This window comes from Serratia sp. M24T3, from assembly GCF_000257645.1.
Classification (GTDB): domain Bacteria; phylum Pseudomonadota; class Gammaproteobacteria; order Enterobacterales; family Enterobacteriaceae; genus Rouxiella.
The window spans coordinates 115,343-230,685 of record NZ_AJHJ01000003.1; the positions used below are offsets into that span (position 1 = coordinate 115,343).

Below are 115,343 nucleotides of genomic sequence, written 5' to 3' on the forward strand. Positions count from 1 at the left end.
GGAAACGGGTGAGCTGGTTCGTGTGCTTGAGGATTGGGAATGTCCCGGCGTTCCTGTGTGGGCTGTGTTCCCCGGACGCCGTTTAATGCCTTCGCGGACTCGAGTGTTTATCGATAGCCTGGTCGCCAGTTTCGAAAAATTCACTTCCAGGTATTAAACCTCGAGAACAGAAATTTGATGTTAAATATTATTCAAAAATGATTGTTTAGTCAGGGCTTAAATCTCACTGCCCAATCGGAGCAAAAGCTCATCCATCAAACCACGCTCGCCGTTTGTCAGCGTTTGCGACTGGCCGAGCCGAGCCCTTAATGTCGTTGCCGCAGTACCGATTTTTTCATCTGCCAGTTCAAGCCTATTATTGGTTATTGCCTGAATAACCGCCTCACGCGTTTCAGCAGCAAGGTCAAAATGCGCGGGTGTCTGTTCTTGTGCGATCAAAGAGATAACCACCCCGGTACAAGTAGCATGCATCATTGCCACCGCTCGCTCTTCACTGCCTTGCAATCTTCCTGCCAGCGCGACCGCATGTACTTTTTTGGCCAACGCTTTTATACCTGATTTTGCCGCGGGTGAGGCGGCGTTATTGCTGATTATCCTAAATAACGCAGGATTGGACAGGCCGAATGCGACATGCTTATCCCAGCCAAAGCGCAAGGCTTCAATCGGATCCGAGGGGAGATCCTCATCCTTTTTGGTGGCGACATAAGCGGCCAGCTCAAACTCTGCAACGGCATCAAGCAAGGCATCTTTATCGCCCACCAATCGATAAATCGTCGGCGGTTGAATCGATGCGGCGGCAGACACCGCGCGTGTCGTTGCTGCATCCGTGCCGTGGGTTCGAATCAGAGCGGCTGCAGCGGTAATGATTCGAGTTCTTGCATCATCAGCATCATTTGCCTTCATAATCTTTATTTAAACCCCTTGGTTAATCGCTTTGGGAGGCCTGAGCAGGCTTTAGGACTCCGGTGAGAATATCACGCATAGTTTGTGGGCGACGACCAAGCAGCTTCTCTAAAGCAGGATCAACCGCAGAGAAATCCCCCAATCGTGCCGCCTTGAACATGCCTAACAGCAATTCGGCCATGGGCGCGGGCACTCCCAGAGCCACTTTTTCGCTAATCCACTGCGTATCGGTCAGTGTGACATGTTTTATTTCACGCTGAGTCAACTCTGAGGCGATGTTGGCTAACTCAGCCATGGTAAAGGCTTGCGGAGCAGTTAATGGCGGAGTCATACCGTCAAATCGGCCAGGATCGGCGAGAATAATCGCGTCTGCTTCTGCCAAATCATTACGAGCAGTCCAGCTCACAGGGCCATCTTCTGGAACGCGAAGCTCGCCAGTTTCAAATGCCCGTCCAATCATATGCAGTCCGCTTTCAGCATAAAAACCATGGCGCAGCGAGGTAAAAGGTGTGCCATTTGCCGCCAGCAGGTCCTCGGTTGCTGTATGGTCAACAGCAGGGACAAACATTGAATCTGCTCGTGCGCCCATGTGGCTGGTATACAGCACCCGTTGTACCCCGGCAGAACGCGCTGCGCCGATGGCATTGTGATGTAACCGAAGCGCTTCCTCTCCCAGTTTATCGACAGAAACCAGCAGAGCTTGATGCATACCTGTAAAAGCATGCGCCAAGCCAGCCGGATCGGCAAAATCAGTGATTCTCAGCTGTACACCACTGTGGGCAAAATCAGCCATTTTCTGCACATCACGAGTGCCTGCAACGACCTGATTTTCCGGTATTTTATTTACAAGCTGGCGTGCGATTTCGCGTCCCAACTGCCCGGAAGCGCCTGTGATAATAATCATTTTTCACTCCAGTTTTCGTTGATATCTTTTTTATGTTATCACTGGAAATTTATAAGGGAAAGGCGGTTTATTCAGCAACTATTATTTTTGTAGGCGATAAAGTGATGATGTAAACGGTCAACGACGATAGGTCAAAAGCGTCGTGGTAAAGTCGAGAGGGTTAACCTGTTGTTTTATAGCCGCCTCGTGGTTACGAGGCGGTGAGTTGCCTTAGGCCTCGAGCGCGTCGAAAATCACGTAAAGCTTACGCATATCTGTTTCAATGACCCAAGTGCCCTCGGTATTGGCCTCAAAGAAGAATGAGTCTCCGGCGGTAAACTCAAGGGTTTCTTCTCCGTCAGGAGTAAAAGATCCTTTGCCATTCAGGAAGTGCATAATTTCGGCCTGCTTAACGGAGCGTCGATAACTTCCTGCGCTGCATTCAAATATTCCGGTATCAATGTCCTCCTTACCCGGAATGACTTTCTGGATCCCGGAGAGTTTTACAGCCGGGGTATCAGGCAAGCCTTCAACATTTCCCCACGACTCTAAAACTTTGATTGATGCGGGTTGCGCTATTTTTTGCACTTTCATTTAATAAGATTCCCTTAATGTGAAGGTTAACCAACAGCCGAAAATTTATACTGAACGGATAAATAGGTTAGTAATAACTCGACGTCCAGCTTAGGGAAATTGCAAAAAACATTGGTTAATTTATTGGCGGTTAATTAACACATTACTGCGTTAATCAGTGTGGAGAAGGCAGGAAGTTTTGCAGATGGGGAAAAGACAATGATTATTATAAAAATCCTAAAATCTAACGGCAATAGAGCAGGCTTGCACTTGTCTTACCTTCGGCAGATAAGCGAAAAACGACTTTTTGTGATTGCTCGTCGCGATATTTTTCAACCAGTCCGATAGCGAGCAGTTTGTGACAGGCGCGACGAAAGTCAGTGACTGGGACGGGCCTTGCACGATGCTGATTGAGTAAAGTAAACATAGAGATAGCGCTAAATGATACGGCTTGATTGCCCCGACCTGAATGTTCATAAAGGAGCAGCAAAATATCTTTTTGGACCGTAGACATGCGCATGTGATGACCCCTCGATTAGGATCGAACATTGTCTCAACTCAGCTTGATAGGTGATTCTCAGTATAAACCATATTGTTGGATATAATCACCCGGTGGTTTTATTTAATGCATTAAAATAGTAGATTCAAACTTTGAGACGAGTAGGGCCCGAGTTATTGCAGCTATTAACAAAATTAATCAAACACCTTGCGATTTAATCTCTACCTATTAGTTATAAGATTTATAGCTGGGTTAACTTTAGAGAAGGGTTATTAAATTTCTTACTAAGCCAAATTTAAATTGGGATGGCCTTTTTAATACTCAAGTGCTTAATTGCAAAATATTATCAAAAGTAAAATAATTAATATATTCTGATAGGCATCAAGCCTAAGCTGCTGCAGTTTAACTGGCGTTACAGTCAGGGATGTGTATGTTGTTCAGGATACGCTGGCATTTTTTGACACGAATGGTTACATTATCAGGGTGGGAACTTTTTACCTTTTATCACTTAATGCTTTATCGACGTGAATTGTCGAGGTTCAATGACGAGTTCGACCGAAACCACACAATAAGAATAGAAGATACTCCGAATAAGCTATAGGCTTAAATGTAAAGTAGATTTTAGTCATAAAAAACATTCTGATACAAACGTGAGCAACTAAAGCTTGTCTGAATCTATTAACTGGTTTCCTGTGATGGGTTAGAGCGTGTGCAGCGCAAAAAGTATTTGATTATCATTATATACTATAGGTGTGTGAAATTTTTATGTTAAACCGTGAAGTATTAATGGACTATATCCTTGAGTTCCTGCAGGGTATGGTTGAGGGCGATCATGAGGTAAAGCCGGACAGCGATCTCGTCAATGATATTGGCCTGGAATCTATTAAAGTGATGAGTCTGTTAATGAAGCTAGAAGACAAATTAGATATTACCATCCCAATAAATATCTTGCTGAATGTTAGAACCCCCGAGCAGTTGCTGAATGCGCTACTCCCACACCTGGAGAGCACCTATGGGTCTTTATGATAAGTTTGCTAATCTTGCGGACAGACTTAATGAATACCGAACGCCTGGTATAAATCCATTTGGCGCCTGTATCGATGAGATCTACTCAGCAACGGAAGGTCGTATTGGCGACCACAAAATTGTGCTGGCAGGCACGAACAACTATTTGGGTCTGACCTTCAATGAGCAAGCGATTGCCGAAGGTCAGGCTGCATTGGCAGCTCAGGGCACAGGAACTACCGGTTCACGTATGGCCAATGGTAGCTACGGTTCGCACCTTGCGTTAGAGCATGAGTTGGCGGCCTTCTTTGACCGTCCTACTGCCATTGTTTACCCTACTGGATATACCGCCAATCTGGGTGTGATCAGTACGCTGGCGCATTCTGATGCCGTGGTCCTGATTGACAAAGATTGTCACGCAAGTATTTACGACGCGTGTGCTCTGGGCGGGGCGCAGTTAATCCGTTTCCGTCACAATGATGCCGAAGATCTGGAGCGCCGTATGGTGCTGCTGGGTGACCGTGCCAAAGAAGCGATCATCATCGTTGAAGGCATCTACAGCATGCTGGGTGATGTTGCTCCTCTGGTCGAGATTGTTGACATCAAACGTCGCCTTGGTGGCTATTTGCTGGTCGATGAAGCTCACTCATTTGGCGTCATGGGCGCGACAGGCCGCGGCCTGGCAGAAGAGCTGCACGTTGAGGATGATGTTGATATTATCCTTGGCACGTTTAGCAAGAGTCTGGCCTCTATTGGTGGTTTTGCCGTCGGTGCCAAAGCGATGGAAGTGCTGCGCTACAGCAGCCGTCCTTATATCTTCACCGCCTCGCCATCGCCATCAAGTATCGCCTCTGTACGTTCTTCTTTAAGAACTATTGCCGAGAACCCGGGCCTGCGTGAAAAGCTGTGGAGCAATGCTCGCAGACTTTACCACGGACTTGCCGAGTTGGGACTTGAGCTGGGCCCGCGCATCAGCCCGGTGGTTCCTGTGCTGGTGGGTTCAAAAGAAGACGGCCTGCGTCTCTGGCGTGAACTGATCGAAAACGGTGTTTATGTAAACCTGGCATTGCCACCCGCTGCACCGGCTGGTAATACTTTGCTGCGTTGTAGCGTGAATGCCGCGCACAGCGACGAGCAGATTGATAAAATTATTCAGGCCTTTGCCGATCTGAAAATTTAATCCCCGTCAAAGCATCAACCATGCTGCTTATTGGTAAACAATAAGCAGCATGTCTTGCACACCAGCGACATCAATTCTAACCCCCCTAGTGATTCATACTGATTCATATTTAATCACCTGCTGATACCGCTATTAGTCTGCGTAATTAAATTGGTTGGAAATTAGTCATAAAAAATGCCGCCGGTTTCAGCTGAAAACGGCAGCATAAATAATTTATATAATGATATTAACGTTCGCGCAGCGCCTCTTTCGCGCGGTTGAACGGTTTGATCAGATAATCCATTACTGTCTTCTCACCGGTTTTAATATCAACGGTGGAGACCATTCCGGGGCTAATAGAGAAACGCTTACCGGCTTTGTTCTGCACATAGTCATTATCAGTGCGGATAAATACGCGGTAATAATAAATCTCCGGTTTCACCTCATCCTGAATAGTGTCTGGTGAAATGCCTTCGACCACGCCGTTAATACCACCGTAAATAGCATAGTCATAAGCTGAAATTTTCACCACTGCATGCTGGCCCGGGTGAATAAAGGCAATATCACGCGGCGACAGGCGCGCTTCAATCAGCAGGCGATCGTTCATTGGCACGATATTCATCAATTCACCGTTAGGAGGAATAACCCCACCGACGGTCGACACCTTGATGTTTTTCACAATACCGTGCATAGGGGAGCGGATGGTCAAACGAGTTACGGTATCTTCGCGTCCTTTCACTACCTGTGACATGCTATCGGCTTCGGCGTTGGCCTTCGCCAACTCCTCACGCGCCTGCACATAGTACTGCGAGCGCATATCCGTGAGTTTCAATTCCAAATCTGACTTGTCACGCTGCAAGCGCAGTACTTCTACGCTGCTGGCTGCGCCGGTTTTCGCCAGCCGCTGGGTGATCGCCAGTTCGCGATTGGCTAAAGACAATGACTGATTAAACTGTGCCGTGGCATCGGTAAGCTGCGCACGGCGGGTTTTATACAGCCGAGTCTCAGAAGCGGTCAGGTCAGGGAAATCCTTTAGCTCGGACGGGAAAACCAGTGGCTTGTCATTAACTTCGGCATTAAGGCGCGCCGCAGCCGCCAGTGCCGCGCGATAACGGGCTGCACTCTCGCCAACATTAGACTGAGAACGAGTGGGATCAAGACGGGCGACTATTTGACCGGCCTGCACCTCATCACCTTCATGGACCAGTAATGCGGTTAAAATACCGCCTTCCAGCGACTGCAACACTTGGTCACGCGAGCTGGGGATTACCTTGCCGGTGCCGGTAGACACTTCATCCAGCATGCCGAACCAGGCCCAAACCAGTGTAACCAGAAGTAATAAAGAGCTAATAACTATGAGGCGTACCGCGCCAGAATAGTGAGTTTCCGAACGCAGCTCGCCCAGCAGATCGTCAGATGAATCAACTTCTGCTGCCGTCACCAGCCTCAGTTTTCCGGGCAATTGCTTGATCATGATTTTGTCTCCGGCAGATTACCACCAGCGCGTGACGTTGACGTCGGCAGCGCATTCTCTTTCGGGCTGTCCATCACCAACTGCCCATCTTTGAGCACCAGCACACGGTCGACCAGGGCGAGAATAGCGGCGCGATGCGTTGCGACAATGAGAGTGCGCCCGTTCAGCCATTGGTCCAGACGTTCGATAAACTCTTTCTCGGTATGGTCGTCGAGGGAGGAGGTCGGCTCATCGAGCAGCACGATGTTAGGGTCACGCAACAGCATACGCGCCAACAGCAGTGATTGCCGTTGTCCGCCGGATAGCCCGACGCCGCCTTCCATAATTGGGTGATCCAGGCCCAGCGGCAGGCGACGAATAAAGTCAGCACCACCGCTAACGCTCAACGCCGCGAAGATTGCGTCATCGGTTGCGTGTGCCGAGCCCATGGTCAGATTTTCACGCAACGTGCCGTGGAACAGCTTGGCGTTTTGCGTCAGTAAACCCACGTTTCGTCGCACATCGGCGAGATCAATGTGCGGCAGGCTGAGGTTATCGAGCCGCAGTTCGCCACTGACTAAATCCACGCCGCCAATCATTGCCTGCAGCATGGTCGATTTACCGGAACCGTTACGGCCCAGTAATGCAATGCGCTCACCCGGTTCAATGGTCAGGCTTTTGATACGCAGGGCAATAGTGAGTGAATCGGTATAATAACGGAACATGGCATCGGTAAACTGATAATGACCAAACAGCACCGGGCAGTGAATACGAGTTTCGTCCTTGCTGTTTTCAACCGGCAGATTCATCAGCGCATCGAGGCTGTTTTTTGCCGCCTTGACTTGCTGCCAGCGCGCCAGTACGCCGCACAACGTCGCCATCGGAGCAATCATGCGCGAAGAGAGCAGGGAAGCCGCAACAATTGCACCGGTAGTCATATCACCATTGATAACCATTGGCGCGCCGACGACAATCACGCTGGCATAAACCAGCCCCTGCACCGTCACGCCCCAGCTTATCAGCGAGTGCATGACTTTGCGCATCTCGACGCCAGACTGCGCGGTGATGCGGATATAGCTGTTCCACTGTTGCAGGATGCGATCCTCTGCCTGCATCAGCTTGATGTCCTCCAGCCCTTGCACGCTCTCGACCAGCACCGCATTGCGCAGGGTCGATTCTTTCAACGCCTGCTGCGCCAGTCTGGCCAGTTTTTTCTGGCTAAACAGGCCGGGCAGCACCATCAATAGCACCGCCACCGGGGCTATCCACGCCAATGGCGGAGCAATAATTGCCATCACCAGCAGGAACAGCAGGAAGAACGGCATATCTACGATAGCTGAAACCGTCGTCGAGGTGACCATTTCGCGGATCGCCTCCAGCTCGCGCAGCTGCGAGATAAAGGTCCCGGTGGAACGCGGCACCGCACTGTTACGCAGGCGCAGCGCGTGGCCAAAAACGCGGTCTGAAACCCGCATATCGGCACGTTTACCCAGTAAATCGGTTACGTGATCGCGCCCGACGCGCAGGATATAAGTGAACACCACCGAGATGATCACCCCGATGTAGAGCACATAGAGAGTCGGGTAGGATTGCGCCGGAATGACCCGGTCATAGACCTGCATCGAGAAGATGATCCCAACCAGCGCCAGCAGGTTGATCAGCAGTGAACCCAGCATTACGTAGCCATAGGGGCGCAGGTCACGCAGAACCAGGCGACGCAGCCAGTCCGGTTTGACCACGCTCAGATAACGGTCCACGCGGCTGTCTTTCGCCGCAGTCACCGGGCGCAGCGCGGCAGCAAAATTGATCTCTGGCAGCAAGGTTTCAAGCGCGACCGGCGTGGGCTGCTCGTCGCCGGTGAAATGCACTCGCACTTCACTTTCACCATCAAAGCTGGTGATGACCCCTACCTGACCATCATGCAGCTCCACTGCCAGCGGCAGCCGCCAACTGGTAATTTCCCATTTGTTGTCTTCATACAATTGCAGCGACAGCCCGGCCTGACGTGCCAGGTGTCGCAATGCTTTGTCTCGGGGCTGTTTGCCCTGCCATTCGCTGGTGGCCATGATCATGCCCGGAGAACACGGCAACCGATAATGAGTGGCAATCAGAATAATTGCCGTTGCCCAACCGTGCAGTGGCACATTTCCCCCTGCGCCACTGTTTGAGTGGTCGTCTGGGCCATCGGGAATTTGTAATTGGGTCATGGCTGGATCTCCACGGATTGGATCCGCTGATTATTCAAAGCAAACGCGGACCGCATCTGCCCGGTACTGTATAAACAATCGAGCTGCAGTGAGCGTAACTGGCTGATGGTTTGCTGGAGCGTAAATCGGGTTTGAAACACTTCTTGCTCGGCGTTCAGGACATCCAGTAATGGCCGAGTGCCAAGTTGCAGATATTGATCCTGATAAAGCTGCTGGGTTTTCTCGCCCAGGCTCTGTTGCCGCCCTTGAATGGCCAGGCTGAGCGCGAGGCTCTGTGACTCATTCTGCGATTCGCTGAGTTGCTGCCGGGCTTTTAAACGCGCCGAGTTTACCGCCGAATTGGCCGCGCCCAGCGCATTCGCTGCCGCATCACGGCTGGCCGTCATACCGCCGCCCTGATAAAGCGGCATCTGAACGTTGACACCAATCGAATACTGCGTGCGATTGAGCTCATCGCTGCCGGAGTAATGATCGTTGAGATAGCGCGATACCTGGGGATCAAGCGAAATAGTCGGCATCATTTGTGCATTGGCATTGTCCAGTTTTGCCTGTGCCTGATTGACCTGTGCCATAGCGGCAAGTACCGACGGATTGAGCTTGTCATCCGCTTTGACAAACTGGCAGGAACGCATCAGCTTGGCCGGGAAACTGTCGCTGACATTTCTTACTATTGGCCAGCCGAGATCAGTTGCCAGCGTGGCACGCCAGCGGTCAAGGTTGGCCTGATATTGGGTGAGGGTGGCGCGTGCGCCTTCGATACGCGCATCGGTTTGCGTCGCGTCGGAAAGAGACGCCGCACCTTCATCATTACGCTGACGCGCTAAATCACCAATCTTGTTCAGCGCCGTCAACTGCTCCTGGGCAATTTTCACTAGCTGCTGATAGCCTTGAACTTCCACCAGTGCAGCGGCGGTGTCGTGGGCTACAGTATCGATGCTGACCAACACGTTGGCCTGTTCTTGCGCCACGCCAGCTTCGGCAGAACGCACTGAGCTGCTGACCTTGCCAAAGTCATACAGCATCTGAGAAACCGAGAGTACAAACGAAGGGCTGTAACCTTTTTCGACATAGGAATTACTGTAGCCGTTATTCATACCGACACTGACTTGCGGATAATATTTTGCTTTCGCCACATCAACCTGGTTGGCCTGCTCCAGCATTTTGCCGATAGCTTCGGCAATATCGGGGTGCCACTGAATCGCCCGCTGCACGGCCTGATTTATCGTTAGGGTGTCTGGTACGTTGGTCAGGGCAGGTTGGGAGATTTCACCGGTCAATGATGGCAGATCCTGTTGTTGGATCAGGCCTGCTGTAGAAATACTGCTTGCTGCAGTGAGAGCATCACTGGCAGCCATAAGTTGAGAGCTGTGAAACAAAGCAAAGCCAGCGCACAAGGCGCCGAGCTTAGTGATACGACGATAAGTTGCGCGAGATTGCCTCAAATCCATCTATATTCCACCAGTCAATGAGAGAAAAGGGGCACTTCCCTGTGCCCATACGCATCCCTGCGTTGTGTAACAACCTTTACGCTGTCGTGTTCTGGTGCGGCTGTTGCAGCAGTTCCTCAAGTGATGCGTTTACACCTTCCAACGTCACCAGCGGAGTCGTGCTGTATGCCGTACCAGTACCGTCACGGTCAATCGAAAGCACGGTGTTGCCATCAGAAGTATGGTCTACTTTCACAAAATCATTAACATTACTTGTGGAATCATTCCAACCGATAAGCAGGTTGCTGACGTCTATCTTGTCACCCTCGGAGACACTAAAGTCTGTCCAGGTATCATGACCATTACCCCCCGTGGCGTCTGCGGTAGCCAACAGGTGATAAACCAGCGTATCTGCTCCGGCACCGGCAGTAATGGTGTCGTCGTAGGCGCTGCCGGTAATGGTGTCGGCTCCCGTGGTGCCTGTGATGGTCGGGTGCAGGTCAATGGTAAACGAGTTAGTCGTAATGGTGCCGTCAGTGGCCGCCAGTGAGTAACTGAATACCTCTTTGTGCGTGATGTCCTGCGCATTGACATCGGCACTCAGTGCATAGGTATAGCTACCGTTTGCGGCGATACTCAGCACACCGTAATCACCGGTTACCTCAGTTGTACCCGTACTGCTCACGGTGGTGGAATCGCCGTGTTCATTAATGATGCTTAAGGTTCCGGTATGGGTAGTGGTGCTATCACCGTAGATGCTGCCGCTGGCATCACTCTCAGTCGTGCTGGCTGATTCAACCAGCAGACTGTTAGTGGTCAACGTTGTTGAAGCACCATCATGCAGTTCAAGCGTCAGGGTGGCCGTAGTCACGGTACCGCTGGCATCCTTGACCGAATACGTGAAGGTGTCGGTCGTAGGCAAGGTATCGATGTCCAGACCGGCTTTCAGCGTGTAGGTATAGTCACCGTGCGAGTTGATGGTCAATGTTCCGTAAGAGGAGTTGATCACCGTGTTGCCGCTCGCCGCAACTGCGCTGGTTCCGACCTCTGTGACCGCAGTGCCCGCCGGAATAGTGCCAGCCACGGAGCTGGTATCGTTTTCCAGCAGGTTACCGGTGACGGTAGCTGCCACAGTGACTGCCAGCGAGGTAATGTCCGAAACTGTGGTGATGGTGGTCACCGGCAATAACGTCACATTAAGCGCTGCGCCTAAAACTACCGCGTAGTTGCCGGTTCCGAGGTTGGAATAGGTAACGTTGCCGCCCGTTTGTGTCCCTAGCGAGAGAATCCCGGTTGACAGGTAGTTTGAGGTAACGCTTACCAATGCCCAGGAACCGTTTGTCTGCTGCTCATACAGGTACAGCGAGTAGTCGGCAAGCAGGCTTATGCCGCCGATTGAGCCGTGAAGCGTGACAGTACGGGTATCATCGGCACCTACGCTGAACTGATAGGAGTTACCGTTCGACAACACGCTGGCGCTCAGCAGGCCGCCCAGCCCGATATTAAGCAATGCGGTGTGCGTAACGCTGGTCGTTGGGTTGGTAATAGACCCTTCGGTGCTGGTGTAATCCACTATATTGGTGTCGTTGGCCGCCACGATGCTTATCGCACCGGTGGTGGTTGCCGTCGGTGAAACGTTGCCTGCAACGTCAGTCTGAGTCACCGTCAGCGTTGCGCCAGTGGTTTGCGCGCTGCTGAGAGTGACCGAGAAGCTGCCGTTGGCAGCCACAGTGCCGGTGCCAATGGTGTTACCATCCGCGTCCTTGACGGTGACTGTCGCGTTGGCTTCACCTTCACCCGTTAGCGTGGTTCCTGCCGCGTTCACTGTCAGGTCGGTTGCAGCAGCCGGAGCTACGGTATCCACCGTAATGGAGACCGCCGTCGATGCCGGGCCGGTGTTGCCCGCCGCATCTGTTGCTGTCACGGTGAGAGGATGAGCACCATCGCTCAGCGCGACAGTCGTGTAGCTCCATGCCCCGGTATTGCTGGCCGTAGTGGTGCCAAGTAAGGTCGTACCGTCATAAATCGAAACGATAGCGTTGGCTTCAGTGGTGCCTGCAAGCGTTGGCGTGTTGTCATCGGTTCTGGCTCCGTTTGCCAGCGTACCGGTGATGGTGCCTACGTTATCGGTCACTGTCAGGTTGGTAATTGCCGCCGGGGCCACGGTATCAACGGTCAGCGTCAGGGTTGTTGCCGTACTGACGTTACCCGCTGCATCCGTCGCGGTGGCACTGAAGGTATGAGCGCCGTTGGCAAGCGTGGCAGTGGTGAAACTCCAGGCTCCATTCGTACCTGCCGTTACCGTACCAAGCACCGTAGTGCCTTCGGAAATGGTTACCAGACTTCCTGCCTCAGCCGTGCCGCTCAATGCTGGAGTACTGTCGTTGGTGATGCCGTTATTGGCAATCGCCACCGGAGTACTGCCGTCATTGTTGCTGGCAGTCAGAGTCACTGGGGCCGGTGCCGTGGTGTCGATAACCACCGTTGCAGCGGTAGCCGCACCGACGTTACCTGCGGCGTCGGTAGCTGTTACTGTCAGCGGATGGCTGCCAGTCGCCAGCACGCCCGTGGTGAAGCTCCAGGCACCGTTTGCTGCTGCGGTAGTTGTCCCCAGCAGCACACCATTGTCATAAACTTTGACCGTGCTGCCTCCTTCTGCGACACCGCTCAGGGTTGGCGTAGTGTCGTTGGTCGAGCCTCCGTTTGGCACTACCGTATTGGTAACATCGTTGGTTATCACCAGCGTTGACGCCGTTGGTGCAACAGTGTCGACCGTGATTGGGAAATTGGTCGCTGCACTGGTGTTGCCTGCCGGGTCGGTTACTGTAACGCTCAACGGATGGAGGCCGTTAGCCAGCGCCGCCGTGGTAAAGGTCCAGGCTCCGCCAGTTCCCGCAGTGACTGTCCCCAGCACTGTGGTACCGTCATAGACCGTCACGATGTCGCCCGCTGCGGTCGCCGTACCGGCCAACGTTGGCGTAGTGTCATCGGTTGTCGCACCGCTGGCCAATGCACCAGTAATGGTCCCGACATTATCCGTTACAGTCAGGTCGGTAATCGGTGCCGGGCCGGTGGTGATCACAGTGAATGTTACGGTTGACGGCGTGCTTACGTTACCCGCCGCATCAGTGGCTGTCACACTCAAGGTATGAGCGCCATCGGCCAGCGTTGACGAGATAAAGCTCCATGACCCCGCAGAGTTTGCCGTTACGGTACCCAGCACGTTTGTGCCTTCTGAAATGGTAATCAGACTGCCTGCTTCGGCGGTACCGGTAAGCGCCGGAGTATTATCGTTGGTGCTGCCATCTTGAGGAATCGGGATAGCCGCAGTGCCGTTGTTGTTACTGGCGGCAACCGTGACTGCATCAGGCGCAATGGTATCAATTACGACAGTAGTCGCAGGAGAAGCCACACTGACGTTGCCCGCTGCATCCGTTGAGGTCACGGTAAAGGTATGGCTACCGTCTGTGAGATCTGCGGTGGTAAAGGTCCAGTTTCCGCCGGTGGCAATAGCGGTTCCAATTGCCGTAGCGCCATCATAGATAGTTACGGTAGAACCGGCTTCGGCAGTACCGCTGAGGGTTGGTGTCGCATCATTGGTCGTGCCCTGATTTGGCACCACGGTGTCGGTGACATCGTCGGTAACCACCAGCGTTGCCGCTACCGGCGCATGAGTATCTACAGTAAGCGTAACTGCAGTGGAGCGATCGCTGATGTTACCCGCCGCGTCGGTCACGGTGACACTGAAGGTATGAGACCCGTTAGTCAGCGTTGGAGTGTCGAAACTCCAGGCTCCCGTCGCGCTCGCCGTGGTCGTCCCAATGGCAGTATCGCCATCATAAATGGTCACTATACCGTTAGCCTCGGCTGTGCCGGTCAACAACGGTGTATTGTCATTGGTTTCGCCACCGTCAGGTATCGCAACAGGCGCGGCTCCATTGTCATTGCTGGCTGCAATGCCGGTTGCTGCATCAGGTGCCACAGTATCAATAATGATATTGATGGTGTCAGAGGTGGTGTCGTTTCCTGTGCCATCGGTAATGGTGACAAAGAAGCTGTGTGAGCCATCGGCCAATCCTGTCGATGGGGTAAAGCTCCATTGATTATCCGGGCCAACGGTAGTCGTGCCGATCTGGTTGCCGACGCCATCATAAATGGTAATGATGTCACCCGCCGTAGACAGGCCGCTAAGTACTGGCGTGTTGTCATTGGTGCTGGCATTGTCGGCCAGTTGCACCAGCATCGGCCCGTTGTCATCAAAGACTTCAAGCGTGGTGGTGGCTGGCGGTAAGCCTGCTTCGATATTCAGGCTGAAATCTGTCGATGTACTGACATTACCTGCAGCATCGGTCACAACAATACTGAAATCATGCGTGCCGTTACCCAGGGCAGACGGGGTGATTGTCCACGCATTGCCCGCGGTGATGGTCGCAGTGCCCAACAGGGTCGTGCCTTCATAAAGACTGACTGTCGTCCCTGTTTCCGCCGTGCCCGAGAAGGTCGGAGTATTGTCATCGGTGAGCTCGCCCGAGGTCAGAAGACCTTGAGAGTCGCCAACGTTATCAGTGACCTCCAGTGACCCAACGGGTTCAGGAACCACGGTGTCGATAGTGACGGCATACGGCGCTGACAGGGCACTTTCGTTTCCTGCTGCATCGACCACCGAGACGGTATAGCTATAAGTTGCATCCGGCAAGGTGTTGGTTTCATAACGCCATACGCCGTTATCAGCAACTTCAGCCGTGCCAACCAGCACGTTATCTTGATAGATATTGATGGTGGTGCCTGGCGTCGCCGTACCGCGCAACACTGGCGTATCGTCATTGGTGGAACCAGGGTTAGGGATCAGGACCGGGCTTGAACCTTCGTTGTTATAGATGGCGAAGGTGGCAACCTCGGCAGGCGGTGTAAGGTCAACCGTGAAGCTATAGTTAGTGGTTGCACTGACATTACCGGCTTCATCTGTAACCGTAATTCCTACGTTATAGGTCCCTTCCGGCAGATCACTTGTGGCGGCAAAGCTCCATGCACCTGTGGTCGCGTCAGCAGTTACTGTGCCTATTACCGAGCCATTGTCGGCGTTGAGAATTGTCACCAGACTGCCCGCTTCTGCGGTACCGCTGAGCACTGGCGTACCGTCGTTGGTCGACCCGCCGTTTGGAATATCTACCGGCGCGGCACCATTATCGTTTTGCAGCAGCAGATTACTCACCGGTTCAGGCGCCGTAGCATCTACGGTAATCGTGAAGTCGGTTCCCGTGCTGACGTTACCAATTTCATCAGTGACCGTTGCGGTCAGCGTGTGAGTGCCATCAGACAAGGTAGGTGACTGGAAGCTCCAGGTTCCAGTATCGCTGGTAATGGTAGTGCCGATAACCTGCTGGTTGGCATCATAAATAGTTACCAGACTGCCCGCCTCGGCAGTCCCGCTTAGCAGCGGTGTGTTGTCATTGGTGATGCCATCGTTTGGAATGCCGACATCGGTTGTACCGTTGTTATTGAAAGCCTCAATGGTTGCTTCGGCAGGCGCACTGGTGTCAACCGTGAAGCTGATATCTGTCGGCGTGCTGAGGTTGCCCGCAGCATCACCCACCTGCACAGACAGCGTGTAACTCGCATCATCCAGTTGCGGTAAGGTAATCGTCCATTGCCCATTGCTGTCAACAGTCGTCGAGCCGATCAGGTCTGTACCATTAAATACATTGATCACGTCACCGGCCGTTGCTGTACCTGAAAGCAGCGGCGTACTGTCGCTGGTAAAGGTGCCTTCGGTATTGGTGACTGGCGCAGTGCCGTTGTCAGTGCTGAGGATCAGGTCCGTTGCCGCGGCCGGAGGTGTTGCGTCCACATCCAGACTGATAGTCGCCGGAGAGCTCACATTACCGGCAGCATCCGTAGCGGTAACACTCAGCGTGTGAGTACCATCGGTTAGAGCTGCGGTTACCGGATAGCTCCAGGTGCCTGTCGAATCAACGACCAAGGTGCCGAGAACCGTAGCGCCGTCAGAAATGGTTACTGTGCTGCCCACTTCGGCGGTGCCGGTGAGAACCGGTGTGTTGTCGTTGGTCAGGCCGCCATCGGGAATAGCAACCGGTGTTGTGCCTGAATCATTGCTCAACGCAAGGTCAGCGACTGTCGGTGCCACGGTATCCACAGTCACGGTGACCGGCGCACTGGCTTCGCTGATATTACCTGCAGCATCTGTCACGGTTACCGTCAGACTATGATCGCCATCATTCAGCGTTGGCGTATAACTCCAGGCACCGGTGGCATCAGTGGTGGTAGTGCCCAGCACGGTGTCACCATCTGAAATAGTGATCGTGCTGTTTGCCTCGGCAGTCCCGCTCAATACCGGGGTGGTATCGTTAGTCGTGCCGCCATCGGCAATCGGAACCGGAGTACCGCTGGTATCATTGTTCAGCTGCAGACCCAGCGCTGCGTCCGGTGCGGTGGTATCCACGGTAAACGTAATCGGCGCGGTGGCTGCACTGGTATTGCCGGCCGGGTCAGTAACGGTCACAGAAATACTGTGATCGCCGGTGCCCAGAACAGGTGTAGTAAAGCTCCAGCTGCCGTCAGCGCCTGCCGTTACGGTACCCAGAACGGCGGTGCCGTCCAATATGGTGACCGTACTGCCCGCTTCGGCACTGTTTGCTCCGCCCGTTAGCACTGGCGTAGCATCGTTCGTGAAGCTGCCTTCGGCAATTGGCACCAGCGTGCTGCCTTCGTTATTGCTGAGTTGCACGTCGGTAGCTTCTGCCGGAGCCGTGGTATCAATGGTGAAATCAACCGCAGGCGAGGCTGGACCAGTATTACCCGCCGCATCGGTCACCGTGGTCGTCAGGCTGTGATCGCCCTCATCCAGCGGCGTGGTAGGAGTGAATGACCAGTTGCCGTCAGTGTCGACCGCTGCTGTCCCCAGCAATGTGCCGTTATCCGAGACATTAACCGTTGAGCCAGGCTCGGCGGTACCGCTTAATACCGGCGTAGTGTCATTGGTGGTGCCGTTGGTAATCGGAACGGCGGTGCCGCTTTCATCGTTGCTGAGAACCAGCTGATTGGCGGCCGATGGCGCAGTAATATCGACAGTAAAGGTAATGGCGGCAGACGGATCGCTGATATTGCCAGCAGGGTCAGTCACCGTGGTGGTCAGGCTATGGTCACCTTCGGCCAGCGTTGGCGAGGTGAAGCTCCAGTTACCCGTGCTGTCTACTGATACAGAGCCCAGCACGGTAGTGCCATCGGAAATGGTCACTGTGCTGCCAGGTTCTGCCGTCCCGGTTACTAATGGAGTCGAGTCGTTGGTCAGGCCACCGTCGGCAATGACTACCGGGGTGCTGCCATCGTTGTTGCTGAGTACCACATCACTGGCAATGGCAGGAGGCGTGGTATCAACGGTGAAATCAAAGGGTGCAGAAGGATCACTGACGTTACCCGCTGCATCGGTCACTGTAGTGGTGAAGCTGTGCGAACCTTCAGTGAGAGGATCGGTTGGCGTAAATGACCAGGTGCCATCGCTGCCAGCCGTGGCGGTACCCAGCACGATGCCGCCATCAGAAACGGTGACCGTGCTGCCCGCTTCTGCGGTACCGGTCAACACTGGTGTGGTGTCGTTGGTCGCATCATTGCTAATCGGAACCAGCGTACCGCTCTCGTCGTTGCTGAGTTGCAGGCCTGTCGCGGAAGCCGGAGCCTGGGTATCGACAGTAAAGGTGAGAGGGTCCGAAGCCGGGCTGATATTGCCGGCGGCATCGGTCACCGTCGTTGTCAGGCTATGATCGCCGTCGGTCAGGGTTGGCGTAGTGAAGCTCCAGGTACCGTCGGTGCCCACCGTAGCCGTGCCCAGTATTGTGTCGCCATCAGAAACGGTGACTGTGCTGCCCGGTTCTGCGGTACCGCTGAACACTGGCGTGCTGTCATTGGTGGCACCATCAGCGGCCACGACTACCGGTGTTGCGCCCTCGTCATTGGTCAGTTGCAAATCATCTGCCGCATTAGGCGCGACAGTGTCGATGATGATAGTGACATTGCCTGAATCCGCAGTGTTACCCGTAGCATCGGCTGCGATAGCGTGGAAAATATAGGTGCCGTCTGGCAGGGCGGAAGTATCAAACGTCCATTGGCCGGTGCCATCTGCCGTGGTGGTCCCAAGTTCGACATCGCCGTTATACAGGGTGATTGTATTGTTGGCACCCGCCAGGCCCGTCAGCGTTGGGGTGTTATCATGAGTGTTGGCACCATCGGCAAGCTGTACCAGCGTGCTGCCGGTATCATCAAACACTTCAATCGAACTGGTCGCTGGTGGCAGACCTGCATCCACAGTGAGATCAAAGGCTGGAGATGCCGGGCTGACGTTGCCTGCTGCATCGGTCACTGTGGTAGTCAGGCTATGATCGCCGTTGCTTAATGCTGGCGGAGTGTAGCTCCAGCTGCCATCAGTGCCTGCAGTTACCGTACCCAGCAGGGTCGTGCCGTCATAAATGCTGACGGTAGTGCCCGCTTCGGCTTGCCCGCTCAGAGTCGGCGTGCTGTCATCGGTGGTGGCTCCGGACGCCAGTGGCCCTTGGGAATCGCCGACGTCATCAGAAACAACCAGACCGGTTACGGCAGCCGGTGCAACGGTATCTACGCTAAAGGTAATCGGGTCAGAGGCCGGACTGGTGTTGCCAGCGGCATCGGTGACGGTAGTGGTGATGCTGTGATCGCCGTCGTCCAGAGTCGGCGTGGTGTAGCTCCAGTTGCCATCGCTATCCACCGTTGTAGTACCCAGCACGGTGGTGCCATCAGAAATGGTGACCGTGGTGCCAGGTTCTGCAGTGCCGGTCAACACTGGCGTGTTGTCGTTGGTCGCGCCATCTGTCGCTACCACTACCGGCGTTGCGCCCTCGTCATTGGTCAGTTGCAAATTGCCAGCCGCATCAGGCGCGACAGTGTCGATGATGATGGTGATATTGCCAGAATCGGCAGAGTTACCGGTTGCATCGGTTGCGACAGCGTGGAACACATAGGTGCCGTCGGCCAATGCGGAGGTGTCAAACGATCATTGACCGTTGGCATCCGCAGTCGCCATGCCTAACGCCTCGGTGCCATTGTAAATAGTGATGATGTCATTGGCACCGGCGACGCCGGTCAGAGTCGGGGTATTATCATGGGTACTGGCACCATCGGCCAGTTGAACCAAGGTGCTGCCGGTATCGTCAAACACTTCAATGGAACTGGTTGCTGGAGGCAGGCCTGCTTCAACACTCAAGTCGAAAGCTGGTGATGCCGGACTGACATTACCCGCGGCATCGGTCACCGTGGTGGTCAAACTGTGGTCACCATTGCTCAATGCTGGCGGAGTGTAGCTCCAGTTGCCATCGCTACCCACGGTCGTTGTACCCAGCAGGGTAGTACCGTCGTAAATGCTGACAGTGGTGCCCGCTTCGGCTTGCCCGCTCAGCGTTGGCGTGTTGTCATCGGTAGTGGCACCGGAGGTCAGAGGTCCCTGGGTATCGCCGACATCATCGGAGACTACCAGTCCGCTAACGGCAGCCGGGGCAACAGTATCCACGGTAAAGGTAATTGGATCGGAGGCCGGACTGGTATTTCCTGCGGCATCAGTGACGGTCGTAGTGATGCTGTGATCACCATCGTTAAGGGTTGGGCTGGTAAAGCTCCAACTTCCGTCGCTGCCTGTTGTCACCGTGCCCAACACGGTAGTGCCGTCAGAAACGGTGACTGTGCTACCTGGCTCGGCAGTGCCGGTCAGCACCGGCGTGGAGTCATTGGTTGCGCCGCCAGAAGTGACTGGCACTGGCGTGTCGCCTTCGTTGTTGATCAGTTGCAGATCGCCTGCAGCATTAGGTGCAACAGTATCAATGAAAATAGTGACATTGCCTGAATCGGCAGTGTTACCCGCTGCATCTATTGCGACAGCATGGAAAACATAGGTGCCGTCTGGCAGGGTGGAAGCATCAAACGACCATTGGCCGCTGGCATTTGCCGTCGCGGTGCCTAACAAGACGTCACCGTAGTACAGCATAATAGTGTTGTTGGCACCGGCCAGACCAGTCAGTGTCGGAGTATTGTCATGGGTGCTTGCACCATCGGCCAACTGCACCAGCGTGGCGCCAGTATCGTCAAAGACTTCCAGAGAGCTGGTTGCCGGAGGCAGGCCCGCGTCAACGGTAACATCAAAGGCCGAGGTGGCCGGGCTGACGTTACCGGCAGCATCGGTTACTGTGACTGTCAGGCTGTGCGCGCCATTGCTCAATTCTGGCGTTGTAAAACTCCAGTTGCCGTCGCTACCGACGGTGGCAGTACCCAACAGAGTGGTGCCGTCGTAAACACTCACCGTAGTACCGGCTTCTGCTTGTCCACTCAGCGTTGGCGTGTTGTCATCGGTAGTGGCTCCGGAGGTCAGCGGACCTTGCACTGCACCCACGTCATCAGTGACTACCAGGCCGGTTGCTGCAGCCGGTGGAACGGTATCGACAGTAAAGGTAATCGGGTCGGAAGGCGGGCTGGTATTGCCTGCCGGATCGGTAACGGTAGTGGTGATGCTGTGGCCGCCATCCCCCAGTGGAGGTGTGGTGTAAGTCCAGGTGCCGTCAGAGCCGGTTGTTGTAGTACCCAGCACAGTACCCCCATCAGAAATGGTGACGGTGCTACCAGGTTCAGCGGTACCACTCAAAACAGGAGTGCTGTCGTTGGTGGAACCGTTTTGGCCAACAGGTACGGTTGTAGCGCCGTCATCGTTGGTGAGGGTAATATTGCCTGCTGCTTCCGGGGCTACAGTATCTACGGTGAAGGTTACAGGATCAGTCGCTGCACTGGTGTTACCTGCTGCATCAGTGACTGTCACTGTCAGGCTGTGCTGACCATCGCCAAGAGCAGGAGTAGTAAAGCTCCAGCTACCATCGGCACCTACTGTTGCTGTTCCGAGCAGCGTCGTGCCATCGTAGACATTAACCGTGCTGCCAGCCTCGGCAGTTCCGCTTAAAGTTGGGGTGTTATCGTCGGTGTTGGTGCCATTGGTAATGGCTCCCTGCACCGCGCCGACATTGTCGGTGATGACCAGATTAGTGACTGCGCTCGGTGGCGTGGTGTCTCCACCACCGTTGTTACCGCCGTTATTACCACCGCCATTGTTGCCACCATTATTGCCGCCGCCGTTATCGGTGCCGCCGTTGTTACTGTCATTACTGCCGCTGTGTCCGCCGCCGCCGCCGCCAACCAGTGCGGCTAAACCTGCCAGTAATGCGCCTGTAGCACCGATACCAATTGCCGTGTTCACCGCGTCGCTGTTACCGCTTTCGGCCAATAGCGCATCTGTGCTGTCAATTGAGACATAATGGACACCTTCAGTGCCCGGATCCTCTACCCACCACAGGGCACCATGATTATCCTGCAGGACCAGATCGCTATCACCATTTGGGCCATAGAAACCATGAATAACAAGAACTTCACCAGATTTGGTGGTGACAACTAAATCATTACCATTGCGTGTAAGAGACTTAATATCTGATTGATTGAGATTGAGTTTAACAACACTTGGAGCAGTCAGATTAACCTGGTTACCGCTGAGTTCAGAGGCAATTGTCCCACCCTTTGGGGTTACTGAAATATTGTTCATGTTATCGTGATCCCGCGCAGTTATGAAAATCGATAAAAACGCCCGGCATCCCTAGATCTAGATACCGGTTCTGACAGTGATTAATCCCTTAGATTATTCACTCCTTCTCTTAATCGACTTCATCGATGCAAATGATGAAATCGCATTGAGCCTTTTAAGTCAGTTAAAGCCGGAAACGAAACAGGGGCAGGTATGACTTGCGTAATACCTTTTAAGATCAATAGTTCTACGCGGATAAAAGCGTGATTAAAAATGCCGATATTTCCACACGAAATCGCGTGATACTGAGCTGGCTTCTGTTGAAATTTTTAATAATTTGAGAAGCCGATCACAATATACTTATCGATACTTTTAGTGATGAACTAATGAAATCCTATCTGGTTTGGCTGAATATTTTTACGACCCGGTGAAGGTATAACTGCTATTAAATGCCAGCGCATGGCTGACGAAAATCCCATATATTTTTGATGGGTTTATATTTTTTTATTGAGCTTTTCGACCTCGGTAAAACACGGCTGTGGTGCATAAATTTTTAAAAAAATCTTTAGATTTTCTGATGTAATGGCAGGAGAGCCCTCTAAACATGTTTATGGATTAACCCAAGCCTTACTCATTAATCACACCTTGAAAAAAAGACTAACGTAAAATTTACATTTTGAAAAATAGGTGAAAGCATTATTTTTGGTTTTTTTGATAGGAAAAACAAATTAGCGTGCTTTTTAAATTTCTTTTATGTACACCCCGGTATAGGAAAAATCCTTTAAAAAACCACAATATTTTGTATTTTTAATAATTTAAGAAATCTTAACGTGATGAATTATATGAAATTAGAATTGATGCATCGTAGTGATAGTTTGATTTCTATAAAAAAAGACCGTGATTATTGACTCAGATGACAGGTCCTACAAGCCAGTTAGGTTTCAGTTTTTTGGCTCTCATTTACATTTATTAATGTGTAAATTTTGTTTATATATCACAAATATTTCTCAGAAACTTTCCTTCTCAATGCTTATGAGTTTGTGGGTAGACCTTGGAGCCTTCAGCGCTTTGTGGCATTGAAAAAAACTTTTGTTATAAGAACTAAGGAGATAGAAGAAATATTTTCTGGAGAGATTGAATTTTTGGGTAAATAGGTATTCAGTGATGAATGTCACGGTTTTATTAAAAATGCAGATGTATGAGATTTTATTTATTGATTTTTTGTGACAGCAGCCGAGTTGGGGAGTGTTTTTAAATTTACCCAGAACCGCTCGCAGATCTATATACTCTTCAGGCTATTAACTCTGTACTCCTCCGGGATTTATTCATGCTGGCTGTTCAGGCTCACTTCTATTTGAGGCTGGGCAAAGCAAATGCTTGGTGATTGCAATATTGCGAAACGGGAAGGGAAAAATGGGCGTTCGAGAAAATACATTTAGTATCTTGAAAGAACTAGAGCAAAATACGTCAAAAATTGATAATACCCAGGCGGAACAACTGATTTTGCTGATCAGAAGTGCAAAGCATATTTTCCTGCAAGGGGCGGGGCGCAGCGGCATCGCCATTCGTGGTTTTGCCAACCGGTTAATGCATTTAGGGTTTTCTGTCAGCATGGTGGGTGAGATTTCTTCTCCCCATACCCGGCCTGGAGATCTTGTTATCATCGGCTCAGGAAGCGGGGAAACGTCCAGCCTGAAAAGTCTGGCCCAAAGGGCGCATGAGAGCGGTGTTGACGTTGCGCTGGTTACCATGAAAAAAGACTCGACGATTGGGCAATTCGCCAAAAGTATTCTGGTGTTACCGGGGACAGTCAAAGGCGAAATAGATGATGAAACGGCGGCATTTTCTCAACCGATGGGTTCGGCTTTCGAGCAACTGAGCTTTATCGTTTATGACGCCATCATTCTGGAACTGATGACCCAGCTTGGCGAAACCAGCGAGAGCATGTTCAGAAGACATGCAGATTTGGAGTAACTCAGTCTGGTAGAGTCGTTCAGCGGGCTATGGATCTACAAAAACGTCATTGACCAGCCAGTCGTGGAGCAGCTTAACTTCAGGGCGCATGACAATGTGCTCGGGTGTCACAACATAGTATGCCCACGCCAGTGGCCAACGCTGGTCCTGATGCAGCTGCCTCAGTTGCCCCGTCTCAATCAAACTGTTTACCAGCGCCTTTCTGACTATCGCCACCCCACGCCCGCTCAGGGCCGAGAGGATAACTGCTGAAGTAGAGTTAATATGCAGACCGTTTTGATTAACTTCCGGCGCACCAATGGCTTCAAGCACTTCTTTCCAGGAAGGGAAGTTGGCACCCGGATGTGGCGTATCGTCATGAATAAGTTTTTGCTCAGCCAGCCATTGACCCTGACACGCCTGCGGTGGGGGCAAAAGTTGCGGACTGCAAACCAGCACCGCCTCTTCATCCATCAGCCAGGTTTTATTAACCGCGGGCCAATCGCCTTTACCGCAGCGGATGCCAATATCCGCCTCGCCGTGGGAAACATCCATCAGCTTTTCAGTGACATTCAGCCGTAAATCAATATTTTCATGAAGTGTCGAAAAAAGATTGAGGCGTTCCATTAGCCAGTTCATTACCAGCACCTGAGAGGCGGTAATTACCACTACCGATCGGGATTGACGGCCACGCAGTTTGCCGAGTCCTTTTTCGAGGCTGTCCAGCCCTTGACTGATATCTTGCAATGCCTCCTGAGCTTCACTCACCAGCGTCAGGCGTTCTTTACCGGAGCGTTTTCTGTGGAGCAGCGGATGCCCAACCCATTCTTCAAGCGCTCTGACCAGTTGCCCAATGGCGGCTGGCGTAACGCCCAGTTCTTCGGCCGCACCGATAAAACTGCCATGACGGGCCGTTGCTTCAAAAGCATGTAACCATTTAAGCCGGTTAAGGGAACGCATTTTCACTCCGATTCTGTTTTTCCTAATCCTTACACATATCTTCGAAGCGAAATAGATTTTCTTTCTTGGCAGGTCATTTCTTCTCGTTCGCCAGCCTCGTGCCGAGCTGTCAGGATTAAGCAACAAGAGAACGCTGTCCCGGACAGTTTCCTAATCCAATATCATCGGTTTTGAGGATTGAATATGAGTAAGTTATTTGCAGGTAAAAAATTGTTGGTAGTAGGCGGGACCAGTGGCATAGGCTACGAAACGGCAAGACGAGTGCTGGAAAACGGTGGCAGCGTTGTGCTGGTTGGCAATCGAAAAGACAAAGCTGAACAGGCACGGCAGTCTTTGGCAGCAGGCGAGCTGGTATCAGTTATCTTGGCGGATCTGATAACAGAAGAGGGCATGAAGCAGGTGATGAACACTATCAACGCCGAGCATAAAGATATTAGTTTGCTGGTTAATGCCGCCGGAGTCTTTTTCCCTAAACCCTTTATAGAAAATGAAGTCGCTGATTACGACATGTATATGAACATCAACCGTGCTTTATTTTTCATTACCCGCGACGTGGTGCGCAATATGGTGCAGGCAGGCATCAAGGGCGCGATCGTGAATATTGGTTCAATGTGGGCGCAGCAGGCCATTGCTGCAACGCCGTCTGCTGCCTACTCAATGGCAAAAGCAGGTTTACACGCGCTGACTAAAAACCTGGCAATTGAGCTGGGTGGCAGTGGCATTCGTGTTAATGCAGTTTCACCGGCGGTGGTGCATACTCCAATTTATGAAGGGTTTATTGCGAAAGATGATGTCAAAGATGTAATGAACAGTTTTGATAGTTTCCATCCTATTGGCCGGGTGGGCACCGCGCAAGATGTAGCTGAAACCGTGGCTTTCCTGCTTTCGGACAAGGCCGGCTGGGTAACGGGAGCGGTGTGGGATATCGACGGTGGCGTAATGGCAGGCCGAAACGCCTGACCTGTATGGCTTACAACAGGGGATAAATTCCGATTCTCTGTTAAATGAAAAATCCACGCAATTGTGTGGATTTTATCGTTCAATAACCGCAGCGTAATGCTTGAACCCGAGTCAGTCAAAAAGCATTAAATCTCGCTATTTCAATTTGTTAGAAGGTACTCGCTTGGCAGGCTGTCGATGTCTTGCATGATACGAGACACATGTTTGCGCATGCGGTTACGCGCCACTGTAGCCGATTGCTGTTCAATGGCTTCGACGATCTTCTTGTGATCATTGAATGATGCACGAATCAGCTGCAAATTATCTGGCGAGCAGTTGAGTATGCGATCAATGTGAATACGGTACTGCTCAACGTGTTTCCACAGTGACTGATATCCTGACAGCTCACTCAGTCGCTGGTGGAAACTAAAATCAAGCTGGTACACTTCGGCAATTGCCTTGCGCCCGAGAGCCTCTTCGTGCGCGGCCAAAATATCCTGTAATCCTTTCAGCTGTTCTGGGGTCAAGCCCCTCTCGGCCAGGGCTTCGGCAATGCTGCCCTCCAGCGCCGCACGAATAAACACGGCTTCACGCACAATGTTGATATCGATTAGCGTTACGCGGGTATTGAGGTTGGGATTGAACTCCAGCAGTCCATCATGTGACAACAAAATCAGCGCTTCGCGTAGCGGCGTCAGCGACACCTTGAAATGTTCTTTCAGCTCATTTTTATCGATGATGGTGCCTGGCTGCAGACGATTACTAATCACTTCGCCTTTTAACCATTCATAAATTTGCATTTTTGCCGTGACGGGAGTGTTCAGCATCTGCTCTGCCCTGAGTCGAGATAAAAGAACAGTTTACCTGCGCATTGGGATGATGTTAAGCCGCCGCAGCGGCCTAACGTTCTAGTGACTAACCGGTAATGCGCCGAACCTGATTCAGAATCTCACCGTAACTGCCGACAGGCTGCTGATGCAGCAAGTCATGACCCACCACAAAACCATCAACATCGAGCTGGCTGAGGCGGTCCAGCGAATCAAAATTGATGCCGCCATCCACCAGTGTCTGGAAGCCGTAACGCTCACGCAGTGCGGCCAGTTGGTCTATTTTTGGCACGATATAATCAAGAAACTTCTGGCCGCCAAAGCCGGGATTGACACCCATAATCATGATGTAATCCACCAACGGCAGCAGTTCCTGAATGCTTGCCACCGAAGTTCCCGGATTTATTGCGATACCGGCCTGCTTGCCATGAGCACGAATGTTATCCAGCGTGCGGGCAATGTGTACCTCAGATTCAGGGTGTACATAGAGGATGTCGGCTCCGCACTCCACAAACAAGTCGATATAGCGGCCCGGATTTTCAATCATCAGATGCACATCCACGCGCTTTTTCGTGTTACCACGCACTACGCGCAAATCTTGCGGGCTGAGCGCCATGTTCTGGACAAAATGGCCATCCATGATATCGACGTGAAAGATATCGCTGTCAGCGGCATCCAGCGCTTGAATAGATTGCTGCAGGTGATTGAAATCGACACTATATATAGAAGGGCATAACAAACGCGCCATGGGTTACTCCTCGCTAAACCGCAGCAGCACTTTGCAGCACGCCATCGGGTTGGTTTCAAACAGATTCAACGCCTGCTGAATCGCGTGGAAATCAAAACAGTGACTGATGAGCCTGTGCGGCTGAATCTTGCCACTCGCCATCCAGTCAATCACTGTCGGAAACAGCTTGTTGTTGAGACGCGATGCGAACACCGTCAACTCTTTGGCGTTGAGAAAACGCTGCACGACCGAAGAGGTTTCGGCGGGAAAACCCATCAAACCAATGCGTCCAGCGGGTGCAGCGATTTCTGTCGCCTGCGCAAAGATAGAAGGGTGACAGGCGGCATCAATCACCAGCGTGGGCGCAATCTGTTGCTCCTGCAGCCAACTCACCAGATCCACCTCACTGTTATTTATCACCTTATCCGCGCCATTTTCCAATGCTCCCTGCAACCGGCTATCAAGGCGATCCACCACGATCAACTGTTTAACGCCGTAAACCCCTTTCAAAACTTGCACGACCGTTAAACCAATCGGCCCTGCGCCATAGACCAGCGCCACATCACGCGCGCTGGCGCCGGTGCGGTTCAGCATATTGGCGGCGATTGAAAACGGCTCCACCATTGCGGCCGATTGCGCGTCGATATTTTCCGCTACGGCATAGGCCAGCTGCTCGGGTACACAGCAAAATTCGCTGAATCCGCCTTCACGATGCACGCCAACGACTTGCAGATGGTGGCAGATATTTGAGCGCCCAATAGAGCACGGATAGCAATGACCGCAGCTCACTACCGGATCCACAGAAACACGCTGGCCTATTTTATCGGTAGAAACCCCTTCACCCACCGCATCAATCACACCGGCAAACTCATGGCCGATGATGCGCGGATATTTAACAAACGGATGCGAACCGTGATAAATGTGCAGATCCGAACCGCAAATCCCGGCGTAGCTGACTTTCACCCGTACTTCTCCCGCGGCCGGTTGCGGTGTTGGCAGTGTCTCCACCCGCAATTCTCCCGGCGCGATAACCTTGATACTTTCCATTTTTCCTCCAAAGCGAACGCCAGTGCGTTCTGAAAGGTTGATTACTCACTTCTGTCGGCAGAAAGATCCTGATGCAGGGTCTCTTTGGTTTTTAGCGTGGCGAACAGGGTGATCAGCGCCATGGCACCCAACCACAGTGACAGCGGCCAGGGGGCACCGCCGCTCCACTTAATCAGGAAGGCACACACAATCGGCGTAAGACCGCCAATCACACCGGCTAGCTGTGATCCCAGCGATACGCCGGAATAACGCACATCGGTGCTGAACAACTCGGTGAAAAGTGCAGGTTGAATGCTGTACATCAGGCCGTAAATCACGCTGTAACTGAACACGATGGCGAAGATGAATAGCGCTACTGAGCCGCTGCCGATCATCCAAAACAGCGGAAAGGCAAAAATCAGCGCTAATGACACGCCTGCCAGATAGAGCGGTCGGCGACCAATGCTGTCTGAAAGATGACCAAAAAACAGAAACGTAAAAGTACCTACCACGCTCGCCAGCGCAATCGCCATCAGTGGAATATCCCGTGACAGGCCCAAAGTCGTGGTGGCGTAAGAGGTAAAGAACACGGCAATCCAGTACGACAACACCAACTCAGTCATACGCATCGCTACTGTCGTGAGAATGGCACGAGGATGGGTTTTCAATAGGCGTATCAACGGCATGGACTGTTTAGGCTGCAAGGTCTTTTTCTTTTGCGCGGCAAGGAAAACGGGCGTTTCATCCACTTTGCTGCGCATAAACAGGCCAAGTCCCAACAACACGATGCTCACCAGAAAGGGTACGCGCCAGCCCCATGCGTACAGCTGTTCATCGGGCAGGCTGGCGATCAGCGCAAAGGCGGCGGTGGAGAGAAACAGGCCAATGCTGTTGCCCAGTTGTACAAAAGTGCCGAAAAAACCGCGCCGATGAGGCGGTGCGTATTCGGCAATCATCGTCGAGGCGCCGCCCCATTCGCCGCCGATGGCAAATCCCTGACACAGGCGCAGCAACACCAGCAGCACTGGTGCGAAGTTACCAATCACCGCATGGCTGGGAATTAAGCCAATGCCGAAGGTTGCCAGTCCCATCATCATGATCGAGATGATCAGCGTTTTCTTGCGCCCGATCTTATCGCCAAAGTGGCCGAAGAATATCGCCCCCAGGGGACGGCTGAAAAAGGTGATAGCGATGGTCAGGAACGACACGATGGTGCCGGCAAAAGGTGACAAATTGGGGAAGAACAGGTGCGGGAACACCAGCGTGGCCGCCAGACCGTAAATCATAAAATCATATTGCTCGATGGTGTTGCCCGCCAGCGATGAACCAATGACATACGTCAGCTTGCGGCGATCTTCCCGCGAAGCAGCGCGTGCAGCCGTTTGCTCTTGTGGGTAAAGAATGGCATTTCCGGACATAGGGTAATCCTCAGGGTTCAGTCAATCGTTATAAGAGTGAGGTTGGCTGATGCGTTAAAGGCAAAGGGAGAGAGTAATCTTGCTCACCGATATATCGATGATTGATCTTTTTTATTAATTTAAACGTGATAAAAATCACGATTTTGATACATTTCATTCACATTTTACTTTGTTTTGTTTTTATGTGATTGAAATAATTGAGATTTAAAAAATATATTTTAATATGTTGAATAGATCTTCACAAAAACCAATATATCGGTATAGGATTTAAAAAGACTAATAAAAGAGGTTTTTACTATGCCTGTTATACAAAAGATGAACGTCTACCGTGCTGTATCTACCCTGAGCAAACCGATTTCCGATGCAACCCATGACATCAGCCAGATCGCTTTTTACGTGGTCGAACTTGAGCTGGACAATGGTGTGACCGGCGAAGGTTATCTGTTGTCATTCCACTATTCACCGCAGGCAATTACCGGCGCGCTCAACGATCTACGCGATGCGGTAATTGGATTTGAGTGTTACGAAACCGCGAAACTCAGCGCCGCTATTGAGCGAGAAACTGAATATTTCGGCAATAATGGTTTGCTAAAGTGGGCGCTGGCTACCGTGAACGTGGCAATGTGGGATGCGTGGGGCAAGACGCTGAAGCAGCCAATTTGGAAGTTGCTGGGGGCCTCAACCCACAAAGTGCCGGTTTATGGTTCAGGCGGTTGGCTCTCTTACAGCGATCAAGAGCTGATTGATGAAGTCAGCGATTACAAGGCGCGCGGTTTTGGTGCCGTGAAGATCAAAGTCGGCACGCCGGAGAGCAAAGGCGGAATTGATCGCGATATCATGCGTTTGCGCAAAGTGCGTGAAGTGGTAGGTAACAAACTTAATATTATGATGGATGCCAATCAGGGCATGAATGTGCCGGACGCCATCAAGCTGTCAACGCTGGCGGCAGATATCAATATTCACTGGTTTGAAGAGCCGGTGCCGCACACTGACTTCGCGGGCTATCAGTTGATCCGTCAAAAAACGGGTATCGCGCTGGCTATGGGGGAACGGGAATATGATATGGAACCATTGAAACAGCTTATTGCTCGTAACGCGCTGGATCTTTGGCAGCCCGACATCATTCGTATTGGTGGTGTTGAAGCCTGGCGTCAGTCAGCGCTGATTGCGCATGCGCACAACATTCCAGTGCTGCCACATTACTACAAAGACTACGATGTGCCGCTGCTGTGTACCGTGCCGAATTTTTACGGCTGCGAATCCTTTGACTGGATCGACGGCATCATCGACAACAAAATGCGGGTAGAAAACGGCGAAGCCTGGGCGCGTGAAGGGGCTGGCTGGGGCTTTACCTTCTTGAAGCAGCATCTGCAGGAACTGTAAGGGGCGCACATGAATGACATTATCTTGCCATTCTTCTCGCTGGCGGGGCGCAGTGGGATTGTTACCGGCGCATCCGCAGGGATTGGCCGAGCGGTGGCACACATGCTTGGGCACGCAGGCGCTACCGTGTACAACTTCAGCCGTCGCCCCACGCAGCGTGACATTGATTTGCCTTGGAGCGAGGGAGTGATTGATGTTGCTGTGGATATTACCGATGAAGCTTCACTGACCGCCGCGATTGCCGACATCGGAGAGCAGCGAGGCATCGATTTCCTGGTGAATAATGCCGGGAAAACCCGCCGCGTAGACGCGCATGAAGTGGAGGCTGAATTCTGGCGAGACATCCACGCGTTAAATGTCGATGCGCTGTTTCGTACCAGCCAGCTCTGCTATCCATGGCTAAAGCAGTCACCGCATGTTGGACGCATCGTTAATGTCAGTTCGATGGCAGCCCATCTCGGCTTTGAAGGCGTTACCCCTTATTGCTCCACCAAGGCCGCAGTAATGGGGATCACACGAGGCCTGGCGGTAGAGTGGGCGGGGCAAAACGTGGTGGTGAACGCTGTTGCGCCCGGCTGGGTTAAAACCAATATGACGGCTACGGTCGCCGACCCACAGCGACTGGAAAAGATTTTGGCACGCATGCCGCTGCATCGCTATGGCGACGCGTGGTCAGAGCTGGCGCCGGTGTTTTGTTTCTTGCTCGGCGATGGAGCACGCTACATTAATGGTCAGGAAATAGCCGTTGACGGTGGTGCGCTGAGTTTTGGTTTTTAACGTTAAACCATAGCGATACTCATGATCATGCTCGATTAATGTCAGCACAGAGGCCTCTGAAACAGAGGCCTTTTTCGTTTTTATCTGATAATCATTTCCTGCACTTTGCTAGAAATACAATGAGCAACATTCACAAGGTGAGAATGCCTAAAAAACGTTACCCATGAGTTGTGCGGGCATCTCCCAGGTCATTCAACAGTTCTGCGCCAGTTTATTGCTTGCTTAAACCAAAGGCTCGACGTCAATACTCTCTCTAAGAGCGTAATAGATAGGCTGGAATGATTCCGCAAGGTCGGCTGCCATTTTCATATGCAATTGAGCTGTCGGTGTCTGCATCATCGACTTTATGTCCTCCATGTTTCGCCATCTTGCATAATTGGCCACATGGCGCTTATCGGTGCTGACATGGAGTTTTACAGAAATAAATCCAGGCAAATGGCGCATCACTTCTTCTGTCGCCTCGGACAAAATCTTTAACAACTCCTCGCTGCGAGAAGGTTCAACGGTAAAGGTATTAATTAGGATAAGTTCTTCGCTAGCTTGGGTAATTATGTTCATTTTTCAGCTCTCAAGTTATAATGTAAGGATGCTTACATTATTATCAGGACCCTTATATGTCAACCACTGATGCCCCCTCATTGCTCTCCAAACGATTTGGCTATGCGCTCAAGCGTTGCCAGCACGTCTTAAGATTACGCATGGACGAAGTCTTGCGACCGCTTTCACTGACTACTCCACAGTATGCGGTACTCAGCGCGATAGAGGCCGAACCGGGTATTTCCAACGCCCGACTCGCACGTACAGCCTTTGTAACTCCGCAAACCATGCAGGGTATTTTGGCCAATCTAGAGCGGAACGGGATTATTACTCGGCTCCCAGATCCTCTTCATGGCCGTATATTGCGTAGCGAATTAACGGTTCTTGGGCAGGAAACTTTGCTCAACGCACATAGGGCGGTGAGTCGAGTTGAGGAGATGATGTTCACCTCAATCGGTGCGGAGAATGTGGCATCGTTGACAGAAATACTTTCGAACTGTGCGGATGACCTGAGTGACTAAAGTTTTGTCTAATTTTGGCGGGGAGGTCAGTTAGCACCATAGCGAACTTACTCGATATGTCAGTAAGTTCGCTCTATCGGGTCTTTGAATCAGAACAAATGCCTCTGACTCAATATATCTGGTTAACACGTCTTGAACTTTGTTGCAGGGTTCTGACCGACATTTCGCAAAAAGAAAAGTCTGTTTCGCAAATTGCCTTTGAATGGAGATTTATGCACAGTACGTATTTTAGCCGTATCTTCACAAAGCAATTCGGAAAATTGTGAGTATCCCCGTTTTAATTCCACGCACTTTTTGATATTTCTCGTTTCTCGGCCATCAGCCGATATTATTCTGGCATCAGGTTATTCAGGGCGCTAACTGTTATATTCATTCAGCCAGCGGTCTGTGATCTTCCTTTCTCCTACCTAGAACGTTCACCTCTTTAGTTTAAGGAATGTTAAAGTGCTAGAAATCACCAGTAATCAGCAATATATGAATATTTCATTAACAAATAACCCGCAAAATGCAAAAGTTAGAATTGACACATTATTAGAAAATATACAATTAGTGGCTAACTCGCTGATGATACCCACGATGGAAAGTAAATCCTCTATCAATGAGATGCCTGAAAAAATTACGGCAGAGAAAATTAAAGGGACGCTAGAGCGCATAATGAAGCACGTATTCTTGTCGAGTTCGCTCGAAGAGGATAAGTTGAATTTATTTAAAATTATAAAAATACAATCCCTTTTTCGTGGGAAATCATTAAGGAAACAGATTACGGTAAAATCATTGGGAAAAGGTGTCACTCTTGTGGAAATCAATGGATATTCTTGTTTATCGAAAATATCTGGAGTAAAAAACATAAGCAAGAATACTGATTCTGATAATAAAATTGTTTATGTTGCCATTAACCAACGGTATTTCAGAGGCCGTGTTCGTTCATCTGATGCTGTAAGTCAGCATGCAAAAAACTGTAGTGACTCTGACATATATGGTACATCATCAAAAGTTCAGTCAGTTTTTATAAACGGAGGATATTATAATTTTCTACAACGTTCATCTTCCAAACATGCAGAGATGACACCCATTGGGCGCATGGTTGTAGATGGTTTAGAAAAAAACAGCATTACCCCTCCAGAAGAGTATAAGGAAGACTATATTGAAATGATATTTTCAGACAATTCGATTCTAACATCTGCCCCGGCTTTATCAAAAAATGGAATCGCCAACTCTATTAATATTAAAGAAGAAAAGTATCATCTTGGAGATGATTTCTCTTTTATAACTAATCATATAAAGCCTGGGGAATTAAAACATGCAGCAGACAGGAATCCTCGGGCAGCTATTAGCTACCCGGAAAACTTCACTGATGGTATAGTCAGGATGGCTATTTGTCTGTCTGAGAACCGAAAAGGAGGGTGTAACTTACATGAGTGGGGTCAATTTATGATGAAACTAGACCGGATGAATAACAAACCTAACTCATCCATAAATCTTGATGGGGGGCATTCTGCGCAGATAGTAATTCTATTGCTTAATGAGGAGTATATGTTATTTTCGCAAAGCGCAGAATTAACTTCTGTCGGAAATTATATAGAATATGCCAGGCACGAAATATAGGTATGCTAATTATAAACATACCTTTAATATAATTATAATTTAAGTGCTAGTTGCATGTAAAAAATAATTTTAAGAAGTTAATGAATTAGCATGTTGTGTGATAACAGTCGCTGCGCTGTCATTAATTTTTTCACTATTTAGCATGTTAACCAGTAATTTCAACTCATTTTCACTCATAACACCCGACGCAATATCTTCTTGTATTTCGGAAATCTCGTTCTGAAGTGATAGTTGAGATGAAAACTCTTGAGCATCTATTTTATTATGAATAATAGACTCAATCATGCTACTAAATGATTCGTCAGTGTATTTACTTCTTGAATTTATGATATTTTTTAACTGGTTAGACAACATATTGTTTATTTTTTGGTCACGCATAACTTCGGTATTAGAATTAATATAACCTGTATAACCTTCAGTGATCAGCCGACGGTAAGGTATCACCCCCTGCCAAGAAGCATGCCTTTCAGGTGTGAACATATTTTTGTGCTCAAGATAAATAATATTGTGTCCCATAAGTGCAAAAGGTTCCAGCGCACCGCTGCGTATCCCAATTAATTTTCCTCCTGTTTTTTCCAATAGTTTATCCATAAAATACCACTGATTTTCACGTGGGCTGAGTAGCGGTTCAGCCCAAAAACGTCCTATATGAGATACTCCCGGTAGTCGGTGCGGATGTCTATTATTAATGACCTCCTCATCATCAAATGTTTTTATCCTATTTATATAGGTATCAGCAATGCAAAAAACTGAGATATCATTTTTTTTGAGATAGTCCGCTATTAAATCAAACATTCTTGGTCTTGATATAGCTTGCGACTCGCGTTCGTTAGCAAATTCTCTATCTGCTATCCACAAGGCCACATCTCCTTTTTTAATGCCATGATATTTGATGACATCATCTACCAGGGAATTTATCTTTTCCTGTTCATCAGATGTCACAAGGTTATGTAGTTTTTCTTTAACCTGACTAAATTTATCTAATATTAACGTGTCGTTATCGCGAAAATGACGATTGATAATCTCCGTTGTCGCTGATATATGAAACATATGCTCAGCATCATTTTGTATACGCAAAGGGCAATTACCTGAACCTTTAATATGCGTAAAAGATGATTTTGTTTCGCTATCATCTAATTTTTCACGTACTGCCTTTAAGTCATTGTTTAAATAAGACAGTAATGTTAATCTTTTTTCTGGATTTAATTCCCCATTTTTAATTAATGAGTTTTTGATTACATCAAAAGCTTCCGTTGCTGCTTTTTCCTCACCTTTATTTCCTTCGGTGTATGCGATAGATATTTCTAATCTCGGCTCAATTAAAGCTGTAAATATCAGTGTGTAGCGGTCGCCTGTTGCATAGCCAGGGAGAAAAACATTAATTTTTTTATTTTTATCAGATAATATATCATTAAACGGCTTGTCTCTTTCATGCAGATAAGAATGGCCTATACCAGTTTTTTCATCAACACAGAATAGTTGATTGTTTGTGACTATGTCTCCATTTCCTATTTCATGAGATTTTCTCTCACTCTCTACATGTGAGCAGTCTAATATATTTAATGCTATTTCAGAGCTGATTTCACTTTGACTTATTGCGGATTTTTTTATAAATACTTTCCATCTTATCAATGACACTTTTTTCAGTGTTAGGGTTTGCAACGGAAAGAGGTGGTGATTTTTCTATTGGTTTTTGTTGTTCACATAATCTTAAACAATCCCATCCAACAACAAATTTACTTTCATCATTTTTTACTGGTAAATTATATTCAGGGAGGGAATCATTTAACCTGGGGCAGGAAGTTCCTTTAAAAAAAGCGGCACCCTCTGTACTTTCATTATTCTTTAGAAGGGTTATCGAAGTTTGTGTTATATATGGCAATTTCATGTTATTTCCTTGGTTTTTATCAAATGGTGCTTCGGAATTTTTCACCTAAGCACTTAAAAATAATTTTCTTCCATTAGCATATTACGTAATGAAATTAATTTTTTTGTTTCATTATCTAATAAATTCGATGACATTTCTGCTAATGCTATTTTTTGAAATAGTCTGTATGAAGCGGTTTCCTCATGAATGCCAAACCAGGCTCCTTTCATAAGAGGTAAATTACTATTTAATTCCATTAGTTTGCTAATATTATCATATGTGAGATCGTGACTTGAGCCTATATCAGTATGAATAATTAGTCCCATCGCATCATCAATTATTTCTAAATACCATCTGCTACCATCACTTCTTTGCAAGCATACAGCCCCGCGTGATATATCAAGATCCAAGCTAAAAAGAGTGCCGAATTCTGATACCACAGTTTGTATATACTGATAAGACATTTCTTTCCTTATTAATTAATGTTTAGATTAATGTTTAGATTAATATTTTGTTTAATGTGCCATTGTAATTTTCAGTCCGGTTAAAACCTCCTAAATTAAGCTGGCTAACGGGAGGTGTGAGTTTTTAATGTTTTATTGTTTATATTGAAAAAGCAATGCTTGGTAGTAATGCTGGTTATTATTTAATTACTATAATATATGCCAGAGTATTACATATTTGTTATGTGAGTTTATCTTAAAAAGATATTTATGCTGCAGTGTTAAGGACGTGCGGGAGTAATGTTATTATCCCGTCATAATATAATGTGTAAACTTTTAATGTGTCTTGATTTATTATATCTTACTAACTTGGAGGGGATATTATCATGAGGGTTTCTAAAGAGGAAGAGTGGGATAAACATGAAATTTTGCTGCTGTCAGAAAAGTAAATAAAACCCTTGCTTCTCTTTCTTGGGAACAGGGTCTTGCTTCCGAGACACTTGCGAATACACTGATCCGACGATGGCCTAAGGGCGAAGGAATAATAGCTGAATTTCTTGGGTTGCGGCCTGAGCAAATATGGCCAATTAGATATGAATATGTAAAAAACTCTAAGTAATCGACTGTGTTCCGGTAATCAATATACCTAATAGGATGGATAGATATATATCTGCAATCGAAGCCCCTTAAAAATCAGGCCTTTGAAAACTGGCTGGGTTTACTGCAGAAAGGCGATTATATGACGACCGATAATATCCGTCTGATTGAACGGTGGTATCGCCAGTCCGGAATTGAAGCCGTCAAGTGGGAGAATATACCGTTTAATGCCCAGCAACGAATGGCCGATATTATCCAGCGTAAGTACGCCGACTGGTTCAGCGTGGCCGATGCTAGTGAAGATATTGATGCTTGCTGGTGTTGGAACGAAGTGGATGTCGGTGAGACTGGCCAAGGTTTAGCGGTCGAGGTTGCTGTTGTTCATGCAGTTAATCAGGATGCGCACCGCTGGCAGCTTAATGCCGTAGGATCCAATAAGCAGAATATCGCTTTCAAATCCGCATAACCTATTCCCCGTCCGGGGACGGGGAATAGGTGTCAGAAAAGTCGTCTACAGAGCATTTCCGGCGCGGAAAACGTCACGTTTAAAAAGATTTAGACGTTGAACAGGAAGTTCATGACGTCGCCATCTTTAACGATGTAGTCTTTACCTTCTGAACGCATTTTGCCGGCTTCTTTGGCACCTTGCTCGCCCTTGAAGGACACAAAGTCGTCAAATCCGATAGTCTGTGCGCGGATAAAGCCTTTCTCGAAATCGGTGTGGATCTTACCGGCAGCCTGCGGTGCGGTCGCGCCAACAGGAATGGTCCATGCGCGGACCTCTTTCACACCGGCGGTGAAATAGGTTTGCAGGCTCAACAGTTCGTAACCTGCGCGAATTACGCGGTTCAGACCCGGTTCTTCCAGACCCAGTTCCGCCATAAACTCGGCGCGATCTTCGTCTTCCAGCTCTGCGATATCAGATTCAACCGCGGCACATACGGCAACCACAACAGAGCCTTCGGCGTCAGCAATGGCGCGAACTTTATCGAGGTACGGGTTATTTTCGTAACCGTCTTCGTTAACGTTGGCAATGTACATAGTGGGCTTCAAAGTCAGGAAGCTCAGGTAACGGATTGCAGCTTTGTCTTCTTCGCTCAGATCCAGCGCGCGCAACATACCGGCTTGTTCAAGCTGTGGCAGGCATTTTTCCAACGCGGCCAGTTCGGCTTTTGCGTCTTTATCGCCGCCTTTGGCCTTCTTCTGCACGCGATGAATAGCGCGCTCGCAGGTGTCAAGGTCAGACAGAGCCAGCTCGGTGTTGATGACGTCGATATCATCAGCCGGGTCAACTTTGTTGTTAACGTGGATAATGTTGTCATTTTCAAAGCAGCGCACCACGTGGCCGATAGCTTCGGTTTCACGGATGTTGGTCAGGAACTGGTTGCCCAGGCCTTCACCTTTGGATGCACCTTTTACCAGACCGGCGATATCAACGAATTCCATGGTGGTTGGCACTACGCGCTGAGGTTTCACTATCTCGGAAAGTTTGTCGAGACGGGGATCAGGCATTGGAACAACACCGGTATTCGGCTCGATAGTACAGAACGGGAAATTGGCCGCTTCGATGCCCGCTTTGGTCAGTGCATTGAAAAGAGTAGATTTACCGACGTTCGGCAGGCCGACGATACCGCATTTGAATCCCATGTTTTATATCACCTTAATATCTTAATAATCAGGCGGTTAAAGTAATCAGCCTGATGTAATGACCATAATTCCGCTCATTATACACAGTTTGTCGACTTAACTCGATCCGCATCTTTTTTCCAACATCAAACCTTGATAGGCTTTACTATCAAATAACGATTTTTATTCGAGTAAAAAGATGAAAAAAGTTTTGCTGTCCACCTTGGTGCTTTGCTTTGCCACCGTGTCGTTGAATACTGCCCAAGCCAAAGATCGCGATCTTAAAGCGCGTATCGAGGCTGCCTCTGCGCCAACGGCACCGTTAAACAGCTTGTCTGCTGCGGATTTTGACGCTTTTAGCCAGCATCTGAAAAAGGGCAAGCTAAGCTGGGTCAGTGAAGTTCCTGCTTTTGCCAAACGTAGCGACGGCGATTATGCGCAAGCGCTTACGATCAGTTTAGCGTGGGGTTTGGAGCATAATCCGGAAGCGGTGCTTGAGATACTCGATGACAGCAGCCCAACGTTGTCCGTGAATCATGTCTGTGGTTTGCCGTTTAGTGATATCAGCGTTCCGAAAGCCGATGACTATATCAAAAAGACCAGAGAGGGTTTGCAACGCTTAACCACCACGACGTTACAAGATAAGAAGGCGAGCTGCTTGAAGGTGTTGAATGGCTCCGCGGGTATGTCAGTAACAGGCAGAGATTATTCACAAAAATGATCCCCCGTATGCCGGGGGAGGGCGACTGCGGGTTTAACTTTCCGCTTTAAAGCTGTGTAAACGATTCATTGCTTTCAACAAGCCGTCTTTCATCAAAATATCAGTGCAGCGCAGCGACTCATCGATGGCTTCATCGATCAGTTTCTGCTCGCTGGCCGGGGGTTTGCCGAGCACAAATCCCACAACTTTATTACGATCGCCGGGATGGCCGATGCCGATACGTAAACGATAGAAGTTAGGGTTATTAGCCAACTTGTTCTGGATATCTTTCAAGCCGTTATGTCCGCCGTTACCCCCACCCAGTTTTATCTTGGCAGTGCCTGGCAGAAAATCTAGCTCGTCGTGAGCCACCAGAATTTCGGCGGGTTCGATACGATAGAAGTTCGCCATGGCGCTGACCGCCTTGCCGCTGAGATTCATAAAGGTGGTCGGAACCAGCAGGCGAACATCCTGGCCGTTCATAGATAAACGCGCCGTGTAGCCGAAGAATTTGCTCTCTTCTTTTAACTGTTGGTTATGCTGACGCGCCAGTTGATCTACATACCAGGCACCAGCATTGTGGCGAGTCTGGGCATATTCGGCTCCGGGATTTGCCAGGCCAACGATTAATTTTATGCTGCTCACGTTCTTTTCGCTTCTTGAAGGAAATAATCTGGCCGTTAGTTTACCCGTGCTTGGCGGCGATGCCAAACCACAGGGCAAAGAAAGCGCCATTTACTTCAGAATCGAATAGTTACAATTTAAAACTATTCTGATTTCATGCAGATAAGCGTTAAAAATCGTAAAGTTTTGTCATTTTTCATCTCCACACTGTGATCGTATCCGCAACCTGCATTCAAGCGTAAGACTATAATTTAATCAGGATACGGGATTGCAGCTTTGCCAGATGGCAAAGGATCACTTAAAGGATTAATGGAGGTGATATATGAAACGTAAAAATGCAGCAGTTTGCGGCAACGTATTGATGGGATTCGGATTAGTGACTATGGTGGGCGGTATTGCCTACGCAGTTCTCAGTCAGGTGTCCAACTTTGGTTTGCCTGACATTCTGACTCACGGCGCGATTATGTGCATTTTTATTGGCGCATTACTGTGGCTGACCGGCGCTAGAGTCGGTGGCCGTGAAGCGGTAGCCGATCGCTATTACTGGATACGTCATTACGATGCTCGCTGCCGTAAAAATCATCGACACTCATGACCCATCACTGCCTCCTTCCAATAAAAACTAAAAAGCCCCGGCTAATCAATAGCCGGGGCTTTTTGTTAATCATGCTTGCCTGAAGGCAAGGGGATTAATGCTCGAACATCGCTGAAATCGATTCTTCGTTGCTGATACGGCGGATGGCTTCAGCCAGCATGCCGGACAAGGTCAGAGTACGAACATTTTTCAGGGCGCGAATTTCTGGAGACAGCGGAATGGTATCGCAAACAATCACTTCATCGAGCACGGAATGCTTGATGTTTTCTACCGCATTACCAGAGAAGATTGGGTGAGTAGCATAAGCGAATACGCGTTTAGCACCGCGTTCTTTCAGTGCTTCGGCGGCTTTACACAGGGTGCCGCCGGTATCGATCATGTCATCTACCAGAATACAGTCACGGCCAGTTACGTCACCGATGATGTGCATCACCTGTGAAACGTTTGCGCGTGGGCGACGTTTATCGATGATAGCCATGTCAGTGTCGTTGAGCAGTTTAGCAACGGCGCGGGCACGAACAACACCACCGATATCCGGGGAAACCACGATCGGATTTTCCAGATTTTGCTGCATCATGTCTTCGAGCAGGATTGGGCTACCAAAAACGTTATCAACCGGGACATCGAAGAAGCCCTGAATTTGCTCTGCGTGCAAATCTACGGTTAATACGCGGTCAACGCCTACGCTGGAAAGGAAGTCGGCAACGACTTTGGCGGTGATTGGCACACGCGCTGAACGCACGCGGCGATCTTGACGTGCATAACCGAAGTAGGGGATAACTGCCGTGATGCGGCCGGCAGAAGCGCGCCGGAGTGCATCGACCATTACCACGAGTTCCATCAGGTTATCGTTAGTAGGCGCGCAGGTGGATTGGATAATGAAAATATCTCCGCCACGTACATTTTCGTTAATTTGCACACTTACTTCACCGTCACTAAAACGACTAACGGCGGCGTCACCTAGGCTGGTGTATAAACGGTTGGCAATACGTTGTGCTAGTTCCGGGATGGCGTTACCAGCAAAAAGCTTCATATCAGGCACGAGAAGAACCTCAGGCTTGCGTCCAGAGAAGATACCGCTTGTGGCTTCACCGGGCGGTGAGCGAAACCATAGCAATATACATACGTACATCACCTTTCATCATTCAGTTTCAGGAAGCTATGTTCCGGTAGGCTGAATTCCGTCAGGTTTACAGATTAAATCAAAAAATTCCGAGAGGCTGGCAAAGAACAGACACGGTAACGGCAACTGTGACTCTCTACGCTTTGGCTGCGACTCTCATTAGCTCGGCACGCGTTTTGTGCAGCGGCGAGACGTTAACGCCTCGGGCGACAAAACCGTTAATCCATGCCGGAGCCTGACTTAGCACTTCTTCGGCAGACGTCTCTGTGTCGAATTCGGCAAACACACAGGCACCTGTTCCAGTAAGGCGCGTCGGCGCGTATTCTAGCAGCCATGAAACAAGCTGTTCAACCTCGCAAAAACGTTTTCTTGCAATCGGTTCACAATCATTGCTGTAAGTTGCACTTAATAGCTCATCAATCAGCCGTTTTGGCGTATCTCGAGTCAGTTCAGGATCGCCGAAAATCGCCGGAGTCGGGATGCTGACTCCCGGATGGGCGATAAGATACCACTTTTCGGCCGGCGAAACGGGTTGTAACACTTCACCAATGCCTTCGGCAAACGCTGCATGCCCCATCACAAATACCGGGACATCGGCACCAAGACTGACGCCCAGCTCGGCCAGTTCACTATCTGAGAGGCCTGCATTCCACAACATATTCAACGCTATTAGCGTGGTCGCTGCATTGGAAGAGCCACCGCCCAGACCACCGCCCATCGGTAAACGTTTCTCGAGCAGGATATCGGCGCCGCGAGGTGCGGGTAATCGCTGCTGTAACATTTTAGCCGCGCGGACAATCAGATTTTGCTCGTCCGGCACTCCTTCTACTGAAGGAGTAAGGGTAATTTTGGCATCATCTCGCACGGTAAAGGCCAGACGGTCACCGTAGTCCACAAACTGAAATAACGTTTGCAGATCGTGATAACCGTCAGGGCGCTGCCCGGTGATATACAAAAACAGATTGAGTTTAGCCGGAGATGGCCAGAATTGCGTCATCTTAGTTAAGCGTCCAGCTGTCCATTTTCAGTTTGATACGCTGTTGACCCTGAGTCATTTGCAGCAAGTTTGGCAGTGGCGGCTGAACGGTGGTGTCGTAGCTCTGATAGGTCACTGCGCCGTCTGTGCCTTTCTGCTTATAGTTGACCTGACGCAGGCGATACTGGCTGTCGAGGCTGAAATCACTGCTGTCGCCAGGCAGGCCAAGCATCCATTCGCGCATGTTTTCCAGCGGGATCGACATACCGGTCAGTTTCTGGATCATGTCATCAGGATCGTTGCTGGTGTAGTGCTTGCCCTGGTTGTTGGTCAACTCGGCATTGCCATTCTGAACTTTAAGTTCCATTTCGGTGCTGCCGAGCGGGTTGGTCAGCAGCAGGCGGTAGCTTTGTGGCGAGAATTGTTGCCAGAAGAAGTGTGCATAGACTTTCTGTTTGTCTGTGATGTAGGCGAAGGAACCTCGTGTCTGGTAATGATCCAGTTTTTTGACCTGCTGCTCGTGCGCGCGCCATTCCGGCGAAGTTGGGCTGGTTGACGGACCGGTGGTCGGCGAGAAAGTCGAACAGGCGGACAGCACCAGGCTGGCAAGGGGGAGCAGGCGAAGCAGGTTGGTCTTATGCATTGGCATAACGAGTCGGGTCCTTTCATTTTTTGAGTTCAGACGAGGCAGTTTAGCATAGTCCCGCTGGACTTGGAGTTTGAAAAATCACGCGATAGTGAGTGAACCACTGTGGCTTTTACAGAGGGTAAATGTAATCAGCTTTGTCTGGTAGTCGCTGCGTAAAGTCGTGTAAATGATAATCACTATCTTCTGCCTAGTGCCTTGAATCACAGCTTATTATAAAAACCGGACAGATAGTGCGGTGTGGCTTTTATTGATCTCGCGCATCTTGTAGAATGCGCCTCAGACGTAAACCCATACAAAGAAAAGTCTCTTTCGACTATCACTCCTATGACCCTACTTGCATTAGGTATCAATCACAAAACTGCCCCGATATCTCTGCGTGAAAAGGTAACCTTTTCGCCGGACACTATCGAACAGGCGCTCTCAAGCTTGCTTCAGCAACCGCTGGTGCAGGGAGGCGTAGTCCTGTCTACCTGTAACCGCACCGAGCTGTATCTCAGCGTCGAGCAGCAGGAGCAGTTGAAGGGTAGAGGGGATGTGCAGGAGCAATTGGTCAACTGGTTGTGTGATTATCACCACCTCAGTGCCGAAGATGTGAAAAAGAGCCTTTATTGGCATCAGGACAACGCCGCCGTCAGCCATCTGATGCGCGTTGCCAGCGGTCTTGACTCCCTGGTATTGGGCGAGCCGCAGATCCTCGGCCAGGTTAAAAAAGCCTTTGCCGAGTCTCAGCACGGTCAGGCTGTGTCTGGCGAGCTGGAACGTTTATTCCAGAAATCTTTCTCGGTCGCCAAACGCGTGCGTACCGAAACAGACATCGGTGCCAGTGCCGTTTCTGTAGCCTTTGCCGCCTGTACTCTGGCGCGCCAGATTTTTGAATCCCTGTCTGAAGTCAATGTGTTGCTGGTCGGTGCCGGTGAAACTATCGAGCTGGTGGCTCGTCATCTGCGTGAGCATAAAGTTCGCCACATGATGATCGCCAACCGTACCCGCGAGCGCGCGCAGGGGCTGGCCGATGAGGTTGGCGCAGAAGTGATTTCGCTGCAGGATATCGACGCCCGTCTGGCCGATGCCGACATTATTATCAGCTCCACCGCCAGCCCGCTGCCAATTATCGGCAAGGGTATGGTCGAGCGTGCTCTGAAAGCGCGCCGTAATCAGCCAATGTTGATTGTTGATATCGCCGTTCCGCGTGATATCGAGCCGGAAGTCGGCAAGCTCGCCAACGCCTATCTTTATAGCGTTGACGACCTGCACAGCATTATTCAAAATAATCTTGCGCAACGTAAAGCTGCCGCCATTCAGGCAGAGTCTATCGTTGAACAAGAAAGCTCCAACTTTATGGCCTGGCTGCGCTCACAGGGCGCGGTTGAAATTATTCGTGATTATCGCTCCCGCGCCGACACTGTGCGCGCCGATATGGAAGCAAAAGCCATCGCGGCGATTGCACAGGGCGCCGATGTTCAGAGCGTCATCCACGACTTGGCCCATAAACTCACCAACCGCCTCATTCATGCACCTACCCGGTCACTTCAGCAGGCCGCCAGCGATGGCGATGTTGAGCGTTTGCAAATTTTACGCGATAGTCTCGGGCTAGATCAGTAAACTACCCAAAAGGTCGAGTACCTGAAGGCGGCCAACACACCTGCGTCGTAAAGGATGACGGGTATAGTTTTTATTAGCACAGGGTTAAATACTACGCATGAAGCCTTCTATTGTTGCCAAACTGGAAGTGTTACAAGAGCGCCATGAAGAAGTTCAGGCGATGCTCGGCGATGCTGCCGTGATTGCCGATCAAGATAAATTCCGCAATCTTTCCCGCGAATATGCTCAATTGAGCGATGTTTCTGCCTGTTTTCTGACCTGGCGTCAGGCGCAGGAAGACCTGGCTGCCGCACAGGAGATGTTGGACGATCCTGAAATGCGCGAGATGGCCCAGGACGAAATCCAGCAGTGCCAGACTAAACTCGAAGAGCTTGAGCAAGAGCTGCAATTGCTGTTGCTGCCTAAAGATCCTGACGACGAACGCAGCTGTTTCCTGGAAGTGCGCGCCGGTACGGGCGGTGATGAAGCAGCGATTTTTGCCGGTGACTTGTTCCGCATGTACAGCCGCTATGCCGAAGCCCGCCGCTGGCGCGTTGAGATTATGAGCGCCAACGAAGGAGAGCACGGCGGTTATAAAGAAGTCATCGCCAAGGTCTCTGGCGACGGGGTTTATGGCCAGTTCAAGTTTGAGTCCGGCGGTCACCGCGTACAGCGTGTGCCAGAGACTGAATCGCAGGGACGTATCCATACTTCAGCCTGTACCGTTGCGGTAATGCCAGAAGTTCCCGAAGCCGAATTGCCGGAAATCAACGCCGGTGACCTGCGTATTGATACTTTCCGCTCATCAGGCGCTGGTGGTCAGCACGTTAACACCACCGACTCCGCTATTCGTATTACCCACTTGCCAACCGGCATTGTGGTCGAGTGTCAAGACGAACGTTCGCAGCACAAAAACAAAGCCAAGGCGTTGTCGGTGCTCGGCGCGCGTATTCGTGCAGCAGAAGTGGCAAAACGCCATCAGGAAGAGGCTTCTACCCGCCGCAACCTGCTGGGCAGTGGCGACCGTTCCGACCGTAATCGCACTTATAATTTCCCGCAGGGCAGGGTAACCGACCACCGCATCAACCTGACAATCTACCGTCTGGATGAAGTCATGGAAGGCAAGCTTGATGCACTAATCCAACCGATTGTGCAGGAATATCAGGCCGACCAACTTGCTGCGCTGTCCGAGCAGGAATAATGGATTTTACCCGCTGGTTGACCCATGCGGTAGGTCGTCTGGCGGCCAGTGACAGCCCAAAGCGAGATGCAGAAATCTTGCTGGGCCATGTCACTGGCCGTGCGCGCACTTATATTATGGCCTTTGGTGAAACAGAACTCGGCGACGAGGCACGGGTTCAGCTTGAAGCTCTGCTGAGCCGCCGCGAGAAGGGCGAACCCGTCGCTTATCTCATCGGTGAACGCGAGTTCTGGTCTCTGCCGCTAAGCGTTTCCCCCGCGACTCTGATCCCGCGCCCTGATACTGAATGTCTGGTTGAACAGGCGTTGATGCGTTTAGGCATCGCAGCGGCTCGCGTGCTGGATCTTGGCACCGGCACGGGAGCGATTGCTCTGGCGATTGCCAGCGAACGGCCTGACTGTCAGGTGACTGGCGTCGATCTACAGCCTGAAGCAGTCTCATTGGCGCAATACAACGGCCAAAAACTGTCGATAGGCAATGCTAATTTCCTGCAAGGCAGCTGGTTCACCCCGGTTGGCGACCAGCGTTTCGCGATTATTGCCAGCAATCCTCCCTATATCGACGCCGCCGACCCGCATCTTTCACAAGGTGACGTGCGTTTTGAACCCGCCAGTGCTTTGATTGCCGACAATAACGGGCTGGCGGACATTGATTATATTGTTGCCCATGCGCCGAGCCACCTTGAGGCAAACGGCTGGTTATTGCTGGAACACGGCTGGCAACAAGGGGAAGCGGTAAGAAATATTTTACAGGCAGCGGGTTTTACTCAGGTCGAGACAGTTAAAGACTATGGGGATAACGACCGCGTAACGCTTGGGCAATGGCCTGCTCCTTCGCAGGCTGTTTAATTCATTTTTCCCTCCTTTGACCTGATTTTGCTGAGTATTTATCTCTGCGTTCCGAATGGGTCAGGGAATTTCACGCAATGTTTGAGCCTGTTTGGCTAACCTGACAAGAAAAAGGAAGCAGCAATGTCGTCATATATTTGGGTAAAGGATTTCCATATCCTGTTTATTACTGTCAGTATCGTTCTGTTTATTCTTCGCTTTTTCTGGAAATGGGCCAATGCCGATATCATGCAAAAGCGCTGGGTTAAAATAGCACCGCATATTGTTGATACCTTTATGCTGGTGAGCGGTGTCTGGCTGGTGGTCATCACCCATTTTTATCCCTTTACGCCACAAGGTTCATGGCTGACCGAAAAGCTAATTGGCGTTATCATCTACATTGCCCTTGGATTTGTGGCTCTAGGAACAGGCAAGGACGGCTTGCGTAGCCAAAAGACGCGTTGGGTGGCCTTTATTCTGGCCTTGGGTTGTTTGTATTTGGTTGTTAAGCTAGCCCTAACTAAAATACCGCTGCTGATGGGATAACTATGAGTGCCATAGCTGATTTTGAATTTAACGCTGCGCCTTTAAGCGCAGGTGTCATCCTGGTAACCCAGGCAATTCGCTTTGATTTTAAAGCCGACGATGTCTGTCGTCAGTTGCAGTCTTTGGTTGAAGAAGCCAGAAGCAAGGTACCTGAAGACTTAAATCAGGATCAGCAGCTCGAAGTGTTAATTGAATTATTTTACCGTACCTGGGGTTTTGGTGGGGCAGGAGGCATTTATCGCCTTTCCGACGCCATCTGGATCGATAAAGTGTTGGCTTCGCGCCAGGGTACGCCGGTTTCACTCGGGGTAATTTTCCTGCATATTGCCCACGCACTGAATCTGCCGCTGATGCCGGTGATTTTCCCGACTCAGCTTATTGTGCGCGCTGACTGGCTCGATGAAGAAATGTGGCTGATTAATCCGCTCAATGGCGAGACGTTGAGTGAACACATTTTGCAGGTCTGGCTCAAAGGTAATCTGGGGCTAGGTGCCGAGATTGAGGATGATGATCTCGAGGAAGCAGATCACACCATGATCATTCGCAAGATGCTCGACACGCTGAAAGCCGCGCTGATGGAAGAGAAACAGATGGAGCTTGCGCTCAGCACCAGTGAGGCGGTGATAGAGTTTGATCCCGACGACCCTTACGAAATTCGCGATCGCGGGCTGATTTACGCGCAGCTCGACTGTAATCATGTCGCAATATCCGATTTGAATTATTTTGTCGAGCAGTGCCCGGAAGATCCCATTTCCGAAGTGATCAAAGTACAGATTCATTCGATAGAACAGAAACGCATAACGCTACATTAATCAGCCCTCTGGGGGCTGTTACATCACATTTGTACCTTTACTTTATTATTGATTAAGGCCAAAGCATGAAACATAAAGTGGTTAGCATTAAGGACATCAACGTAGCAAACGATTTGCCGTTTGTGTTGTTTGGCGGCATGAACGTGCTTGAGTCACGTGACATGGCGATGCGCGTTTGTGAGCACTATGTGAAAGTGACTGACAAACTGGGCATTCCTTATGTGTTCAAAGCCTCTTTTGACAAAGCCAACCGTTCTTCAATCCATTCCTATCGCGGTCCGGGCCTCGATGAAGGCATGAAGATTTTTCAGGATTTGAAAGCGGCTTTCGGTGTGAAAATCATTACTGACGTTCACGAAAGCTGGCAGGCACAGCCCGTTGCCGACGTGGTTGACGTGATTCAGTTGCCTGCGTTCCTGGCACGCCAGACCGACCTGGTTGAAGCCATGGCCAAGACCGGCGCCGTGATTAATGTTAAGAAGCCACAGTTCGTTAGCCCGGGTCAAATGGGTAACATCGTTGATAAATTCAAAGAAGGCGGCAACGATCAGGTTATTCTGTGCGATCGCGGCAGTAACTTTGGCTATGACAATCTGGTCGTTGATATGTTAGGCATGAACGTGATGATTAACGCCACCGGCGGTCATCCGGTGATCTTCGACGTGACCCACGCGCTACAGACCCGTGACCCGTTTGGTGCGGCCTCTGGCGGACGTCGCGCACAGGTTGCCGAGCTGGCTCGCGCTGGCATGGCTGTGGGCATAGCAGGCCTGTTTATCGAGGCTCACGAAGACCCTGCGCACGCCAAGTGTGATGGCCCTTCTGCGCTGCCGCTTGACAAGCTGGAGCCGTTCCTGGTGCAGATGAAAGCCATTGACGATTTGGTGAAAAGCTTCCCGGCGCTCGATACCAGTAAGTAACTTTGTTGAAATCCATAAATTGAATTTTGCAGACGAGAGGCGGCCTTTGGGTCGCCTTTTTTAATGCCTGTTGGCATAAGGCAAAGCACTTTGGCATAGATCACCAGCAAACAAAAAGGCCCTGATTTTCATCAGGGCCTTTCAGCTTAATATGGCGGTGAGAGAGGGGTTCGAACCCTCGATACACTTTCGCGTATACACACTTTCCAGGCGTGCTCCTTCAGCCACTCAGACACCTCACCGTATCGTTACGCCGCTTAGCAGTGCAACGGGGCGCTACTATAGGGAGACAACCATTTTGGGTCAAGGAATATTTCCCGCAATAACGTCGAATGCCCAGTAGTTCAGCAATGTGCTGGTTTATTGCACGCTTTGCTGTGGCTGGTGGTGAGAACAAGAGTAAAAGTTGGCAATGCGAGACCGAAATTTCTTTGTTTCGTTTTTAATCGCCGCGAATTTTCGCATGAAAGTTAACGGAGGAAAGTTGTTCGCAGTGTAAAGGTAAAGCAGCAGTGAAAACGAAAAAGGGCCCAGATTTTCATCTGGACCCTTTCGCAATAATATGGCGGTGAGAGAGGGGTTCGAACCCTCGATACACTTTCGCGTATACACACTTTCCAGGCGTGCTCCTTCAGCCACTCAGACACCTCACCGTAGATTCTGCAAACACGCCGTGCTGCGGAATCGGCGCTAATGTAAGGAAATCCGCGGCCAGCGTCAACAGTCTTTTCACTATTGTGGAGTGTTTAGCGAAAAATACAGCAATTTGCTGATTTACAGAGCAAAAGCGGCTATTTCAAGCGAGCGGGTCCGTACTGTTTTCTTTGGTTGTTTATGTCTGGTCAGATTTAATGCCCGTTTTGAGCAACAAGCAAACACATGGCACATTGTAATGATTTATCGCAAAAAATGCTGTGAATTTGCCTATTGGCAACGGTATAACATGATGCGACTTAAAAACCAGAGCATAAAAAACCGCCGTGTTTTTAAGCACGCAGCTTTCAATTTAGTCACTGACGAGTTTATGCATTTTTATCGGGCCGTTAACTGGCTTGAACAATCTAGTAAGTACAGGGGTACGACTTGAGTCATTCAGAAAATACATCACCTTCTCACGCGGTTATTCCCGCAGGTTCCGGCGCGCTGTTCTTTATACAGACCTTTTCCACGCTAGGTTTCGCCGTGCTTTACTCGACACTGGTGCTCTACGCCACCAAGCGCCTCGGGTTCAGTGAAAATCAGGCCAATGCCATCATGGGGGTCTTTGGTGCATTCAACTACGGCTTGCACATGTTTGGCGGCTACCTCGGCGGGCGTTACCTTAGCAACCGTAATCTGTTTGTTCTGGGCATGGTGTTGCAGGTTATTGGCTGTGCGCTGATTGCCGTAGCCGGAGTCAGCGGCCTGTATTGGGGGCTGGCGATGTTCCTCACCGGCAGCGGGCTGAACGTTACCTGTCTAAATATGATGCTCACTCAACGTTTTGCTCCAGAGGACGAACGCCGCGAATCAGCTTTCCTGTGGAACTACGCCGGGATGAACCTCGGTTTCTTTGTTGGTTTTACCGTCGCGGGCTATTTTCAACTGACCGAGAATTACCGCGCACTGTTCCTTTTTGCCACTCTTGGCAATGCTGCTGCGATAATTCTCACCCTGTCGCGTTGGAATATCCTCAAGGATATCAATACACCGCTGAAACAGGTTAACTCACGGCAATTCATGCAGCGCATGCTGGTAGGGATCGCGATTCTTCTCGTGTTGGTGCCGATAATCCGCGTCTTGCTGACTCAGGCTGCCCTGAGCAGCTACTTCGTGGTTGCATTGGGCATTATCATTTTCGTTATTATGGGGATTGTGACTGCTCGCCATCGTCAGCGCGACGAGAAAAGCCGTATGAAAGCCTATCTGCTGCTTGCTGCCGGTTCTCTGGTGTTCTGGACGCTGTATCAGTTGGCACCGATGGGCCTGACGTTGTTCGCCGAAAATAATATCGACCTTAACGTTTTTGGTTTGCGCGTCGCGCCTCAGTGGATCCAGGATATTAACACAATCGTTATTGTGGTCGGTGGCCCGCTGATGGCGCTATGGTTTAAAAAACTTCGCCAGCGCGGCTTGCGTATCGATATTCCGCTTCAGTTCTCCGGCGCATTGTTATGTATTGGTATCGGTATGCTGGTACTGCCGATTGGCATTCATTTTGCCGGTGAAAATGGCCTGATGGCTTTCAAATGGATCGTCATTAGCTACGTTTTCCAAAGTATTGGCGAACTGATGATTTCGCCGATCGGCTACGCAATGATTGGCAAACTGGCTCCGGCGCGTTATCAGGGCGTAATGATGGGCTGCTGGATGATGGTCACTGGTGTTGGCGCCGTGTTGGCGAGTTTTATCTCCGGCCTGATGCCGGCGAATACCGGTAGCACTCCGGCAGTGACCAATCCGGGTTATAGCCAGGTGTTTAGCGTGCTGGGATGGGGGTCCGTTGCCACTGGCGTGGTGCTTATGTTGCTAATCCCAGTCTTGCGTCGCCTTATCCAGCGTGAGCCGGCGTAATCTAATAGATATAGTGAATAGCAAGGCCCTGTCGAACAGGGTCTTTTTTTTAATCAACTTTTCGCAGACAAAGGTTGCATCACAGTGATTTTAGAGGAAATCTAGAACAGCTAAGGAGGCAACATCATGAACATCATTTTCTATCACCCTACAATTGATTCAAAACCATGGATAGAGGGTATCGGCCAACGGTTGCCACAGGCGCAAGTTCGTGCCTGGCATCGCGGCGATACCTGTTCTGCAGATTATGCTCTGGTCTGGCATCCACCGCAGGAAATGCTGGCAATGCGCGGCGAGCTGAAAGGCATTTTCGTCATGGGCGCGGGCGTTGATGCAATCCTCACTCAGGAGCAGCGCGCTCCGGGTACTTTACCCGCGGGTGTGCCGTTAATTCGCCTGGAAGATACCGGCATGGCGCTGCAAATGCAGGAATATGCGCTGGCCACGGTGCTGCGATATTTCCGCCGACTCGACGAATATCAACTATTTCAACAGCAAAAACAGTGGCGTCCGCTCACTGCCCATCAGCATGGCGATTTCACTATCGGTATTCTCGGTGCCGGAGTGCTCGGCAGGGCGGTGGCAGAAAAGCTGACCAGTCTTAAATTTAAAGTGCGCAGCTGGAGCCGTACTCCCAAAAACCAGCCCGGCGTGGAGAGTTTTTCTGGCAAAGAGCAACTGAATGATTTCGCCAATGGCTGCAAGCTGTTGATTAATCTGTTGCCCAATACGCCACAGACGGCGGGAGTCCTCAACCGAAACCTGTTTAACCAACTGGCACAGCAGTCTTATCTGGTAAATCTTGGTCGCGGGACGCATTTGGTTGAAGGTGACCTGCTAAACGCGCTCGACAGCGGTCAAATCGCTGCGGCAACGCTGGACGTTTTCGTTCGAGAACCGATGCAGCGCATGCACCCATTTTGGTCACATCCGCGTGTTAGCATCACGCCTCATATCGGTGCCGACACCTTGCCGGAAGAAGCGATGGACAGTATTGTCGCGAATATTCAGGCAATTGAAGCCGGACGCACGCCGATTGGCCTGGTTGATCTGGCGCGCGGCTACTAATCGGCGGCCCGATCATCCGTTGAGAACTGCTAAGCTTTTAATGCCGTCCGGCTATGACCGAGACGGCTCATGCCTGAGGAGTAAATATGTTTCCGGTTGATTTACATATGCATACCGTCGCCAGCACTCATGCTTACAGCACGCTGCACGATTATATTGATGAAGCCCAGCAGAAAGGCATCAAGCTGTTTGCCATCACCGATCACGGCCCGGATATGGCCGATGCGCCGCATTATTGGCATTTTATGAATATGCAGGTATGGCCACGACTGGTTGATGGCGTTGGTATCCTGCGCAGTATCGAGTCCAATATCAAGAACATTAACGGTGATATTGACTGCACCGGGCCTATGCTCACTGCGGTGGATTTTGTAATTGCCGGTTTTCACGAACCTGTCATGCCGCCGGTCGACAAAGCCACCCATACTCAGGCAATGATTGCCGCCATGGCGGGCGGGGAAGTGCATATTATCAGTCACCCCGGCAACCCGAAATATCCGGTCGACATCCCGGCCATTGCCGAGGCCGCCGCGAAATACGAGGTGGCGCTGGAGCTGAATAACTCGTCATTCACCCACTCGCGCAAGGGCAGCGAACCCAACTGTCGTGCGATTGTTGCTGCTGTAAAAGAAGCCGGTGGCTGGCTGGCACTGGGTTCTGATTCACATATTGCCTATTCGCTGGGCGGTTTTGAGCATTGTGAACGTATAATTAAAGAGGTGGGGTTCCCGCATGAGCGGATTTTAAATGCCAGCCCACGACGTTTCCTGGATTTTCTGCAACGACGCGGTAGACCGGCAATTGCAGAATTTTCCGAACTGTGACATTGTCACGCAAATTTTTGCGTCGCCAATCTTAATCAGGTTCTTATTATGAATGAGTTTTCTATCGTTTGCCGCGTATTGGGCACTTTGTTTTATCGTCAGCCACAAGACCCGCTTTTGGTGCCGCTATTTGGCCTGATACAGCAAGGTAAACTGCGTGAGCATTGGCCGCTGGAGCAGGATGCGTTGCTGCTGCGTTTGCAGCAAAGCGCTGACCCGCAGGCTTTGGCGGCGGAGTTTAACCATCTGTTTGTCGGCACCGAGTGCGCAGTATCGCCGTTTCGCAGTGATTATGTCGAAGGCGATTCGGAGCAGGAAGTGCGCACTTTCCTCAAGCAGCGCGGCATGCCAATGACAGAAGCTCCGGCGGATCATTTTGGTTCAATGCTGCTGGCAGCTTCATGGCTGGAAGATCAGTCGCAGGAAGATGAAGCGGCGGCGCAGATTGCGTTGTTTGATGAGCTGATGCTGCCATGGTGCGGTAAATTCCTTGGCAAGGTTGAAGCCCACGCAACCAGTGGCTTCTATCGCACGCTTTCGGAAATCACTCGCGAGGCGATTACCGCAATGCGTGACGAGCTGGAAGAAGCATTGCCGGACGATATTGAAGACAGCGAAGAAGACGAACAATAAGCAGTTTTTGGTTCGCGAGTTTCGCCTGATTTGCCAGTCAGGAAATTTCTAGACACTAGGTTAGAAAATTCCAATTTTTAGAATAGAAAAAGCCTGAGTTGACACCCGAATGGGGCTGGTCAATCTCAGGCTTTTTTTTACTGCTGTGTGGCAGATGGCGCGGTTGCCATTGGTAAACAGGATATAACCGCAAATTTTTTAGTCGGTGAACGGGATCACTAATTCGCCCGGTTTCACTTCCAGCCCCTTGGCCAGTCTTTTTGCCATTGCTTCAGTTTCGCTATGATCGCTGCTCAGCACGTAAGCAGGTTTCTGGTCGAAATAAGATTTCAGCGACTGATTTAGATACGGCATCAAACCATCAATAACGGGCTGCATTTTCTCAGGCTGCACGGTGTAACTTACCACCTCGAGATCTTTCAGGTAGACAGCGCCCTCTTCCTTGTTGAACACCGGCGTAGCTTTCAAGGTCAGGGTCATGTCGGCTTTCTTCTTGCCAAACAGTGATTTGACGTCGATATCGGCATTGCCAGACAGGGTGATTTTACCCGGCTCGGCGCGGCCAATCTGGCTGCTAAGATCAGTCAACGTAATGCGAGCATCAGCCACGCCCGGCACGCCCACTTGTTTCTGGAAATCATTGTGTTTTTGCAGGTAGTGATTCACTTCCTGTTCACTGAGGGTGTATTGCGTAAGATGGTTGCATCCGGCAAGCAGGCCGACAAAAATCAGGGCAGCAGCCCCTAAAAATAGCTTTCTCATAACTTCCTCGATGAAATTTCCAAGGCGCACAGTATGCCCTGTTTGTAAACGGAGAGGGAAGGAGAAGAAAGTATAGAAAAGTAAGGGCCGCACCGAATGTGCAGCCCTTGAGCAGAAAACTGGCTAACTGGCGATGCTGGTCAGCAAGTTTATCTGAGTTTGTTTAGCCATATTGTCGCGATAGGCCTGTACACGGGTCGGCAATTCTACGCCCTTGACGATAGACAGTGAGCGCAACACGGGGAACAGGTGAATATCATCCTCTGACAACTCACCATTAACCGCATTAGGCTCTTTAATCAGCTTGTCGAGGTCGCGCAAGTCCTGATTGATTTTTTTAACCAATCCGGGCGAATGTTGCAGATGCTCTTTAAAATCGCCGAGTTTTGCCTGTTTCTTGTCGGTGAAATACTGACGAGCCTGTGGCGTGGCGAACTCTTCAAAAGGAGCCGCTGCGAAACGTGGAATAAGCAGCTTCTCGGTGTACTCGGAAACGTGACGCAACCAGGCGGAAATTTGGGCACTCAACGGGCCGGTCAGCAGCGGTTTGCGGTCTGATTTATCGATGTACTGAACGATATCCATGCTTTCTGGCATAAAGCTGCCGTCTTGTTTTTGCAAGATAGGCACCACTTTTTGGCCAACCATTGACGTCGGGGTTTTCTCGTCGTCATTAAGCAGGGCATTAACCTCTACCGGGAGATTCTTAAGGCCGAAAATCATGCGGGCCTTTACGCAGTAGGGACAGTGTTCATAAACATATAACTTCATGATACGTGGCTCCTTTTTATACCGGCAAACAAGGGTGTAGGGAAGATCGGTTTGCCGTTTTCTCTTCTGTCACCAGAGATGTCTCAATCATTGAGTATGGTGAAAATGTTCACTGAGATCAAACCGCAAAGCTTAGTTTCCGCGAAGCATCGCAGGTTCAGTGCAACGCTCGTTCGACGTCATACATTTTACTGCAACCGTTATAGACCTGTGGCTATCGCAGTCCCTCCACAAGGGTCGATAAATTGAACCGCAACCAGCGAGGGTCAAAACTTCAAACGAATAATTAGATCGTGCGCCATCGATGATCTTTTTTATCGTCAAGAGGCTTCAGGACTGGCAAAATCAATGACGGGACGCTGAATATATTGAATAATTCTGTACGGGGTTCAACATAGGATACTCGCCTCGGCTCTGATGCACACAGAGGCGGTAGAAATCGTATAGGTTCAAAGGAAATGACAGGGGCTGTTTCCTATAAAATGTTCTTATCGAGCCGTGCATAATCTGGAGGGAAGGGATGTTTGGCTATCGATCAGCAGCACCTAAAGTGCGGCTTACAACAGACCGAATGGTATTGCGCCTGGTACACGAGCGCGATGCCCATCGTCTGGCCGATTATTACACTGAAAACCGCGCCTTTTTAAAACCCTGGGAACCTATCCGGGATGAAAGCCATTGCTATCCTTCCGGCTGGCAGGCGCGCCTTGGCCTGATTAACGAGATGCAAAAGCAGGGCACCGCCTACTATTTCATTCTGCTTGATCCTGACGAAAATCATATCCGCGGTGTGGCGAATTTCAGCAACGTTTTGCGCGGCTCATTCCATGCCTGCTTCCTGGGTTATTCCCTTGGCGAGCAATGGCAAGGCCAGGGCCTGATGTATGAAGCGCTGCAATCACTCATCCGCTATATGCAACGCCACCAAAGGATGCATCGTATAATGGCCAATTATATGCCGCACAATCACCGCAGCGGTGGCCTGCTGGAGCGTCTCGGTTTTGAGCGCGAAGGCTATGCGAAAGATTATTTGCTGATTGATGGTAAATGGCAGGACCACGTATTGATGGCGCTCACCGACCGTCAATGGCTGCCGCCGCGATAATTAAGGGAAAACATGAAATATGAATTCAGCGCCAAAGAAGCGCGGGTCATCGGCTGTATGTTGGAAAAGCAAATAACGACGCCCGAACAGTATCCTCTCAGTCTTAACAGCCTGACCACCGCCTGCAATCAGAAGACTAACCGCGAGCCGGTGATGGAACTCGGCGAATCCGAAGTGCAGCAAACGCTGGATCTTCTGCTGCGAAAGCATATTATTCGCTCGGTCAGCGGCAGCAGGACCATGAAATACGAGCACCGTTTCTGTAACTCTGAGTTCGGCAATCTTAAATTCTCTTCTGCGGAAGTGGCGCTGATAGCAACCCTGCTGCTACGCGGTGCCCAAACCCCTGGCGAGCTGCGCACGCGAACCAACCGCCTGCATGATTTCGCCGATGTCGGCCAGGTTGAGCAAACCCTGAATGATTTGGCGAGTCGCGAAGATGGTCCGTTTTGCGTGCGTCTGGCTCGTGAACCGGGAAAACGCGAAAGCCGCTTTATGCATTTATTTAGCGGTGAGGTTACAGATGCCGCCAGCGACGAAGAAATTGTTAATTTGTCCGTATTATCCAGCGCTGCTGAAAGTGATTTGGCCGAACGAGTTGGCGTATTGGAAAATGAGGTTGCCGAACTCAAGCAACGCCTGGATCATCTTCTCGAAAGGTTGGCTGATTAAAGGAGTTTAGAATGAGCAAACTTCGCCTTGGCGTGGTAGGGCTAGGCGGTATCGCGCAAAAGGCTTATCTGCCGATATTGAGTCAGGCCATTGACTGGACGCTGGAAGGGGGATTTTCGCCGAATCAGGCCAAAGCGCAGTCGGTTTGTGACAGTTATCGATTCCGCTGTTATCCCCGGCTTGATGAGTTGGCTCAGGCTTGCGATGCAGTATTTGTGCACAGCAGCACCGAGTCGCACTTTAGTGTGATTACCCAGCTGTTGAATGCCGGCGTTCACGTTTATGTCGATAAGCCGCTGGCTGCAGAGCTGGGTGAGGCCGAACAGCTGGTGGAGCTGGCCCGGCGACAGGGTAAAACCTTGATGGTTGGATTTAATCGTCGTTTTGCCCCGCTTTATGTGCAGCTAAAAAACCAGTTGAAAAACAGCACGGGCCCGGCTTCAATTCGTTTTGATAAACACCGTGCCGATAGCGTCGGCCCTCAAGATGCAGCTTTCACGCTGCTCGATGATTATCTGCACGTAGTCGATACCGCGCTATGGTTGGCGGAAGGTGAAAGCAAGCTGGTCGGCGGCCAGATTGATACCAACTCTCAGGGGCAGCTGCTTTACGCCGAGCATCAATTTACAGCCGGCAACACGCGGATTACCACCTCCATGCATCGCCGCGCGGGGACTCAGCGCGAAGCGACACAGGTCGTGATGGACGCAGGCTGGTATCAGGTCAGCGATATGCGCCGGTGGCAGCAGGAAAGCGCGACGGGGATCACCGAACAACCGATCGCTGGTTGGCAGACTACGTTGGCCCAGCGAGGGTTCGAGGGCGCAATCCGGCATTTTATCGACTGTGTCAGCAATCAAACTGTCCCGCAGACCAGCGGAGAACAGGCACTGGCGGCGCAAAGAGTGATCGCAAAGTTGCTGCTGCAGCAGTGATTATTCTGATAATTTCCTATGGGAAACAATATATAACAACTGCCTGTAGCTATTGTATTTTTGATACGTAGACTATACGCACTTTCGAACCTTGCCGGGGCTGTTTCGCAGTTTACCGGCCACAAGAAAAAGTCACATGAATCTACTGAAGTCTTTAGCCGCCGTCAGTTCAATGACGATGTTTTCCCGGGTACTTGGTTTTGCCCGCGATGCCGTAGTTGCCCGAGTGTTTGGTGCAGGTATGGTGACCGACGCCTTTTTCGTCGCCTTTAAATTACCGAATCTCCTGCGCCGTATTTTTGCCGAAGGCGCGTTTTCTCAGGCCTTCGTGCCGATCCTTGCCGAATATAAAAGCCAGCAGGGGGAAGAGGCGACGCGCACCTTTATCGCCTTTGTCTCCGGACTGCTGACGTTGGTGCTGGCGCTGGTGACCGTCGCCGGAATGTTTGCTGCTCCGTGGGTTATTTATGTGACCGCTCCGGGGTTTGCCGATACGCCTGACAAGTTTGCGCTGACCTCTGCGCTGCTGCGCGTGACGTTCCCGTATATTCTGCTGATTTCGCTCGCCTCGCTGGCGGGCGCTATCCTCAACACCTGGAACCGCTTCTCGATCCCGGCTTTTGCTCCCACGCTGCTTAACGTCAGCATGCTGGTGTTTGCACTGTTTGCCGCGCCGTATTTCCATCCGCCGGTCATGGCACTGGCGTGGGCCGTGGTGGTCGGTGGAGTGCTGCAATTAGGCTACCAACTGCCGCACCTGAAAAAAATCGGCATGCTGGTGTTGCCGCGACTGAATCTTAAAGATGCTGGCGTATGGCGGGTGATGCGCCAGATGGGGCCGGCTATTCTGGGGGTTTCCGTCAGCCAGATCTCGCTGATTATCAATACCATTTTCGCCTCTTTCCTGGTCTCGGGATCGGTGTCGTGGATGTATTATGCCGACCGTTTGATGGAGTTTCCGTCCGGCGTGCTGGGCGTGGCGTTGGGGACGATTCTGCTGCCTTCTTTGGCGCGCAGTTTCTCCAGCGGCAACCATAAAGAGTACAACCGCCTGATGGATTGGGGGCTGCGTCTATGTTTCCTGCTGGCGCTGCCGAGCTCGGTAGCATTGGGTATTTTGGCCAAGCCGCTGACCGTCGCACTTTTCCAGTACGGCAAGTTTAACGCTTTTGATGCTTCTATGACCCAGCGCGCGCTGGTCGCTTATTCAGTCGGTCTAATGGGGCTTATCGTGGTCAAAGTGTTGGCGCCGGGATTCTATTCGCGTCAGGACATTAAAACCCCAGTTAAAATTGCGATCATTACCCTGATCATGACTCAGCTGATGAATCTGGCATTTATAGGTCCGTTGAAACACGCGGGGCTGTCGTTGTCGATTGGCCTGGCGGCCTGTTTGAATGCTTCACTGCTTTATTGGCAGCTTCGCAAGCAGGATATTTTCCAACCGCAACCGGGCTGGGCGAGCTTCCTGACTCGCCTGTTCATCGCGGTAATCGTTATGGCCGCTGCGCTGGTGGGCATGATGTACGTGATGCCAGACTGGTCACTGGGCGGCATGCCAATGCGCCTTCTGCGCCTTGCCGCTGTGGTGGTTGTGGGGGTAGTCGTGTACTTCGCCGCGTTGGGCCTGCTCGGGTTCAAAGTGAAGGACTATGCGCGTAGCTAGCACTTAACCTCTTATTTTAACAATAAAAAAGGCCGCATTTAGCGGCCTTTGGTTTATCTGAAACAGCGAGTTTACATCCGTTCTACAGTTTCAATACCCAGAGTATCCAAACCGGTTTTCAAGGTGCGTTGCGTCAACAGCGCCAGCTTCAGGCGGCTGTTACGCACGTTGGCGTCTTCAGCGTTAAGAATTGGGCAGTCTTCGTAGAAACCGGAGAACAGGCCAGCCACGTCATAAAGGTAAGCGCACATTACGTGCGGAGTACCGTCGCGCGCAACCAGAGTCAAGGTTTCTTCAAACTGCAGCAGTCGGGTTGCCAGTGCCAGCTCGCGGTCTTCAGTCAACACCATCGGTGCAGTCAGGCTGCTCACGTCAATGTCGGCACGCTTGAAGATAGACGCCACGCGAGTGTAAGCGTATTGCATATATGGCGCGGTGTTACCTTCAAACGCCAGCATGTTGTCCCAGTCGAAGATGTAGTCAGTGGTGCGACTTTTCGACAGGTCAGCGTATTTGATTGCACCGATACCCACGGCGTTGACCAGATTTTCCAGTTCTTCGGCTGGCAGGTCCGGTTTTTTGGATAAAATCAGCTCGCGCGCGCGAACAATGGCTTCATCCAGCAAATCGGAGAGCTTGATGGTGCCACCGGAGCGAGTTTTAAACGGCTTGCCGTCTTTCCCTAACATCATGCCGAAAGCGTGATGCTCAAGCGCAACAGAGTCCGGCACATAACCGGCTTTACGCACGATAGTCCACGCCTGCTGCAGGTGCTGATGCTGGCGAGAATCGATGTAATAAAGAACGCGATCGGCACCTAACGTTTCGTAGCGATATTTCGCGCAGGCGATATCGGTGGTGGTATACAGATAGCCGCCATCTTTTTTACGAATGATTACGCCCATCGGGTCGCCGTCTTTGTTTTTGTATTCATCAAGGAATACAACCACGGCACCTTCGCTGTCTACCGCCAGACCTTTATCCTGCAAGTCTGACACGATGCCCGGCAGCATGCTGTTGTACAGGCTTTCACCCATGACATCATCGCGCGTCAGCGTGACATTCATGCGATCGTAAGTAAGTTGGTTCTGCACCATGGTCACATCAACCAGCTTGCGCCACATTTGCAGGCAGTATTCATCACCGCCCTGTAGTTTGACTACGTAGGCGCGTGCGCGCAGCGCGAAATCTTCGTCTTCGTCGTAATTTTTCTTGGCTGCACGATAAAATTCTTCCAGATCGGAGAGTTTCATCTCGCCAGCGTTTTCGTTCTGCACTTTCTCGAGGTAGGCAATCAGCATACCAAACTGTGTGCCCCAGTCGCCGACGTGGTTGGCGCGGATAACTTTGTGGCCCAGCAATTCGTTGGTGCGCGCTGCGGCATCACCAATAATCGTGGAGCGTATGTGACCCACGTGCATTTCTTTCGCGACGTTTGGCGCAGAATAGTCGATTACGATGGTTTGCTGTTCAACTGGGGAAATACCCAGTTTAGCGTCGGCCAGTGCGGCGTCGGCGTTGGTGGCAACAAAGCCGCTGTCGAGGAAAATATTGATAAATCCAGGACCGGCGATTTCAACTTTAGAAGCGATACCAGACAGATCTAACAGCGCCACGACTTTTTCTGCCAGTTGTCGTGGTGGCATTGCCAATGTTTTAGCAACGGACATCACGCCATTGGCCTGATAGTCACCAAACTGTGCTTTTGCAGACTGACGAATCTGAGCTTCGACGTCTGACGGAGCACCTGCGGCAACGAGTGCCTGGCATACTTTTTCTGATAGAAGGGCCTGTATATTCACCGGATTACCTTAAATGACTAAACTTATAACACCGTAATGGTGTCAACTTGATTGACTGGCATGGGCGACCACTGAGCACTATTTGGCCCATTGCCTACCCCTGACTTTACTGATGCGCTTTTATATCATATTAGCCAACTTGAGTCAGTAATGTGCAGGGCAATATCCCGCGCTATTAGTCGGTTAATCCGCATTGATAGACTGGCAACACGCCAAGGGGTTGTGTAAATTAAGCGCCCCATGCCACCCAAAGAGAAAAATCGATGACCACTTTGAACACCGTGCCGGAACTTAACGACCTGGTGGCTGATCTGCCGCGTTTTACCGAATTATTAGAAGCCTTTGCGCAAAAATTGCAGCTGGAACTGGCAGATTTTTATGCCGATCATATCTCTGTTCGCTGTCACCAAAACGCCACCGCCGACCGCTGGCGTAAAGGATTTGAGCAGTGCGGTTCACTGCTCAATGAAACGGAGATCAATGGCAGGCCAATCTGCCTGTATGATCTGGCGCAGCCGCTGAAAGTCGGGCCGTGGGAGATTGACTTGATTGAGCTGCCTTATCCTGGCGACAAGCGTTATCCGCACGAAGGATGGGAGCACGTTGAGCTTGTGCTGAGCGGCGGCGCGGAAGGGTTTTACCCGCGTGCACTGGCCGCGTTGGCCGACGAAGCGCTGGTCGCACCGGGCATCAAGCTAAAACAAAGCGCGCCAAAAGGCGAGCATGAGCGTTTACCGAACCCGACGCTGGCTATCACCGATGGAACAGTCACCATCAAGTTTCACCCTTACAGCCTGCGTGAAATTGTAGCCAGCGAACGGGAACAGGGCTAACGAGCGGCCAGCGCAGACTCCATGCGGTCCAGCGCTTTTTCCAGCAGCGCCCTTTGACAGCCCAGGTTGATCCTCACGAAATCCGGGCTGCCAAAATCTTTTCCGTCTGATAATCCAACGCCGGCATCTAAAAAGAAACGATAAGGCGAGGGCAGTTGGGCTTCTGTTGCATCAATCCAGCCGAGATAAGTGCCTTCATTTTTCAGCATTCTCAGACCGGGCATGGCGTTGATACGTTGAAAGACCAAATCACGATTACCACGCAGATAAGTCAGCTGGTCTGTCAGCCAGTTTTGGCCGTCGCTGTAGGCCGCGGTTGCCGCGACAAAGGCCAAAATATTGACATGCGGTACGATCCCTTGCGCGGTCAAGGCAAATTTGAGGCGCAGTTCTTCATTGGGGACGATCGCCAATGAAGCGCCTAATCCGGCAAGATTAAAAGTTTTTGACGGTGACATCAGCGTCACGCTGCGATTAGCCGCTTCTTCATTCAAAGATGCAAAAGGAATGTGGCACAGTCCCGGCTCTAGCAATAAGTCGCAGTGGATCTCATCGGAGCAAACAATCAGGTCATGGCGCTGGGCAAAATCCAGGTGAGCAAGAAGCTCTTCTCGGCGATAAACCGTGCCGCCGGGATTATAAGGGTTGCACAGCATCAGCAATTTTTCACTGCCGTCCAGCCTGGTTTCAAGCTGTGAGTAGTCGGTTATCCAGCGTTTATCCTGCTGATGTGAAACGGCTGAAAAATATCTTCTGCCCTCTGACTGAGCCGCCTGCATAAAAGGAGGGTAAATCGGCGAAGGCATGATACTGGCTTGCTGTGCGGTCGTAAAAGCCCGCACGGCGAGATTGAGTCCGCATACCAAACCCGGCAACCAGACAATCCATTCAGGCTTAATCGTCCAGTCATATCTTTTGTGCATCCTGCTAACAATGTTCTCGATGAGTGCCTGCGGGGGAGAACCATAGCCAAATACGCCTTCGGCAACTCGCTGTTGCAGCGCATTAATTACTGCTGGCGGTGATTTGAAATCTGTATCGGCCACCCACAAAGGGATGACGTCAGAGTCACGATATTTGTTCCACTTAACGCTATCACTGTGACTGCGGTCGACCCATTGATCAAAATTGAATGTCATAGTTAGCTTTCCTAAGCAGGCAATTTAGCAGGATGCTTTTGCTTGAGCCTACGCGACATGGCCCCTTACAAACAAGTGTTGTAGCATGGGGGCGGAATCAGGAGAAATCACATGACTAAGTTAGAAGTGTGTTGTTATAGCGTGGACTGTGCTTTGACGGCCGAAGAGGCCGGAGCGGATCGCGTCGAGCTTTGCGCAAGCCAGGCCGACGGTGGCATTACTCCAAGCTATGGGACATTGAAACTGGCCAGGGAAAAATTGACTGTGCCTGTTCATCCGATTGTTCGACCGCGAGGCGGGGATTTTTGCTATAACCAAAGTGAGTTTGATGTCCTGAAAAGTGATGTTGCCTGCATTCGCGACCTTGGGTTTCCCGGCGTGGTGATAGGCATGCTTGATTCAGAAGGGCACATTGATATGCCGAGGATGTGGGAAGTCATGGCGCTGTGCGGTGAGATGCAAGTGACCTTCCACCGTGCCTTTGATATGTGCCTTAATCCCAAGGTCGCATTAGAGCAATTGACTCAGCTCGGCGTGGCGCGCATTCTGACATCAGGCCAGCAACAAAACGCCGAGGTCGGTATTTCTATGTTGCGTGAACTTAATAATCTGACTCGTGGTCCAATAATTATGGCAGGTGCCGGTGTTCGCTTGACCAATCTGCAAAAGTTTGTCGATATTGGTTTGACCGAGTTGCACAGCTCGGCGGGTCGGCAGGTGCTTTCTGCCATGCGCTACCGCAAAGCCGGTGTCACCATGAGTTCTGATACTGATTTTGATGAATTCAGCCGCTATTGTGTAGACGGCGATATCGTTGCCGCAATGAAAAATGCTCTGGAATTTGATGGTTCGGTGAGTCGGACAGCCTAACAAGCATCCGCGCCGGACTGAAACATCAAGCTTTACCGGGTCTCACGGCCCTTTTGCGTCGCCCTGCGCAAGTACCAGGCCCCGTCATTTTGGCGGGGCTTTTTTTATTTAAAACAATAGGTTAAAATTGAATTTGGTATTCACAAAGCAAGAGTGTTGATCACCTGTGAACCAGGTAATGACATTGACATCAATTTAATCACGATCAATATTGACCCCACTGTTAAAAGCCAGCGTTTTGCTCAACAATAAAGCACGCAGTTTGTGCTTCGAAAGTGCTTGAGGTTGAAATGAAAATAGAGACAGAAATGGTGCCTAAAATCCCTGCTGAAAATGAAGCGCCTGTTGTTATTGAGCCAGTCGTTATCGAGCAGTTCCTTTGCTTCGCTCTTTATTCTGCCTCCCTTGCAATGACCAAGCTTTACCAGTCCAGGCTGAAACCTCTGGGTTTGACTTACCCTCAGTATTTGGTATTACTCGCGTTGTGGGAAAGAGACAATGTAACGGTTTCGGAAATTGGTGAACGTGTTCAGCTCGATTCGGGCACCCTTAGCCAGTTATTAAAACGACTGGAGCAAACCGGTATTATCAGTAGAAGGCGGGATGTCGGAAATGACGAGAGACGAGTCCTTATCTCACTGACCAAACAGGGTCATCAGCTTAAAATCGACGCAGCGGGAGTACCAGCAGATATGATCTCCGTGATGGGCACCTCTTGTGACGAGCTGACAGATCTCACTTTCAGAGTCAAAGAATTGCGTCAGAAACTTATTAGCGCACTGCCGTAAAACTTTTGGTGATTTAAAATTTTAATCATACTGGCGATGACATCTCTGCAAAAATAAAATACACCCCAGTCCATCCCCCTGCATGAAAAAACATCTTTCAAACAAAGGGTTAAATCAACTCACCTCAACTTGAATGTTAATGGATATTCGAGTGATCCTCTATGGGAAGTACTGGGATTTTGTGTGGAATGAGCTGAGCTGAATTATCTGAATTTATCGTTTTGTGCCTTAATATCAGTCCTGAAGCCGGGGAGTGACTATCCTTTTAACTGCGCTAACAATTAACAAGCATGAGGATAAAGACATGACGATTAAACATACTCCCGTCTGGCTGATTACCGGCTGCTCAACCGGCTTTGGCCGAGAGCTGGCGAAAGAAGTGCTTAAAAAAGGGTTTAAAGTCGTGGTAACCGCCCGCGACAAGCGCTCAGTTGAAGATCTGGTCGTGGGTGCCGAAGAACGTGCTTTGGCCGTGGCGCTGGACGTAACCGACAGCGCTGCGATTCAGAAAGCGGTGAAGGCGGCGGTCGATAAATTTGGTAGCATCAGCGTGCTGGTCAATAATGCCGGCTATGGTTATCAATCTTCTGTCGAAGAAGGGGAAGAAGATCAAATTCGCGCGCAGTTCGATGCCAACGTCTTTGGACTTTTTGCCCTGACACGGGCAGTACTGCCGATTATGCGTAAAACGGGTCACGGACATATCATCAACATCACTTCGGTCGCCGGATTGGTCGGATTTCCTGGTTCCGGTTATTATTCTGCCAGCAAGCACGCGGTGGAAGGCTGGTCAGATTCGCTTCAGGCAGAGGTTGGGCCGTTGGGCATTAGCGTCACCTGTGTCGAGCCTGGTCCATTCCGTACCGATTGGGCAGGGCGCTCCTTGCAACAAACCCCCAATAAAATTGCCGACTATGCCGACACCGCGGGTAAACGTTTGCAGGGCACTTCAGAAGGCAGCGGTAAACAGCCTGGTGACCCAGTACGTGCAGCGCAGGCGATGATTGCCATTACGCAAAGTGAAAATGCGCCAAGGCATCTGGTGTTGGGGGCTTGGGGTCACGATGCAGTCACGCAGAAACTGGCGCAGCGATTAAAGGAAATCGAAGACTGGAAAGAAACTTCCGTCGGCACAGATTTTCCGAAATAAAATAGTCGCTGAACCGCGCCAAGTAAAAATCCCTGCCAATAAGCAGGGATTTTTTATATCACAAGACTGTGTAAACTCACGATACCCGTTCAGCCAGGTGGGCGGATTCGCGAGTTCGACTATTGACTATCTGCAACACGCTTTGGCACATTTCTTCAGGAGTTGCCGCTTTATAACAATGCTCGCCATCTTCCAGACTTTCTTTATTGAAGTACTCTGCAATAACACACCAGCGCACAGCACCTCGGCTCCATACGTCTCTGTCTGCGGTGCCGTCACCAATAATTAAAGCCGGACTATTGATGATTTTCTTTTTGCGTAATTCTCCAACAATAAATGTCTTACTTTTCTTTGAGGACCACATTGGAGAAGGGCGCAGGCCGATGGCGTTATTACGCCACCAAAGGAAGCGATTGCCAGTGACATTATCAGGGGATATTCCCCATTCTGCGGCCAGTGGTTTTATCCACTCTTCATAGCCGCCGGAAATAATGTGTATGTTAGCGTTGGCCTGTTTCAGGTCGGCAAAAAGTTGGTGAAAAACCGGTAATAAACGGTCTTTACTGCGTTCTACATACAGTTGTACGTGATTCCTTCTGACCCTGCGTGCCATTTGCAGCATGAAAAGGTTTTCCGCAAAACTTGCCTTGCCAGCCAGTGCTTTTGGCGCAATGTCAGCCAGCCTTTGCATTAAAACTGAACGTTGAGGATCGCTCTCAAGCGCAATTTTCAAGACTTCTACCGTGCTTTCTTCGGGTAATAGAGTGAAGTCGAAATCGAATATCACGTCCATTATTTTTTTCTCCCGGCACGGTATTGATGTTTGTCTTCGCGAGTGACTTGAGTCGCCGGAATCGCAAGATTATTGGCAATTTTTTGCTGGATCTGGTCGGCATAATGCTGAGCAGTGCCCGATTCTGATTCAGAAACATAGGCAGGTAACTTATCCAGATACTCCAGGTGAAAATGAATCGTAGGGCTACTAAGCAGCCGAAGAAACTTTATCACTCCCGATGAGTCGATGGGATTCGGCGCTAATCCAAAGGGCAAATTAATAGAAACGGCCAAGGGGACTACCGGGCGGCCTCTTACCACAAAATCAGGGCGGAAACGAAAAAGCCCCCGGCGATTATTTATGGTCGCTTCGGGGGTCACATAAAGCGCAACTCCATCAGGCGACTTTTTCCAATCCCGGAATTGCTTCATCATTTGTTTGAGGTTGTTAACTTCCCAATATGAAGAACCTGAACCTTTGAATAATAAGAAGCCCATCACCTTGCCAGCTAAACTGTCAACATGATGAACCATCAACGTACTTAAAGGCATTGCCAGTGCAGGAAAGTGGTCGAAAACACTGATGTGATTCGCCGCAACAATGCACCCGTTAGTGTGTTTTTGTACTGTGTCATAATCGAGGTTACAGGTAATCCTGATACCCAATAAACGAAGCAGGTTTCTATAAGTTTTTTTCTTGGTATGTACCGAACAAAATTGTATTAAAACTGTGTAAATAATCAGCAGGAATACCCTGCTTATTGCGACTAATATGCCCAAGGGAAACCAAAGAGCCCATAAAGTAGGATTCTTTTTATCCCCCTGGAACACTTCGTGATCGCAAAGAAGGACGACATCATCATTTTCCATTTCTGAGCCTTTAATTGATTTTGTTATCGGCAAAGCGCTTGCTTCCTACTAATTTGATGATTTTACCTTCATTTGCCTGACGTACTTTCTGGAAACGTTCTTGGCTGAAAATAATACGTTGGTGAGGGCCGTACTCTAAATCAAAAATACCGTCAGTAAATTCTTCTAACTGAAGATATTTCATGTTCATATTAATAGCTTTAACATTCTTGATATTGGTCATGGTATGAACCTGATCCAATTTTAAAACATCAAAGGCATAAGTTAATGCAAGATGACCGGCAATAAAGGGCCAGGGAGTTCCCCACCAAGGTTCGTCATAACGCATTCCAAAGTTGATGCCGTGTTCTTTTTTTTCAAATCCAGCAAAGCCGATAAAACGTTTATCTTCGCCCAGAGTGGCGGCCCAGCGAGAATAACCATACTGTTCCTGAGAGGCTCTAAAACGGGCAATCTCTTTCTCAACGACATCTTTAGGACGTGACTGACCTGATGAGATAAACTTCATGACTTGTTGGTTCGCCGCCATTGCCGAATAGCCTTCAACATCTTCAGGCTCCCACATTCTCAATGTAACATTATAGGCTTGGATAATGTCCATGCGCACTCCTTAATTGTGGTGACTTCAAGTAACAGTAACTTTAAGTAATAATAAGTTTATTAATTAAAGTGTATTTCCGACTAATAACAAATCTATCTAAAGAGTGACGTTATCAGATCTGGAGTGTGACGATTCCGTGTCAACTTTTTCCAGAACTCTGGAGAAGACAGTGACTACGCTATTTATTAATATAAATTTTTTCCGTTAAGCAATATTCCATCAAAGAATAGATTGATTTCGGAATAACAAAAAAGAGTAGCTGGTAAATGGCTCGGAATGAGCTCATCAGCGTTTAATTCAAACTCAGCGTGTTCTTTAACCTGGGTGGCCAGAGTTTACTGCGAGTTAGTTTCAGCGCTTAGTATCCAGTTGATCATTCTTGTGACCCTAATCGTTTAATTTTCAATCAAAATCACTTTCATACTCCGTAGCAATGACCCCTTCTACGACGACCTAGCACCACTTGGATCTGAGAACTAGTTTAGTGTTACATAAGCTCCGTTAAACCAATACTAGATGATATGGAGTTTTTTTTCACATACTCAATTGTGTTACCAAAGAGATTCACTTGTAATTTTATGTAAGCTCTATCACTAAAAACTATAAAAAACATTGATTTAAATCAAGTAAATTTTTTTATTTTTTTACAAAAGTGTTTGTATGCAAATTCTGACTGCTTAATATTGTTCCATTTAGCTAAGGATTTTTAATATAAAACTGCGTTTTTTCTAAATCACTTCATTTTTATTAATGTTTTATTAAATCCTCTGCAGAAAAGCTTTAGATCAGGATTAAATTCTGAAGATCAGTATGTCGAGTCTTAAAGTTCATCCAGTGCGGTGAGCATTGGCTATGTATCTTATTGTTTTATAATGAGTATATTTAATGAGCGCATCGTCACGCTTTTGATTTTATGTGTTTTAAATCAATTGTTTAGCGGTAATTAATGACAAAGGTAGCCTGAGCATCGGCAGTGCCTGCCTGAACAGCTTTTGCGGTGGTTATATAGCGGGCATAAAAACCAAGAGTTGCGTTTCCAGAGCTGCCAACAACCACGGCATGCGATTCTTTATTTAAAGGCAGCTCGGTTTTGTCACTGTCCAGAAGCTCAATGGCTACGTTTTCGACTGTTGAGGTGGAATCAAGAGCCAGATATTGATCATTGGTAGGGTCACTCTTACCACTAAAGGTGGTGGTGACTGATGAATTAGCACAGTTATTAAGAGAGATTGAAAAATAGGTAGGGGTTGTGGTTATTCCAGAGGATTTATAGGAGCGGGTATTCCATTGCCCTAGATTGACAGTAATGTTTTGGCTTGCAGAGCTGATGGTGCAGCTCCAGGTCACTATGTTGGCCGAGAATCGAACATTGCTCATTCCTAAGCTGTCTGCCTGGCAGCCGAAGCAAAGAATTGAAGTTAAGGTAATGATTATTAGACTAAATAATGCTGACTTGTTCATTGTCCCCTCTCTATTGGAAATCAACACGCAAGTAACCGATTGCCGTAACAGGCCCTGCGGCAGGCTGATTGCCGGTCACGCTTACTGGCCAGGATTCAAGCGAGATATTGGCTCGGCTGCTGTCATCTAAACGGAAAGGAATAACGCTGTGGGTATTATTCGGCGTGAGTGGCGTACCCGCAGAATTTGCCAAAATAAAGCCAACATCAGGATTATCAGACACTACCGCGTTGCCGCTGACATTACTGGCCTCGAGTCGTAAAGTCATCGTAGTTTGTGCCGATATATCATTGCAGGCGATACCAATACTTTTCTCCAGTGTATTAGCATTACTGGGCTTTTGGCCCGCTCCGGCAACTGCAAAAGACTGGGCGCTTATATTACCGAAATTAAACTCAACAACTGTTCCAGCATTAATCGTGCAACTTTGGGGTACGGTCATTGTGGCATTTAAATTAATCTGCGCCAGCGGTTGGCCTGGGCCTAATCCGGGCCCCCCCTGATTGCCATATACATAGGCGATAGGCTCGTTGACAATAAAACTTGGCCCAACAAACTTTTTCTTGATTCTCAGCTTTATATTCACTCTCGATCCAGATGAGGTAAATGAAGACCAGGGGCAAAATTGGCTGCAATTATCTGAAACATCTATGAAAGGGACATTGTTGAATGGATTTGAGCCGCTGAATCTATTGAAAACTCCAATTTGCACTGCTACCTGAAGATAATCATTATCAGCCAGGTTGTACCAGTTCGTGCCGTCACCGTCTCTGGATGATAAAGTCATGGAGCCTGAAGGAAGCCCTGAATAATAGGTGGTCTGGTTCGTGCAACCTCCGGCCAGTCTATATCTTCCACCAGAGTAATGAGTGATCCACGGTGTGATAAAACCTATTGTATTCGAAGAGGACATAATTGACGTGGTATAGTCATAAATATAAGTTCCAACATCAGCAGTACAGTGCATAGCAAATGCATTCATAGAAAATAGTGTTGAAATTAAAAAAATAATATTGTGCAAGACGTTTTTCATCTGGTCTCTCAGTAACAGAGGTCTTTTTGCCAATGAATATAAAATTAACGGCAAAGCTCGGTAAGGTTATAAATTGGAGTTTTTTTACTTACTTGGGGAATATCATAGCTTGCAGTACAGCTCTCATTATCAGTTGGTCCCCACTGCACCTTTAATTTTCCGCTTTGCGGCATCCCGCTTAAATATGCCTGCCCATCATCTCCTACAATACTTGATGAGTCAGAACCGACTTCCTGAACCGAGGCTCCGAAGGGAATGGGATGATTATTATGATTCAGGGTAATTAATGCGCGCACCCCGATATGAGTGTCAAAGCTGGACAACACCAATGCTCCTCGGGTTGGTACCACATTTTTTACATTGTCTGTGATATCGGTCTGCGAATTCATGGTATCGGTATCCAGCGCGATACGATTCAGGCGGTAAATGTCAGCGTAAGGAACAACGGTATAACCACGAAAATCAGTAGCGACGCCAGTTTTATTCTCCACGCTGACTCCGGCTGCGCCAGGAGCTTTGACAAGAATATTGGTTTCGCCCAGTGGTTGGCTGAGAGTAATGCCATTCTGGTGTGCAACCATTCCGCCAGAAAGCTGCAAGGTGTAATCATGTGTACCTGGCGCATAGCTGTATCCCAAAGCTCCAGTGCCATAGGCACCTTGAAGCTGGGCGTTGGCATTGCCGGATTCGCCATTAGTGGAGCTTTGTCCCTGCATCAGGCTGTAGCTTAAATTGCTGTCCCGAAGCAGAGTTCCGCTAACGCCTGACTGTAAGGAATCGGTACCATCTGAATTATGCGAAGCATTGCTGGTGATGTACATTCTGTCCGCGACGCGGGTGCTGCCTGAATATTGATGTCCCAGAAGAGCACTGACAGGAATCGACAAATTAACCGAAGCAACATGATCGGTATCAGATATCCCCACCGATTCGGTAGAAGACAGGCTCAAAGTATAATTAATACTGTGCCAGGAATTGGAATAACCGAGTTGGTAGGTTTTGTTTTCCGCGCTCATTCCCCAGTAGCTCTGTTCACTAATTGAGGCATACATTGAGCCATACTGACCAAGGCTCTGGTTAATATTAATCTGTAGGCGGGTTTTTTTCGCATAACCTAGATTGTGGTAAGAGGTGGCGGTATAGACCTCGTTGCCGTAGCCATCATCTTTTAAGCCGTATTGATAGCCTTCGGTATCTTTATAAGCCACATCGTCAAGGGTATAAAAACCTTGGCTAGAATAGCGATAGCCTGCAAACTGAAAAGTCGTGCCTGACTGGATATGTGACTTGGCGTAGGCAACATGCGCGGACTGACCGCGATAATGACTGCCGTCTGACAGGGTGCTTGCTGCCTGGGTTACGTCCAGTGAAATCGCGCCAAGATCCCCCAAGTTTTTACCGACTCCACCGGTAAATGCCTGATATTTTGCAGCCAGCTGTGTTCCGCCATAAACTGTCATTCCTTGACCAAAGCCATAAATAGCCGTGCCTTGAGCAAAAAACGGATCGTTCTGATCGTCGCTGCCGCTGCGAAAATTACCGACAATTAAGTCGTATTTTATGCGGCCGGTGCGCTGTAGCACAGGAAGGGTGGAATAAGGAATAACAAAAGTCTGAGAGGAGCCGTTGGTTCCCTGCACCGAAACGGTGAGATCGCCACTGGAAGATGTCGGGTTCAGGTCATTAATGGTAAAAGGGCCTGATGAGACATAGGTTTGATAAATAACATAGCCGTTTTGCCTGATGACAACTTTTGAACGGCTATTGGCAATGCCATGTATTGTTGGCGCAAATCCTTGAAGACTATCTGGATACATGGATTCGTCACTGTATAAACGAATGCCTTGAAAACCGACGCTGTCATAAATATCGTTACTGGTATTGCTTTCACCTAACACCAGCTCACTTTTCAAAGCAATGACTGCCCGCTCCAGATAAGTATCAATATTTGACCATTGATTACTGGTGTAACCTTTGTAACTGTCATAGGTCCAGGAGCTATTATTACGCAAACGCCAGGCTCCAAGATTTAAACCACTGCCCAACGAAAGAAAATTACTTTGACCTGTAGTGCCTTTATCTGCCGATAAGCTGTAATTGATCAGCAATGCAGGGATCCCGTTATCCCACTGAGAAGGTGGAATGTATCCACGGGCGCGATTAGCCAACCATGCTTGCGGAAAACTCAGCTTTAGTTTTTGATCAGCAAAATCGTAATCAATGTTAGTCGCAGGGATGAGCTTTTGCACTGGCAAACACTCTCCAGTTGAATATTTATTCAGCTGTGGGATTGCCGAGGTATTAACTCCCAAGGTGTTAAGCCAATCTTTATCGAGACAGGGAGTTAGGCCTCCTGCCTGTCCTGACGATTCAGTCGAATCACTCCCCGCATCTATAAACTTCATATTCTTGGTGGCTACAAACTGGTTATTTACCGAGATGTCTACCTGATAAATCCCCGCTTGCTGTTTTCCTTGTTCAAATCGTGTCAGGTCGGCAACCGAGGCGGAGTCAGCTGATAGGAAAGCAGGGTTAAAATAGCTATCGGCATAAGCCGAGCGTATACAAAGTAATAAGCAGGCAATATGACTTAAGGCGAAAAAATACCCGGGATGTATTTTCCTTATTCGGCAATACTTGGTTTTATTTGAAACGCGCATAGCTTCCCGACCTGACTTTTGCTATTTAATCACGCGAGTTTGCGGCGGTGTTAATGCGCCATAGTCATTAATCGACTGAAAAGTAATCTCGCTTCCAGCAATATCCAAATTTGCTGAGTTCATTGGCGCGACCATCACGTTTTGAGGTTTTTTACCGACAGAAGTGATATTCACCAAGGTAATGTAATACGGGGTAGGATTAGAGATTTGAACCGAATTTCCCGTGCGGTTAAACTTTAGCTTTTGTGGTGCGTCAGTGGGCTGCGTTGGCAGATTATCCGGCCGGACAAACAGCTTGATACGTGACAGGATGGCAAGTTGCAGAATGTTTTTCCCTGCGGTCTCATTTTTGTCCAGTGACGGAATCGCTTTTACATTCAAATAAAACAAAGTTTCTCTATCTTTGGGCAGCGCGGCCCCTGCATAGATGATACGCAATGTATTTTCGGTTTTCGCTTCCGAGACAAATAGCGGCGGCGTAACAACAAAATTGCTATCTTTTTTACCGTTTGCATTTTCTATCCAGCTGTTGATAAGGAAGCGCTGTGTTGTGCTGCTGTTGGAAATGGGTAATGAAGTCTGAGATGCGCCCTGAGGGTAGATAACTCGCGTTGCGCCCAAGGCAATACCGCCGTCGGCGAACGATTGTAAAGGGGCTAATAAGAGTCCGACAGCCAGAAGGAGGGCTGATTTAAATTTGTTGTGCATTGGAATACCCAATTAACTTTTGATGCATTGGCCTAGTGAGAAATAGGCCTCTTCCCTGAGGCCGTCGTAGTCCATTATTTATTATTTGTGCTTACAAACTACTGATATTGAATCACGAAGGTCGCATCGGCATCTGCCTGACCCGCAGTCACTGTCGCTGCTGTGGATTTGTAGCGTGCGGTGAACGGGATGGTGTTGTCGCCATCGGTCAGCGTTTTGGCAACAGAGTAAGTGGTGCCATCAGGCGGCAAATCGTTTGAGGCGCTGTCCAACAGCTGTATACCCACGCCAGATGCTGCAGTGGAATTGGTTCCACCGGCATTTACAGCAAACAGCGTTGAGTTGTCTTCATCCGGAGTGCCGGTGAATGCGATTGAAGCAGCAGTTGCTACAGTAGTATCACAGTTAACCAATTTGATGTTAAAAGGAATATTGGTAGTAGTTTGGCCCGCTGCGGTAATCGAGGCAGTTCTGTATTGCCCTAAATTGATGGTTTGATCTGCGGTATCGGTACTCACGGCACAGGCTGCGTTAACAAACTGACCTGTGAAATGGACAGTACCACCGTTAACGGTATTTGTTGTTGTAGTGCCTGCTGTCGCGTTTGCACAGACTGCAACCAGACTAAGGGAAGCAACAACAGAAAGTGCAATAGTTTTGTATTTCATCTTAAAGAATCCTAGCTGTGATATATACAAATTGACCTGATTTATCCCTTACCTAGTCATATAAACGAAAAAGATCACCGGAGATAGTTGGGCATCCAGGCTTATTATTTTCCGGAAATTTTCTTCCCAAAATTACGCATGTTGCCGAATCAGACTCTGCAACAAAATAATTAAAAATCTTACGATGAATGCTCGATGGCTATTGATCATAAGCGGGAAAGAAATCTTAAAAAAATGAAAATTATAGTAATCGCTAGCACTATGACTAGCCGATAATTTATAGTGCTTACCTAGCAATATTTAATGACGCGACAGCAACAAAAATTCTCTGTGAGGACTCAGTTTTATTTCATCACTGTTTAGCGGATTTCAGTTTCAAAATATGAAAATTTAACTTAGTTACGGGTCTATCAAAAAGCAGGCGGCAATTTAATATAAAACTGATCATTTTAATAACAATCTTTGGAATAAAAGCACAAATTGTCAAAGAGCGTTAGTTTAGTAAAATAATTAATTTCGGATACTAACTGGTCAGCTGTATTATAAATAATCACGATTGATTGAATTTTGATCGATTTAATTTCGCGGCAAAATAGTAAATCAGGTTATAGTTTTTACTTATGTTGCAGTTAAAATAAATCAGCCTTCATGTTAGGTAATATTTAACAAGCGGTAATATTAGAGGTCATTAATAATTGGTTACTAATAGGGTAGGGGGCATTATTTATCAGGCTGAAAATAATGAGGGTAATAAACGTAAAGAGTGTCGCCTTGGAAATTTCAATTTAATTTGCATGGATATGCATAAATATTAAATTATTATACCTGTAGCTTCACTATTTTAGCGCCATTTTGCCCCCTCAAAGCAGTAATTGCTAAATCACAAATGCTACAAACAATGCTGGCGAGGTTACTATAGGTCGGGGTGATATGGCCCTAAGCCAACATTGCACCCGACAAAACTTATTTATTTTGCAATATGGAAACAAATAATGACCCAAATTATCGATTTGCTTAACTGGCGTTATGCCACCAAAAAGTACAATTCATCCAGGAAAGTGCCAGTGGATAAGTTGGAACGCATTCTTGAGGCTGTACGCCTGACGGCCACAACCAGTGGTTTACAGCCGTTTGAATTGCTGGTGGTCACCAACGACGAAATTCGCGAAAAGATGAAAGCGGTAAGTTGGAATCAGGCGCAAATCACTGATTGTTCGCACTTGTTAGTGTTTGCCGCCTGGGACAATATTACTCCAGAACGCGTCAATATGATGTTTGATCTCACTAACGAGGTGCGCGGTACTGTCAATGAAGGTTGGGAAAACTATCGCAAAATGCTGCTCGGCATCGTAGCCGAACGTGGTCAGGAAGCTAACTATCAGGCCTCTGCACGACAGGCCTATATCGGCCTCGGTTCGGCAATGATTGCTGCGGCGGCGGAAGGGGTGGATGCCACGCCGATGGAAGGTTTTGACCCCGCTGCAATCGATGAAATCCTGGGTCTTTCAGCGAAAAACTTGCGTAGCGTAATTATATTACCGCTGGGTTATCGCTCAGAAGAAGGGGACTGGCTGGTTAATCTGAAGAAGGTGCGCCGCGCACGCGAAAACTTTATTACTGAAATCAAATAATCGGTTAATAAATTCGCTATCCCCTTAAAATAATGGCAATACTCCTCTCAGATGAGTTCTCTAGAGGGAGTATTGCCTTACTAAATCAGGATATTGATATGCAAATCCGCAGCGTTGAAAAACATGACTTACCCCAGTTGATGGCGCTATATCGCCATCTTAATCCCAACGATGCAGACACCGAACTGCATGATGCTGAATTAAAATTGGAACGGCTGCGAACTTATCCAGGTAGTGACATTTTCATCGGCTGTCTGGATAAAGAGATCGTTGCGTCCTGTACGCTGGTGGTTATTCCTAATCTTACTCGCGGCGGCGCTCCTTACGCTTTGATCGAGAACGTGGTGACTCAGACTAATTACCGTAACCGTGGGTATGGTAAGTTGCTTCTGAGCGCTGCGGTTGAGGCAGCATGGCGTGCAGAGTGCTATAAAGTCATGCTACTGACCGGATCGCAGTCTGAATCGGTACATAATTTTTATCTTGCCGCTGGGTTCGAGCAAAACAAAACGGGTTTCCAAATCAGAAACTATTCCCGGTTAGATAACTAGCAGGCAGCTTCCATTAATGCTGTGGGTTAACCATTTCACTTAAAACGGTTATCAATGGGACTTCGCCAATAATTCTTTCTGCCGGTGCGCCTTGATAGGTTATCCATTCCTCATTGAAGCCATCAATCATTCGCATGCGTGGCTGAGGATTTTTTGCTCCTTGCGAACGAAATAAAGACTCCCAATTCTCTCTCGGCACTGCCTCGGCAATAACTGTTCGCCCGAGAATTTTGCTGAAAGCATTGGCAAGATTGTGTGGGGAAATTCGCTCTGGCCCTTCGAGTTCGACAATACGTTTTCCCGTCCACTGTTCCTGTAACAAATTAGCCGCGACGCGGCCAACATCCGCAGTGGCCACCATTGGAACGGTTTTATCCAATGGTTGCAGGAAGCTGTGGATCACGCCATTACTGCGCGCGGAATCGAGATCAAAGGCTGAATTTTCGATAAACCAGCCGGGGCGCAGGAACGCAATCGGCAAATCCAGGGCGGATAAAGCTTGTTCCATAAGGGTGCGTTGAGTCAGCAAATTGCTTTGCGTAGCCTGTGCCCCAATGGTTGACAGGCATACGACCTTTTGCGGCCTCGCGGCTTTGAGGGCATCACAAACGGCAAGGATAACTTTTTTGGCCTCTGGGAAATCGGGTTCAGGGTCAAAATCTGAAGGTGGGAGAATAAACACGGCGGTTGCTCCCAGGAAAGCCGCCTCTAGCGCTTTTGCATCAGCCATATCCGCCAGGGCAATTTCACATCCAAGCTTTTGCCAGAATGGCGCTTTTGTAGCATCGCGGATCACTGCACGAACGGGTTTGCCTGCTTTAAGCAATTGACGCGCAACTACGCCGCCGACTTTCCCGGTAATACCTGTTATTACATACATTTATTTTTTCCTTACTTTCTGAATATTAGAATGGATAGGGTGTAAAGCTGTTGCTTTCTGTAAGCCGTGATGGGAAGTATAAAGAGGATTGTTAGTTGACAGAATGCACATCGGGTCATAACTTTAATGACGTTTACGCATCAATACCTTTTACAGGAATAAATCATGAGCTTCGACGGGCGACTGCTTTCTAACATCAATGTATTAGCCGCGATAGTCCACAGCGGGAGCTTTGCACGCGCGGCCGAAGCACTAAGCCTGTCGCCTTCCGGAGTAAGTCGAGCAGTGAGTCGTCTTGAGTCGAGCATCGGTATTCGGCTGTTCGACCGCACTACGCGGGCTGTGACCTTAACGGACGAAGGCAGGAGGCTGTATGAAGAAATTAGTCCATTATTGGCGGGGATTAGCGACGCGGTAAGTTTGGCATCGGGGGCATCGACCGCGGTGCATGGCCGGCTGCGTGTCAACGTCGATCCTTATTTTTCGCGGCGAATACTGGCTCCGCACCTTAACGAGTTTCTGAATAAATACCCGGGCATCTCATTGGAGATAATGGTGCGCGATCAATTAGGTGACATCGTTGCGGAAGGTTTTGATATCGCGGTGCGATTTGGGCAGCCGCCATCTTCTTCACTGATTGCCCGCAAACTATTTGAAACTCAAACGGTTACCGTGGCGTCCGCCGACTATGTTCGGCGGCATGGTGTTCCACAAAGCCCGGCCGATTTAATTCACCATGCTTGTATACAGATGCGGAGTTCAATGACCGGCATGCCGCTGGAATGGGTCTATTCAGCTAAAGGTGACAATGTAACGGCTGATATTTCAAGTCGATTATTGGTCAATGAATCTGAAACTCTGTTGGCGGCCTGCCTTGCGGGTGCCGGGATTGCCAGGATGAAGGCTGAAGGAGTGAAAGAGTTACTGGCGCAAGGAGATTTGGTCGAGCTGATGACCGATTGGACGGGGGAGAAGTTTCAACTTTTCGCCCTGTATCCGTCACGACACCTGCCCGCGGCAAAAGTACGGGCGTTTATAGATTTCATCATCGGGTTGCTGGTGGCCAAACCTGATAAATTGATTGTATTTCAACCTGTTGAACAGCAGTAAGGCCTGAGGTCAACACTCAGGCCGAATCAAAGAGTAAACAGTGCTTTATGCCGAAACCAGTGCCTGTTGTTAGAGTACGGAATACTTTGATATCACGTTCTAATCATCAAAACGTAGTGCAACAGCAGCGGCAAATACTCAAACCAGTCGAAGTTTGGTCTCTACGGCGACACCAATAATTTCATAATCATCCTTGATGACAAACATCGGCCAGGCAGGGTTTAAGCCTTTCAAGTATTTTTCCCCGGCATCCACAACATACTTTTTAAACGTTGCTTCGTTTGCGCCGCTTAACTTTGCAATCACCAGGTCACCGCTCACTGCTTCGCGGCAAGTGTCAAAGAGTGCATAGGTTCCTTCAGGAATGCTGAGCCCCAGAGGTGCCGTCATCGAATCATTATTCACACGAGTCCAGAATCCGTCGCCAAGCAGCGGAGCATCAGACTCAAACCATAAATCAATGTTTTTCAATGCGTTAACATCCAAAGGCTTTTCAAGATTTGCAGCCTGAGCATGAGTTAACACCGGATATCTGATGCACAGCGTATTCGGTTGAATTTCTGAATCAACCTTATCAAAATCAATACCATACATTAAATGTGTTGGAGAACAGTTCAAGGCAAAACTCAGCGAGATAAGGTTGCCTCCTTTGGGCTCGCTTTCCGAATTTTCCCACTGAGATATGGTGACATGAGAAACACGTAGCAGCTTAGCAAGATCCCTTTGGGTGAGTTGAAGCTCTTTCCTTAGTGCTTGAATACGATCGCCAATTGACCCGTCAATAATAAAACGCCCCGCCATAATGTCTCGTTGTTTCTTATCCATCTTCCAATCTCACGTAGTTTAACTATTCTGAAAACCATTTTAGTCTTGCGGCAATAAAAATAATAAGACGAAATATAGTTATATCAAATTTACTTAGCAAAAAGTGAGTTTGAAAATCTTTTTTTCACTAATGTAAAATTTCTTGGAGAATAGCTTAGCAACATTGCTGAATGTGAGAGATGCAAGAGGCATGCAATCCTACAGCTAAAGATAAAATGTTAATTATTTCAATAGGATAGTTAATTTATGCGTCCATTTCATAACTTGTTGGTATCATAAATTTTAATTAACCGATCCTTTTTTTTAACATTATTCCGAATGTGTTCTATTCATAAGCAAGCTTAGGTGTTCTCGTTCCAGGAACAATAAGTTTTTAAATTAAAGTCAGCAAAAAAACAATTCGCTTAATGGTCTAGTCAACACTGAAATAGCGTACCCTAATCAACAAGTCATCGTTCTAATAGGTCATTAGTCGTCTAGGCTAGAAACTGAATGTATTGGGGGCAGACTGTTACTCTCCCCATTTTCGGCAAGCGCACTTTCAAGCCAGTTAGATTTATCTACTGAAAAGGTTTCCTTGCTAAAGTAACTCATTAGCCAGCGACGAACCTCATTAATCATTAGTCGTTTATCTAACCCCGGTTCTTTTTCAGCAATGAATTCTAACTGAATTAAAAGTGTGTTAAGAGTCACTTCTTCCCTGTTGAAGATAAGGTTGATCGTGGCTTCACCAATCAAGCTATTACCCTTCACTTCATCAGAAATTATCAATGTTGCCTCCAAATCATTTCTGGTTTCTACGCTATAACCACGGCTTCATTATAGTATGGAATTCTTGTGCAATTACAGTCTTATGCAATCAGAAACGAGTAAAATCTGAGTAATATAATATTTCAGAAGAAGCGCGTAATGAATAATATCAATAAAATCATTGATTTAAAGTTTATTTTTGATTCCCCATTTAATTTTTACTGAATAAATTTCCTGCCAGGAGATTCTTGTTAACTTAAGTTAACGAGGTGGTGATTAAATCATCATAATTATTCATGTCGCGGATTAATCGTAGGCGTCTAATTAATGGCTATCTGTTGTTTACACTAATAAAGAGTTAAACTAAAGGTGAAACAAAGGATAGGAGTGGAGGGAAAACAATTGAACGATGAAAGAACAGCAAGTTCAGAGGATGTCCAGGCTGTTATAGGTCGTGTAGTATCGTCTTTGATTATAGCGGGCAAGCCGATATACCTACAAGAAATTGCTGCCATGCTGATGCATCAGGCAAATGAAGCCACTGATCCCGGTTTAAAGAAACATTGCCTCGAGGCTTTACGACTGATCGCCGATAAAATGAACTGACTCTTGAACTCGCCCCGCCTGGTATTATCACAGGTTGTCTTCCGGTGGGGATAAAGGGATTAATTCAAAAAATAATTATCAAATTCCGCATTACCTTTTTGTTAACTTTACTTTGTCTTGCCCCGTTCCCCCTGCCAAATTCTACTCTTCCTTAGTACATTGCCCAACCTCCGTAGTCCATCAATGCCTTGATCATAGACTATGATTATTTTCTAGATCCTAAATTTCACCCTTTAGAAGCAGCTTACCTTGGCGAGGGAGTTATCACGAGAAGCTGCCTATTGTTCACTTTTGGATTAATGAGGCAATTGAATGGGTTCCAAGTCATTTCTTAAAAGTTGGGGTGCGGAATACGTCAACGCCGACACCGTGAGATTTCGAGTTTGGGCGAATGGGCAGGAAAGGGTTTCACTTAGACTGGGGCATCTGGATGCTGAGATGAAGCCGACCGGTGATGGCTGGTTCGAGCAAGAGGTTGCCAACGTTAAACCCGGAGCGGCCTATAACTTTCTGCTTGCCGATGGAACGCTGCTTCCGGATCCTGCCTCTCGCGCCCAGCAGGAGGAGGTATTCGGCCCTTCGCTGGTGGTCGATCCTAACCGCTATCAATGGCAGCATGCACAATGGCAAGGTCGTTCCTGGGATGAAACAGTCGTTTACGAGATGCATATGGGTACCTTTACGCCAGAAGGCACCTTTAAAGCAGCCATCGAGAAACTGCCTTATCTTGCCGAGCTGGGTATTACCATGCTAGAGATTCTGCCGGTTTCACAATTTGGCGGTAACCGAGGTTGGGGGTATGACGGTGTGCTGCTTTATGCTCCACATTCAGCCTACGGCACACCGGATGATTTCAAGGCTTTTATCGACAGCGCACACGGTTTGGGCCTGTCAGTGGTGCTGGATATTGTGCTCAACCACTTCGGCCCCGAGGGTAATTATTTGCCATTGCTGTCGCCCGAATTCTTCCATCAGGAACGGCTGACGCCTTGGGGGGCGGGCATTGCTTACGACGTTGATGCCGCCAGGCGTTATATTGTCGAAGCGCCGCTTTACTGGTTGCAGGAGTTTAATCTCGACGGCCTGCGCTTTGATGCTATCGATCAGATTGAAGATCTTTCTGAAAAACACGTGTTGATCGAGATTGCCGAGAGGATCCGCTCAGAAATTACTGACCGGCCAATCCATCTGACCACTGAAGACAGCCGCAACGTGACTTTTTTGCATCCGCGTCGTGAAGATGGTTCAGTGCCGCTGTTTACCGGCGAATGGAATGATGATTTCCACAATGCCGTTCACGTTTTTGCCACCGGTGAAACTCAGGCTTATTATCAGGATTTCGCCAGACAGCCTGAAAACCTGGTTGCCCGCGCGTTGGCAGAAGGGTTTGCTTATCAAGGGGAAGTCTCGCCGCAGACGGGAGAGAAACGTGGCGTCAGTAGCGCCAGCCAGTCGCCGCTGTTTTTTGTAGATTTCATTCAAAATCATGATCAAATTGGTAACCGCGCTCACGGTGAAAGACTGATTGAACTGGCGGGAGCCGCGCGAACTCAGGTCCTGCTTGCCACTCTGCTTTTATCACCGCATATCCCGCTGCTGTTTATGGGCGAAGAGTACGGCGAGACAAATCCTTTTCTGTTCTTTACCGATTTTCACGGCGATCTTGCCAAGGCGGTGCGTGAGGGCCGTGCGAAAGAATTCCAGGGCCATAGCGGATTTGAAGGTGAAACGGTGCCCGACCCCAATGCCAGAAAAACCTTTGAAATGTCCAGACTTGACTGGCAAAAAACGGACTCCCCCGACGGTAAGCAATGGCTTGCTCTGACTCGCGAGCTGCTCACCCTGCGGCGCAGATATATCGTCCCGCTGCTTTCGAGCGCCGGTGGCAACGCGGGTAGGGTGGTGAAAACGGCAGAGGGGTTCCTCGCCGTCAGCTGGACTTTCCCTAAAGGCACGCTGTCGATTGCGTTGAACATCGGCGAAAATACGCAACCATTGGTGGATCTTCCTGGCGAAACCATTTTTGCCTTACCCACTGCGGGCAATACGTTGCCGCAGAATTCAATTATTGTCCGGCTGGTTCAGGAAACTGAAAAATGAGCATTCCAACGTCAACTTATCGTATTCAGTTTCGCAACGGTATGACCTTTGACCGCGCGGCTGCTTTGGTGCCTTATCTCAAGCGTCTTGGGATCAGCCATCTGTATGCTTCTCCGATTTTCACCGCGACCTCGGACTCGACGCACGGCTACGATGTCACCGATGCCAACGAAATTGAGCCCACGATTGGCGGTAGAGCCGGTTTTGACCGCTTGGTAAAGGCATTGAAAAGTGCGGGTCTTGGCCTGATCCTTGATATTGTGCCAAATCACATGGCAGCTTCGCTGGAGAATGCCTGGTGGCGGGATGTTATCGAGCATGGGGAAAACAGCCGTTATGCTGGCCATTTTGATATCGACTGGTCGCGCCGTCTGACACTGCCATTTCTTGGCGATACTTTTGAGGTCGCGTTGGAAAACGGTGAAATATCCATCAAGGCTGATCCGGAAACCGGAAAACCTACGCTGGCCTATTTCGAAAGTTTTTATCCACTGACTCCTGAAAGTTGGCGAAGCCGCGAACAGCAAGTTCTGCAACTCAGCGATAAGACCGCCATTGCCGAATTGCACCAACGGCAGCCGTGGCGACTGATGTGCTGGCGCGACGCCCCGCGCGAGCTGTCTTACCGGCGATTTTTCGAGATAACGGGTTTAGTGGGCATTCGTGTCGAAGAGCGAGCAGTTTTTGATGATACCCATCGGTTAATCCTCGAACTGGTACATTCTGGCGCGGTGGATGGCTTACGGATTGACCACGTTGACGGGCTTGCCGACCCGAAAGGTTATCTTGAGCTGCTTCGCCAGCAAGCAGGAGAAGATTGCTATCTAACTATTGAAAAGATCCTTGGTGACGGTGAGCACATTCCAGCAGATTGGCCTGTTTCGGGCACCACTGGCTATGAATTCATTGCCTCGCTTTCTGACGTATTGGTCGATGGCAATCAAATTAAGGCCCTCAGCGCGGCGTACGATCGCGTGGTCGGCAAACCAGTAAATATGGAAGCTGAACTGCGGTCGGCCAAGCTTTTGATGGTCGATAGAAATTTTGAGGGCGAATTTACTACGCTTTTACGGCTTGCCTGGTTGATTGCTGAAAATGAACAGCGAAAGTTCAGCGAGCAAGCTATTCGCCTCGCCCTGCGAGAACTGTTGACGGCTTTCCCGGTTTATCGCACCTATGGCACGGACAGCGGGTTGCCCGTCGAGGGCCAGCAGCTATTGCAAAAACTGGCATCAGAACTAAAAGAAGGTCCCCATGCTGTCGACAGCGAATCGCTGGACTTTTTGATCCGCGTTTTGAATGGCACAGTCGCGGATAAAGCCTCCCGCGAAGCGAACGTTTTCCGCACTCGCTTCCAGCAGCTTACCGGGCCGCTGATGGCTAAGTCAGTTGAAGATACGCTGTTCTTCCGTCATCACATGGCGCTGGCGTTGAACGAAGTTGGTGCCGAACCGTTACCGCGTCACTTCTCTTTGGAACGCTTTCATGAGGATATGAAGATCCGACTGCAACAGCAGCCTGATGCGATTTCCAGCACCTCGACCCATGATACCAAACGCGGTGAAGATGCCCGTGCGCGGCTTTATTCGCTGACTGAAGCTCCTGAGCTTTGGGCCGAATGCGTTACGCGTTGGCGTAAAATGAATCAGTCGGAAGTCTCGGTGCTTGAAGATGGTCCAGCTCCAAAACCGGCGGGTGCGTGGATGCTGTATCAGGCATTGACCGGCGTTTGGCCAACCACGCTGCAACTAGACGACGATAAAGGGCTTGAGGAACTTGAACAGCGATTTCTGGCTTTTGTAGAAAAGGCGGTTCGCGAAGCCAAGCTGCGTACCAACTGGAGCGACAGCAACGAAATCTTCGAAGAAGCAGTGAATGACTACATTCGTCATCTGTTCGCGCTGGATAATCGGGCCTTTTTAGAAGATTTTACCGCCTCGATACAACCGTTCGTTCTCGCGGGTTTGGTGAACAGTTTAACTCAAACTGTTATCAAACTGACGGCACCAGGCGTCCCGGATATTTATCAGGGCAGCGAGGCGCTGAACTTTAGCCTTGTCGATCCTGATAACCGGCGTGAACCTGACTTCGCAGCCATGGCAAGGCTGTTGGAAAGCGGAGAGGATTCGGTTTTCGACTCGCAACAGAGTTGGCTAATCGGGCAGGTTAAGCAGCAGGCGATCGCCAGGGGGTTGCATTTACGCCTTGAAAAACCGGCTCTGTTTCGCCACGGCGACTATTTGCCGCTGCTTGCCAGCGGAGAGAATGCGGGTAAGTGGGTTGCCTTTGCTCGCCACCACGCCGCCGATGCGTTAATCGTTATCGCACCGCGTTTAGTCTTCGACCCGCAGCTGACTGACCTTGCTCAACCCCCCATGCAAAGCGGGACAATGACTGAGATCGTCTTGCCAACACAGCTCGCCAATCGCCATTATCGCGATATTTTGAGTGGCAGCAGGTTTTCCCTGACCCATCGCATCAAAATGGAAAACCTGGATAGCTATATACCGCGAATACTTATCGCTGAGTAAAGCAAATTACGGCTGCCGGGGCGGGTTAACAGAGGTTAAGCGGCTAAACCACAGGTAGACCACTGGCGTGGTGAACAGCGTCAGCGCCTGAGAAACGATCAGCCCGCCGACAATCGCAACCCCCAGCGGTTGGCGAAGTTCTGCCCCGGCACCGGTGCCTAAAGCCAGCGGCACCGCCCCCAATAGCGCCGCCATGGTGGTCATCATTATCGGTCGAAAGCGTAATAAGCAGCCTTGTCGAATGGCTTCGAGCGGCGACATACCCGCGTTTTTTTCGGCCGCCAGCGCAAAATCGACCATCATTATCGCATTTTTTTTCACGATCCCGACCAGCAGCAGAATACCTATCATGCCCATGATAGACAGATCCTGACCGGTTAGCATCAGCGCGGCCAAAGCTCCGATACCGGCCGAGGGCAGGGTAGAGATGATAGTTAACGGGTGAATCGCATTTTCATACAACACCCCTAACAGAATATAGACCGCCAGAATCGCGGAGAGAATCAGCCACGGCTGTGATTTGAGTGAACTCTGGAAGGATTGGGCCGCGCCCTGGAAGCTGGCGGTGATGTCATCAGGTAGGCCGGACAGTAATGTTGCATTCTGAATGGCAGTGACGGCATTGCCAAGAGACTGGCCCGGTGCCAGGTTAAACGATAGCGTCACAGCAGGGAATGGCCCCTGATGGTTGACGGTAATCGGTGCCAGACTATCGGTAAAATGCCCGAGCACGCTCATTGAAACCAGATTCGAGTGCAGGCTCGAACGCACGTATAGATGTTTAAGGCTGTCGGCATTTTCCTGCCAGTGCGGGTCTAGCTCGAGGATCACGTGATCCTGATCGATTTGCGTATACATAGTGGCAATCTGGCGTTGACCGAAAGAGTCGTAAAGTACGTTATCGATATCCTGCGCGCTGACTCCGAGACGCGAGGCAATTTGTCTATCGATAACCAGCGTGGTTTGCGGCGCCAATGACTGTTGATCGGAAGTGACATCGGTCAACTGCGGCAGCTGTTTGAGTTTGGCCAGCAAAATGCCTGACCAGTGACTCAGCTCGGTGCTGTCGGCGGATTGCAGTGTGTACTGATATTGCGTTTTGCTGACGCGCGCACCGATCTGAATATCCTGCTGGGCTTGCATATAAAGCACGATGCCTGGCACGCTTTTGGTCTGTTTATTGAGTCTGGCAATCACCGTGGCGGCATTATCATGGCGCAGAGAGAAAGGCTTGAGGCTGATGATAACGTGCCCCTGACTCAACGTGGGATTGGCGCCGACCCAATAACGAACATTTTGTACTGCCGGATCTGCCTCGGCGATGCGAGCCAGCTGGCCGACCTGATAACGCATCTGGTCAAAGCCGACGTCGGGTGCCGCCTGTGCCACACCGGTGATGATGCCGGTATCTTGTGAAGGGAAAAATCCTTTTGGAATAGTGATATACAGTACTGCGGTGAGCACTACGGTCATTACCGTCACCGCTAAAGTAATCCGCTGATGACCCAGCACCCAATCCAGCCCGCGGCGATAACTCGATTGACAATGGTCGAACATTCTTTCAGTGAATGTGAAAAAGCGGCCGTGATGTTCTGAGGAGTGTGGTTTCAGCACGCGTGCGCTGAGCATTGGGATAACCGTCAACGCAACTACCCCAGACATCAGTACGGCAATGCTGATGGTGACGGCAAATTCGCGGAACAGCCTGCCGACTATCCCGCCCATGAGAAGGATCGGCACGAACACGGTAATCAGCGACAGGGTCATTGAGACAATGGTAAAACCAACCTCGCGCACGCCATCAATTGAAGCCTGGAAAGGCGATTTGCCCATTTCCATATGACGATAGATATTTTCCATTACCACCACGGCGTCATCGACTACGAATCCCACCGCGATGGACAGCGCCATTACTGACAGATTATCGAGGCTATAACCCAGCAGATACATCACGGCAAAAGTGGCCAGTAAAGACAGCGGAATGGTAATCGATGGGATCAGCGTGGCGGTAACATTGCGCAGGAAAATGAAAATCACCATCACCACCAGCACAATCGACAACAGCAAAGTCAACTGCACGTCTTTGATTGATGCATTAATGGTTTGCGTTCGATCGCCGACAACATTAACGGTCACATCTTTTGGCAGTGACGAGGTCAGTCGCGGCAGGCTGGCCTTGATGGCGTTGACTGTCTCCACCACGTTAAAACCTGCCTGCTTGTGCACATCGAGGATCACCGAAGGCTGATTCTCATAATAGGCTGCTTCATGAGTATCTTCCGAAGAATCAATAACTTTACCCAGATCGCCAAGGCGAATTGGCATGCCATTTTTATAGGCCACGACCAGATTATTATATTGCGAAGTTTTCAGCAGCTGATCGGTACTATTAAGTACCATGTTGCGATCGGGTCCGCTGATATTACCCTTGGGCATATCGACCGTGCTGATACCGACAATACTGCGCACGTCCTCGAGGGTCATGCCGTGTGACGCCAGAGCGTCCGGGTCAATCTGGATACGCACCGCCGGATGCTGTTGACCATGAAAGTCTACCAGCCCGACGCCGGGCATTTGCGAAATCTGCTGCCCCAGATAATGCTCTGCGTATTCATCCAACTGCGGAAGGGTATGTTCCTGGGAAGTCAGCGCCAGCGAGATAAGCGTTGCTTCCGCCGGATTGACTTTACGCAGAGTCGGCGGATTTGGCATATCTTTCGGCAATGAACCGTTGGCGGCAGTCATCGCCGTTTGCACATCCTGCACCGCTGCATTGATATCGCGGTCGAGATCCATTTGCAGCGCAATCTGCGTGACGCCGAGTGAACTGGAAGAGGTCATTGAGGTAACGTCAGGAACGGCGGCCAGCGCCTTTTCCAGCGGCGTTGCCACCGAAGTCGCCATGGTCTCGGCGCTGGCGCCCGGCAGGTTGGCAGAGACCTGAATGGTCGGGAAATCCACCTGTGGCAGCGGTGCCACCGGCAGCATAAAATAGGCCACGATACCTAGCAGCATGACGCCTATCGCGACCAGAGTCGTGCCTATATGGCGGCGGATAAACAGCTCAAACAGATTCATGGCCTTGCTCCTGTAACCGGCGGCAGGGCGCTGACTTTATCGCCGCTGGCCAGTCGGAATTGTCCGCTGGTCGCCACTCGCTGGCCGGGCTGTAATCCCTCGACAATCTGTTGTCTGTTATCGACAGTCTCACCGGTTTTAACCCACTGCACGGCAACCGTGTTATCGGCTTTAACCGCGTAAACATAGTTGCCTTGCTGGCCCTGCTGCACCGCTGAAACCGGGACCACCAGAGCATGCGGAATTTCACCTTCAATGAGTTTGACGCTGATTAACTGCCCTGGCCATAGGGCATTGTTATCATTGGTAAAGTTGGCTTTTAACTGAATCTGTCCGCTGTCGGTAGCGACCTGACTGTCAATAAATGACAATCTGCCATGGGCGATTTGCTGGGTAGCATCACGAGTCAGGGCAATTACCGTTAATGGCGCATTGGCGTTGGCCTTGAGAATGGCGGGCAGTTCGCCCTGCGGCACGGAAAATGCTACCGAAATTGGGTTCATCTGCGTCAGTGTGACCAGCCCGTTGGCATCGGAACCGTGCACAATTGAACCCGCATCAATCTGCCGCTGGCCAGCATGGCCGGAGATTGGCGCGGTGATCCGCGTGTAGCCCAGCTGCAACTGGGCGATATCCAAATTTGCCTTGTCGCCATCAATTGCTGCTTTCAGGGCTGCAACCTGAGCCTTGAGCGTATCTACGTTTTGCGTCGGGCCTGCCCCCGCCGCGGCCAGTTTGCGGGCACGTGTGTAATCCACCATGGTGCTGGCCAACTGAGCCTGATCTTTCTCCATGGTGGCCTTCGACAGTAAAACCTGCGCTTGATAAACCTTGGGATCGACCTGTGCCAGTAAATCTCCGGCGTGAACCCATTGTCCTTCCTTGAAATAAACCTGCTGCAATTCCCCATCGGCCCGTACTTTGACATTCACCGTATTCAGCGCCTGCACGTTGCCTATTTCGGAGATAGATATCGGCAGGTTTTGTACCTGCACGCTTTGTATGCCGATTGGGATCGGTGAATTTTTAGTGACTTTCGCAGAGGCGGTGCGCGTCTGGCTTAAATAAAGGGCGGCAGCAATAGCGACTACCACGGCGGCCAACGCTAGGTAGCCACGACGCCTGGATTTACCGTAAGTTTTAGACACGATTTATCCTACCTTTGAATTTGTTTGGGGAGAGGAAGAGGGGGTTACGTAGTCACCACCCAAGGCGCGGAACAGGCCAACCGAAGCTTGCAACCGCTGTAATTTAACCTGCAGACTGCTGTCTTCGCTCTGATACAGCGTGCGTTCGACGGTCAGCAATGTTTGATAATCGATGCTGCCAAGTTTGTACTGGACAAGCGCCAGTCGATTGGCCTCCTGAGCCGACACCACGGCTTCGGCGTTGAGTTTGTCGGCCTGGGTAAACTGATTCACCGCGCTAATCTGTGTCTCCACATCCTGAAAAGCAGTCAATAAGGTCTGCTTGTAGTTGGCCGCCATTTCCTGCGAATGAGCCTTGTCGAAATGCAGCTGGCCGCTCAGCGAACCGCCCGAGAAGATAGGCTGTGTCAGGGTGCCAATCAGGCTCCAGACCGAGGTGCCGGCAAGGGTGTTGATACCGGCAAGCGGCGTTACCACAATGTCCGGCAGGAAACTGGCCCGTGCCGCGCCCACGTCATAGTTTGTAGATATCAGACGCGCCTCGGCCGCCTGAATGTCGGGTCGGCGACGTAACAGGTTGGCTGGAAAACTCAGCTGCGGGGCCGGGTCAGTGATGTGATTCAAATTTTTGCTGACGATATTGAAACTTTCAGGACTTTGCCCGACCAGTACCGCAAGGGCGAAGCGAGTCTGATTGCGCTGCTGCTGAAGGGAAAACACGGTGGCCTGATAGGTCTGTAATACGTTGCGCTGTTGCTCGACTTCGAGATTTGAACCCGCGCCAAGGTTGGCCTGAGTTTGCACCAGGTCCAGAATATGTTGTTCATCTCCTGAAATTTTTTGCGCCAGCAAGATTCGCTCATCTAGCGATAGCAGCTGAAAATAAGTATTGGCGATATTGGCTGCCAAAGTCATCTTCACCGTTTCAGCATCATATTCTGCGGCAGTGGCTAACTGCTGTGCCGAGTGATATTTATCCTGATTTTTACCCCAAAAGTCGGTTTCGTAGCTGGCCTGACCGTTAACGCTGGTTTTGCTGGTGGTGGAGAAGTTATTTTGTCTGGTGTATAAGCCGCCAAGGGCGAGGGTTGGATAACGAGGTGCACCGTCAAGCTCCGCAGTGCCGCGGGATTCTTCAATACGTTGATAAGCTGCCTGTAATGAATAGTTCTCCATCAGTCCGGCTTTCATCAGCCCGTTAAGCTCGCTGCTGCTGAAATCTTGCCACCAGGGGCCGCTGACCGGCATGGCGGTTTTATTGGCCGTCTCCAAAGGTGAGGACCATTTGCTGGCAATCGGCACGGTAGGTCGATGGTAATCAGGTACAAACATCGAGCAGCCGCTGACGATCAGGCCTATCAATAGTAATGGAACCGGTTTCAGGCGGTTTCCGAGCCGGGTAAAGGCTACATATCGGGACCTATCGGCCATCATCACTTTTCTCCCGAACATAAGTTAATTCAGGGCAGCTTAAATAATTCTTATTAAGAGAGGCTTAAGGCGAAGTATTTATCTGTTCTATAAACGCTTAAACGTAAGCGGGGGTGAGAGGTAAACATCGACATTAGCAATCATTGGTGTTGCAGCAGAGGGTACTGTAAGAAGGATAAGCCCAGGCATAAAAAAAGCCATCAACCTAGGTTGATGGCTCAATAAAATGTGCTTCAAATCGATTTTATGGACTTGCTGTGTGTAAATTTTATGCGGGCGAAATAATAAACCTATTCAAGATTACGTCAATAGGCGTGAAGAAATTTCACACAGCCGTCCATAAGATATAAGCAAATTACTTGCGGCCCAGCAGGTAACCAATCACGATACCTATCGCACCGGCTACCGCGACACCCGCAAACGGGTTTTCTTTTACCTGCTCTACCGCGGTAGAAACGGCATCTTTAGCTGCGTAGCTTGCCTGAGAAGCGTATTTTCTGGCGGCACCTTTTGCCTGATGCTCTGGCGAATCAGTCACATCACCAAAAGCTTCCTGAGCAGCACCGGCAACTTCTTTAACTTTATCTTCAGTTTGATTAAACATACGCGATCTCCTTATTAGTTGTTAAATAAGGTTAGCAGAGAAAAAAAAGTTTGCGGCATTGGCCCTAAAAACACGCCGTTTATCAGACAGATCCTATAAGCCGCGCCCAGGTAATGTCTGGCAGCCAGCCTTATCTCCCGGTGGTGCAACTGTCGGATATTTATCATCAGGAGTGATATACACCTGAGAGGTCGCAATATAGCCATCGTCAAAAGTCGCTTCAACAAAACTAGCCTGCCATCCAGGGCCGTTGTAGACCAAAGGCATTTCGACGCTGTTTGTTGAACTCAATTCCAGCGGAGTGGCAGCATATTTGATACCGCAGGCAAAACGGAAGTCACGAGCCACAGGATTCGTTGCCGTCCAGCGTACCACTTTAACCGGTTTCTCCGAGAAGCGGACATCGAGCTGGTTTGAGTTTTCCTGGCGATAAGGGGCGGTGATAACCTGCGGCAGCGGGCGATCGTCCTGAATACGGTTAACAAACGGTACCAGCGATTGATCAATAAAACCCATGATGCCCATATGTCCGGTATTTGGCGCCATTCGCAGCGATTTTATTCCTGGCAGTTTATCGTAATAATATCTTGTATTATCAGGAACAAAGAAATCATCACCGCTGGCATTGACAATATATTTGGGGATGGCCAATCGTGATTGATAAGCAGTGCCCATATATTGCAGCGGATCTTCGATTTTCATTAACTTGCCGAAATTGGCTGTGCGGGTAGCTTGGTCAATTCCCTGATTGTAATAAGGAGCAAAGGCGATTGGCCAATTACCGCCATAGGAATGGTACATATTTGCCATTATCTTTCCAGTGTCGAGCACGTCAATGACGAATGGAACAATAGCATCAACGTCAGGATCGGAAATTCCCGATAACCAGGTTGCCCAGGCACGCTTGGACGCACCGGTCACAATAAATTTATTAATATCCCATTTGATCAGTTCTTTTTTAGCTAATCGGATGGTTTGAGAGATTGAGGCCGCCATTGGAACGTGCAGGGGCAGTTGTTCGCGGTCAACAGGGTCTGCCATATAAAGCTTCCAGGTGCGAGCAATACTGTCGTCTTCCTCCAGCGGTTTATTATCATTCTGATAAACCAAATCTTTACTGGGAATAGTTTGCAGAGAAATAACAATGGTGCTGGTTCTTTTCGCTACATCTAAAAGCGTGGCATCCGGGATATCAACGGCAATCAGAGCACGAACAGATTTAGGATGCGGTGGAATGGCAATAGTGACATTTTCCTTCCATGCCGCAGGCGACACAAGTCCTGCCGGAGACCATGACTGAGAAATCATCTGATACCGGTTAACCTCTACGCCATCATAGCTTTGGTTGCTCATAAACCAGTAATTTAATGGCTGAGCTGCCAGTTGTTGCCGGTAGCAGGAAATAACATTCGAAGCATCATTGGCACTCTCACCTTTACAAGCGGCATCACTGGTGTTGGTTTGTGCAAAAGTTTCGGTGGAAATAAATAACAGCGAAATAATCATTACGTAAATTTTTTTCATCATTCATCCTCAATTAATGAATGGGGACTTTATTATTATAATTAACGTTAAATCGCCTCTTCCCTGTACTGCACCCGTCAATTGTCTATTATGTTCTCAGCATATTACTCGATTTACAGACATTAATTGTCAATGAGCAGTAAATCAGATTATTACCATATGTTTAATAAGACTGATGCGAAACGGTAAATTCTGATTTTTAGACTTTGTATTAAAATCAGATTAATCCGAAATAAACAGCTGGCCGTAAGGTATGAAAATTAGTTTTACGGTTCTCTCCCCAATAAATTAAAAAATAACGATACAAAAAAATAAACTCTACGAAGTTTACATTAAGCGATAATTCCCCTCGGCCGCAATGAATGAATTGCAACCGATTGTACAAGATGTTTTATCAATGGTTTTAGAGGGGGTAGCCCCCAGGCTGGAGGCCGGGAGCTAAACAATCAAGGTTTGTTGGCAATAAGCAGTGCGCGGCGCGGCGCTGGATAGCCCTCAACAGTTTTGCTGCTATCCTGTGGGTCAAGGAATTCAGCCAGAGATTCACTGGTCATCCAGGAAGTGCGATGCTGTTCTTCTGTTGTGGTCAGGCTGACATCGGCAATGCGTACATCGACAAACCCGCATTTGATCAACCAGCCTTTGAGCGCCTCGGCGGAAGGAATAAAGTAAATATTGTTCATCTGCGCATAGCGATCGCCCGGCACCAGCACCTGATTGCCATCACCCTCAATGACAATCGTTTCCAGCACCAGTTCACCCCCGCTGACCAGCTGACTTTTCAACTGCAACAGGTGATCGAGTGGAGATCGTCGGTGATAAAGCACACCCATCGAAAACACCGTATCAAAGGCGTTAAGTTCAGGGAGTTGCTCAATGCCAAGAGGCAACAAATGCGCGCGCTGATCGCCGCCAAGCAGTTTTCTCACCGCTTCAAACTGACACAGGAACAGCTGCATCGGATCGATACCGACGGCAAAATGTGCTCCCGCACCAATCATGCGCCACATGTGATAACCGCTACCGCAGCCGACGTCAAGAACGGTGCGCCCGGCCAGAGCAGAGATATGCGGCAGCACACGGTCCCATTTCCAGTCGGACCGCCACTCGGTTTCAATCTCGATGTCATACAGCGAAAACGGGCCTTTACGCCACGGCATCAGGTTGCGCAGCAGGTTTTCCATGCCTTCACGCTGGCCTTTGGGCAGCGGCTCTAAAGTATTTGCCGTAACGCTGTGCAGTAAATCCAGGCGATCCGGCTCAATCAACGGCAGGCGGTCAACCGCGTTGAACCACATTTTAAATTTGCCGTGCAGCGACTCTTTTTGCCACGCAGTCAGCTGCGAGGGCAGGGTATTCAGCCACGGGCTAAGCGGGCCTTTGGCTATCGCGCGATAAAAATCTCCAAACTCAATCACGCGCGTCTCCTGCCGTATTTTCAGCCTTGATGGCAATTAATGAACCAAAATTAAAACACTGGAACCAAACTTCTGCATGTTCAAAACCGGCCTGATGCAGACGCTGTTTGTGAGTTTCGACAGAATCAGTCAACATCACATTTTCCAGCATGCTGCGTTTCTGGCTGATTTCCAGCTCGCTGTAACCATTTGCTCGCTTGAAATCGTGGTGCATGTTAAACAACAGTTCTCCGACATCGGCATCCTTGAAACTGAACTTCTCGGATAACACCAGCGCCGCGCCCGGGCGCATCCCCTGATAAACCTGATTCAGCAAGCGTTGACGATCCGCCGGTTCCAGAAACTGTAGCGTAAAGTTCAGTACCACCATGGATGCATGTTTCAGTTCGATATCGAGAATATCGGCTTCAATTACGGTGACCGGTGTTTCGGCGCGGAAGGCGTCAATGTGGCGGCGGCAGCGTTCAACCATCGCCGATGAGTTATCTACGGCGATGATTTCACAGCCTGAAACTTTGATATTGCGACGCATAGACAAGGTAGCGGCGCCCAGCGAGCAGCCGAGATCGTAGACCTTGCTATCCGGCTTGACGAAACGTTCCGCCAGCATGCCAATCATAGAAATAATATTGGAATAGCCGGGGACCGAGCGCTGGATCATATCCGGAAAAACTTCGGCGACGCGTTCGTCAAAGGTCCAGTCGCCGAGTTTTTCGATCGGCGCTGAAAAAAGCTTGTCTTGGTTAGTCATAGTGCTGAATCAGACCAAAAATAGTAAATAGGGGAGCAAAAGAGCTGCTGTTTGCTGTAATGGGGGCGAAGTTTATCAGATTCTCCCCGCGGGATACTCGAAAAAATGTGCTTAATGACCTGATGGCGACGTAATGTCTCAGAACAGCGAGTCTTGCTCGGGCCAATCCGGTTCCGGACCAACCGCCGGGAGATGCTGGCGCAACGTTCGCCACAGCGCCTGCGCCTGCTGCGGAGCATCGCTACAGTCAGGTGAATGAATAAACAGGTATGGGGCATGGCCCTGCTGCTGCCAGTCCACCAGTTTTGGAACCCACTGGCTGAACCAGCGCTGGTTGACTGCCAAGTCATCGCCACCGATAAAGCGAACTATCGGGCGACTCGCCGTCATCACCGCATGCACGGGCAGCTTGGGCTTTTTCCGTTTGGCTTCTCGCACGGCTTCGGTATCGCTGGTGGCATGATGCACCGGGCGACTATCCAATACAGTACGGCTGACACCGCGTTGGTGCAGCCCGCGATTCAGCGCCCGCTCTTCTTCGCCTTTGGCAAAAAACTGTTCGTGCCTGACCTCAACGCCGTAATCAAATCCTTTAGGCAACGCATCGAGAAAGGTCCACAGCCGGTCAAGATGCTGCGGCGCAAAGGTTGAAGGCAGCTGCAACCACAGCTGGCCGAGGCGATTCTCCAGCGGAGCCAGGCACTGATAAAAGGCGTCGATGTCCTGCCGACAGTTTTGCAGCGCGGCTTTATGACTGATAGTAGAGGGAAATTTAAAACAGAAACGGAAATCGTCGTGAGTCATATCACGCCAGCGCATGACCACTTCGGCCTTGGGCAGGGCATAGAACGTCGTATTCCCTTCAACGCAGTTAAAATAGCGCGCGTAATCGGCCAGATCGTGAAGGCCGATGCTGTTCCAGGCATTGTGATGCCATTGCGGAAGTCCAATGTACATGCCGTTTCCCTGTCCGGTTTTAAAAATGAAAACGCCGCCCGAAGGCGGCGTTGGCGTTCATCCAAGGGTAACTTTACTGCGCAACGGCAGCAAGCACCTCTTCTGTGGAGCGAACGCGGCCAATGCGCGGGAAAATAAACTTCACGCTTGAGCCATGATGTTCTTCGTTGTGCGCACTGCATGCATCTTCGGCAAACACCAGCTCGAAGCCCAGTTCCCAGGCGTTACGCGCAGTTGATTCAACCCCGATGTTGGTAGAAATACCCGCCAGCACGATGGTTTTAATACCACGACGGCGCAGTTGCAGCTCAAGATCGGTACCGTAGAAAGCACCCCATTGGCGTTTAACGACCAACAGGTCTTTATCAGTAACGTTAAGTTGCTCAGGGAATTCCCACCAGTATTCTGGCAGGCTGCCACCACCGGCAGAAATATCGGTAGGCTGTTTCAGCGCTTCATCAAAAGTGGCTGACCAACCCACGCGCACCATGAACACTGGCGCACCCAGAGTGTTGAAACGGGTCTTCAGTTCAGTGGCTTTATCCAGCACCTGTTGAGCAGTGTGCGGACCACCAGCGAAGGGCAGAATGCCTTTTTGTAAGTCGATTAACACCAGCGCTGTGGTTTTAGGATCAAGTTTCAGAGACATAAAAAAGCCCACCAGTAATAAGATGAATGAACCCCCGGCACTTGCTCGGCGTCCCGGCGTGGGCAGTTACTTAGGGTACTAAGAGTGTCGGAGCATTTTATGCTAACCAGCGTGGGGTTTGATGATAATTTTGTTAAATTATGTGTGAGAAGGGTTACGGAATAATTTCTGGCGCTTCTCGTGCGAGTTCGCACTTATCCTATGAACGAAATTCCTTTATAATGACCGCCTTTTTTCGACCCATATTAATCCGATGCTCACAGGCAGTGAGATCAAAGGGATACCGTTATGCGTACTGAATATTGTGGCAAGCTTAATTCGACCAACGTTGGCCAGGAAGTGACTTTGTGCGGTTGGATTAACCGCCGTCGCGATCTGGGTGGTTTGATCTTCATCGATTTGCGCGACCGTGCAGGCATCGTGCAGGTATTTTTCGATCCGGATCAGAGCGCGGCATACGAATTGGCATCAGAACTGCGTAATGAGTTTTGCGTGCAGTTGACCGGTACCGTTCGTGCGCGTCCTGAAAGCCAGTTTAACAAAGACATGGCGACCGGTGAGGTTGAAGTGTTTGCCAGCTCGCTGAATATCATTAACCGTTCAGAACCCCTACCGCTGGATTCCAACCACAACAACACCGAAGAAGCGCGTCTGAAATACCGTTATCTCGATCTGCGTCGCCCTGAAATGGCCAACCGCCTGAAAACCCGTGCGCGCATCACCAGCTTTGTTCGCCGCTTCATGGACAGCCACGACTTCCTCGACATCGAAACCCCGATGCTGACCAAGGCGACCCCGGAAGGCGCGCGTGACTATTTAGTGCCAAGCCGCGTGCATAAAGGCAAGTTCTACGCGCTGCCGCAGTCTCCACAGCTGTTCAAACAGTTGCTGATGATGTCAGGTTTCGATCGTTACTATCAGATCGTCAAATGTTTCCGCGATGAAGACTTGCGCGCCGACCGTCAGCCAGAATTTACCCAGATCGACGTGGAAACCTCGTTCATGACAGCCGAGCAGGTTCGTGAAGTCATGGAGAAACTCGCGCGTGAACTGTGGCTGGATGTGAAAGGCGTTGATCTGGGCGATTTCCCGATCATGACCTATGCCGATGCTATGCGTCGCTACGGTTCTGACAAACCTGACCTGCGTAACCCGCTGGAACTGGTTGACGTCGCCGATTTGTTCAAAAATATCGAATTTAAAGTTTTCGCCGATCCTGCCAACGATCCGAAAGGCCGCGTTGCTGCACTGCGCGTGCCGGGCGGGTCCCAGCTGAGCCGTAAACAAATCGACGAATACGCCAAGTTTATCGAGATTTATGGTGCCAAAGGTTTGGCTTACATCAAAGTCAATGAGGTAGCTAAAGGTCTGGAAGGTATTCAGAGCCCGGTAGCTAAATTCCTGAGTGCCGAGCTGTTAAGTGCTCTGTTTGAACGCCTGCAGGCGCAAGACGGCGACATCATCTTCTTTGGCGCGGCAAGTGCTAAAATTGTTACTGATGCAATCGGTGCGCTGCGCCTGAAAATTGGTCGCGACCTGCAAATCACCGACGAAAAAGCCTGGGCGCCTCTGTGGGTGGTTGACTTCCCAATGTTTGAAGACACTGACGAAGGCGGCCTGACCGCGATGCACCATCCGTTTACCGCGCCGAAAGAAATGACCGCGCAGGAGCTGGCGTCTACTCCAACTTCTGCTATCGCCAACGCTTACGACATGGTAATCAACGGCTATGAAGTCGGCGGTGGTTCTGTGCGTATTCACCGCGGTGAAATGCAGCAGGCGGTATTCAGCATTCTGGGTATTACCGAGCACGAGCAGCGCGAGAAGTTTGGCTTCCTGCTCGATGCGCTGAAATACGGCGCACCACCGCACGCGGGCCTGGCTTTTGGTCTTGACCGTCTGGTGATGCTGTTGACCGGCACCGATAACATCCGTGACGTTATCGCGTTCCCTAAAACTACCGCAGCGGCTTGTCTGATGACTGAAGCGCCAAACTTCGCCAACCCGGCATCGCTGGTTGAGCTGGGAATTAGCGTAATTGCCAAAAAAGCGGCGACCGATACCGACATAAATTTAGAGAATGAGTAATGAGCTATAAGCGTCCTGAGTCGATACTGGTCGTAATCTACGCCAGCAACACCGGCAGGGTGCTAATGCTTCAGCGGCGTGACGATACCCAGTTCTGGCAGTCGGTTACCGGCAGTCTTGAAGACGGTGAGTCACCCGCACAAACCGCGCAGCGTGAAGTGATGGAGGAGGTAGGCATTGATATTGCCGCCGAAAACCTCTATTTGCAGGACTGCGATCGCTGCGTCGAGTTTGAACTGTTTGCGCACCTGCGCTATCGCTATGCGCCCGGCGTAAGCTGGAATAAAGAGCACTGGTTTTGCCTGGCGTTGCCCGAAGAGCGAGAGATTCCATTGACGGAGCATCTCGCCTATCAATGGTTGGACAAAGCGGCCGCGGCGGCTTTTACCAAATCACCGAGCAATCAGCAGGCGATTGAAGAATTTGTTATTTTTGATTAACTAAATTGAGTTCAGCCTGAAAAAGGCTAATGGAGATCTTTTATGGCAGGTCACAGTAAATGGGCCAACACCAAGCACCGCAAAGCAGCGCAAGACTCTAAACGCGGTAAAATTTTCACCAAGATTATTCGCGAGCTGGTTACTGCGGCGAAACTGGGTGGCGGCGATCCGGGTGCCAACCCGCGCTTGCGTGCAGCGATTGACAAAGCACTGTCCAACAACATGACGCGTGACACCCTTAACCGTGCCATCGCGCGCGGTGTGGGTGGCGATGATGATTCCAACATGGAAACGATCATCTATGAAGGTTACGGCCCTGGCGGCACCGCCGTAATGGTTGAGTGCCTGAGTGACAACCGCAACCGTACCGTTGCCGAAGTTCGCCATGCCTTCACAAAAACCGGCGGTAACCTGGGAACTGACGGTTCCGTGGCCTACCTGTTTACCAAAACCGGCGTGATCACTTTTGCTCCGGGTGTGGACGAAGATGCGATCATGGAAGCGGCGCTGGAAGCTGGTGCCGATGACGTGCAAACCTTCGACGACGGCGCTATCGACGTTTATACCGCATGGGAAAGCGTGGGCGATGTGAAAGACGCGTTGGAAGCGGCGGGTTTTAAAGCCGATCAGGCCGAAGTCACCATGATCCCATCGACCAAAGCCGATATGGATGCCGACACAGCGCCTAAACTGCTGCGTCTGATTGACATGCTCGAAGACTGTGACGATGTGCAGGAGGTTTACCACAACGGTGAAATCTCCGATGAGATTGCAGAAACCCTGTAATCTTCCTCTCAGCCGGAAGCGCGACAGGCTCGTGTCTTCCGGCTGGCTTTACGGACTTCCTCAGTCCGGTTTGTTTTTTTATTCAATTCAAGACAAACTTGCCGAAGAAAGCGTTCAACAATTAACAACGACCAACAATGCGAAACGGCAGGTCCAGCGTTATCACAAGATAAGGTATCGATAAGCTATGGCTATCATTCTGGGGATTGACCCAGGCTCGCGCGTTACCGGCTATGGCATTATTCGCCAACAGGGCAGGCAGCTCAGTTATCTGGGCAGCGGCTGCATTCGCACGGTGGTTGATGACATGCCAGGGCGTTTAAAGCTGATTTATGCCGGCGTCACGGAAATTATTACTCAATTTCAACCGGACTTTTTCGCCATCGAATCGGTGTTTATGGCGAAAAACCCAGATTCGGCCTTGAAGCTTGGTCAAGCGCGCGGCGCGGCGATTGTGGCCGCTGTCAACCAGGATTTGCCGGTCTTCGAATACGCGGCTCGGCAGGTTAAACAGACGGTGGTCGGCACTGGCGCGGCAGAAAAAAGTCAGGTGCAGCACATGGTGCGCTCATTGCTTAAGCTGCCTGCCAATCCGCAATCGGATGCTGCCGATGCGTTGGCGATTGCCATCACTCACTGTCACGTCAGTCAGAATTCAATCCGTTTGGGCACTGAAAAATTGCAGTTGACGCGCGGGCGAATGCGTTAATTAAGGCTGGATATCTATCCAGCTCTTTTTTATGATATAAACGATAAAATTTATAATCACTCCGTCTGCCGGGCCGACGGGGTTAATCCGCAAAGGAAGGTCAAAGTGATAGGTCGTCTCAGAGGCGTTATTCTGGAAAAACAGCCCCCGTTAGTATTGCTGGAAACCAACGGTGTAGGTTATGAAGTTCATATGCCGATGACCTGTTTTTACGAACTGCCGGAATTAGGGCAGGAAGCGATTGTATTTACTCAGTTTATCGTGCGCGAAGACGCTCAGCTGCTGTATGGTTTCAATGACAGACAGGAGCGCGCACTGTTTCGCGAACTGATTAAAGTTAACGGCGTGGGGCCGAAACTGGCGTTGGCAATCCTTTCAGGCATGTCGGCACAACAGTTTGTCAGCGCGGTTGAAAAAGAAGAAATTACTTCGCTTATCAAGCTGCCGGGCGTTGGCAAGAAAACCGCCGAACGTCTGGTGGTCGAAATGAAGGACCGATTTAAAGGCCTTAACGGTGACTTGTTCAACAGTCCCACGGATATTACCCTGCCTGCGGCGGCGTCCAGGGCAAAAGAATCTGATGCAGAAGGCGAGGCGGTGGCTGCGCTTATTTCTCTTGGCTATAAGCCACCAGAGGCGAGCAGGATGATAAGCAAAGTTGCCAAACCGGGTGCAGAGTGCGAAACATTGATTAGAGAAGCGCTGCGCGCGGCTCTGTGAGGTAACAGATGATAGAAGCTGACCGTCTTATTTCTGCTGAAGTGTTCAGCGAAGAAGAAGTTATCGACAGAGCGATCCGTCCAAAACGATTGTCCGACTATGTTGGGCAACCGCACGTGCGATCGCAAATGGAGATCTTCATTCAGGCGGCAAAACAGCGTGGCGATGCGCTGGATCACCTGCTGATTTTCGGTCCGCCGGGGCTGGGTAAAACCACGTTGGCAAATATTGTCGCCAATGAAATGGGCGTTAATCTGCGCACGACTTCCGGCCCGGTGCTGGAAAAAGCCGGTGATTTGGCCGCGATGCTGACCAACCTCGAACCGCACGACGTCCTGTTTATCGACGAAATCCACCGCCTTTCACCGGTAGTGGAAGAGGTGCTTTATCCGGCGATGGAGGATTATCAGCTGGATATCATGATTGGCGAGGGTCCGGCGGCACGTTCGATTAAGCTTGATTTACCTCCCTTTACGCTGGTGGGTGCAACGACGCGCGCGGGGTCACTGACTTCTCCACTGCGTGACCGTTTTGGTATCGTGCAACGTTTGGAGTTCTATCAGGTGGCCGATTTGCAGCATATTGTAGGCCGCAGTGCCACTTGTCTGGGGCTGGAGCTTTCAGAAGAGGGCGCGCATCAAATTGCTCGCCGCTCGCGCGGTACGCCACGTATTGCCAACCGCCTGCTGCGCCGTGTGCGAGACTTCGCCGAAGTGAAAGGTGATGGCACCATAAACGGCGACGTCGCCAACGGCGCGCTGGATATGCTCGACGTCGACGCTGAAGGTTTTGATTATATGGACCGCAAACTGTTGCTGGCGATTATCGACAAGTTTACCGGCGGACCGGTTGGACTTGATAACCTTGCGGCAGCGATTGGGGAAGAGCGCGAAACCATCGAAGACGTGATCGAACCGTTCCTGATCCAGCAGGGATTCATTCAGCGCACGCCGCGAGGCAGAATGGCAACCAATCACGCCTATAAGCATTTTGGAATGATCAGACCAGAATAAAGTGCAAAAAGTATGTCTCCAAGGAGAGCTGCGTATTACGCCGCTCTCTTTTTTTTTCAAAATAACTATGAATTTGCTCTAAAAACTTTATTTTATTAGCCGAAGAATACGTAGTCTGAATCCAGGCTTGAGAACGATAAAAATGAATAAGCCCATGATTCCGAGATTAATAATGATGAAAATTAATAAATCTTTTGTAGTCCGTACCCTGATTGCCGTTTCAATGCTAGGTGCTGGCACACTCGCTCAGGTTCAGGCAGCCGTACTGGCCTCCGTGCGCCCGCTAGGCTTTATCGCCGCCGCAATCGCCGATGGAGTGACGCCAACCGAGGTTTTACTGCCGGCTGGCGCCTCTCCAGGAAACTATTCCCTCCGTCCCGCCGATCTCCAGCACATGCGTAGCGCCGATTTACTGGTTTGGGTGGGTCCTGGGATGGAACGTTTTATGAGCAAATCTGTTGCACAGCTGCCACCAAATCGGGTGGTGAATATTTCGGCGCTACCAGGTGTCCAGCCGCTGCTTTTAGCTGAACGGGACCCACAGCAACAGGGTATTCGCAAGCATAAAGATTCTGGGAAAGGGCATCAAGGTGATGAATATAACATGCGTCTATGGCTCTCACCTGAAGTGGCAAAATTAGCCGCTGTGGAAATTCACGCAAAATTATTGGAACTAATGCCGCAAAAGAAAGACCAACTAGACGCCAACCTGCGTCAGTTTGAAGACAAATTGACACAAACTGACATAAAGCTTGGTAAGATGCTGCAACCTGTTCAGGGGAAGGGATATTTTGTTTTTCGAGACGCGAATAGCTACTTTGAAAAGCACTACGGGTTGGCCCCAATCGGCCATTTGACCGTCAATCCTGAAATTCCGCCTGCATCACAGCAATTACATCAAATTCGAACTCAGCTGGTTGAGCAGAAAGCGGAATGCGTTTTTGCTGAACCACAGTTCAGGCCGGCCGTAATTAATGCCGTTGCCCAGGGAACAAAAGTGCGTGTGGGCACATTGGACTTGCTAGGGAACGGCATCGCACTGACCAAGGACAGTTATGTGAACTTCCTGTCACATCTGACTTCTCAGTACGTGAGCTGCCTGAAGTAAGCCATAAGGACTGTTACAAGTGCAGCTATTAGCCCGATCGATTGCTCTGGCATTCAACAATCTTCCTCGACCTCATCGCCTCATGCTGGGGTCTTTGACCATCGTTACTCTTGCTGTTGCCGTCTGGAAACCCGTTGTTTATGAATTGGATCAAGATGGATATCAGGGGAAACCGCTAGCAAAGCAAATTATGCTCGACAGTCAGCAGATGCGATCTCTGCTGCCTGAAGCCAGCGAACCCATTGACGAAGACACGCCAGCCACTACCGATATCCCGCAAGACGAGCTCGATGATAAAACCGAGAACGAAAAGGGTGTTCACGAATACGTGGTCTCTACCGGTGATACCCTCAGCAGCATTCTGAATCAGTACGGCATTGATATGTCGGACATCACGGCGCTGGCATCCAGCAACAGCGATTTGCGCAATCTGAAGATAGGCCAGCAGCTGTCATGGACCTTGAATGACGACGGCGATCTCCAGCGCGTAACCTGGGAGAAGTCGCGTCGTGAAACGGTGACTTTCGATCGCAGCGGAACGGGTTTTAAAGCCTCGACAGAAACGCTGAAAGGCGAGTGGCAGGACCAGGTCCTTAAAGGCACGCTCGACGGTAGCTTTGTCAGCAGCGCCAAAGAGGCCGGGCTTACCAATGCCGAAATTGGCGCTGTGGTAAAGGCCCTGCAATGGCAGATGGATTTCAGAAAACTGCGCGCGGGCGATCAGTTCTCGGTTTTAATGTCGCGCGAAATGCTCGATGGCAAGAGCCAGCAGAGCGAACTTTCGGGCGTGCATTTGCGCACGGGCGGTAAAGATTATTACGCCATTCGTGCTGAAGACGGCAAGTTCTACGACCGCTCGGGTAGCGGCCTCGCACGCGGCTTCCTGCGCTTCCCGACCCTCAAGCAGTATCGCGTTTCTTCAAACTTTAACCCGCGTCGTCTAAACCCGGTCACCGGGCGTATCGCCCCACATCGCGGTGTAGATTTTGCGGTGCCCATTGGTACGCCGGTACTGGCCGTCGGCGACGGTGAAGTAATGGTAGTGAAAGGAGGGGGAGCAGCCGGTAACTATGTGGCCATTCGCCACGGGCGTCAATATATGACCCGCTATATGCACCTGCGCAGGGCGTTGGTCAAACCGGGGCAGAAAGTGAAGCGTGGCGATCGCATTGGTTTATCTGGCAATACCGGTCGTTCCACCGGGCCTCATCTGCATTTTGAAGTATGGATCAATAATATTGCCGTTAACCCGCTTACCGCCAAGCTGCCGCGTTCAGAAGGTTTGAGCGGTAAAGACCTCAAAGACTATCTGGCAACCGTGCGTGAGGTCATGCCTCAGCTAAAAATCTGAACCTTTTCCTTTGGTTGAATACTGTCGCCCGTAAATTCGGGCGATAACATTCATTGCAAATTAATTCTTGGCACTTATCATTGGAAGATTGGATTTTATAATTAGTATAAAAAGCTTATGAGTTAACGGATGCAATCAGAAAAAAAATCAACCGTGGAATTTATTCCACAGTTTCAAAAAGCCTTCTTTCATCCGCGCTATTGGGGCATTTGGCTGGGTGTCGGCGTAATGGCAGGATTGGCGTGCCTTCCCGCCTCTTTTCGTGACCCGCTATTGGGCGGACTAGGCCGTTTGGTGGGCAAATATGCCAAGGGTGCCAGACGTCGGGCGCAGATCAACCTGTTTTATTGTCTGCCAGAGCTATCTGAAGCGCGTCGTGAAGAGATCATTGATGATATGTTCGCCGCAGCTCCGCAGTCGATGGTGATGATGGCCGAGTTGGCGATTCGTGGTAAGACTAAAAGTATTCAGCAACGGGTGCACTGGCACGACCGCGAGATCATCGAAAAGCTTAAGGCCGAAGGGAAGAACATTATTTTTCTGGTGCCGCACGGCTGGGCAGTGGATGTCCCGGCGATGCTGCTGGCCGCAGAGGGTCAGCCGATGGCTGCGATGTTCCATAATCAAAGGAATCCGCTCACTGATTATTTGTGGAACGCGGTGCGACGCCGTTTCGGTGGGCGCATGCATGCCCGCAATGACGGCATCAAGCCGTTTATCAGCTCGGTGCGCCAGGGATATTGGGGCTATTATCTTCCCGATCAGGACCACGGTGCCGAACACAGTGAGTTTGTCGATTTCTTTGCCACTTACAAAGCTACGTTACCGGCAGTGGGGCGCTTGATGAAAGTCTGCCGTGCCGAAATCGTGCCGCTGTTCCCGGTTTACAATGGCAGCGAGCATCGGCTGGATATTTTTGTGCGTCCGCCGATGTACGATTTAGCCACCGCCGACGATGTTACTATCGCCCGTCGTATGAACGAAGAGGTAGAGGTGTTGGTGGGGCCAAATCCGGAGCAATATACCTGGATCCTCAAGCTGCTGAAGACCCGTAAAGATGACTTGAAAGAGCCTTACGATCGCGACGAACTTTATCCCTACAAGTGATTTTCAGAAGCTAGCATCGGAAAGAAAACGCTGCGGAGTTTCATTTAGCGTTGTAAAAAAGAAAAACCGGCCTTGGCCGGTTTTTTGTTGTCGGCAATCCGAGAGTGTAAATTAGTCGACAGTCAGTACGCGGGTGGTGTTGGTCGTGCCGGTAGTGCTCATCACATCACCCTGAGTGACGATAACAATGTCGCCGGACAGCAAGTAGCCTTTATCACGCAGCAGATTAACGGCGTCAACGGCGGCAACAACACCGTCGTTGTGGCTGTCGAAAAACACCGGCGTCACGCCGCGATACATCGCAGTGAGGTTTAGGGTGTGTTCATGCCGCGACATGGCAAAAATAGGCAGTCCCGAGCTGATTCGTGACATGATAAGCGGCGTTCTACCTGACTCGGTGAGAGAGATAATTGCAGTAACGCCTTTTTGATGGTTAGCCGCATACATTGCCGACATCGCAATCGTTTCTTCAATATTGTCAAATTCAATGTCAAGACGGTGCTTGGAAACATTGATACTTGGAATTTTCTCGGCGCCAAGGCAAACGCGTGCCATCGCGGCCACGGTTTCTGCCGGATATTGCCCTGCCGCCGTTTCTGCTGACAGCATTACTGCATCCGTTCCGTCCAGCACGGCGTTGGCAACGTCCATCACTTCCGCACGGGTTGGCATCGGGTTGGTAATCATTGACTCCATCATCTGCGTGGCGGTGATCACGGCGCGGTTGAGCGTGCGAGCGCGGCGGATCAGCTTCTTCTGAATACCCACCAGCTCAGGATCGCCGATTTCAACCCCCAGGTCACCACGAGCCACCATCACAACGTCAGAGGCCAGGATAATGTCATCCATGGCTGCGTCCGAGGCCACGGCTTCTGCACGTTCAACTTTAGAAACGATCTTGGCGTGACAGCCTGCATCGCGCGCCAGACGGCGAGCGTAGTTAAGGTCTTCACCCGTGCGCGGGAAAGACACGGCCAGGAAATCAACGCCAATTTTTGCAGCAGTGATGATATCGGCTTTGTCTTTTTCGGTCAGCGCTTCGGCTGAAAGGCCGCCGCCCAGCTTGTTGATGCCTTTATTGTTAGACAGAGGGCCGCCCACCGTGACTTCGGTAAACACTTTAACACCCTGAACTTCCAATACTTTTAATTGCACACGGCCGTCATCGAGCAGCAAAATATCGCCGGGCACGACGTCTGCAGGCAGCCCTTTATAATCGATACCGACTTTTTCTTTATCGCCTTCACCTTTGCCCATATTGGCATCAAGCAGGAACTTATCGCCAATATTGAGAAAGACTTTGCCTTCTTTGAAGGTGGAAACTCGAATCTTTGGACCTTGCAGGTCGCCAAGAATAGCGACATGACGACCAAGTCTGGCGGCGATTTCGCGCACTTTATCAGCACGAAGCTGGTGATCTTCCGGAGTGCCGTGAGAGAAGTTGAGGCGAACAACGTTGGCACCGGCGGCAATCACTTTTTCAAGATTATTGTCGCGGTCCGTTGCCGGGCCGAGGGTGGTGACGATTTTGGTTCTTCTGAGCCTTCTGGACATGCATTACTCCGTTGACTTGTTAGGCATTGGTATTGCTAAAATCCGGTTATCAACATAAAGGGTGATGATTGTAATTTTAATACAAAATTATGACACCCTTCGCATGACTAAAGCCGTTGATATCCCGTCAATTTTGTCTGGCTCTTGGCAGCTGTAGTAATAAAGTACCCACTCATCTGGACCAGACCCCTAGTATTTAACAACATTGTAACAAAGGTATTCAGATAAAAACATCAGCAACCTCACCCAATTATTCCGAGCGAGGGGGAGCCGATACCCCTTTATCAAAGCGCGAATCTCGCAGGGATTCTTTGACCCGCTTCAGGTTATCCCTGAATTTAGCGCCTCGGCGCAGAATAAATCCGGTCGCCAGTACATCAATCAGTGTTAGCTGGGCCAGGCGTGAAACCATTGGCATATATACGTCTGTGTCTTCCGGCACGTCAAGCAGCAGCGAGAGTGTCGCCTCATAGGCCAGAGGGGTATCACGGGAGGTGATAGCAATCACCGTGGCGTCGTTTTCACGGGCAAGATGAGCAAGCTCCACTAAGTTTTTCGTGCGGCCGGTATGAGAAATCAGCACTACAACGTCGCCATCGCCCGAATTCATACAGCTCATTCGTTGCATTACGATATCATCAAAATATATTACCGGAATGTTAAAACGGAAAAACTTGTTCATTGCATCGTGTGCCACAGCAGCCGAAGCGCCGAGCCCGAAGAACGAAATTTTCTTCGCCTGAGTCAGTAAATCGACTGCCCGGTTAACCGCTGTGATGTCCAATGTGTTTTTGACCTGCTCAAGACTGGCCATGGCAGATTCAAAAATTTTGGCACTGTAGGCTTCGACGCTGTCAGTTTCTTCGACATTGCGGTTTACGTATGGCGTTCCGTTAGCCAGACTTTGGGCTAACTGAAGTTTGAAGTCAGGGAATCCTTTGGTTTCGAGACGGCGGCAAAAGCGGTTAACGGTGGGTTCACTCACATCCGCCATTTTTGCCAGCGTGGCGATACTTGAATGGATGGCAGTTTGGGGGTCAGCAAGGATAACTTCGGCAACCTTTCTTTCAGATTTGCTGAGGATATCCAAAAAGCTGAGTATTTTTTCCAGCGTATTCATGGGCGACCACTCGATAGGTTTCATCGATTTCAACGAAAAGGAGAAATCATGTCAGTTTGATGAAAATATACTACGACGGTGAAGGTGGTGGCAGACACAATCTGGTGAAATCCAAGCTTTTTTTTCCAGACTATGAGCTAGATCTAAGTTTCAATATGGTAATTAATGTTCAAATTTGTCATAAAATTACAGCAACCCTTGCTTACAGGTTAGCCGATTTTACAACCATGACAAATTATGTGGATTTTTATTCATTTATTAATGCCTTAGATCTTGGTTTACTGCCTCTGCCCGATCAGAGTACATTGTTGCTGAAACGCAAATCGGTTGAAATAAAATTACAATCTACCCAAAAGCAAAGGGTATATCCTGCTCTAAGGAGAAGAACATGGCGGTAAACCAACCTGCCCAGGCGTGTGACCTGGTAATATTCGGTGCTAAAGGCGATCTGGCTCGCCGTAAGCTGTTGCCTTCCCTGTATCAGCTGGAAAAGGCTGGGCACATTCATGACGACACCAAAATCATTGGTGTAGGCCGTGCCGAATGGGATAAAGCAGCTTATACCGAAGTGGTAAAAGAAGCGCTGACCACCTTTATGAAAGAGAAGCTGGACCCTGAACTGTGGGAAAAACTTTCCGCGCGTTTAGAGTTCTGTAATCTCGACGTCAACGATCAAAAGCATTTCAACCGTCTCGGTAAAATGCTTGATACCAGCAAGCGCACCACCATCAACTATTTCGCTATGCCGCCAAGCACCTTTGCCGCTATCTGTAAAGGTTTGGGCGAAGCAGGTCTGAACAAAGAGCCTGCGCGCGTGGTTATGGAAAAACCGCTGGGTACCGATCTTAAATCCTCTCAGGAAATCAACGACGGCGTTGCCGAGTATTTCAACGAGACCCAGGTTTATCGTATCGACCACTATTTGGGTAAAGAGACCGTTCTTAACCTGCTGGCGCTGCGTTTTGCCAATAACCTGTTTGCTTCCAACTGGGATAACCGCACCATCGATCATGTGCAGATTACTGTGGCGGAAGAAGTGGGTATCGAAGGCCGTTGGGGTTACTTCGATAAAGCCGGGCAGATGCGTGACATGATTCAGAACCACTTGCTGCAGATCCTGACCATGATTGCCATGTCACCTCCGGCGGACCTGAGCACTGACAGTATCCGTAACGAAAAAGTTAAGGTGCTGCGTTCACTGCGCCGTATCGACCAGTCCAACGTGCGTGAAACCACCGTTCGTGGTCAGTACACTGCGGGCTTCGTACAGGGCAAAAAAGTACCTGGCTACCTCGAAGAAGAGGGCGCAATTAAAAATAGCAACACTGAGAGCTTTGTCGCCATTCGTGTCGATATCGACAACTGGCAGTGGGCGGGCGTGCCGTTCTACCTGCGCACCGGTAAGCGTTTACCTGCGAAATGCTCAGAAGTTGTGGTCTATTTCAAGACTCCGGCCCTGAACCTGTTCAGCGACTCTTATCAGCAGCTGCCGCAGAATAAACTGACGATTCGTCTTCAGCCGGACGAAGGTATCGAAATCGAAGTACTGAACAAAGTGCCGGGTCTGGAGCATAAACATCGCCTGCAAACCACTAAACTGGATCTCAGCTTCTCGGAAACCTTCCACGAAGAGCACATTGCCGATGCTTACGAGCGTTTGCTGCTGGAGACCATGCGCGGTATCCAGGCGCTGTTTGTTCGCCGTGACGAAGTTGAAGAAGCCTGGAAATGGGTCGACGGCATCGTCAACGCATGGTCGGCAGAGAACGAAGCACCTAAGCCTTATCAGGCGGGTACTTGGGGACCTGTTGCCTCAGTGGCAATGATTACCCGAGATGGTCGTTCATGGAACGAGTTCGGCTAATCCTCCGTATTTTAACGCTACGTCAGGACTATGAGGCACCACATGGCCAATTTCGTCGAAATTTCCGGTGCGACTGCGTTAAAGAATCTGGCCGGTAAACTGGCTGACGCATTGAGGCAGGGCATTGCTGAACGAGGTCAGGCCACGCTGATAGTTTCAGGCGGCAGAACGCCGCTTGAACTTTTTCGGCAGCTTTCCCGTCAGGAGCTTGACTGGGGAAGGGTGACTATCACCTTGGCCGATGAGCGTTGGGTTGCCAGCGATAACGGTTCCAGCAATGAAAAGATGGTGCGCAATAGTCTGTTGCAAAGCGAGGTGGCGAAAGCCACCTTTATTGCATTAAAAAACGACGCCTTGACTGCGCTGGAGGGAGAAGCTCGTGCTGAACAGGCGCTGACGGCTTTACAGTTGCCTGCAGACGTCACACTTCTGGGCATGGGCGTTGACGGGCATATTGCCTCCCTGTTTCCCGGCAGTGCCAGTCTGCCCAGAGCGCTGGATTTGCAGTCGACTAAACGTTGCATCGCGATTACCCCGATAACCGCGCCCATTGAGCGCATGACGCTGACGTTACCCGTGCTTCTCGACAGTCGTCGAATCTATTTACTGTTGGCCGGTGAATCCAAACGCGAGGCTTACGAGCGCGCCGATAAGGGCACCGATCAAAATGAAATGCCCGTGAGGGCACTGCTGCATCAACAACAGACGCCGGTAGAGGTCTATTGGACCCCATAGCGGACATAAATGGAGAAAATGATGAAGAACTGGAAAACAAGCGCAGAACAGATCCTGACCTCGGGACCGGTCGTGCCGGTTATCGTGATTAACAAGCTCGAACACGCGGTACCGCTGGCGAAAGCGCTGGTTGCCGGTGGCGTTCGCGTGCTGGAAGTGACTCTGCGCACGGCTTGTGCTATCGAGGCTATCAGGGCGATTGCGAAAGAAGTGCCAGATGCAATCCTTGGCGCTGGCACGGTGCTTAACCCGGCACAGTTAGCCGAAGTGACCGCTGCCGGAGCACAGTTTGCTATCAGCCCAGGTCTGACGGATGCGCTGCTGAAAGCTGCAAATGAAGGGTCTATTCCCCTGATTCCGGGTATCAGTACGGTATCAGAACTCATGCTGGGTCTCGATGCGGGTTTGCGTGAATTCAAGTTCTTCCCGGCCGAAGCCAACGGCGGCGTGAAAGCGCTGCAGGCCATCGCCGGGCCATTTCCTCAGGTACGTTTCTGCCCCACTGGCGGCATTACACCGGGCAACTACCGCGACTATCTGGCATTGAAAAGCGTGCTTTGTATTGGCGGATCCTGGTTGGTTCCGGCCGATGCATTGGAAAGTGGTGATTACGATCGTATCACTCAGCTGGCGCGTGAAGCCGTAGCGGGCGCAAAAGCTTAAAGATTGTCTGATGTCTTTTGATGAAAAAAAGCCTCCACGTCGGGAGGCTTTTTAATGCTTACAGGTTATAGCTTAAATCGCCGCAATAACTTTGATTTCAACTTTATATTTCGGGTTCATCAGCTTCGCCTGCACGGTGCAGCGCACTGGCGCATTGCCCGGTGAAACCCATGCGTCCCAGGCTTCGTTCATGGCGGCAAAATCATTACCGTCGACCAGGAAAATGGTTGCATCAAGAATTTTACTTTTGTGTGAGCCCGCTTCGACTAAAGCGGCATCAATAATTGCCAAAGTCTCGGCGGTTTGCTCTTTAGCGTTGGCATCCAGATTTTCCGGCACGCTGGTGTAATAAACGATACCGTTATGGACGACGATATCTGACATGCGGGGTTCGGGTCTAATGCGTTGAATTGACATGAAGAGTACTCCTGAAAGTCGCTGTTTTATTGATGGGCAATAGAGTAGCACATTATTGGACGGCAATGGACTTACAGATGGTGGTGGTACAGGAGGTCAAGGATTGGCATAATCAGCGCTGATTTAACTACTGTAGGTTTAGCGTGATAGACGATTTCGCAACAGACGGCGCACTGGCGCATAAAATTGAGGGTTTCAAACCCCGTGAACCACAGCGTCTGATGGCGAACGCCGTTGCTCTGGCGATTCAAAACAAGCAAGGTCTGGTGGTCGAAGCGGGAACGGGAACGGGCAAAACCTATGCCTATCTCGCACCCGCGCTGCGATCCGGTAAAAAAGTGATCATTTCGACCGGCTCCAAGGCCCTGCAGGATCAGCTGTATTCCCGTGACTTGCCAAAAGTAGCCAGCGCATTGAAATTCAAGGGTAAGTTGGCATTGCTGAAAGGCCGCTCCAACTACCTGTGTCTAGAACGTCTCGATCAGCAGTCAATGGCCGGCGGGGAACTGGCTAGCCAATCACTGAGTGACCTCGCACATTTACGCAGTTGGTCGGCTAAAACGGAAGAAGGTGATATCAGCACCTGCAACGTCGTGGCTGAAGACAGCTATGTCTGGCCGCTGGTCACCAGCACCAACGACAACTGTCTGGGCAGCGATTGCCCGATGTATAAAGAGTGCTTCGTGGTGAAGGCCCGTCGCAAAGCGATGGACGCCGACGTCGTGGTGGTCAATCATCACCTGTTTATGGCCGATATGGTGGTCAAGGAAAGCGGCTTTGGTGAGTTAATCCCAACGGCTGACGTGATGATTTTCGATGAAGCGCATCAGATCCCCGATATCGCCAGCCAATATTTCGGGCAGCAGCTGTCCAGTCGCCAACTGCTGGACCTGTCGAAAGACATCACCATTGCCTACCGCACAGAAGTTCGTGATTCCGCTCAATTGCAAAAGAGCGCTGACCGCCTGAGCCAAAGCGCACAGGATTTTCGTCTGGCTTTGGGAGAACCGGGTTATCGTGGCAATCTTCGTGACGTGCTGGCTGACAGCAGCATTCAACGCGCGCTGCTGTTGCTTGATGATGCGCTGGAGCTTTGTTACGACGTCATGAAACTTTCGCTGGGCCGCTCGGCGCTGCTCGATGCGGCGTTTGAACGAGCTACGCTTTACCGCAATCGCCTAAAACGCCTCAAAGATGTCAGCGTGCCGGGCTACAGCTACTGGTATGAATGCAATTCACGGCATTTCGTTCTGGCGCTGACGCCGCTGTCGGTGACGGATAAATTCCGCGAGCTGATGCAAGACAAACCCGGC

At 50.0% G+C, this 115,343-nt stretch carries 100 protein-coding genes, 2 tRNA genes and 1 pseudogene (2 of these 103 running past the window's edge); 51 read left to right on the top strand and 52 right to left on the bottom strand.

The features are described from left to right. Window positions 1–157: the 3' end of a LysR family transcriptional regulator gene (locus SPM24T3_RS03880; RefSeq protein WP_009635394.1), read on the top strand. Its footprint begins 752 nt before the window's first position; 157 of the gene's 909 nt are visible here — the last part of the coding sequence; its start codon lies off the left edge, out of view; its stop codon occupies window positions 155–157. Between the two features lie 59 nt (window positions 158–216). Here SPM24T3_RS03880 and SPM24T3_RS03885 read toward each other — a convergent pair whose 3' ends face one another. The 4 genes from SPM24T3_RS03885 to SPM24T3_RS03900 form a co-directional block, all read right to left on the bottom strand. Next, a complete protein-coding gene (locus SPM24T3_RS03885) occupies window positions 217–903 on the bottom strand; it encodes a TetR/AcrR family transcriptional regulator (protein ID WP_009635395.1) in 687 nt (228 codons plus the stop codon). 22 nt (window positions 904–925) lie between these two features. Further along, the gene (locus SPM24T3_RS03890; protein ID WP_009635396.1) at window positions 926–1,807 is read right to left on the bottom strand and encodes an SDR family oxidoreductase; all 882 of its coding nucleotides are present in this window, start codon (window positions 1,805–1,807) and stop codon (window positions 926–928) included. 210 nt (window positions 1,808–2,017) lie between these two features. Further along, window positions 2,018–2,380 (bottom strand): cupin domain-containing protein, encoded by a 363-nt coding sequence (locus SPM24T3_RS03895; protein ID WP_009635397.1) that lies wholly within the window; start codon window positions 2,378–2,380, stop codon window positions 2,018–2,020. A 223-nt stretch (window positions 2,381–2,603) separates the two neighbouring features. After that, window positions 2,604–2,879: a hypothetical protein gene (locus SPM24T3_RS03900; RefSeq protein WP_009635398.1), complete on the bottom strand. Its 276-nt coding sequence runs from the start codon at window positions 2,877–2,879 to the stop codon at window positions 2,604–2,606. 744 nt (window positions 2,880–3,623) lie between these two features. Here SPM24T3_RS03900 and SPM24T3_RS03905 point away from each other — a divergent pair. Beyond that, entirely contained in the window at window positions 3,624–3,884 is a 261-nt protein-coding gene (locus SPM24T3_RS03905) for an acyl carrier protein (RefSeq protein ID WP_009635399.1), read from the top strand. After that, window positions 3,871–5,043 (top strand): pyridoxal phosphate-dependent aminotransferase family protein, encoded by a 1,173-nt coding sequence (locus SPM24T3_RS03910; protein ID WP_009635400.1) that lies wholly within the window; start codon window positions 3,871–3,873, stop codon window positions 5,041–5,043. The genes SPM24T3_RS03905 and SPM24T3_RS03910 overlap by 14 nt, the downstream gene beginning before the upstream one ends. Before the next feature lie 226 nt (window positions 5,044–5,269). On the opposite strand, the gene SPM24T3_RS03915 is transcribed toward SPM24T3_RS03910, so the two are convergent. The 5 genes from SPM24T3_RS03915 to SPM24T3_RS25810 all read right to left on the bottom strand — a co-directional run bounded on the left by SPM24T3_RS03915 (window position 5,270) and on the right by SPM24T3_RS25810 (window position 21,726). Then, the gene (locus tag SPM24T3_RS03915; protein WP_009635401.1) at window positions 5,270–6,496 is read right to left on the bottom strand and encodes an HlyD family type I secretion periplasmic adaptor subunit; all 1,227 of its coding nucleotides are present in this window, start codon (window positions 6,494–6,496) and stop codon (window positions 5,270–5,272) included. Beyond that, entirely contained in the window at window positions 6,493–8,682 is a 2,190-nt protein-coding gene (locus tag SPM24T3_RS03920; protein ID WP_009635402.1) for a type I secretion system permease/ATPase, read from the bottom strand. The genes SPM24T3_RS03915 and SPM24T3_RS03920 overlap by 4 nt, the downstream gene beginning before the upstream one ends. Beyond that, entirely contained in the window at window positions 8,679–10,130 is a 1,452-nt protein-coding gene (locus SPM24T3_RS03925) for a TolC family outer membrane protein (protein ID WP_009635403.1), read from the bottom strand. The genes SPM24T3_RS03920 and SPM24T3_RS03925 overlap by 4 nt, the downstream gene beginning before the upstream one ends. A 76-nt stretch (window positions 10,131–10,206) precedes the next feature. Further along, complete coding sequence (locus SPM24T3_RS03930; RefSeq protein WP_237712974.1) at window positions 10,207–19,113, bottom strand: Ig-like domain-containing protein; 8,907 nt, start codon at window positions 19,111–19,113, stop codon at window positions 10,207–10,209. Between the two features lie 36 nt (window positions 19,114–19,149). Continuing rightward, window positions 19,150–21,726, bottom strand: coding sequence for an Ig-like domain-containing protein (locus SPM24T3_RS25810; protein WP_009635405.1), 2,577 nt, complete (start codon window positions 21,724–21,726; stop codon window positions 19,150–19,152). 1,392 nt (window positions 21,727–23,118) lie between these two features. Between SPM24T3_RS25810 and hxlB the strand changes: the two genes are divergently transcribed. Further along, the gene (gene hxlB / locus SPM24T3_RS03935) at window positions 23,119–23,679 is read left to right on the top strand and encodes a 6-phospho-3-hexuloisomerase (protein ID WP_009635406.1); all 561 of its coding nucleotides are present in this window, start codon (window positions 23,119–23,121) and stop codon (window positions 23,677–23,679) included. 27 nt (window positions 23,680–23,706) lie between these two features. Here hxlB and SPM24T3_RS03940 read toward each other — a convergent pair whose 3' ends face one another. Continuing rightward, a complete protein-coding gene (locus tag SPM24T3_RS03940; RefSeq protein ID WP_009635407.1) occupies window positions 23,707–24,618 on the bottom strand; it encodes a LysR substrate-binding domain-containing protein in 912 nt (303 codons plus the stop codon). Between the two features lie 183 nt (window positions 24,619–24,801). Between SPM24T3_RS03940 and SPM24T3_RS03945 the strand changes: the two genes are divergently transcribed. Beyond that, window positions 24,802–25,578 carry an SDR family NAD(P)-dependent oxidoreductase gene (locus SPM24T3_RS03945; RefSeq protein WP_009635408.1) on the top strand — a complete coding sequence of 259 codons (777 nt, stop codon included), beginning with the start codon at window positions 24,802–24,804 and terminating at the stop codon, window positions 25,576–25,578. A gap of 140 nt (window positions 25,579–25,718) precedes the next feature. On the opposite strand, the gene SPM24T3_RS03950 is transcribed toward SPM24T3_RS03945, so the two are convergent. The 4 genes from SPM24T3_RS03950 to SPM24T3_RS03965 form a co-directional block, all read right to left on the bottom strand. Next, window positions 25,719–26,384, bottom strand: a complete 666-nt coding sequence (locus SPM24T3_RS03950; protein WP_009635409.1) for a GntR family transcriptional regulator — start codon at window positions 26,382–26,384, stop codon at window positions 25,719–25,721. A gap of 88 nt (window positions 26,385–26,472) precedes the next feature. After that, window positions 26,473–27,132 (bottom strand): ribulose-phosphate 3-epimerase, encoded by a 660-nt coding sequence (locus SPM24T3_RS03955; RefSeq protein WP_009635410.1) that lies wholly within the window; start codon window positions 27,130–27,132, stop codon window positions 26,473–26,475. 3 nt (window positions 27,133–27,135) lie between these two features. After that, the gene (locus SPM24T3_RS03960; RefSeq protein WP_009635411.1) at window positions 27,136–28,158 is read right to left on the bottom strand and encodes a Zn-dependent oxidoreductase; all 1,023 of its coding nucleotides are present in this window, start codon (window positions 28,156–28,158) and stop codon (window positions 27,136–27,138) included. Between the two features lie 41 nt (window positions 28,159–28,199). Next, entirely contained in the window at window positions 28,200–29,555 is a 1,356-nt protein-coding gene (locus tag SPM24T3_RS03965) for an MFS transporter (RefSeq protein ID WP_009635412.1), read from the bottom strand. A 297-nt stretch (window positions 29,556–29,852) separates the two neighbouring features. Here SPM24T3_RS03965 and SPM24T3_RS03970 point away from each other — a divergent pair, with 297 nt between their 5' ends. Both SPM24T3_RS03970 and SPM24T3_RS03975 read left to right on the top strand, forming a co-directional pair. Further along, window positions 29,853–30,938 (top strand): mandelate racemase/muconate lactonizing enzyme family protein, encoded by a 1,086-nt coding sequence (locus SPM24T3_RS03970; RefSeq protein WP_009635413.1) that lies wholly within the window; start codon window positions 29,853–29,855, stop codon window positions 30,936–30,938. Between the two features lie 9 nt (window positions 30,939–30,947). Continuing rightward, window positions 30,948–31,715, top strand: a complete 768-nt coding sequence (locus tag SPM24T3_RS03975; protein WP_009635414.1) for an SDR family NAD(P)-dependent oxidoreductase — start codon at window positions 30,948–30,950, stop codon at window positions 31,713–31,715. A gap of 222 nt (window positions 31,716–31,937) precedes the next feature. On the opposite strand, the gene SPM24T3_RS03980 is transcribed toward SPM24T3_RS03975, so the two are convergent. Beyond that, window positions 31,938–32,273: a putative quinol monooxygenase gene (locus SPM24T3_RS03980; protein ID WP_009635415.1), complete on the bottom strand. Its 336-nt coding sequence runs from the start codon at window positions 32,271–32,273 to the stop codon at window positions 31,938–31,940. Window positions 32,274–32,329: 56 nt separating this feature from the next. Between SPM24T3_RS03980 and SPM24T3_RS03985 the strand changes: the two genes are divergently transcribed. The 3 genes from SPM24T3_RS03985 (at window position 32,330) to SPM24T3_RS03990 (ending at window position 34,378) form a co-directional block, all read left to right on the top strand. After that, complete coding sequence (locus tag SPM24T3_RS03985; protein WP_009635416.1) at window positions 32,330–32,773, top strand: MarR family winged helix-turn-helix transcriptional regulator; 444 nt, start codon at window positions 32,330–32,332, stop codon at window positions 32,771–32,773. 14 nt (window positions 32,774–32,787) lie between these two features. Continuing rightward, on the top strand, window positions 32,788–33,039 hold the full coding sequence (locus SPM24T3_RS26090) for a helix-turn-helix domain-containing protein (protein ID WP_071988401.1): 252 nt from the start codon (window positions 32,788–32,790) through the stop codon (window positions 33,037–33,039). Window positions 33,040–33,217: 178 nt separating this feature from the next. Then, window positions 33,218–34,378: a phosphodiester glycosidase family protein gene (locus SPM24T3_RS03990; protein ID WP_009635417.1), complete on the top strand. Its 1,161-nt coding sequence runs from the start codon at window positions 33,218–33,220 to the stop codon at window positions 34,376–34,378. A gap of 69 nt (window positions 34,379–34,447) precedes the next feature. Here SPM24T3_RS03990 and SPM24T3_RS03995 read toward each other — a convergent pair whose 3' ends face one another. The 3 genes from SPM24T3_RS03995 to SPM24T3_RS04000 are packed head-to-tail and all read right to left on the bottom strand — an operon-like array spanning window position 34,448 to window position 36,709. Next, complete coding sequence (locus SPM24T3_RS03995) at window positions 34,448–36,016, bottom strand: hypothetical protein (protein ID WP_157135237.1); 1,569 nt, start codon at window positions 36,014–36,016, stop codon at window positions 34,448–34,450. Beyond that, a complete protein-coding gene (locus tag SPM24T3_RS25395; protein ID WP_157135238.1) occupies window positions 35,961–36,311 on the bottom strand; it encodes a hypothetical protein in 351 nt (116 codons plus the stop codon). Before SPM24T3_RS25395 ends, SPM24T3_RS03995 begins: the two co-directional genes overlap by 56 nt. Window positions 36,312–36,319: 8 nt before the next feature. Continuing rightward, window positions 36,320–36,709, bottom strand: a complete 390-nt coding sequence (locus SPM24T3_RS04000; protein ID WP_009635419.1) for a type III secretion system chaperone — start codon at window positions 36,707–36,709, stop codon at window positions 36,320–36,322. A gap of 469 nt (window positions 36,710–37,178) precedes the next feature. Between SPM24T3_RS04000 and SPM24T3_RS26095 the strand changes: the two are divergent. Continuing rightward, window positions 37,179–37,307: pseudogene (locus SPM24T3_RS26095) on the top strand (helix-turn-helix domain-containing protein); the annotation flags it as partial. A 51-nt stretch (window positions 37,308–37,358) separates the two neighbouring features. After that, complete coding sequence (locus SPM24T3_RS26100; RefSeq protein WP_369699981.1) at window positions 37,359–37,751, top strand: DUF1281 domain-containing protein; 393 nt, start codon at window positions 37,359–37,361, stop codon at window positions 37,749–37,751. A gap of 89 nt (window positions 37,752–37,840) precedes the next feature. On the opposite strand, the gene ychF is transcribed toward SPM24T3_RS26100, so the two are convergent. Beyond that, window positions 37,841–38,932, bottom strand: a complete 1,092-nt coding sequence (gene ychF, locus SPM24T3_RS04010; protein WP_009635421.1) for a redox-regulated ATPase YchF — start codon at window positions 38,930–38,932, stop codon at window positions 37,841–37,843. 178 nt (window positions 38,933–39,110) lie between these two features. Between ychF and SPM24T3_RS04015 the strand changes: the two genes are divergently transcribed. Then, complete coding sequence (locus SPM24T3_RS04015) at window positions 39,111–39,632, top strand: hypothetical protein (protein WP_009635422.1); 522 nt, start codon at window positions 39,111–39,113, stop codon at window positions 39,630–39,632. Window positions 39,633–39,665: 33 nt separating this feature from the next. Here the strand turns inward: SPM24T3_RS04015 and pth are convergent, their stop codons facing one another. Beyond that, window positions 39,666–40,256 (bottom strand): aminoacyl-tRNA hydrolase, encoded by a 591-nt coding sequence (pth, locus tag SPM24T3_RS04020; RefSeq protein ID WP_009635423.1) that lies wholly within the window; start codon window positions 40,254–40,256, stop codon window positions 39,666–39,668. 301 nt (window positions 40,257–40,557) lie between these two features. On the opposite strand from pth, the gene ychH reads away from it, so the two are divergent. Next, the gene (gene ychH / locus SPM24T3_RS04025) at window positions 40,558–40,830 is read left to right on the top strand and encodes a stress-induced protein YchH (RefSeq protein ID WP_009635424.1); all 273 of its coding nucleotides are present in this window, start codon (window positions 40,558–40,560) and stop codon (window positions 40,828–40,830) included. 94 nt (window positions 40,831–40,924) lie between these two features. On the opposite strand, the gene SPM24T3_RS04030 is transcribed toward ychH, so the two are convergent. The 3 genes from SPM24T3_RS04030 to lolB form a co-directional block, all read right to left on the bottom strand. Then, window positions 40,925–41,872, bottom strand: coding sequence for a ribose-phosphate pyrophosphokinase (locus SPM24T3_RS04030; protein WP_009635425.1), 948 nt, complete (start codon window positions 41,870–41,872; stop codon window positions 40,925–40,927). 217 nt (window positions 41,873–42,089) lie between these two features. After that, window positions 42,090–42,950, bottom strand: a complete 861-nt coding sequence (ispE, locus tag SPM24T3_RS04035) for a 4-(cytidine 5'-diphospho)-2-C-methyl-D-erythritol kinase (protein ID WP_009635426.1) — start codon at window positions 42,948–42,950, stop codon at window positions 42,090–42,092. Between the two features lies 1 nt (window position 42,951). Next, complete coding sequence (gene lolB / locus SPM24T3_RS04040) at window positions 42,952–43,578, bottom strand: lipoprotein insertase outer membrane protein LolB (RefSeq protein ID WP_009635427.1); 627 nt, start codon at window positions 43,576–43,578, stop codon at window positions 42,952–42,954. 324 nt (window positions 43,579–43,902) lie between these two features. Here lolB and hemA point away from each other — a divergent pair, with 324 nt between their 5' ends. From hemA to kdsA, 6 genes are all read left to right on the top strand, one after another. Then, window positions 43,903–45,180 (top strand): glutamyl-tRNA reductase, encoded by a 1,278-nt coding sequence (hemA, locus tag SPM24T3_RS04045; protein ID WP_009635428.1) that lies wholly within the window; start codon window positions 43,903–43,905, stop codon window positions 45,178–45,180. Between the two features lie 97 nt (window positions 45,181–45,277). Beyond that, window positions 45,278–46,360, top strand: coding sequence for a peptide chain release factor 1 (gene prfA / locus SPM24T3_RS04050; RefSeq protein ID WP_009635429.1), 1,083 nt, complete (start codon window positions 45,278–45,280; stop codon window positions 46,358–46,360). Further along, the gene (gene prmC / locus SPM24T3_RS04055) at window positions 46,360–47,208 is read left to right on the top strand and encodes a peptide chain release factor N(5)-glutamine methyltransferase (protein WP_009635430.1); all 849 of its coding nucleotides are present in this window, start codon (window positions 46,360–46,362) and stop codon (window positions 47,206–47,208) included. The genes prfA and prmC overlap by 1 nt, the downstream gene beginning before the upstream one ends. Window positions 47,209–47,331: 123 nt before the next feature. Then, window positions 47,332–47,733: a SirB2 family protein gene (locus SPM24T3_RS04060; protein ID WP_009635431.1), complete on the top strand. Its 402-nt coding sequence runs from the start codon at window positions 47,332–47,334 to the stop codon at window positions 47,731–47,733. A 2-nt stretch (window positions 47,734–47,735) separates the two neighbouring features. Further along, window positions 47,736–48,545 (top strand): invasion regulator SirB1, encoded by an 810-nt coding sequence (gene sirB1 / locus SPM24T3_RS04065; protein ID WP_009635432.1) that lies wholly within the window; start codon window positions 47,736–47,738, stop codon window positions 48,543–48,545. A gap of 65 nt (window positions 48,546–48,610) precedes the next feature. After that, window positions 48,611–49,465 carry a 3-deoxy-8-phosphooctulonate synthase gene (gene kdsA, locus SPM24T3_RS04070; protein ID WP_009635433.1) on the top strand — a complete coding sequence of 285 codons (855 nt, stop codon included), beginning with the start codon at window positions 48,611–48,613 and terminating at the stop codon, window positions 49,463–49,465. A 152-nt stretch (window positions 49,466–49,617) separates the two neighbouring features. Here kdsA and SPM24T3_RS04075 read toward each other — a convergent pair. Both SPM24T3_RS04075 and SPM24T3_RS04080 read right to left on the bottom strand, forming a co-directional pair. Continuing rightward, a tRNA-Ser gene (locus SPM24T3_RS04075) sits at window positions 49,618–49,707 on the bottom strand. A gap of 321 nt (window positions 49,708–50,028) precedes the next feature. Further along, window positions 50,029–50,118 (bottom strand) — tRNA-Ser (locus SPM24T3_RS04080). A 430-nt stretch (window positions 50,119–50,548) separates the two neighbouring features. On the opposite strand from SPM24T3_RS04080, the gene SPM24T3_RS04090 reads away from it, so the two are divergent. From SPM24T3_RS04090 to SPM24T3_RS04105, 4 genes are all read left to right on the top strand, one after another. After that, window positions 50,549–52,018 (top strand): peptide MFS transporter, encoded by a 1,470-nt coding sequence (locus SPM24T3_RS04090; protein WP_009635435.1) that lies wholly within the window; start codon window positions 50,549–50,551, stop codon window positions 52,016–52,018. 126 nt (window positions 52,019–52,144) lie between these two features. After that, on the top strand, window positions 52,145–53,086 hold the full coding sequence (ghrA, locus tag SPM24T3_RS04095) for a glyoxylate/hydroxypyruvate reductase GhrA (RefSeq protein ID WP_009635436.1): 942 nt from the start codon (window positions 52,145–52,147) through the stop codon (window positions 53,084–53,086). 86 nt (window positions 53,087–53,172) lie between these two features. Beyond that, window positions 53,173–53,910, top strand: coding sequence for a phosphatase (locus tag SPM24T3_RS04100; protein ID WP_009635437.1), 738 nt, complete (start codon window positions 53,173–53,175; stop codon window positions 53,908–53,910). A gap of 48 nt (window positions 53,911–53,958) precedes the next feature. Further along, window positions 53,959–54,543 (top strand): molecular chaperone, encoded by a 585-nt coding sequence (locus SPM24T3_RS04105; RefSeq protein WP_009635438.1) that lies wholly within the window; start codon window positions 53,959–53,961, stop codon window positions 54,541–54,543. A gap of 198 nt (window positions 54,544–54,741) precedes the next feature. On the opposite strand, the gene SPM24T3_RS04110 is transcribed toward SPM24T3_RS04105, so the two are convergent. Then, on the bottom strand, window positions 54,742–55,305 hold the full coding sequence (locus SPM24T3_RS04110) for a lipoprotein (protein WP_009635439.1): 564 nt from the start codon (window positions 55,303–55,305) through the stop codon (window positions 54,742–54,744). A 123-nt stretch (window positions 55,306–55,428) separates the two neighbouring features. Next, complete coding sequence (gene grxB / locus SPM24T3_RS04115; protein WP_009635440.1) at window positions 55,429–56,076, bottom strand: glutaredoxin 2; 648 nt, start codon at window positions 56,074–56,076, stop codon at window positions 55,429–55,431. Window positions 56,077–56,596: 520 nt separating this feature from the next. Here grxB and rimJ point away from each other — a divergent pair. The 4 genes from rimJ (at window position 56,597) to murJ (ending at window position 60,454) form a co-directional block, all read left to right on the top strand. Next, a complete protein-coding gene (gene rimJ, locus SPM24T3_RS04120; RefSeq protein ID WP_009635441.1) occupies window positions 56,597–57,181 on the top strand; it encodes a ribosomal protein S5-alanine N-acetyltransferase in 585 nt (194 codons plus the stop codon). A 12-nt stretch (window positions 57,182–57,193) separates the two neighbouring features. Beyond that, window positions 57,194–57,853 (top strand): YceH family protein, encoded by a 660-nt coding sequence (locus tag SPM24T3_RS04125; protein WP_009635442.1) that lies wholly within the window; start codon window positions 57,194–57,196, stop codon window positions 57,851–57,853. A gap of 11 nt (window positions 57,854–57,864) precedes the next feature. Next, on the top strand, window positions 57,865–58,788 hold the full coding sequence (locus tag SPM24T3_RS04130; protein ID WP_009635443.1) for a Gfo/Idh/MocA family protein: 924 nt from the start codon (window positions 57,865–57,867) through the stop codon (window positions 58,786–58,788). 136 nt (window positions 58,789–58,924) lie between these two features. Further along, window positions 58,925–60,454 carry a murein biosynthesis integral membrane protein MurJ gene (gene murJ / locus SPM24T3_RS04135; RefSeq protein WP_009635444.1) on the top strand — a complete coding sequence of 510 codons (1,530 nt, stop codon included), beginning with the start codon at window positions 58,925–58,927 and terminating at the stop codon, window positions 60,452–60,454. 71 nt (window positions 60,455–60,525) lie between these two features. Here murJ and argS read toward each other — a convergent pair whose 3' ends face one another. After that, entirely contained in the window at window positions 60,526–62,256 is a 1,731-nt protein-coding gene (argS, locus tag SPM24T3_RS04140; protein ID WP_009635445.1) for an arginine--tRNA ligase, read from the bottom strand. A 263-nt stretch (window positions 62,257–62,519) separates the two neighbouring features. Between argS and SPM24T3_RS04145 the strand changes: the two genes are divergently transcribed. Continuing rightward, complete coding sequence (locus tag SPM24T3_RS04145; protein WP_009635446.1) at window positions 62,520–63,089, top strand: VOC family protein; 570 nt, start codon at window positions 62,520–62,522, stop codon at window positions 63,087–63,089. Here the strand turns inward: SPM24T3_RS04145 and SPM24T3_RS04150 are convergent. Then, a complete protein-coding gene (locus tag SPM24T3_RS04150; protein WP_009635447.1) occupies window positions 63,086–64,228 on the bottom strand; it encodes a MalY/PatB family protein in 1,143 nt (380 codons plus the stop codon). The genes SPM24T3_RS04145 and SPM24T3_RS04150 overlap by 4 nt on opposite strands. A gap of 111 nt (window positions 64,229–64,339) precedes the next feature. On the opposite strand from SPM24T3_RS04150, the gene cutC reads away from it, so the two are divergent. The 3 genes from cutC to SPM24T3_RS04165 all read left to right on the top strand — a co-directional run bounded on the left by cutC (window position 64,340) and on the right by SPM24T3_RS04165 (window position 67,036). Then, window positions 64,340–65,098 carry a copper homeostasis protein CutC gene (gene cutC / locus SPM24T3_RS04155; RefSeq protein WP_009635448.1) on the top strand — a complete coding sequence of 253 codons (759 nt, stop codon included), beginning with the start codon at window positions 64,340–64,342 and terminating at the stop codon, window positions 65,096–65,098. A 308-nt stretch (window positions 65,099–65,406) separates the two neighbouring features. Beyond that, on the top strand, window positions 65,407–65,886 hold the full coding sequence (locus SPM24T3_RS04160) for a MarR family winged helix-turn-helix transcriptional regulator (RefSeq protein ID WP_037377566.1): 480 nt from the start codon (window positions 65,407–65,409) through the stop codon (window positions 65,884–65,886). Window positions 65,887–66,190: 304 nt separating this feature from the next. Further along, on the top strand, window positions 66,191–67,036 hold the full coding sequence (locus tag SPM24T3_RS04165; RefSeq protein WP_009635450.1) for an oxidoreductase: 846 nt from the start codon (window positions 66,191–66,193) through the stop codon (window positions 67,034–67,036). A gap of 76 nt (window positions 67,037–67,112) precedes the next feature. Here SPM24T3_RS04165 and SPM24T3_RS04170 read toward each other — a convergent pair whose 3' ends face one another. The 8 genes from SPM24T3_RS04170 to fimA form a co-directional block, all read right to left on the bottom strand. Next, window positions 67,113–67,829: an HAD family phosphatase gene (locus SPM24T3_RS04170; RefSeq protein WP_009635451.1), complete on the bottom strand. Its 717-nt coding sequence runs from the start codon at window positions 67,827–67,829 to the stop codon at window positions 67,113–67,115. Continuing rightward, window positions 67,829–68,680, bottom strand: a complete 852-nt coding sequence (locus tag SPM24T3_RS04175; RefSeq protein WP_009635452.1) for a hypothetical protein — start codon at window positions 68,678–68,680, stop codon at window positions 67,829–67,831. Before SPM24T3_RS04175 ends, SPM24T3_RS04170 begins: the two co-directional genes overlap by 1 nt. Window positions 68,681–68,690: 10 nt before the next feature. After that, window positions 68,691–69,281, bottom strand: coding sequence for a GNAT family N-acetyltransferase (locus tag SPM24T3_RS04180; RefSeq protein ID WP_009635453.1), 591 nt, complete (start codon window positions 69,279–69,281; stop codon window positions 68,691–68,693). A gap of 933 nt (window positions 69,282–70,214) precedes the next feature. Next, complete coding sequence (locus SPM24T3_RS04185) at window positions 70,215–70,742, bottom strand: fimbrial protein (RefSeq protein WP_037377504.1); 528 nt, start codon at window positions 70,740–70,742, stop codon at window positions 70,215–70,217. 10 nt (window positions 70,743–70,752) lie between these two features. Continuing rightward, the gene (locus SPM24T3_RS25095) at window positions 70,753–71,775 is read right to left on the bottom strand and encodes a fimbrial protein (RefSeq protein WP_037377507.1); all 1,023 of its coding nucleotides are present in this window, start codon (window positions 71,773–71,775) and stop codon (window positions 70,753–70,755) included. 44 nt (window positions 71,776–71,819) lie between these two features. Beyond that, entirely contained in the window at window positions 71,820–74,435 is a 2,616-nt protein-coding gene (fimD, locus tag SPM24T3_RS04195; protein WP_009635456.1) for an outer membrane usher protein FimD, read from the bottom strand. A gap of 21 nt (window positions 74,436–74,456) precedes the next feature. Next, the gene (locus SPM24T3_RS04200; RefSeq protein WP_009635457.1) at window positions 74,457–75,143 is read right to left on the bottom strand and encodes a fimbria/pilus periplasmic chaperone; all 687 of its coding nucleotides are present in this window, start codon (window positions 75,141–75,143) and stop codon (window positions 74,457–74,459) included. A gap of 98 nt (window positions 75,144–75,241) precedes the next feature. Continuing rightward, window positions 75,242–75,811 carry a type 1 fimbrial major subunit FimA gene (gene fimA, locus SPM24T3_RS04205; RefSeq protein ID WP_009635458.1) on the bottom strand — a complete coding sequence of 190 codons (570 nt, stop codon included), beginning with the start codon at window positions 75,809–75,811 and terminating at the stop codon, window positions 75,242–75,244. A 992-nt stretch (window positions 75,812–76,803) separates the two neighbouring features. On the opposite strand from fimA, the gene SPM24T3_RS04210 reads away from it, so the two are divergent. Both SPM24T3_RS04210 and SPM24T3_RS04215 read left to right on the top strand, forming a co-directional pair. Next, complete coding sequence (locus SPM24T3_RS04210; protein WP_009635459.1) at window positions 76,804–77,442, top strand: NAD(P)H-dependent oxidoreductase; 639 nt, start codon at window positions 76,804–76,806, stop codon at window positions 77,440–77,442. A gap of 98 nt (window positions 77,443–77,540) precedes the next feature. After that, complete coding sequence (locus SPM24T3_RS04215; RefSeq protein WP_009635460.1) at window positions 77,541–77,993, top strand: GNAT family N-acetyltransferase; 453 nt, start codon at window positions 77,541–77,543, stop codon at window positions 77,991–77,993. 13 nt (window positions 77,994–78,006) lie between these two features. Here the strand turns inward: SPM24T3_RS04215 and SPM24T3_RS04220 are convergent, their stop codons facing one another. Next, window positions 78,007–78,873: an NmrA family NAD(P)-binding protein gene (locus SPM24T3_RS04220; RefSeq protein WP_009635461.1), complete on the bottom strand. Its 867-nt coding sequence runs from the start codon at window positions 78,871–78,873 to the stop codon at window positions 78,007–78,009. 165 nt (window positions 78,874–79,038) lie between these two features. On the opposite strand from SPM24T3_RS04220, the gene SPM24T3_RS04225 reads away from it, so the two are divergent. After that, complete coding sequence (locus tag SPM24T3_RS04225; RefSeq protein WP_009635462.1) at window positions 79,039–79,983, top strand: LysR family transcriptional regulator; 945 nt, start codon at window positions 79,039–79,041, stop codon at window positions 79,981–79,983. 138 nt (window positions 79,984–80,121) lie between these two features. Here the strand turns inward: SPM24T3_RS04225 and SPM24T3_RS04230 are convergent, their stop codons facing one another. Both SPM24T3_RS04230 and SPM24T3_RS04235 read right to left on the bottom strand, forming a co-directional pair. Then, complete coding sequence (locus SPM24T3_RS04230; RefSeq protein ID WP_009635463.1) at window positions 80,122–80,808, bottom strand: S24 family peptidase; 687 nt, start codon at window positions 80,806–80,808, stop codon at window positions 80,122–80,124. Between the two features lie 468 nt (window positions 80,809–81,276). Beyond that, window positions 81,277–81,591, bottom strand: coding sequence for a hypothetical protein (locus tag SPM24T3_RS04235; protein WP_037377512.1), 315 nt, complete (start codon window positions 81,589–81,591; stop codon window positions 81,277–81,279). 354 nt (window positions 81,592–81,945) lie between these two features. On the opposite strand from SPM24T3_RS04235, the gene SPM24T3_RS04240 reads away from it, so the two are divergent. The 3 genes from SPM24T3_RS04240 (at window position 81,946) to treY (ending at window position 86,795) form a co-directional block, all read left to right on the top strand. After that, entirely contained in the window at window positions 81,946–82,164 is a 219-nt protein-coding gene (locus tag SPM24T3_RS04240) for a hypothetical protein (RefSeq protein ID WP_037377515.1), read from the top strand. Window positions 82,165–82,476: 312 nt separating this feature from the next. Continuing rightward, a complete protein-coding gene (treZ, locus tag SPM24T3_RS04245; protein ID WP_037377518.1) occupies window positions 82,477–84,264 on the top strand; it encodes a malto-oligosyltrehalose trehalohydrolase in 1,788 nt (595 codons plus the stop codon). Continuing rightward, window positions 84,261–86,795: a malto-oligosyltrehalose synthase gene (treY, locus tag SPM24T3_RS04250; protein WP_009635467.1), complete on the top strand. Its 2,535-nt coding sequence runs from the start codon at window positions 84,261–84,263 to the stop codon at window positions 86,793–86,795. The genes treZ and treY overlap by 4 nt, the downstream gene beginning before the upstream one ends. A gap of 6 nt (window positions 86,796–86,801) precedes the next feature. Here treY and SPM24T3_RS04255 read toward each other — a convergent pair whose 3' ends face one another. From SPM24T3_RS04255 to SPM24T3_RS04295, 9 genes are all read right to left on the bottom strand, one after another. Continuing rightward, the gene (locus SPM24T3_RS04255) at window positions 86,802–89,873 is read right to left on the bottom strand and encodes an efflux RND transporter permease subunit (protein WP_009635468.1); all 3,072 of its coding nucleotides are present in this window, start codon (window positions 89,871–89,873) and stop codon (window positions 86,802–86,804) included. Next, window positions 89,870–91,021, bottom strand: a complete 1,152-nt coding sequence (locus tag SPM24T3_RS04260) for an efflux RND transporter periplasmic adaptor subunit (protein WP_009635469.1) — start codon at window positions 91,019–91,021, stop codon at window positions 89,870–89,872. Before SPM24T3_RS04260 ends, SPM24T3_RS04255 begins: the two co-directional genes overlap by 4 nt. Before the next feature lie 3 nt (window positions 91,022–91,024). Continuing rightward, entirely contained in the window at window positions 91,025–92,455 is a 1,431-nt protein-coding gene (locus SPM24T3_RS04265) for an efflux transporter outer membrane subunit (RefSeq protein ID WP_009635470.1), read from the bottom strand. 352 nt (window positions 92,456–92,807) lie between these two features. Continuing rightward, the gene (locus tag SPM24T3_RS04270; protein ID WP_009635471.1) at window positions 92,808–93,056 is read right to left on the bottom strand and encodes a YqjD family protein; all 249 of its coding nucleotides are present in this window, start codon (window positions 93,054–93,056) and stop codon (window positions 92,808–92,810) included. Between the two features lie 93 nt (window positions 93,057–93,149). Then, complete coding sequence (locus tag SPM24T3_RS04275; protein ID WP_009635472.1) at window positions 93,150–94,580, bottom strand: PhoPQ-activated protein PqaA family protein; 1,431 nt, start codon at window positions 94,578–94,580, stop codon at window positions 93,150–93,152. Between the two features lie 446 nt (window positions 94,581–95,026). Continuing rightward, complete coding sequence (gene cmoB, locus SPM24T3_RS04280) at window positions 95,027–95,998, bottom strand: tRNA 5-methoxyuridine(34)/uridine 5-oxyacetic acid(34) synthase CmoB (protein ID WP_009635473.1); 972 nt, start codon at window positions 95,996–95,998, stop codon at window positions 95,027–95,029. Next, window positions 95,991–96,749: a carboxy-S-adenosyl-L-methionine synthase CmoA gene (gene cmoA / locus SPM24T3_RS04285; protein WP_009635474.1), complete on the bottom strand. Its 759-nt coding sequence runs from the start codon at window positions 96,747–96,749 to the stop codon at window positions 95,991–95,993. The genes cmoB and cmoA overlap by 8 nt, the downstream gene beginning before the upstream one ends. Window positions 96,750–96,887: 138 nt before the next feature. After that, on the bottom strand, window positions 96,888–97,706 hold the full coding sequence (locus SPM24T3_RS04290) for a DUF72 domain-containing protein (protein WP_009635475.1): 819 nt from the start codon (window positions 97,704–97,706) through the stop codon (window positions 96,888–96,890). A 73-nt stretch (window positions 97,707–97,779) separates the two neighbouring features. Beyond that, complete coding sequence (locus SPM24T3_RS04295; RefSeq protein ID WP_009635476.1) at window positions 97,780–98,355, bottom strand: hydrolase; 576 nt, start codon at window positions 98,353–98,355, stop codon at window positions 97,780–97,782. Between the two features lie 288 nt (window positions 98,356–98,643). Here SPM24T3_RS04295 and aspS point away from each other — a divergent pair, with 288 nt between their 5' ends. The 9 genes from aspS (at window position 98,644) to lpxM (ending at window position 107,677) form a co-directional block, all read left to right on the top strand. After that, a complete protein-coding gene (gene aspS / locus SPM24T3_RS04300) occupies window positions 98,644–100,443 on the top strand; it encodes an aspartate--tRNA ligase (RefSeq protein WP_009635477.1) in 1,800 nt (599 codons plus the stop codon). Further along, on the top strand, window positions 100,443–100,883 hold the full coding sequence (gene nudB / locus SPM24T3_RS04305) for a dihydroneopterin triphosphate diphosphatase (RefSeq protein ID WP_009635478.1): 441 nt from the start codon (window positions 100,443–100,445) through the stop codon (window positions 100,881–100,883). Before aspS ends, nudB begins: the two co-directional genes overlap by 1 nt. A gap of 42 nt (window positions 100,884–100,925) precedes the next feature. Continuing rightward, the gene (locus SPM24T3_RS04310) at window positions 100,926–101,669 is read left to right on the top strand and encodes a YebC/PmpR family DNA-binding transcriptional regulator (protein ID WP_009635479.1); all 744 of its coding nucleotides are present in this window, start codon (window positions 100,926–100,928) and stop codon (window positions 101,667–101,669) included. A gap of 187 nt (window positions 101,670–101,856) precedes the next feature. Continuing rightward, on the top strand, window positions 101,857–102,378 hold the full coding sequence (gene ruvC, locus SPM24T3_RS04315) for a crossover junction endodeoxyribonuclease RuvC (RefSeq protein WP_009635480.1): 522 nt from the start codon (window positions 101,857–101,859) through the stop codon (window positions 102,376–102,378). Window positions 102,379–102,483: 105 nt separating this feature from the next. Then, window positions 102,484–103,098, top strand: a complete 615-nt coding sequence (ruvA, locus tag SPM24T3_RS04320) for a Holliday junction branch migration protein RuvA (protein WP_009635481.1) — start codon at window positions 102,484–102,486, stop codon at window positions 103,096–103,098. An 8-nt stretch (window positions 103,099–103,106) separates the two neighbouring features. Then, window positions 103,107–104,111 (top strand): Holliday junction branch migration DNA helicase RuvB, encoded by a 1,005-nt coding sequence (gene ruvB / locus SPM24T3_RS04325; RefSeq protein WP_009635482.1) that lies wholly within the window; start codon window positions 103,107–103,109, stop codon window positions 104,109–104,111. 175 nt (window positions 104,112–104,286) lie between these two features. After that, window positions 104,287–105,219, top strand: a complete 933-nt coding sequence (gene znuA / locus SPM24T3_RS04330; RefSeq protein ID WP_369699982.1) for a zinc ABC transporter substrate-binding protein ZnuA — start codon at window positions 104,287–104,289, stop codon at window positions 105,217–105,219. Between the two features lie 19 nt (window positions 105,220–105,238). Further along, entirely contained in the window at window positions 105,239–106,570 is a 1,332-nt protein-coding gene (gene mepM / locus SPM24T3_RS04335; protein ID WP_009635484.1) for a murein DD-endopeptidase MepM, read from the top strand. A 129-nt stretch (window positions 106,571–106,699) separates the two neighbouring features. Beyond that, window positions 106,700–107,677 carry a lauroyl-Kdo(2)-lipid IV(A) myristoyltransferase gene (gene lpxM, locus SPM24T3_RS04340; protein WP_009635486.1) on the top strand — a complete coding sequence of 326 codons (978 nt, stop codon included), beginning with the start codon at window positions 106,700–106,702 and terminating at the stop codon, window positions 107,675–107,677. Between the two features lie 111 nt (window positions 107,678–107,788). Here lpxM and pyk read toward each other — a convergent pair whose 3' ends face one another. Together pyk and SPM24T3_RS04350 are read right to left on the bottom strand one after the other, a co-directional pair. Then, window positions 107,789–109,231, bottom strand: a complete 1,443-nt coding sequence (pyk, locus tag SPM24T3_RS04345; RefSeq protein ID WP_009635487.1) for a pyruvate kinase — start codon at window positions 109,229–109,231, stop codon at window positions 107,789–107,791. 250 nt (window positions 109,232–109,481) lie between these two features. Beyond that, window positions 109,482–110,351, bottom strand: coding sequence for a MurR/RpiR family transcriptional regulator (locus SPM24T3_RS04350; RefSeq protein WP_009635488.1), 870 nt, complete (start codon window positions 110,349–110,351; stop codon window positions 109,482–109,484). A 388-nt stretch (window positions 110,352–110,739) separates the two neighbouring features. Here SPM24T3_RS04350 and zwf point away from each other — a divergent pair, with 388 nt between their 5' ends. Genes zwf through SPM24T3_RS04370 form a run of 3 tightly spaced genes read left to right on the top strand, consistent with a single transcriptional unit; the run spans window position 110,740 to window position 113,613 of the window. Further along, window positions 110,740–112,215, top strand: a complete 1,476-nt coding sequence (gene zwf, locus SPM24T3_RS04360) for a glucose-6-phosphate dehydrogenase (protein WP_009635490.1) — start codon at window positions 110,740–110,742, stop codon at window positions 112,213–112,215. Window positions 112,216–112,257: 42 nt separating this feature from the next. Beyond that, entirely contained in the window at window positions 112,258–112,950 is a 693-nt protein-coding gene (gene pgl / locus SPM24T3_RS04365) for a 6-phosphogluconolactonase (protein WP_009635491.1), read from the top strand. Between the two features lie 21 nt (window positions 112,951–112,971). Continuing rightward, window positions 112,972–113,613: a bifunctional 4-hydroxy-2-oxoglutarate aldolase/2-dehydro-3-deoxy-phosphogluconate aldolase gene (locus SPM24T3_RS04370; protein WP_009635492.1), complete on the top strand. Its 642-nt coding sequence runs from the start codon at window positions 112,972–112,974 to the stop codon at window positions 113,611–113,613. A gap of 72 nt (window positions 113,614–113,685) precedes the next feature. Here the strand turns inward: SPM24T3_RS04370 and SPM24T3_RS04375 are convergent, their stop codons facing one another. Then, a complete protein-coding gene (locus SPM24T3_RS04375; RefSeq protein ID WP_009635493.1) occupies window positions 113,686–114,030 on the bottom strand; it encodes a RidA family protein in 345 nt (114 codons plus the stop codon). A gap of 143 nt (window positions 114,031–114,173) precedes the next feature. Here SPM24T3_RS04375 and SPM24T3_RS04380 point away from each other — a divergent pair, with 143 nt between their 5' ends. Continuing rightward, a protein-coding gene (locus SPM24T3_RS04380) for an ATP-dependent DNA helicase (RefSeq protein WP_009635494.1) crosses the window boundary here: on the top strand, window positions 114,174–115,343 show its 5' portion. The gene runs 732 nt beyond the window's last position; only the first 1,170 of its 1,902 coding nucleotides appear in the window; its start codon is at window positions 114,174–114,176; its stop codon lies off the right edge, out of view.

What these genes read in the sequence shown, in the direction of transcription:
- SPM24T3_RS04370 (WP_009635492.1), top strand. Translation starts at nt 112,972, where the DNA reads ATGAAGAACTGGAAAACAAGCGCAGAACAGATCCTGACCTCGGGACCG.
- hxlB (WP_009635406.1), top strand. Translation starts at nt 23,119, where the DNA reads ATGGGCGTTCGAGAAAATACATTTAGTATCTTGAAAGAACTAGAGCAA.
- SPM24T3_RS03915 (WP_009635401.1), bottom strand. Translation starts at nt 6,496, where the DNA reads ATGATCAAGCAATTGCCCGGAAAACTGAGGCTGGTGACGGCAGCAGAA.
- cutC (WP_009635448.1), top strand. Translation starts at nt 64,340, where the DNA reads ATGACTAAGTTAGAAGTGTGTTGTTATAGCGTGGACTGTGCTTTGACG.
- SPM24T3_RS03960 (WP_009635411.1), bottom strand. Translation starts at nt 28,158, where the DNA reads ATGGAAAGTATCAAGGTTATCGCGCCGGGAGAATTGCGGGTGGAGACA.
- SPM24T3_RS04110 (WP_009635439.1), bottom strand. Translation starts at nt 55,305, where the DNA reads ATGAGAAAGCTATTTTTAGGGGCTGCTGCCCTGATTTTTGTCGGCCTG.
- ispE (WP_009635426.1), bottom strand. Translation starts at nt 42,950, where the DNA reads ATGACGCAATTCTGGCCATCTCCGGCTAAACTCAATCTGTTTTTGTAT.
- SPM24T3_RS04130 (WP_009635443.1), top strand. Translation starts at nt 57,865, where the DNA reads ATGAGCAAACTTCGCCTTGGCGTGGTAGGGCTAGGCGGTATCGCGCAA.
- SPM24T3_RS03980 (WP_009635415.1), bottom strand. Translation starts at nt 32,273, where the DNA reads ATGAACATAATTACCCAAGCTAGCGAAGAACTTATCCTAATTAATACC.
- znuA (WP_369699982.1), top strand. Translation starts at nt 104,287, where the DNA reads ATGAAAATTAATAAATCTTTTGTAGTCCGTACCCTGATTGCCGTTTCA.
- SPM24T3_RS03955 (WP_009635410.1), bottom strand. Translation starts at nt 27,132, where the DNA reads ATGGCGCGTTTGTTATGCCCTTCTATATATAGTGTCGATTTCAATCAC.
- SPM24T3_RS04350 (WP_009635488.1), bottom strand. Translation starts at nt 110,351, where the DNA reads ATGAATACGCTGGAAAAAATACTCAGCTTTTTGGATATCCTCAGCAAA.
- SPM24T3_RS04000 (WP_009635419.1), bottom strand. Translation starts at nt 36,709, where the DNA reads ATGTCTTATCAGTATATACAAACTGTGGTATCAGAATTCGGCACTCTT.
- murJ (WP_009635444.1), top strand. Translation starts at nt 58,925, where the DNA reads ATGAATCTACTGAAGTCTTTAGCCGCCGTCAGTTCAATGACGATGTTT.
- SPM24T3_RS04220 (WP_009635461.1), bottom strand. Translation starts at nt 78,873, where the DNA reads ATGTATGTAATAACAGGTATTACCGGGAAAGTCGGCGGCGTAGTTGCG.
- treY (WP_009635467.1), top strand. Translation starts at nt 84,261, where the DNA reads ATGAGCATTCCAACGTCAACTTATCGTATTCAGTTTCGCAACGGTATG.
- prfA (WP_009635429.1), top strand. Translation starts at nt 45,278, where the DNA reads ATGAAGCCTTCTATTGTTGCCAAACTGGAAGTGTTACAAGAGCGCCAT.
- SPM24T3_RS03970 (WP_009635413.1), top strand. Translation starts at nt 29,853, where the DNA reads ATGCCTGTTATACAAAAGATGAACGTCTACCGTGCTGTATCTACCCTG.
- SPM24T3_RS03950 (WP_009635409.1), bottom strand. Translation starts at nt 26,384, where the DNA reads ATGCTGAACACTCCCGTCACGGCAAAAATGCAAATTTATGAATGGTTA.
- SPM24T3_RS04265 (WP_009635470.1), bottom strand. Translation starts at nt 92,455, where the DNA reads ATGATGGCCGATAGGTCCCGATATGTAGCCTTTACCCGGCTCGGAAAC.
- SPM24T3_RS04100 (WP_009635437.1), top strand. Translation starts at nt 53,173, where the DNA reads ATGTTTCCGGTTGATTTACATATGCATACCGTCGCCAGCACTCATGCT.
- SPM24T3_RS04225 (WP_009635462.1), top strand. Translation starts at nt 79,039, where the DNA reads ATGAGCTTCGACGGGCGACTGCTTTCTAACATCAATGTATTAGCCGCG.
- SPM24T3_RS03905 (WP_009635399.1), top strand. Translation starts at nt 3,624, where the DNA reads ATGTTAAACCGTGAAGTATTAATGGACTATATCCTTGAGTTCCTGCAG.
- ychF (WP_009635421.1), bottom strand. Translation starts at nt 38,932, where the DNA reads ATGGGATTCAAATGCGGTATCGTCGGCCTGCCGAACGTCGGTAAATCT.
- SPM24T3_RS04255 (WP_009635468.1), bottom strand. Translation starts at nt 89,873, where the DNA reads ATGAATCTGTTTGAGCTGTTTATCCGCCGCCATATAGGCACGACTCTG.
- SPM24T3_RS04015 (WP_009635422.1), top strand. Translation starts at nt 39,111, where the DNA reads ATGAAAAAAGTTTTGCTGTCCACCTTGGTGCTTTGCTTTGCCACCGTG.
- SPM24T3_RS04150 (WP_009635447.1), bottom strand. Translation starts at nt 64,228, where the DNA reads ATGACATTCAATTTTGATCAATGGGTCGACCGCAGTCACAGTGATAGC.
- treZ (WP_037377518.1), top strand. Translation starts at nt 82,477, where the DNA reads ATGGGTTCCAAGTCATTTCTTAAAAGTTGGGGTGCGGAATACGTCAAC.
- fimA (WP_009635458.1), bottom strand. Translation starts at nt 75,811, where the DNA reads ATGAAATACAAAACTATTGCACTTTCTGTTGTTGCTTCCCTTAGTCTG.
- pgl (WP_009635491.1), top strand. Translation starts at nt 112,258, where the DNA reads ATGGCCAATTTCGTCGAAATTTCCGGTGCGACTGCGTTAAAGAATCTG.
- SPM24T3_RS04160 (WP_037377566.1), top strand. Translation starts at nt 65,407, where the DNA reads ATGGTGCCTAAAATCCCTGCTGAAAATGAAGCGCCTGTTGTTATTGAG.
- SPM24T3_RS04230 (WP_009635463.1), bottom strand. Translation starts at nt 80,808, where the DNA reads ATGGATAAGAAACAACGAGACATTATGGCGGGGCGTTTTATTATTGAC.
- SPM24T3_RS04185 (WP_037377504.1), bottom strand. Translation starts at nt 70,742, where the DNA reads ATGAACAAGTCAGCATTATTTAGTCTAATAATCATTACCTTAACTTCA.
- SPM24T3_RS03910 (WP_009635400.1), top strand. Translation starts at nt 3,871, where the DNA reads ATGGGTCTTTATGATAAGTTTGCTAATCTTGCGGACAGACTTAATGAA.
- SPM24T3_RS03885 (WP_009635395.1), bottom strand. Translation starts at nt 903, where the DNA reads ATGAAGGCAAATGATGCTGATGATGCAAGAACTCGAATCATTACCGCT.
- SPM24T3_RS04310 (WP_009635479.1), top strand. Translation starts at nt 100,926, where the DNA reads ATGGCAGGTCACAGTAAATGGGCCAACACCAAGCACCGCAAAGCAGCG.
- hemA (WP_009635428.1), top strand. Translation starts at nt 43,903, where the DNA reads ATGACCCTACTTGCATTAGGTATCAATCACAAAACTGCCCCGATATCT.
- SPM24T3_RS03925 (WP_009635403.1), bottom strand. Translation starts at nt 10,130, where the DNA reads ATGGATTTGAGGCAATCTCGCGCAACTTATCGTCGTATCACTAAGCTC.
- SPM24T3_RS03890 (WP_009635396.1), bottom strand. Translation starts at nt 1,807, where the DNA reads ATGATTATTATCACAGGCGCTTCCGGGCAGTTGGGACGCGAAATCGCA.
- kdsA (WP_009635433.1), top strand. Translation starts at nt 48,611, where the DNA reads ATGAAACATAAAGTGGTTAGCATTAAGGACATCAACGTAGCAAACGAT.
- sirB1 (WP_009635432.1), top strand. Translation starts at nt 47,736, where the DNA reads ATGAGTGCCATAGCTGATTTTGAATTTAACGCTGCGCCTTTAAGCGCA.
- SPM24T3_RS04175 (WP_009635452.1), bottom strand. Translation starts at nt 68,680, where the DNA reads ATGGAAAATGATGATGTCGTCCTTCTTTGCGATCACGAAGTGTTCCAG.
- SPM24T3_RS04275 (WP_009635472.1), bottom strand. Translation starts at nt 94,580, where the DNA reads ATGAAAAAAATTTACGTAATGATTATTTCGCTGTTATTTATTTCCACC.
- SPM24T3_RS04210 (WP_009635459.1), top strand. Translation starts at nt 76,804, where the DNA reads ATGACCCAAATTATCGATTTGCTTAACTGGCGTTATGCCACCAAAAAG.
- SPM24T3_RS03975 (WP_009635414.1), top strand. Translation starts at nt 30,948, where the DNA reads ATGAATGACATTATCTTGCCATTCTTCTCGCTGGCGGGGCGCAGTGGG.
- SPM24T3_RS04375 (WP_009635493.1), bottom strand. Translation starts at nt 114,030, where the DNA reads ATGTCAATTCAACGCATTAGACCCGAACCCCGCATGTCAGATATCGTC.
- SPM24T3_RS04105 (WP_009635438.1), top strand. Translation starts at nt 53,959, where the DNA reads ATGAATGAGTTTTCTATCGTTTGCCGCGTATTGGGCACTTTGTTTTAT.
- cmoA (WP_009635474.1), bottom strand. Translation starts at nt 96,749, where the DNA reads ATGACTAACCAAGACAAGCTTTTTTCAGCGCCGATCGAAAAACTCGGC.
- grxB (WP_009635440.1), bottom strand. Translation starts at nt 56,076, where the DNA reads ATGAAGTTATATGTTTATGAACACTGTCCCTACTGCGTAAAGGCCCGC.
- pyk (WP_009635487.1), bottom strand. Translation starts at nt 109,231, where the DNA reads ATGTCCAGAAGGCTCAGAAGAACCAAAATCGTCACCACCCTCGGCCCG.
- SPM24T3_RS03900 (WP_009635398.1), bottom strand. Translation starts at nt 2,879, where the DNA reads ATGCGCATGTCTACGGTCCAAAAAGATATTTTGCTGCTCCTTTATGAA.
- SPM24T3_RS25810 (WP_009635405.1), bottom strand. Translation starts at nt 21,726, where the DNA reads ATGAACAATATTTCAGTAACCCCAAAGGGTGGGACAATTGCCTCTGAA.
- prmC (WP_009635430.1), top strand. Translation starts at nt 46,360, where the DNA reads ATGGATTTTACCCGCTGGTTGACCCATGCGGTAGGTCGTCTGGCGGCC.
- SPM24T3_RS04290 (WP_009635475.1), bottom strand. Translation starts at nt 97,706, where the DNA reads ATGTACATTGGACTTCCGCAATGGCATCACAATGCCTGGAACAGCATC.
- SPM24T3_RS04165 (WP_009635450.1), top strand. Translation starts at nt 66,191, where the DNA reads ATGACGATTAAACATACTCCCGTCTGGCTGATTACCGGCTGCTCAACC.
- aspS (WP_009635477.1), top strand. Translation starts at nt 98,644, where the DNA reads ATGCGTACTGAATATTGTGGCAAGCTTAATTCGACCAACGTTGGCCAG.
- SPM24T3_RS25095 (WP_037377507.1), bottom strand. Translation starts at nt 71,775, where the DNA reads ATGAAAAACGTCTTGCACAATATTATTTTTTTAATTTCAACACTATTT.
- SPM24T3_RS03965 (WP_009635412.1), bottom strand. Translation starts at nt 29,555, where the DNA reads ATGTCCGGAAATGCCATTCTTTACCCACAAGAGCAAACGGCTGCACGC.
- SPM24T3_RS04145 (WP_009635446.1), top strand. Translation starts at nt 62,520, where the DNA reads ATGACCACTTTGAACACCGTGCCGGAACTTAACGACCTGGTGGCTGAT.
- SPM24T3_RS04270 (WP_009635471.1), bottom strand. Translation starts at nt 93,056, where the DNA reads ATGTTTAATCAAACTGAAGATAAAGTTAAAGAAGTTGCCGGTGCTGCT.
- zwf (WP_009635490.1), top strand. Translation starts at nt 110,740, where the DNA reads ATGGCGGTAAACCAACCTGCCCAGGCGTGTGACCTGGTAATATTCGGT.
- SPM24T3_RS04215 (WP_009635460.1), top strand. Translation starts at nt 77,541, where the DNA reads ATGCAAATCCGCAGCGTTGAAAAACATGACTTACCCCAGTTGATGGCG.
- SPM24T3_RS03895 (WP_009635397.1), bottom strand. Translation starts at nt 2,380, where the DNA reads ATGAAAGTGCAAAAAATAGCGCAACCCGCATCAATCAAAGTTTTAGAG.
- SPM24T3_RS04170 (WP_009635451.1), bottom strand. Translation starts at nt 67,829, where the DNA reads ATGGACGTGATATTCGATTTCGACTTCACTCTATTACCCGAAGAAAGC.
- SPM24T3_RS04060 (WP_009635431.1), top strand. Translation starts at nt 47,332, where the DNA reads ATGTCGTCATATATTTGGGTAAAGGATTTCCATATCCTGTTTATTACT.
- rimJ (WP_009635441.1), top strand. Translation starts at nt 56,597, where the DNA reads ATGTTTGGCTATCGATCAGCAGCACCTAAAGTGCGGCTTACAACAGAC.
- ghrA (WP_009635436.1), top strand. Translation starts at nt 52,145, where the DNA reads ATGAACATCATTTTCTATCACCCTACAATTGATTCAAAACCATGGATA.
- SPM24T3_RS04200 (WP_009635457.1), bottom strand. Translation starts at nt 75,143, where the DNA reads ATGCACAACAAATTTAAATCAGCCCTCCTTCTGGCTGTCGGACTCTTA.
- ychH (WP_009635424.1), top strand. Translation starts at nt 40,558, where the DNA reads ATGAAACGTAAAAATGCAGCAGTTTGCGGCAACGTATTGATGGGATTC.
- SPM24T3_RS03985 (WP_009635416.1), top strand. Translation starts at nt 32,330, where the DNA reads ATGTCAACCACTGATGCCCCCTCATTGCTCTCCAAACGATTTGGCTAT.
- SPM24T3_RS03920 (WP_009635402.1), bottom strand. Translation starts at nt 8,682, where the DNA reads ATGACCCAATTACAAATTCCCGATGGCCCAGACGACCACTCAAACAGT.
- SPM24T3_RS04180 (WP_009635453.1), bottom strand. Translation starts at nt 69,281, where the DNA reads ATGGACATTATCCAAGCCTATAATGTTACATTGAGAATGTGGGAGCCT.
- SPM24T3_RS04295 (WP_009635476.1), bottom strand. Translation starts at nt 98,355, where the DNA reads ATGTCTCTGAAACTTGATCCTAAAACCACAGCGCTGGTGTTAATCGAC.
- SPM24T3_RS04125 (WP_009635442.1), top strand. Translation starts at nt 57,194, where the DNA reads ATGAAATATGAATTCAGCGCCAAAGAAGCGCGGGTCATCGGCTGTATG.
- ruvB (WP_009635482.1), top strand. Translation starts at nt 103,107, where the DNA reads ATGATAGAAGCTGACCGTCTTATTTCTGCTGAAGTGTTCAGCGAAGAA.
- fimD (WP_009635456.1), bottom strand. Translation starts at nt 74,435, where the DNA reads ATGCGCGTTTCAAATAAAACCAAGTATTGCCGAATAAGGAAAATACAT.
- SPM24T3_RS03940 (WP_009635407.1), bottom strand. Translation starts at nt 24,618, where the DNA reads ATGCGTTCCCTTAACCGGCTTAAATGGTTACATGCTTTTGAAGCAACG.
- lpxM (WP_009635486.1), top strand. Translation starts at nt 106,700, where the DNA reads ATGCAATCAGAAAAAAAATCAACCGTGGAATTTATTCCACAGTTTCAA.
- SPM24T3_RS03945 (WP_009635408.1), top strand. Translation starts at nt 24,802, where the DNA reads ATGAGTAAGTTATTTGCAGGTAAAAAATTGTTGGTAGTAGGCGGGACC.
- lolB (WP_009635427.1), bottom strand. Translation starts at nt 43,578, where the DNA reads ATGCCAATGCATAAGACCAACCTGCTTCGCCTGCTCCCCCTTGCCAGC.
- ruvC (WP_009635480.1), top strand. Translation starts at nt 101,857, where the DNA reads ATGGCTATCATTCTGGGGATTGACCCAGGCTCGCGCGTTACCGGCTAT.
- nudB (WP_009635478.1), top strand. Translation starts at nt 100,443, where the DNA reads ATGAGCTATAAGCGTCCTGAGTCGATACTGGTCGTAATCTACGCCAGC.